The 110,913-nt window shown below is 70.7% G+C and carries 114 protein-coding genes (2 of these 114 only partly in view); 66 read left to right on the plus strand and 48 right to left on the minus strand.

The genetic code is table 11. The annotated features are described in order from the left end of the window. Positions 1-85: the 3' portion of a DUF3817 domain-containing protein gene (locus ACWEN0_RS27275; protein WP_451979274.1), read on the plus strand. Its footprint begins 281 nt before the window's first position; the window shows 85 of its 366 coding nt (coding positions 282-366); its start codon lies beyond the left edge, outside the window; it ends in the stop codon at positions 83-85. A gap of 45 nt (positions 86-130) precedes the next feature. On the opposite strand, the gene ACWEN0_RS27280 is transcribed toward ACWEN0_RS27275, so the two are convergent. Further along, positions 131-631 (minus strand): MarR family winged helix-turn-helix transcriptional regulator, encoded by a 501-nt coding sequence (locus ACWEN0_RS27280; protein ID WP_451979277.1) that lies wholly within the window; start codon positions 629-631, stop codon positions 131-133. A gap of 77 nt (positions 632-708) precedes the next feature. Between ACWEN0_RS27280 and ACWEN0_RS27285 the strand changes: the two genes are divergently transcribed. Continuing rightward, positions 709-1,011, plus strand: coding sequence for a thiamine-binding protein (locus ACWEN0_RS27285; protein WP_451979280.1), 303 nt, complete (start codon positions 709-711; stop codon positions 1,009-1,011). Between the two features lies 1 nt (position 1,012). Here the strand turns inward: ACWEN0_RS27285 and ACWEN0_RS27290 are convergent, their stop codons facing one another. Further along, positions 1,013-1,420, minus strand: coding sequence for a hypothetical protein (locus ACWEN0_RS27290; RefSeq protein WP_451979283.1), 408 nt, complete (start codon positions 1,418-1,420; stop codon positions 1,013-1,015). Positions 1,421-1,512: 92 nt separating this feature from the next. Between ACWEN0_RS27290 and ACWEN0_RS27295 the strand changes: the two genes are divergently transcribed. After that, positions 1,513-2,490, plus strand: a complete 978-nt coding sequence (locus tag ACWEN0_RS27295) for a tetratricopeptide repeat protein (protein ID WP_451979286.1) — start codon at positions 1,513-1,515, stop codon at positions 2,488-2,490. Positions 2,491-2,540: 50 nt separating this feature from the next. Here ACWEN0_RS27295 and ACWEN0_RS27300 read toward each other — a convergent pair whose 3' ends face one another. Continuing rightward, on the minus strand, positions 2,541-3,974 hold the full coding sequence (locus ACWEN0_RS27300; RefSeq protein WP_451979289.1) for a neutral zinc metallopeptidase: 1,434 nt from the start codon (positions 3,972-3,974) through the stop codon (positions 2,541-2,543). Between the two features lie 133 nt (positions 3,975-4,107). On the opposite strand from ACWEN0_RS27300, the gene glgP reads away from it, so the two are divergent. After that, the gene (gene glgP / locus ACWEN0_RS27305; protein ID WP_451979291.1) at positions 4,108-6,636 is read left to right on the plus strand and encodes an alpha-glucan family phosphorylase; all 2,529 of its coding nucleotides are present in this window, start codon (positions 4,108-4,110) and stop codon (positions 6,634-6,636) included. A 185-nt stretch (positions 6,637-6,821) separates the two neighbouring features. Beyond that, the gene (locus ACWEN0_RS27310; protein WP_451979294.1) at positions 6,822-7,808 is read left to right on the plus strand and encodes an LLM class F420-dependent oxidoreductase; all 987 of its coding nucleotides are present in this window, start codon (positions 6,822-6,824) and stop codon (positions 7,806-7,808) included. Here ACWEN0_RS27310 and ACWEN0_RS27315 read toward each other — a convergent pair. Beyond that, positions 7,805-8,200: a rhodanese-like domain-containing protein gene (locus ACWEN0_RS27315; RefSeq protein WP_451979297.1), complete on the minus strand. Its 396-nt coding sequence runs from the start codon at positions 8,198-8,200 to the stop codon at positions 7,805-7,807. The genes ACWEN0_RS27310 and ACWEN0_RS27315 overlap by 4 nt on opposite strands. After that, the gene (locus ACWEN0_RS27320; protein WP_451979300.1) at positions 8,197-8,742 is read right to left on the minus strand and encodes a cysteine dioxygenase; all 546 of its coding nucleotides are present in this window, start codon (positions 8,740-8,742) and stop codon (positions 8,197-8,199) included. Before ACWEN0_RS27320 ends, ACWEN0_RS27315 begins: the two co-directional genes overlap by 4 nt. 313 nt (positions 8,743-9,055) lie before the next feature. Between ACWEN0_RS27320 and ACWEN0_RS27325 the strand changes: the two genes are divergently transcribed. From ACWEN0_RS27325 to ACWEN0_RS27355, 7 genes are all read left to right on the plus strand, one after another. Next, entirely contained in the window at positions 9,056-9,877 is an 822-nt protein-coding gene (locus ACWEN0_RS27325) for an ABC transporter ATP-binding protein (RefSeq protein WP_451979303.1), read from the plus strand. A gap of 54 nt (positions 9,878-9,931) precedes the next feature. Continuing rightward, positions 9,932-10,711 (plus strand): enoyl-CoA hydratase/isomerase family protein, encoded by a 780-nt coding sequence (locus ACWEN0_RS27330; protein ID WP_451979306.1) that lies wholly within the window; start codon positions 9,932-9,934, stop codon positions 10,709-10,711. 4 nt (positions 10,712-10,715) lie between these two features. Continuing rightward, positions 10,716-11,681 carry a class I SAM-dependent methyltransferase gene (locus ACWEN0_RS27335; RefSeq protein WP_451979309.1) on the plus strand — a complete coding sequence of 322 codons (966 nt, stop codon included), beginning with the start codon at positions 10,716-10,718 and terminating at the stop codon, positions 11,679-11,681. Position 11,682: 1 nt separating this feature from the next. After that, positions 11,683-12,843, plus strand: a complete 1,161-nt coding sequence (locus ACWEN0_RS27340) for a THUMP-like domain-containing protein (RefSeq protein WP_451979312.1) — start codon at positions 11,683-11,685, stop codon at positions 12,841-12,843. Positions 12,844-12,925: 82 nt separating this feature from the next. Then, positions 12,926-13,690 carry an HAD family acid phosphatase gene (locus ACWEN0_RS27345; protein ID WP_451979315.1) on the plus strand — a complete coding sequence of 255 codons (765 nt, stop codon included), beginning with the start codon at positions 12,926-12,928 and terminating at the stop codon, positions 13,688-13,690. A 64-nt stretch (positions 13,691-13,754) separates the two neighbouring features. After that, positions 13,755-14,135 (plus strand): DUF427 domain-containing protein, encoded by a 381-nt coding sequence (locus ACWEN0_RS27350; RefSeq protein WP_451979318.1) that lies wholly within the window; start codon positions 13,755-13,757, stop codon positions 14,133-14,135. Positions 14,136-14,151: 16 nt separating this feature from the next. Beyond that, positions 14,152-14,982, plus strand: a complete 831-nt coding sequence (locus ACWEN0_RS27355) for a LysR family transcriptional regulator (RefSeq protein ID WP_451979821.1) — start codon at positions 14,152-14,154, stop codon at positions 14,980-14,982. Between the two features lies 1 nt (position 14,983). Here the strand turns inward: ACWEN0_RS27355 and ACWEN0_RS27360 are convergent, their stop codons facing one another. Beyond that, entirely contained in the window at positions 14,984-15,949 is a 966-nt protein-coding gene (locus tag ACWEN0_RS27360) for a chitinase (RefSeq protein WP_451979321.1), read from the minus strand. A 374-nt stretch (positions 15,950-16,323) separates the two neighbouring features. Between ACWEN0_RS27360 and ACWEN0_RS27365 the strand changes: the two genes are divergently transcribed. Together ACWEN0_RS27365 and ACWEN0_RS27370 are read left to right on the plus strand one after the other, a co-directional pair. Beyond that, a complete protein-coding gene (locus tag ACWEN0_RS27365; RefSeq protein WP_451979324.1) occupies positions 16,324-17,265 on the plus strand; it encodes an SDR family NAD(P)-dependent oxidoreductase in 942 nt (313 codons plus the stop codon). Positions 17,266-17,275: 10 nt separating this feature from the next. Continuing rightward, positions 17,276-17,806 carry a GNAT family N-acetyltransferase gene (locus tag ACWEN0_RS27370; protein WP_451979327.1) on the plus strand — a complete coding sequence of 177 codons (531 nt, stop codon included), beginning with the start codon at positions 17,276-17,278 and terminating at the stop codon, positions 17,804-17,806. Positions 17,807-17,880: 74 nt separating this feature from the next. On the opposite strand, the gene ACWEN0_RS27375 is transcribed toward ACWEN0_RS27370, so the two are convergent. From ACWEN0_RS27375 to ACWEN0_RS27385, 3 genes are read right to left on the minus strand one after another with little or no spacing between them, the layout of a single operon-like run. Continuing rightward, positions 17,881-19,305 (minus strand): FAD-dependent monooxygenase, encoded by a 1,425-nt coding sequence (locus ACWEN0_RS27375; protein ID WP_451979330.1) that lies wholly within the window; start codon positions 19,303-19,305, stop codon positions 17,881-17,883. An 11-nt stretch (positions 19,306-19,316) separates the two neighbouring features. Next, positions 19,317-19,889, minus strand: coding sequence for a PadR family transcriptional regulator (locus tag ACWEN0_RS27380; protein WP_451979333.1), 573 nt, complete (start codon positions 19,887-19,889; stop codon positions 19,317-19,319). Between the two features lie 41 nt (positions 19,890-19,930). Next, positions 19,931-20,359 (minus strand): MarR family winged helix-turn-helix transcriptional regulator, encoded by a 429-nt coding sequence (locus ACWEN0_RS27385; protein WP_451979335.1) that lies wholly within the window; start codon positions 20,357-20,359, stop codon positions 19,931-19,933. Positions 20,360-20,412: 53 nt separating this feature from the next. On the opposite strand from ACWEN0_RS27385, the gene ACWEN0_RS27390 reads away from it, so the two are divergent. Continuing rightward, on the plus strand, positions 20,413-20,739 hold the full coding sequence (locus ACWEN0_RS27390; protein WP_451979338.1) for an antibiotic biosynthesis monooxygenase family protein: 327 nt from the start codon (positions 20,413-20,415) through the stop codon (positions 20,737-20,739). Positions 20,740-20,741: 2 nt separating this feature from the next. Here the strand turns inward: ACWEN0_RS27390 and ACWEN0_RS27395 are convergent, their stop codons facing one another. From ACWEN0_RS27395 to ACWEN0_RS27415, 5 genes are all read right to left on the minus strand, one after another. Next, positions 20,742-21,542: a hypothetical protein gene (locus ACWEN0_RS27395; RefSeq protein WP_451979341.1), complete on the minus strand. Its 801-nt coding sequence runs from the start codon at positions 21,540-21,542 to the stop codon at positions 20,742-20,744. 59 nt (positions 21,543-21,601) lie between these two features. Next, complete coding sequence (locus ACWEN0_RS27400) at positions 21,602-22,372, minus strand: maleylpyruvate isomerase family mycothiol-dependent enzyme (RefSeq protein WP_451979344.1); 771 nt, start codon at positions 22,370-22,372, stop codon at positions 21,602-21,604. 36 nt (positions 22,373-22,408) lie between these two features. Beyond that, positions 22,409-23,638, minus strand: a complete 1,230-nt coding sequence (locus ACWEN0_RS27405; protein WP_451979346.1) for an RNA polymerase sigma factor — start codon at positions 23,636-23,638, stop codon at positions 22,409-22,411. Next, entirely contained in the window at positions 23,638-24,033 is a 396-nt protein-coding gene (locus ACWEN0_RS27410; protein WP_451979349.1) for a YciI family protein, read from the minus strand. The genes ACWEN0_RS27405 and ACWEN0_RS27410 overlap by 1 nt, the downstream gene beginning before the upstream one ends. A gap of 65 nt (positions 24,034-24,098) precedes the next feature. Then, the gene (locus ACWEN0_RS27415; protein WP_451979352.1) at positions 24,099-24,494 is read right to left on the minus strand and encodes an MmcQ/YjbR family DNA-binding protein; all 396 of its coding nucleotides are present in this window, start codon (positions 24,492-24,494) and stop codon (positions 24,099-24,101) included. Between the two features lie 23 nt (positions 24,495-24,517). Here ACWEN0_RS27415 and ACWEN0_RS27420 point away from each other — a divergent pair, with 23 nt between their 5' ends. Further along, complete coding sequence (locus ACWEN0_RS27420; protein WP_451979355.1) at positions 24,518-25,669, plus strand: MFS transporter; 1,152 nt, start codon at positions 24,518-24,520, stop codon at positions 25,667-25,669. Here the strand turns inward: ACWEN0_RS27420 and ACWEN0_RS27425 are convergent. After that, positions 25,659-26,291, minus strand: a complete 633-nt coding sequence (locus ACWEN0_RS27425) for a winged helix-turn-helix transcriptional regulator (RefSeq protein WP_451979358.1) — start codon at positions 26,289-26,291, stop codon at positions 25,659-25,661. The genes ACWEN0_RS27420 and ACWEN0_RS27425 overlap by 11 nt on opposite strands. A gap of 60 nt (positions 26,292-26,351) precedes the next feature. Between ACWEN0_RS27425 and ACWEN0_RS27430 the strand changes: the two genes are divergently transcribed. Beyond that, complete coding sequence (locus ACWEN0_RS27430) at positions 26,352-26,720, plus strand: VOC family protein (RefSeq protein ID WP_451979360.1); 369 nt, start codon at positions 26,352-26,354, stop codon at positions 26,718-26,720. A gap of 10 nt (positions 26,721-26,730) precedes the next feature. On the opposite strand, the gene ACWEN0_RS27435 is transcribed toward ACWEN0_RS27430, so the two are convergent. Then, on the minus strand, positions 26,731-27,132 hold the full coding sequence (locus ACWEN0_RS27435; RefSeq protein WP_451979363.1) for a winged helix-turn-helix transcriptional regulator: 402 nt from the start codon (positions 27,130-27,132) through the stop codon (positions 26,731-26,733). A 98-nt stretch (positions 27,133-27,230) separates the two neighbouring features. On the opposite strand from ACWEN0_RS27435, the gene ACWEN0_RS27440 reads away from it, so the two are divergent. Next, on the plus strand, positions 27,231-28,067 hold the full coding sequence (locus ACWEN0_RS27440; protein ID WP_451979366.1) for an alpha/beta fold hydrolase: 837 nt from the start codon (positions 27,231-27,233) through the stop codon (positions 28,065-28,067). Further along, entirely contained in the window at positions 28,064-28,885 is an 822-nt protein-coding gene (locus tag ACWEN0_RS27445) for an MBL fold metallo-hydrolase (RefSeq protein WP_451979369.1), read from the plus strand. The genes ACWEN0_RS27440 and ACWEN0_RS27445 overlap by 4 nt, the downstream gene beginning before the upstream one ends. Before the next feature lie 143 nt (positions 28,886-29,028). On the opposite strand, the gene ACWEN0_RS27450 is transcribed toward ACWEN0_RS27445, so the two are convergent. The 5 genes from ACWEN0_RS27450 to ACWEN0_RS27470 all read right to left on the minus strand — a co-directional run bounded on the left by ACWEN0_RS27450 (position 29,029) and on the right by ACWEN0_RS27470 (position 33,471). After that, positions 29,029-30,174, minus strand: coding sequence for an RNA polymerase sigma factor (locus ACWEN0_RS27450; protein ID WP_451979372.1), 1,146 nt, complete (start codon positions 30,172-30,174; stop codon positions 29,029-29,031). Positions 30,175-30,284: 110 nt separating this feature from the next. Then, a complete protein-coding gene (locus tag ACWEN0_RS27455) occupies positions 30,285-30,782 on the minus strand; it encodes a pyridoxamine 5'-phosphate oxidase family protein (RefSeq protein ID WP_451979375.1) in 498 nt (165 codons plus the stop codon). A gap of 86 nt (positions 30,783-30,868) precedes the next feature. Next, positions 30,869-31,276: a YciI family protein gene (locus tag ACWEN0_RS27460; protein WP_451979378.1), complete on the minus strand. Its 408-nt coding sequence runs from the start codon at positions 31,274-31,276 to the stop codon at positions 30,869-30,871. Positions 31,277-31,372: 96 nt separating this feature from the next. Further along, on the minus strand, positions 31,373-32,479 hold the full coding sequence (locus tag ACWEN0_RS27465) for a C40 family peptidase (protein ID WP_451979824.1): 1,107 nt from the start codon (positions 32,477-32,479) through the stop codon (positions 31,373-31,375). Positions 32,480-32,508: 29 nt separating this feature from the next. After that, the gene (locus ACWEN0_RS27470) at positions 32,509-33,471 is read right to left on the minus strand and encodes a nucleoside hydrolase (RefSeq protein ID WP_451979381.1); all 963 of its coding nucleotides are present in this window, start codon (positions 33,469-33,471) and stop codon (positions 32,509-32,511) included. 52 nt (positions 33,472-33,523) lie between these two features. On the opposite strand from ACWEN0_RS27470, the gene ACWEN0_RS27475 reads away from it, so the two are divergent. Further along, positions 33,524-34,276 (plus strand): acyltransferase, encoded by a 753-nt coding sequence (locus ACWEN0_RS27475; protein WP_360468506.1) that lies wholly within the window; start codon positions 33,524-33,526, stop codon positions 34,274-34,276. 4 nt (positions 34,277-34,280) lie between these two features. Here the strand turns inward: ACWEN0_RS27475 and ACWEN0_RS27480 are convergent, their stop codons facing one another. Continuing rightward, positions 34,281-35,603 carry an APC family permease gene (locus ACWEN0_RS27480; protein WP_451979384.1) on the minus strand — a complete coding sequence of 441 codons (1,323 nt, stop codon included), beginning with the start codon at positions 35,601-35,603 and terminating at the stop codon, positions 34,281-34,283. After that, positions 35,600-36,475: a carbon-nitrogen hydrolase family protein gene (locus ACWEN0_RS27485; protein WP_451979387.1), complete on the minus strand. Its 876-nt coding sequence runs from the start codon at positions 36,473-36,475 to the stop codon at positions 35,600-35,602. The genes ACWEN0_RS27480 and ACWEN0_RS27485 overlap by 4 nt, the downstream gene beginning before the upstream one ends. A 75-nt stretch (positions 36,476-36,550) precedes the next feature. Between ACWEN0_RS27485 and ACWEN0_RS27490 the strand changes: the two genes are divergently transcribed. After that, on the plus strand, positions 36,551-37,255 hold the full coding sequence (locus ACWEN0_RS27490; RefSeq protein WP_451979390.1) for a FadR/GntR family transcriptional regulator: 705 nt from the start codon (positions 36,551-36,553) through the stop codon (positions 37,253-37,255). 81 nt (positions 37,256-37,336) lie between these two features. Here the strand turns inward: ACWEN0_RS27490 and ACWEN0_RS27495 are convergent, their stop codons facing one another. Together ACWEN0_RS27495 and ilvA are read right to left on the minus strand one after the other, a co-directional pair. Further along, positions 37,337-37,900, minus strand: coding sequence for an NADAR family protein (locus tag ACWEN0_RS27495; RefSeq protein ID WP_451979393.1), 564 nt, complete (start codon positions 37,898-37,900; stop codon positions 37,337-37,339). 20 nt (positions 37,901-37,920) lie between these two features. Further along, on the minus strand, positions 37,921-39,177 hold the full coding sequence (gene ilvA / locus ACWEN0_RS27500; RefSeq protein ID WP_451979396.1) for a threonine ammonia-lyase IlvA: 1,257 nt from the start codon (positions 39,175-39,177) through the stop codon (positions 37,921-37,923). Between the two features lie 89 nt (positions 39,178-39,266). Between ilvA and ACWEN0_RS27505 the strand changes: the two genes are divergently transcribed. Further along, positions 39,267-39,758, plus strand: a complete 492-nt coding sequence (locus tag ACWEN0_RS27505) for a SigE family RNA polymerase sigma factor (RefSeq protein WP_451979399.1) — start codon at positions 39,267-39,269, stop codon at positions 39,756-39,758. Continuing rightward, on the plus strand, positions 39,755-40,741 hold the full coding sequence (locus ACWEN0_RS27510; RefSeq protein WP_451979402.1) for a hypothetical protein: 987 nt from the start codon (positions 39,755-39,757) through the stop codon (positions 40,739-40,741). The genes ACWEN0_RS27505 and ACWEN0_RS27510 overlap by 4 nt, the downstream gene beginning before the upstream one ends. Here ACWEN0_RS27510 and ACWEN0_RS27515 read toward each other — a convergent pair. Next, a complete protein-coding gene (locus tag ACWEN0_RS27515) occupies positions 40,731-42,155 on the minus strand; it encodes a short-chain fatty acyl-CoA regulator family protein (RefSeq protein WP_451979405.1) in 1,425 nt (474 codons plus the stop codon). The genes ACWEN0_RS27510 and ACWEN0_RS27515 overlap by 11 nt on opposite strands. A gap of 229 nt (positions 42,156-42,384) precedes the next feature. On the opposite strand from ACWEN0_RS27515, the gene aceA reads away from it, so the two are divergent. The 5 genes from aceA (at position 42,385) to ACWEN0_RS27540 (ending at position 47,699) form a co-directional block, all read left to right on the plus strand. Further along, positions 42,385-43,665: an isocitrate lyase gene (gene aceA / locus ACWEN0_RS27520; protein WP_451979408.1), complete on the plus strand. Its 1,281-nt coding sequence runs from the start codon at positions 42,385-42,387 to the stop codon at positions 43,663-43,665. A 96-nt stretch (positions 43,666-43,761) separates the two neighbouring features. Further along, positions 43,762-45,369 carry a malate synthase A gene (gene aceB, locus ACWEN0_RS27525; RefSeq protein ID WP_451979411.1) on the plus strand — a complete coding sequence of 536 codons (1,608 nt, stop codon included), beginning with the start codon at positions 43,762-43,764 and terminating at the stop codon, positions 45,367-45,369. A 167-nt stretch (positions 45,370-45,536) separates the two neighbouring features. Next, the gene (locus ACWEN0_RS27530) at positions 45,537-46,259 is read left to right on the plus strand and encodes a DUF899 family protein (protein WP_451979414.1); all 723 of its coding nucleotides are present in this window, start codon (positions 45,537-45,539) and stop codon (positions 46,257-46,259) included. A gap of 84 nt (positions 46,260-46,343) precedes the next feature. Further along, the gene (locus tag ACWEN0_RS27535; RefSeq protein WP_451979417.1) at positions 46,344-46,835 is read left to right on the plus strand and encodes a SigE family RNA polymerase sigma factor; all 492 of its coding nucleotides are present in this window, start codon (positions 46,344-46,346) and stop codon (positions 46,833-46,835) included. A 9-nt stretch (positions 46,836-46,844) separates the two neighbouring features. Continuing rightward, entirely contained in the window at positions 46,845-47,699 is an 855-nt protein-coding gene (locus tag ACWEN0_RS27540; protein ID WP_451979420.1) for a hypothetical protein, read from the plus strand. Here ACWEN0_RS27540 and ACWEN0_RS27545 read toward each other — a convergent pair. Beyond that, positions 47,690-48,223 (minus strand): TetR/AcrR family transcriptional regulator, encoded by a 534-nt coding sequence (locus tag ACWEN0_RS27545; protein WP_451979423.1) that lies wholly within the window; start codon positions 48,221-48,223, stop codon positions 47,690-47,692. The genes ACWEN0_RS27540 and ACWEN0_RS27545 overlap by 10 nt on opposite strands. 83 nt (positions 48,224-48,306) lie before the next feature. On the opposite strand from ACWEN0_RS27545, the gene ACWEN0_RS27550 reads away from it, so the two are divergent. The 4 genes from ACWEN0_RS27550 to ACWEN0_RS27565 all read left to right on the plus strand — a co-directional run bounded on the left by ACWEN0_RS27550 (position 48,307) and on the right by ACWEN0_RS27565 (position 49,512). Next, positions 48,307-48,765, plus strand: a complete 459-nt coding sequence (locus ACWEN0_RS27550) for a nuclear transport factor 2 family protein (protein ID WP_451979425.1) — start codon at positions 48,307-48,309, stop codon at positions 48,763-48,765. 53 nt (positions 48,766-48,818) lie between these two features. Beyond that, positions 48,819-49,100, plus strand: coding sequence for a hypothetical protein (locus ACWEN0_RS27555; RefSeq protein WP_451979428.1), 282 nt, complete (start codon positions 48,819-48,821; stop codon positions 49,098-49,100). Further along, complete coding sequence (locus ACWEN0_RS27560; protein ID WP_451979431.1) at positions 49,097-49,264, plus strand: hypothetical protein; 168 nt, start codon at positions 49,097-49,099, stop codon at positions 49,262-49,264. The genes ACWEN0_RS27555 and ACWEN0_RS27560 overlap by 4 nt, the downstream gene beginning before the upstream one ends. A 119-nt stretch (positions 49,265-49,383) precedes the next feature. After that, positions 49,384-49,512, plus strand: a complete 129-nt coding sequence (locus ACWEN0_RS27565; protein ID WP_451979434.1) for a hypothetical protein — start codon at positions 49,384-49,386, stop codon at positions 49,510-49,512. 42 nt (positions 49,513-49,554) lie between these two features. Here ACWEN0_RS27565 and ACWEN0_RS27570 read toward each other — a convergent pair whose 3' ends face one another. Then, a complete protein-coding gene (locus ACWEN0_RS27570) occupies positions 49,555-50,832 on the minus strand; it encodes a glycosyltransferase family 4 protein (RefSeq protein WP_451979436.1) in 1,278 nt (425 codons plus the stop codon). A gap of 124 nt (positions 50,833-50,956) precedes the next feature. On the opposite strand from ACWEN0_RS27570, the gene ACWEN0_RS27575 reads away from it, so the two are divergent. Continuing rightward, positions 50,957-52,720, plus strand: a complete 1,764-nt coding sequence (locus ACWEN0_RS27575) for a glycoside hydrolase family 2 protein (RefSeq protein ID WP_451979439.1) — start codon at positions 50,957-50,959, stop codon at positions 52,718-52,720. 63 nt (positions 52,721-52,783) lie between these two features. Here the strand turns inward: ACWEN0_RS27575 and ACWEN0_RS27580 are convergent, their stop codons facing one another. Beyond that, on the minus strand, positions 52,784-53,899 hold the full coding sequence (locus ACWEN0_RS27580) for an ROK family protein (RefSeq protein WP_451979442.1): 1,116 nt from the start codon (positions 53,897-53,899) through the stop codon (positions 52,784-52,786). Positions 53,900-53,987: 88 nt separating this feature from the next. Here ACWEN0_RS27580 and ACWEN0_RS27585 point away from each other — a divergent pair, with 88 nt between their 5' ends. Continuing rightward, entirely contained in the window at positions 53,988-55,217 is a 1,230-nt protein-coding gene (locus ACWEN0_RS27585; protein WP_451979445.1) for a YbiU family protein, read from the plus strand. Between the two features lie 48 nt (positions 55,218-55,265). Here ACWEN0_RS27585 and ACWEN0_RS27590 read toward each other — a convergent pair whose 3' ends face one another. From ACWEN0_RS27590 to ACWEN0_RS27605, 4 genes are all read right to left on the minus strand, one after another. After that, positions 55,266-55,472, minus strand: a complete 207-nt coding sequence (locus ACWEN0_RS27590) for a hypothetical protein (RefSeq protein WP_451979448.1) — start codon at positions 55,470-55,472, stop codon at positions 55,266-55,268. Between the two features lie 215 nt (positions 55,473-55,687). Beyond that, positions 55,688-56,176 carry a glutathione peroxidase gene (locus ACWEN0_RS27595; protein ID WP_451979451.1) on the minus strand — a complete coding sequence of 163 codons (489 nt, stop codon included), beginning with the start codon at positions 56,174-56,176 and terminating at the stop codon, positions 55,688-55,690. A gap of 9 nt (positions 56,177-56,185) precedes the next feature. Then, entirely contained in the window at positions 56,186-57,691 is a 1,506-nt protein-coding gene (locus ACWEN0_RS27600) for a 1,4-alpha-glucan branching protein domain-containing protein (RefSeq protein ID WP_451979454.1), read from the minus strand. Continuing rightward, positions 57,688-58,461, minus strand: coding sequence for a class I SAM-dependent methyltransferase (locus ACWEN0_RS27605; RefSeq protein ID WP_451979457.1), 774 nt, complete (start codon positions 58,459-58,461; stop codon positions 57,688-57,690). The genes ACWEN0_RS27600 and ACWEN0_RS27605 overlap by 4 nt, the downstream gene beginning before the upstream one ends. A 53-nt stretch (positions 58,462-58,514) precedes the next feature. On the opposite strand from ACWEN0_RS27605, the gene ACWEN0_RS27610 reads away from it, so the two are divergent. Beyond that, complete coding sequence (locus ACWEN0_RS27610; RefSeq protein WP_451979460.1) at positions 58,515-58,940, plus strand: hypothetical protein; 426 nt, start codon at positions 58,515-58,517, stop codon at positions 58,938-58,940. Here ACWEN0_RS27610 and ACWEN0_RS27615 read toward each other — a convergent pair. Further along, complete coding sequence (locus tag ACWEN0_RS27615) at positions 58,918-59,763, minus strand: DegV family protein (protein WP_451979463.1); 846 nt, start codon at positions 59,761-59,763, stop codon at positions 58,918-58,920. The genes ACWEN0_RS27610 and ACWEN0_RS27615 overlap by 23 nt on opposite strands. 244 nt (positions 59,764-60,007) lie before the next feature. Between ACWEN0_RS27615 and ACWEN0_RS27620 the strand changes: the two genes are divergently transcribed. From ACWEN0_RS27620 to ACWEN0_RS27635, 4 genes are all read left to right on the plus strand, one after another. Then, entirely contained in the window at positions 60,008-60,793 is a 786-nt protein-coding gene (locus tag ACWEN0_RS27620; RefSeq protein WP_451979466.1) for an electron transfer flavoprotein subunit beta/FixA family protein, read from the plus strand. A gap of 29 nt (positions 60,794-60,822) precedes the next feature. Continuing rightward, positions 60,823-61,782 (plus strand): electron transfer flavoprotein subunit alpha/FixB family protein, encoded by a 960-nt coding sequence (locus ACWEN0_RS27625; protein ID WP_451979469.1) that lies wholly within the window; start codon positions 60,823-60,825, stop codon positions 61,780-61,782. A 156-nt stretch (positions 61,783-61,938) separates the two neighbouring features. Beyond that, positions 61,939-62,721, plus strand: a complete 783-nt coding sequence (locus ACWEN0_RS27630) for a GNAT family N-acetyltransferase (RefSeq protein ID WP_451979472.1) — start codon at positions 61,939-61,941, stop codon at positions 62,719-62,721. Further along, entirely contained in the window at positions 62,718-63,608 is an 891-nt protein-coding gene (locus tag ACWEN0_RS27635) for a lysophospholipid acyltransferase family protein (RefSeq protein ID WP_451979475.1), read from the plus strand. The genes ACWEN0_RS27630 and ACWEN0_RS27635 overlap by 4 nt, the downstream gene beginning before the upstream one ends. A 107-nt stretch (positions 63,609-63,715) precedes the next feature. On the opposite strand, the gene ACWEN0_RS27640 is transcribed toward ACWEN0_RS27635, so the two are convergent. After that, entirely contained in the window at positions 63,716-64,618 is a 903-nt protein-coding gene (locus ACWEN0_RS27640; protein WP_451979478.1) for an NADP-dependent oxidoreductase, read from the minus strand. A 150-nt stretch (positions 64,619-64,768) separates the two neighbouring features. Between ACWEN0_RS27640 and ACWEN0_RS27645 the strand changes: the two genes are divergently transcribed. The 4 genes from ACWEN0_RS27645 (at position 64,769) to mnmA (ending at position 69,819) form a co-directional block, all read left to right on the plus strand. After that, entirely contained in the window at positions 64,769-66,052 is a 1,284-nt protein-coding gene (locus ACWEN0_RS27645) for a helix-turn-helix transcriptional regulator (protein ID WP_451979481.1), read from the plus strand. 45 nt (positions 66,053-66,097) lie between these two features. Then, the gene (locus ACWEN0_RS27650) at positions 66,098-67,462 is read left to right on the plus strand and encodes an MFS transporter (protein ID WP_451979484.1); all 1,365 of its coding nucleotides are present in this window, start codon (positions 66,098-66,100) and stop codon (positions 67,460-67,462) included. 64 nt (positions 67,463-67,526) lie between these two features. Further along, positions 67,527-68,723: a cysteine desulfurase family protein gene (locus tag ACWEN0_RS27655; protein WP_451979487.1), complete on the plus strand. Its 1,197-nt coding sequence runs from the start codon at positions 67,527-67,529 to the stop codon at positions 68,721-68,723. Between the two features lie 4 nt (positions 68,724-68,727). Next, the gene (gene mnmA / locus ACWEN0_RS27660) at positions 68,728-69,819 is read left to right on the plus strand and encodes a tRNA 2-thiouridine(34) synthase MnmA (protein ID WP_451979490.1); all 1,092 of its coding nucleotides are present in this window, start codon (positions 68,728-68,730) and stop codon (positions 69,817-69,819) included. Between the two features lie 28 nt (positions 69,820-69,847). Here the strand turns inward: mnmA and ACWEN0_RS27665 are convergent, their stop codons facing one another. The 5 genes from ACWEN0_RS27665 to ACWEN0_RS27685 form a co-directional block, all read right to left on the minus strand. After that, the gene (locus tag ACWEN0_RS27665; protein ID WP_451979493.1) at positions 69,848-71,095 is read right to left on the minus strand and encodes a DUF222 domain-containing protein; all 1,248 of its coding nucleotides are present in this window, start codon (positions 71,093-71,095) and stop codon (positions 69,848-69,850) included. A gap of 229 nt (positions 71,096-71,324) precedes the next feature. Continuing rightward, positions 71,325-71,777, minus strand: a complete 453-nt coding sequence (locus tag ACWEN0_RS27670; protein ID WP_451979495.1) for an N-acetyltransferase family protein — start codon at positions 71,775-71,777, stop codon at positions 71,325-71,327. 10 nt (positions 71,778-71,787) lie between these two features. Continuing rightward, entirely contained in the window at positions 71,788-72,189 is a 402-nt protein-coding gene (locus tag ACWEN0_RS27675) for a GNAT family N-acetyltransferase (protein ID WP_451979498.1), read from the minus strand. Positions 72,190-72,263: 74 nt separating this feature from the next. Then, positions 72,264-73,307, minus strand: coding sequence for an MBL fold metallo-hydrolase (locus ACWEN0_RS27680; RefSeq protein ID WP_451979501.1), 1,044 nt, complete (start codon positions 73,305-73,307; stop codon positions 72,264-72,266). A gap of 104 nt (positions 73,308-73,411) precedes the next feature. Then, the gene (locus ACWEN0_RS27685) at positions 73,412-74,236 is read right to left on the minus strand and encodes a phospholipid scramblase-related protein (protein ID WP_451979504.1); all 825 of its coding nucleotides are present in this window, start codon (positions 74,234-74,236) and stop codon (positions 73,412-73,414) included. A gap of 134 nt (positions 74,237-74,370) precedes the next feature. Here ACWEN0_RS27685 and ACWEN0_RS27690 point away from each other — a divergent pair, with 134 nt between their 5' ends. From ACWEN0_RS27690 to ACWEN0_RS27705, 4 genes are all read left to right on the plus strand, one after another. Beyond that, entirely contained in the window at positions 74,371-75,408 is a 1,038-nt protein-coding gene (locus tag ACWEN0_RS27690) for a methionine synthase (RefSeq protein ID WP_451979507.1), read from the plus strand. Between the two features lie 83 nt (positions 75,409-75,491). Next, positions 75,492-76,196, plus strand: a complete 705-nt coding sequence (locus ACWEN0_RS27695; protein WP_451979510.1) for a hypothetical protein — start codon at positions 75,492-75,494, stop codon at positions 76,194-76,196. A gap of 11 nt (positions 76,197-76,207) precedes the next feature. Continuing rightward, positions 76,208-78,388: an NAD-dependent DNA ligase LigA gene (ligA, locus tag ACWEN0_RS27700; RefSeq protein ID WP_451979513.1), complete on the plus strand. Its 2,181-nt coding sequence runs from the start codon at positions 76,208-76,210 to the stop codon at positions 78,386-78,388. Further along, entirely contained in the window at positions 78,381-78,875 is a 495-nt protein-coding gene (locus ACWEN0_RS27705; protein WP_451979516.1) for a GNAT family N-acetyltransferase, read from the plus strand. The genes ligA and ACWEN0_RS27705 overlap by 8 nt, the downstream gene beginning before the upstream one ends. 31 nt (positions 78,876-78,906) lie before the next feature. Here the strand turns inward: ACWEN0_RS27705 and ACWEN0_RS27710 are convergent, their stop codons facing one another. Continuing rightward, positions 78,907-79,560: an amino acid-binding protein gene (locus ACWEN0_RS27710; protein ID WP_451979519.1), complete on the minus strand. Its 654-nt coding sequence runs from the start codon at positions 79,558-79,560 to the stop codon at positions 78,907-78,909. A 236-nt stretch (positions 79,561-79,796) separates the two neighbouring features. On the opposite strand from ACWEN0_RS27710, the gene gatC reads away from it, so the two are divergent. From gatC to ACWEN0_RS27750, 8 genes are all read left to right on the plus strand, one after another. Continuing rightward, positions 79,797-80,096 carry an Asp-tRNA(Asn)/Glu-tRNA(Gln) amidotransferase subunit GatC gene (gene gatC / locus ACWEN0_RS27715; RefSeq protein ID WP_451979522.1) on the plus strand — a complete coding sequence of 100 codons (300 nt, stop codon included), beginning with the start codon at positions 79,797-79,799 and terminating at the stop codon, positions 80,094-80,096. Continuing rightward, a complete protein-coding gene (gene gatA / locus ACWEN0_RS27720) occupies positions 80,093-81,610 on the plus strand; it encodes an Asp-tRNA(Asn)/Glu-tRNA(Gln) amidotransferase subunit GatA (protein WP_451979525.1) in 1,518 nt (505 codons plus the stop codon). Before gatC ends, gatA begins: the two co-directional genes overlap by 4 nt. Then, positions 81,607-83,112, plus strand: a complete 1,506-nt coding sequence (gatB, locus tag ACWEN0_RS27725; RefSeq protein WP_451979528.1) for an Asp-tRNA(Asn)/Glu-tRNA(Gln) amidotransferase subunit GatB — start codon at positions 81,607-81,609, stop codon at positions 83,110-83,112. Before gatA ends, gatB begins: the two co-directional genes overlap by 4 nt. A gap of 2 nt (positions 83,113-83,114) precedes the next feature. After that, entirely contained in the window at positions 83,115-83,648 is a 534-nt protein-coding gene (locus ACWEN0_RS27730; protein WP_451979531.1) for a hypothetical protein, read from the plus strand. Positions 83,649-84,033: 385 nt separating this feature from the next. Further along, positions 84,034-85,119, plus strand: coding sequence for a Gfo/Idh/MocA family protein (locus ACWEN0_RS27735; protein WP_451979534.1), 1,086 nt, complete (start codon positions 84,034-84,036; stop codon positions 85,117-85,119). Next, on the plus strand, positions 85,116-86,036 hold the full coding sequence (locus ACWEN0_RS27740) for a DUF6807 domain-containing protein (protein ID WP_451979537.1): 921 nt from the start codon (positions 85,116-85,118) through the stop codon (positions 86,034-86,036). Before ACWEN0_RS27735 ends, ACWEN0_RS27740 begins: the two co-directional genes overlap by 4 nt. Next, positions 86,033-86,785, plus strand: coding sequence for a cupin (locus tag ACWEN0_RS27745; RefSeq protein WP_451979540.1), 753 nt, complete (start codon positions 86,033-86,035; stop codon positions 86,783-86,785). The genes ACWEN0_RS27740 and ACWEN0_RS27745 overlap by 4 nt, the downstream gene beginning before the upstream one ends. Continuing rightward, positions 86,782-87,924 (plus strand): Gfo/Idh/MocA family protein, encoded by a 1,143-nt coding sequence (locus ACWEN0_RS27750; protein ID WP_451979543.1) that lies wholly within the window; start codon positions 86,782-86,784, stop codon positions 87,922-87,924. The genes ACWEN0_RS27745 and ACWEN0_RS27750 overlap by 4 nt, the downstream gene beginning before the upstream one ends. A 21-nt stretch (positions 87,925-87,945) precedes the next feature. On the opposite strand, the gene ACWEN0_RS27755 is transcribed toward ACWEN0_RS27750, so the two are convergent. Next, complete coding sequence (locus ACWEN0_RS27755; RefSeq protein ID WP_451979546.1) at positions 87,946-89,151, minus strand: PQQ-dependent sugar dehydrogenase; 1,206 nt, start codon at positions 89,149-89,151, stop codon at positions 87,946-87,948. 65 nt (positions 89,152-89,216) lie between these two features. Here ACWEN0_RS27755 and ACWEN0_RS27760 point away from each other — a divergent pair, with 65 nt between their 5' ends. Both ACWEN0_RS27760 and ACWEN0_RS27765 read left to right on the plus strand, forming a co-directional pair. After that, positions 89,217-90,125 carry an NAD(P)-dependent oxidoreductase gene (locus ACWEN0_RS27760; protein ID WP_451979548.1) on the plus strand — a complete coding sequence of 303 codons (909 nt, stop codon included), beginning with the start codon at positions 89,217-89,219 and terminating at the stop codon, positions 90,123-90,125. A gap of 44 nt (positions 90,126-90,169) precedes the next feature. Then, positions 90,170-90,745 carry a DoxX family protein gene (locus ACWEN0_RS27765; RefSeq protein ID WP_451979551.1) on the plus strand — a complete coding sequence of 192 codons (576 nt, stop codon included), beginning with the start codon at positions 90,170-90,172 and terminating at the stop codon, positions 90,743-90,745. Positions 90,746-91,251: 506 nt separating this feature from the next. Here ACWEN0_RS27765 and ilvD read toward each other — a convergent pair. Together ilvD and ACWEN0_RS27775 are read right to left on the minus strand one after the other, a co-directional pair. Next, positions 91,252-93,096: a dihydroxy-acid dehydratase gene (gene ilvD, locus ACWEN0_RS27770; RefSeq protein ID WP_451979553.1), complete on the minus strand. Its 1,845-nt coding sequence runs from the start codon at positions 93,094-93,096 to the stop codon at positions 91,252-91,254. A 92-nt stretch (positions 93,097-93,188) separates the two neighbouring features. Next, positions 93,189-93,629, minus strand: coding sequence for a PH domain-containing protein (locus tag ACWEN0_RS27775; protein WP_451979556.1), 441 nt, complete (start codon positions 93,627-93,629; stop codon positions 93,189-93,191). A gap of 334 nt (positions 93,630-93,963) precedes the next feature. On the opposite strand from ACWEN0_RS27775, the gene ACWEN0_RS27780 reads away from it, so the two are divergent. From ACWEN0_RS27780 to ACWEN0_RS27795, 4 genes are all read left to right on the plus strand, one after another. After that, positions 93,964-95,856: an acetolactate synthase large subunit gene (locus ACWEN0_RS27780; protein WP_451979559.1), complete on the plus strand. Its 1,893-nt coding sequence runs from the start codon at positions 93,964-93,966 to the stop codon at positions 95,854-95,856. 1 nt (position 95,857) lies between these two features. Beyond that, a complete protein-coding gene (gene ilvN, locus ACWEN0_RS27785; RefSeq protein ID WP_003080760.1) occupies positions 95,858-96,364 on the plus strand; it encodes an acetolactate synthase small subunit in 507 nt (168 codons plus the stop codon). 39 nt (positions 96,365-96,403) lie between these two features. Further along, positions 96,404-97,417: a ketol-acid reductoisomerase gene (gene ilvC / locus ACWEN0_RS27790; RefSeq protein ID WP_191309919.1), complete on the plus strand. Its 1,014-nt coding sequence runs from the start codon at positions 96,404-96,406 to the stop codon at positions 97,415-97,417. Positions 97,418-97,487: 70 nt separating this feature from the next. Beyond that, complete coding sequence (locus ACWEN0_RS27795) at positions 97,488-97,742, plus strand: DUF397 domain-containing protein (RefSeq protein ID WP_451979562.1); 255 nt, start codon at positions 97,488-97,490, stop codon at positions 97,740-97,742. On the opposite strand, the gene ACWEN0_RS27800 is transcribed toward ACWEN0_RS27795, so the two are convergent. The 4 genes from ACWEN0_RS27800 to ACWEN0_RS27815 all read right to left on the minus strand — a co-directional run bounded on the left by ACWEN0_RS27800 (position 97,739) and on the right by ACWEN0_RS27815 (position 101,986). Further along, entirely contained in the window at positions 97,739-98,605 is an 867-nt protein-coding gene (locus ACWEN0_RS27800) for a nuclear transport factor 2 family protein (protein ID WP_451979565.1), read from the minus strand. The two genes, ACWEN0_RS27795 and ACWEN0_RS27800, sit on opposite strands and share 4 nt — an antisense overlap. Before the next feature lie 70 nt (positions 98,606-98,675). Continuing rightward, positions 98,676-99,998, minus strand: coding sequence for an ankyrin repeat domain-containing protein (locus ACWEN0_RS27805; RefSeq protein WP_451979567.1), 1,323 nt, complete (start codon positions 99,996-99,998; stop codon positions 98,676-98,678). Positions 99,999-100,259: 261 nt separating this feature from the next. Further along, positions 100,260-101,090, minus strand: a complete 831-nt coding sequence (locus ACWEN0_RS27810; protein ID WP_451979570.1) for a TIGR03620 family F420-dependent LLM class oxidoreductase — start codon at positions 101,088-101,090, stop codon at positions 100,260-100,262. Further along, positions 101,087-101,986 (minus strand): TIGR03620 family F420-dependent LLM class oxidoreductase, encoded by a 900-nt coding sequence (locus tag ACWEN0_RS27815; protein ID WP_451979573.1) that lies wholly within the window; start codon positions 101,984-101,986, stop codon positions 101,087-101,089. The genes ACWEN0_RS27810 and ACWEN0_RS27815 overlap by 4 nt, the downstream gene beginning before the upstream one ends. An 87-nt stretch (positions 101,987-102,073) precedes the next feature. Here ACWEN0_RS27815 and ACWEN0_RS27820 point away from each other — a divergent pair, with 87 nt between their 5' ends. From ACWEN0_RS27820 to cimA, 5 genes are all read left to right on the plus strand, one after another. Then, positions 102,074-102,637, plus strand: coding sequence for a TetR/AcrR family transcriptional regulator (locus ACWEN0_RS27820; RefSeq protein ID WP_451979576.1), 564 nt, complete (start codon positions 102,074-102,076; stop codon positions 102,635-102,637). Positions 102,638-102,762: 125 nt separating this feature from the next. Further along, entirely contained in the window at positions 102,763-104,358 is a 1,596-nt protein-coding gene (gene serA, locus ACWEN0_RS27825) for a phosphoglycerate dehydrogenase (protein WP_451979579.1), read from the plus strand. 232 nt (positions 104,359-104,590) lie between these two features. Further along, positions 104,591-107,953, plus strand: a complete 3,363-nt coding sequence (locus tag ACWEN0_RS27830) for a S8 family serine peptidase (protein ID WP_451979581.1) — start codon at positions 104,591-104,593, stop codon at positions 107,951-107,953. 228 nt (positions 107,954-108,181) lie between these two features. After that, positions 108,182-109,222: a 3-isopropylmalate dehydrogenase gene (locus ACWEN0_RS27835; protein ID WP_451979584.1), complete on the plus strand. Its 1,041-nt coding sequence runs from the start codon at positions 108,182-108,184 to the stop codon at positions 109,220-109,222. Between the two features lie 249 nt (positions 109,223-109,471). After that, positions 109,472-110,913, plus strand: the 5' portion of a protein-coding gene (gene cimA / locus ACWEN0_RS27840; protein ID WP_451979587.1) for a citramalate synthase. The gene runs 163 nt beyond the window's last position; 1,442 of the gene's 1,605 nt are visible here — the first part of the coding sequence; it begins with the start codon at positions 109,472-109,474; its stop codon lies off the right edge, out of view.

The raw sequence follows: 110,913 nt of genomic DNA on the forward strand, positions 1-110,913 counted from the left end.
GCGCAACGGCAAGCTCGACGGCCCGCAGCGGCTGTCCCACGGTGGTGTCGGCCTGTTCCAGGTCAAGGAGCCCGTCGCCGCCTGATCCCGGCATGTGAGAAAGGCCCGCACCTCGGTGCGGGCCTTTTTGCTATTCGGTGAAGTCCCCGGCCGCCCGGCGCACCTTCGTCAGCAGGTCGGTCAGCTGCTCGGTCTGCCGTTCGGTGAGCCCGGACAGCCCGAAGTCGATCTCCGTCACGGCGGCGGTGGCCGTTTCGCGGCGCTTGCGGCCCTCGTCGGTGATCTCGACGAGCGTCGTGCGGCGGTCGGTCGGGTGCGGGACGCGCTTGACGAGCCCGTCCTTCTCCAGCCGGTCGACTATGTTGGTGACACTGGTGGGGTGCAGCTGGAGCCGCTCGCCCATCACCCGCATCGGCAGGCTGGCGCTGCGGGCGAAGGTGAGCAGCACCAGTGCTTCGTACCGGGCGAAGGTCAGGCCGTGCGGCTTGAGCGCGCCGTCCACCGCGGACTGGATGATCTGCTGGACGCGCATCACGCCGGTGACCGCGGCCATGGTGCCGGAGGGCCCGATCCGGGCCTCCCAGAGCTGTGCCGCGCGGGCGATCGGGTCGAACGGCAGCGGACGGTTCATGACACGCGAAGTTACCAGCGGGTACCGGCGGGTGTCGCACGACCGGCGGAAAGAACACCGAAGAAGGGACTTCCGACATGATCGTCGCGTTCAGCGTGAGCCCGTCCGGCGGGGAACCCGACGGCGGGGTGAGCGAAGCCGTCGCGCGCGCCGTCAAGGTCGTCCGCGACTCCGGGCTGCCCAACTCGACCAACGCGATGTTCACGAACGTCGAAGGCGAGTGGGACGAAGTCATGGACGTCGTGAAGCGCGCGGTCGAGGCCGCGGGGGAGGGCGCGGCCCGGGTCGGGCTCGTGCTGAAAGCGGACATCCGGCCCGGCTTCGAAGGTCAGCTCGAGGCCAAGGTGGACCGCATCGAAGCCCACCTCCGCGAGTCCTGACTCAGGGCAGCGGCGGGGTGAAGGCGACCGTCCAGCGGCCGTCTTCGTTCGTCACGTTCAGCGCGTAGCCGAACGGCTTCCCGTCGCTCAGCGCGCCCGCGACCGTCGCGCGGGTCGGGGCGGCCGCGTCCGGGCCCAGCACCACGCGCACGTCGTGGACGCCGTGGTCGGCCAGCACCGCGACGTAGTCCTTCGCGAAGTCGTCGCCGCCGGAGCCGGGGTAGTCGAGCAGGGCGCCGAACGCGTCCGCGTCGTGTTCGGACAGCGCCGAAGCGAGCTGGTCGCGCAGCTCGCCGGGGGAGGCCGCGCCCGGGTCCCCCTGGTGCACGATGAGCAGTGTGACCGCCACGATCCAGGCGACGGCGGCCGTGATCGACAGCCCCACCTTCACGTCACGCCGGATGTGCACCCGGCCGAGCCTGCCCCAGCGGCGTCGTCCTGCCAAGCGGACCGGCCGGGGACCCGGTGAAAGTTCCCGGGTGCGCGTGCCAGGATGGAGTCGTGACACAACCACGCGGATCTGCAGCGAAGTCAGCGGCCCTCTCCGCCGCCCTGTCCGGCGCGGTCGACCTGTCCGCGCTCAAGGCCCGCGCCGAATCGGCGCAGAGGCAGCCGGCCCCGCCCGCCGGCCCGGCCGGTGGCGACGCCCCGCCGCCCGCCCCGGGCTCGTCCGAGGCCGTGATCGATGTCACCGAGGCCACCTTCCAGGCCGAGGTCGTGGAGCGGTCCCTGCGCCAGCTGGTGATCGTCGACCTGTGGGCCGAGTGGTGCGGCCCGTGCAAGCAGCTGTCCCCGGTGCTGGAGCGGATGGCCGCCGAGTCCGGTGGCGCGTGGGTCGTCGCGAAGGTCGACGTCGACGCCAACCCGCGGATCGCGCAGCTGTTCGGCGCGCAGTCCATCCCGACGATCGTCGCCATCGGCGGCGGCCAGCCGGTCGACGCCTTCTCCGGTGCGCTGCCCGAGCCCGAGATCCGCAAGTGGATCAACGCGCTGCTGGAGGCCCTGCGCGACAAGCTGCCCGCCATCCGCGAGGCGGAGGCGAACGGCGGCGGCCCCGTCGAGGAGCCGGAGGACCCGCGCTTCACGGAGGCGGAAGAAGCCTTCGAGCGGGGCGACTTCGCCGCAGCGCAGGCCGCGTACGAGCGCATCCTCGACGTCGAGCCGGCCAACGAGCTGGCGAAGAACGCCCTGGCCCAGGTCAAGTTCACCGCCCGCGCGGAGAGCGCGGACCCGGATGCCCGCGCCAAGGCCGACGCCGACCCGTCCGACCTGGCGGCCCAGCTCGACGCGGCCGACCTGGAGATCGCGGAGAACGACGTCGAGGCCGGGTTCAAGCGGCTGATCGACGCGGTCCGCCGGACCGCGGGCGACGACCGCAACAAGGCCCGCGAGCACCTCGTCGCGCTGTTCGACCTCTTCGACCCGGCCGACGAGCGCGTCATGAAGGCCCGCCGCGACCTGGCGTCCGCCCTGTTCTGAGCCCGCGAAAAAGGCCCCCACCGCGGTGGGGGCCTTTTTTCGTCAGCGGGTCAGCCGTACTGCTTCGAGCAGACCGACGAGCCCTCGAGGTACCCGCGCCGCAGCGACTCGACCCGGTCGAAACCGCTGTCCGGGCGCTTGCCGTTGACGTCCGCCGAGACCAGGCTCTCCGGCTGCAGCAGGTCCGCGATCGCCTCGTCGAGGTCGCCCGCCGACAGCCGCAGGTCGCCCGGGCGGTTCGTGAACGCCGCCCACGCCCCGACCAGGCAGGCCGTCCGCAGGCCCGCGTTCGCGTTGTCGATCGACGCGCCGACGCCCTTCTGGATGCCCAGCGCGTACCGCGAAGCGACCTCCGAGAAGGCCGCGAAGTCCCCCATGCCGCCCGGGTCCTCGCCCTTCATCTCGGCCTCGCGGTCGATCGGCTGGGCCAGCTGGGACAGCTTGGCCAGGTCGATGCTCACCGTGTTGTCGGCCGGGCAGTAGGACGCGGGGGAGGTCGTGGTGCAGCTGCCGCCGTCGTTGATCTCCGGGGCCGCGACGCCCGCGCCCTTGAACGCCTCGTCGAGGCTCTTCTTCAGCAGCGCGACGGCCTGGTCGTTGAACTTCGTGTCGCCCTTGCCGGTGTCGCCCTTGTCGAACGGGCGCTCGGTCAGCCGGGCCTTGACGTTCTCGGTGTTCATCGCCGCGCACTCCTTCGGGCCCTTCTCGAACCCGGCCTGGAACGCGAACGTGCGGTCGAACGCCGTGCCGTGCGCGCCGCGGTCGGCGGCGCTGGTGCCCGCCTGGTCGCGGATCAGGAACATCGACGCCATCACCTGGTTCAGGCCCTCGGACGTCGACACCTGGTAGTACTTGCTCTTGTTTTCGGCCACCCAGCGGAAGTAGCCGCCGGCGAAGCAGTCGGCCTGCTGCTCCTTCACGACGGTCGGGGTGCTCTTGGTGATGCCGGCCTTGTCGCCGAGCCGGTACTGGACGGCGTGGCCGAACTCGTGCGCGAGCACGACGACGACCGACATCGGCCCGAACCGCTTGCGCAGCATCGGCAGCAGCACACCGCGGTCCCACGCCACCGAGTCGTCGACCGGGCAGTAGAACGCGTTGACGAGCTTCTTGACGCTGCCGCAGCCGGTTTCCTCGGTGTCGGTGTTCGCGTCGTAGGACAGCAGCGACTTCACCGGCTCGAACTGCTGGCCGAAGTCCGACTTCAGCATCTCGCCCCAGTACGTCTGGACGTCGTCGATCGCGGCGGTGGCGAGCTTGTCGTCCTCGCCGCCGTCGGCGTTGCGGACGTCGAGGCTCGGTGTCGGCGCGTCCGGTTTGAGGCCGCTCTCGAAGTGCGTCACCGGCAGGCCCGCGACCGACCCGGCACCGTTGTCCGGCACGGGCCCGCTGCCGGAGCCGCCCTTGCTGTTGCAGCCGCTCACGGCCACCGCCGCAACGGCCAGCAGCGCGACCAGCGCGCGCCGTCCTCCCCCTGGGATCATCTGTTCCACTCGCTCTCGTGCCCACCCGGTACCCGACGGGCAGGACCCTACCCAGGGCATACGCGGAGCGTGCACGTTATCCCCGAACTACTCCTTGCGCACGGTCGCCCGCGGCCCGATATCGTCGTTGCCCATGCGTGCAGTCCGCCGGTTCACCGTCCGCGCCAGTCTCCCGGAATCGCTTTCGGGCCTGGGCGCGCTCGCCACCAACCTGCGCTGGACGTGGCACCCGCCGACGCGCGACCTCTTCGCGTCGATGGACGCCGAGCTGTTCAACGCCGTGCGTGACCCGCTGCGGATGCTCACCGCGCTGCCGCCGTCGCGGCTGGACGAGCTGGCCGTCGACGACGACTTCCTCGCCCGGGCCCGCGCCGCCGCCGCCGATCTGGAGAAGTACCTCTCCGAGCCGCGCTGGTACCAGCAGCGCGACGACGCGGAGCTGCCGCCGGCGGTCGCCTACTTCTCGATGGAGTTCGGCGTCACCGAGGCGCTGCCGAACTACTCCGGCGGGCTCGGCGTGCTCGCCGGCGACCACCTCAAGGCCGCGTCCGACCTGGGCGTGCCGATGGTCGGCGTCGGGCTGCTCTACCGCAACGGCTACTTCCGGCAGTCGCTTTCGCTCGACGGCTGGCAGGTCGAGCACTACCCGGTGATCGACCCGAACGCGTTCCCCCTCGAACTGCTGACCGCGGGCGGCCGCCCGGTGCTGATCGGCGTCGCGATGCCGGGCGGGCGCGAGCTGTGCGCGCAGATCTGGCAGGCCCGCGTCGGGCGCGTGCCGCTGCTGCTGCTCGACACCGACACCGAGGCCAACGACGACGACCTGCGCGGCGTCACCGACCGGCTCTACGGCGGCGACGCCGACCACCGGCTGCGGCAGGAGATCCTGGCCGGCATCGGCGGGTTCCGCGCCGTCCGGAAGTACTGCGAGCTGACCGGCCACCCGCAGCCGAAGGTGTTTCACACGAACGAGGGACATGCGGGGTTCCTCGGGCTGGAGCGGGCCCGCGAGATCGTCCAGGCCGACGGGCTCGCGTTCGACGAGGCCATGCCCGCGGTCCGCGCCGGGACGCTGTTCACCACGCACACCCCGGTCAGCGCGGGCATCGACCGGTTCCCCGTCGACCTGGTGCAGCGCTACTTCGCCGACGGCCGCCTGGTGCCCGACATCGACCCGCGCCGCGTGCTCGCGCTCGGCGCCGAGGACAACCCCGGCCTGTTCAACATGGCGCACATGGGCCTGCGGCTGGCGCAGCGCGCGAACGGCGTCTCGCAGCTGCACGGGCGCGTCACGCGCAAGATGTTCTCCCGGCTGTGGCCCGGGTTCGACCACGACGAGGTGCCGATCTCGTCGGTGACCAACGGCGTCCACGGCCCGACCTGGGTGGCGCGCGAGCTGAGCACGCTGCTCGGCCGCGAGTGGGGCCTCGACGTCGGCGAAGGGCCGCTGCGCGACGGCGTTTCCGACGCCCAGCTGTGGGGACTGCGGCGCGAGCTGCGCGAGAAGCTGGTCCACGAGGTGCGGCGCCGGGTGCGGGCGGCGTGGCTGCAGCGCGGCGCGTCCCCGCTGGAGCTGGGCTGGGTGGACTCCGTGTTCGACCCGGACGTGCTGACCGTCGGCTTCGCCCGCCGCGTCCCGACGTACAAGCGGCTGACGCTGATGCTGCGCGACCCCGAGCGGCTGCGCACGCTGCTGCTGCACGAAGACCGGCCGATCCAGGTGGTCGTCGCGGGCAAGTCGCACCCGGCCGACGAGAACGGCAAGCAGCTGATCCAGCAGATCGTCCGGTTCGTCGACGGCGCGGACGTGCGGCACCGGATCGTCTTCCTCCCGGACTACGACATGTCGATGGCGCGGTACCTCTACCGCGGCTGCGACGTCTGGCTGAACAACCCGGTGCGGCCGCTGGAGGCGTGCGGGACGTCGGGGATGAAGTCGGCGCTCAACGGCGGGCTCAACCTGTCCATCCGCGACGGCTGGTGGGACGAGTGCTACGACGGCAGCAACGGCTGGGCGATCCCGACCGCGGACGGCGTCACCGACCCGCTGCGCCGCGACGACCTCGAGGCCGCGGCGCTGTACGAGCTGCTCGGCCAGCAGATCGCGCCGCTGTTCTACGACCGCTCGGCCGACGGCGTCCCGACGGGCTGGCTGTCCATGGTGTGGCACACGCTGGAGACGCTCGGCCCGCGGGTCCAGGCGTCCCGGATGGTCCGCGAGTACGTCGACAACGGCTACCTCCCGGCCTCCCGCATGGTCGCGGCGGCGACGAACGACGGCTACCGGGGTGCCCTGTCCCTGGCGGACTACCGGACGAAGCTCGAGGTCTCCTGGCCGCGGCTGCGGATCTTCGACTCGGAGCTGCTGGTGGAGCAGACGGAGCCGCTGGTCGTCGGCGCGGAGGTGACGATCCGCGCCCGCATCGACCTGGCCGGCCTCGACCCGTCCGAAGTGGACATCCAGGCCGTGGTCGGCCGGGTCGGCGACGACGACGAGCTGCACGACGCGGTCACGGTCCCGATGACGGCCGACGGCATCGGAGCGTTCGCGGCCCGCCTCAAGCTCCCCCGCCCGGGAGCGATCGGGTACACGGTGCGCGTCCTGCCGCGGCACGGGTTGCTGGCCACGCCGGCGGAGCTGGCCCGCGTCGTCCTGGCCTGACCGCGCCGCTCACGCCCGCCCGCGTGATCGGGGCCTCGGCGAGGTCGGCGGCAGTACGCACCCGGCACCCGCGCGTGGTCGTGGCCGGGAGCCACTCGGCGACGCGCGTGGTCCGGGCCTGACCTGGAGTTACTTCAGGTGGAAATCACTGCGCGCCCGGCCGGTGGCGGCGTTAAGTTGGCGGCATGCGCTTCGGAATGTTCGTCCCGCAGGGCTGGCGGCTCGACCTCGCCGGCATCGACCCCGCGGACCACTGGAAGACCATGCTCGGCCTCGCGAAACACGCGGAGGCCGGGCCCTTCGAATCGATCTGGGTCTACGACCACTTCCACACCGTGCCCGTCCCGACCGAGGAGGCCACGCACGAGGCCTGGTCGCTGATCTCGGCGTTCGCCGCCGCGACGGAGACGGTGCGGCTCGGGCAGATGTGCACCTGCATGGGCTACCGCAACCCGGCCTACCTGGCCAAGGTCGCGGCGACCGCCGACACCATCGCCGGCGGCCGCGTCGAGATGGGCATCGGCGCGGGCTGGTACGAGCACGAGTGGCGGGCCTACGGCTACGGCTTCCCGAGCGCCGGGGAGCGCCTCGCCCAGCTCGACGAGGGCGTGCAGATCATGCGCGACCTCTGGACAACGGGGAAGTCCACTTTGGACGGTAAACAGTACCGGACCGACGGCGCGATCCTGAGCCCGAGGCCGCCGCAGGAAGGCGGCATCCCGCTGTGGATCGCCGGCGGCGGCGAGAAGAAGACGCTCAAGATCGCCGCGAAGTACGCGAAGTACACGAACTTCGCGGCCGACCCGGAGACGTTCACCCGCAAGTCGGAGATCCTCGCGCAGCACTGCAAGGACGTCGGCACCGACTTCGACGCCATCGTGCGCTCGGCCAACCACAACATCGTGCTGGGCGAGACCGAAAAGGACGTCCAGGACAAGCTGGCCTGGCTGCGGTCCCACCTCGGCAAGTACATCGAGGCCGACGCCGTCGAGCGCTGGGCGGGCAACTTCGAGAACAGCCCGACCACGGGCACGCCCGAGCAGGTCACCGAGAAGCTCGCCGCGATGGGCGAGCGGGGCATGTCGTACGCGATCTTCAACTTCCCGGAAGCCGCGTACGACCGGTCCGGTATCGACTTGTTCGCCGAGAAGGTCGCCCCGGCGCTCGCCTAAGGCACCGCGGGACTGCCGCCGGTCTCCACCGGGAGGCCGGCGGCGGCCCACGCGCGGAAGCCGCCTTCGAGGTCCGTCGCCTTGCGCAAGCCCAGTCGCTGCAGGTCGGCGGCCGCGAGGCTCGACGAGTACCCCTCGTTGCACAGCACGACCACCGTCGAGTCGGCCGTCACGCCGGGCAGCCGCCACTCGCTGTCCGGCGCCAGCCGCCACTCCAGGTGGATCCGCTCGACGACCACCGCGCCCGGGATCTCGCCCTCGGCCTGGCGGTTCGCCAGCGGCCGGATGTCGACGAGCAGCGCGCCCGCTTCCTGCAGCTGGAGAGCCCGCGCGGGACCGACGCGGTCCAGCCCGGACCGGGCGGCGGACAGGAAAGAATCGATGGCGCTCATCCGTGGACGATAGCGGGCAGCGGCGGGATCTCCGCCGGGACTTCGGCGAGCGTCGTGTACTCGCGCGTCGGCACCAGCGGCGGCGAGTACGCGTGGACGCTCGCGGCCGGCGCGTCGCCGATGCCGGTCACCTGGTGGGCGCGGCCGGCGCCGAAGCCGATGCCCTCGCCGGCGACGTGCGTGCGACGCCGGATCGGGCCCCCGGGGTAGCGGTACTCCTCGCCCAGCTCGCCCTGCAGCACGGTGAACGAGCCGGACGCGCCGCCGTGGTCGTGCGGCTTCGTGCGCTGGCCGGGCAGCCAGGACAGCAGCCACAGCTCGACGCCGTCGGTGAGGGCCAGCCGGGCCCACCACCGCCGGTCTTCGTCGAAGCGCAGGATGTTCTTGACGCTCGAGGTCAGTTCGGTGGTGACGGTGGCCGTCAGGTCGGCCAGCTCACGCGGCGTCCACAGCAGCCGCGAAGGGTGCAGCAGCTGGGGCAGCAGCGGGTCGGTCAGCTGCGGGTGGATTTCGACGGCGGGACGGGTCAGCGAAGTGGTCAACGCGGGTGCTCCTCGGACGCGAAAGGTGATCAGGACGCGAGGCAGCGCGGCACCGCAGGGGAAGATCAGCGAAGCCGCGCCCGCGTACACCCGGCCGAAGCGACGAGGAGCAGGTCGATCGCGCGACGGCGCCAGAACGAGCCCCGGGTGACCGGGGTGGCGTGCACGTCGGCTGACATGGTTCGGATACTGCCACAACGCAGTGGCGCCCGGCACTTCCGGCGTGCGCCGTTCCACGTCGTGGACGCGCTCCGACCAGCCGGTTCGCCGACTCACCCGGGCGGGTGCGCACGCGCGCGCGACGGCAGACAGAATGGGCCTCGTGAGCGAGCCGATCCAGCCCAGCGAACTTGACGACCTCGTGGTCCGGATGGCCGGCGTCGGCGTCCGACGGGGGACCAACGACCTCCTCGCCGGCCTCGACTGGAGCGTGGAGCTGGACGAGCGGTGGGTGGTGCTCGGGCCGAACGGCGCGGGCAAGACCACCCTGCTGCGGCTGGCCGCGGCCGAGCTGCACCCGACCACCGGCGAGGTCGACCTGCTCGGCGAGCGGATCGGCCGGGTCAACATCTTCGACCTGCGCCCGCGCATCGGCTTCACCTCGGCGGCCATCGCCCAGCGCGTCCCCGGTGACGAGCTGGTCAAGGACGTCGTGGTCAGCGCCGGCTACGCGGTGCTCGGCCGCTGGCGTGAGGAATACGACACCCTCGACACCGCCCGCGCGACCGAGCTGCTCGACGCGATGGGCATCGGCAACCTGGCCGAGCGCACCTTCGGGACCCTGTCCGAGGGCGAGCGCAAGCGGACGCTGATCGCGCGCTCGCTGATGACCGACCCGGAGATGCTGCTGCTCGACGAGCCGGCCGCGGGTCTCGACCTCGGTGGCCGCGAAGACCTCGTCGCGCGGCTCTCGGCGCTGGCCATGGACCCGGACGCCCCGGCGCTCGTGCTGGTCACCCACCACGTCGAGGAGATCCCGCCGGGCTTCACCCACGCGCTGCTCCTGCGCGACGGCCGCGCGGTCGTGTCCGGGCTGGTCGACGACGTCATCACCAGCGAAAACCTGTCGAAGACGTTCGACCAGGACCTCGTGCTCGAGCGTTCCGGCGATCGCTTCTTCGCCCGTCGCCGCTAGGGTGGCCTTACCGGCCGGTAGCCTGCTGGCACCTGTTCAACGAGGAGGAGTGACGTGGGAGAGTTCGTAACCCTCGAGGTCAAGGACGGGGTCGGCACGATCCGGCTCGACCGGCCGCCGGTCAACGCCCTGAACGCCCAGGTCACCGCCGAGCTGGCCGAGCTGGCGAAGGAAGCCACCGAGCGTGACGACGTCCGCGCGGTGATCCTCTACGGCGGCGAGAAGACCTTCGCGGGCGGCGCGGACATCAAGGAGATGGCCACCCGCACCTACCCGGAGATCGCCAAGTTCGGCGCGAACCTCACCGGCACCCTCGCGGCCATCGCGAACATCCCGAAGCCGGTCGTCGCGGCCGTCACCGGCTACGCCCTCGGCGGCGGCCTCGAGCTCGCGCTGACCGCGGACTGGCGCGTCGCCGGCGACAACGTCAAGGTCGGCCAGCCCGAGATCCAGCTCGGCGTCATCCCCGGCGCGGGCGGCACCCAGCGCCTGGCCCGGCTGATCGGCCCGAGCAAGACCAAGGACATCGTCTACACCGGACGGTTCGTCAAGGCCGAAGAGGCGCTGCAGTTGGGGATCGTCGACCAGGTCGTCGCCCCGGACGACGTCTACGCGGCCGCGCACAAGTGGGCGTCGCAGTTCGCGAACGGCCCGGCTGTCGCGCTTCGCGCGGCGAAGGCGGCCATCGACGGTGGCCTCGACGTGGACCTCCCCAACGCGCTCAAGCTCGAGTCGCACCTGTTCGCCGCCCTGTGGGCGACCGAAGACCAGAAGAACGGCATGAAGTCGTTCATCGAGAACGGGCCCGGCAAGGCCACCTTCGAAGGGAAGTAGTCCCTTGACCGACGTGAACGACCCGGCGCCCCACCCGCACGCCACCGCCGAAGAGGTCCAGGCGGCCTACGCCGACCCGAAGCTGGCGAACGTGCTGTACCACGACTGGGAAGCCGGCACCTACGACGAGAAGTGGTCGATCTCGTACGACGAGCGCTGCATCTCCTACGCCACCGACGTGTTCAACGCCGTCGCGGGCGAGGACGGCCAGCCGTACCCGACGGCGATGGAACTCGGCAGCGGCACCGGCTTCTTCCTGCTGAACCTCATGCAGGGCGGCGTCATCAAGAAGGGCTCGGTCACCGACCTCTCGCCCGGCATGGTGCAGGTCGCGCTGCGCAACGCCGAGAAGCTCGGCCTCGACGTCGACGGCCGGGTCGCCGACGCCGAGCGCATCCCATACGAGGACAACACGTTCGACCTGGTGGTCGGGCACGCGGTGCTGCACCACATCCCGGACGTCCAGGCGGCGTTCCGCGAGGTGCTGCGCGTGCTCAAGCCGGGCGGCCGGTTCGTCTTCGCTGGCGAGCCGACGAAGATCGGCGACTTCTACGCCCGCAAGCTCGGCCAGTTCACCTGGTTCCTGACGACCCGGGTGACGAAGCTGCCGGCGCTGCGCGGCTGGCGGCGCCCGCAGGAGGAGCTCGACGAGTCGTCGCGCGCCGCCGCGCTCGAGGCCGTCGTCGACATCCACACCTTCGACCCGTCGGAACTGGAGTCGTGGGCCCGCGGCGCGGGTGCGCAGGACGTCCGCGCGGTCACCGAGGAGTTCGCCGCGGCGCTCGCCGGCTGGCCGATCCGGACGTTCGAGGCCGCGGTGCCGCAGGAGAAGCTGACGGTGCGCTGGCGCCTGTTCGCCTACCACCTGTGGCTGCGGCTGTCCGCTGTGGACAAGAAGCTCCTCGCGAAGGTCCTGCCGCGCGAGCTGTTCTACAACGTGATGATCACCGGGACCAAGCGGCCGTCCTGAGTTGGGCTATTCGTTCAGCCTCGGCGACGTCGCCTACCTGCGTTCCGGCGCGGGACAGGCGGCGCTCGCCGAGGTTTCGCCGTTGCCGCTGACCGACCGCATCGCGTCCGTCGGCGCCGTCCGCCGCCTGGTCGGCGAGGAGCATGCGGCCGCGGTCCTGGAAACCGTGCTGCTGCGCCGGAAAGCCGTCGGCAAACTGTCCGCTTCGGACTGGTTGTTCACCTCGGACGCGCTTCAGCAGGCCAGCGCCGCACCCGTCGCCCGGCACCGGGCTTCGCGGCTGGCCGGTCTCGACGTCCACGACGTCACGTGTTCGGTGGGCGCCGATCTCGTCGAGATCGCCCGCGTGGCACGGCGTGCGCTCGGGTCCGATCTGGACCCGGTCCGGCTGGAAATGGCCCGGCACAACGGATCCGCCGCGGGTGTCGCGTTCGGACTCGCGCGAGCCGACGCGCTGCGCCCGGTGAGCCGCGACGGAGTCGTCGTCGCCGACCCGGCTCGGCGTGACTCCGCCGGGCGCCGGGCGTGGAAACCCGCCGACTTCGCGCCTCCTCTCGACGAACTGGTGGCGGCCTACCCGGGCCGTCCGCTGGCGATCAAGTGCGCGCCCGGCCTCGACTTCGCCCTCACGCCGTGGGTCGACGAGGTCGAGCTGGTGTCGCTCGACGGCCAGGTCCGGGAGTCCTGCCTCTGGCGCGGCCTCGGCACCGGCGTCACGCGCCGGGCGACCGTCCTGCGCTCCGACGGGACACAGTGGACGGTCACCGACACCGAACCGGACGACCTGCCCACGCGGGAGCCGGGGGAGTGGATCGTCGACCCCGACGGCGCCGTCGTCCGGGCCGGGCTGGTCCGCCACTACGCGGCCCGGCACGGCCTGTGGCAGCTGGACGAGCGCATCGCGTACCTGACCGGGGACACCCCGCCGCCGGGCGTGCGCGCGTTCCGCGTCCTCGAGCAGGGCCCGTACAGCGAGAAGGCGCTGAAGGCCGTCCTCAAGCGACACGACGTCGGCCGCTTGGAGATCCTGGTCCGCGGCCTCGACGTCGACCCGGACGCGCTGCGACGACGGCTGAAGCCGCGCGGCGAAGCGGAAGCATCCGTGGTCCTGACGCGGATCGGCCACGCGCCAGTGGCTTTTCTGTGCCGGGCCGAAAGGTGAACGGAAACTTTCGAGGGGTGGAACTCCAGGTGAACGTGACGTAGGTTCCCCGGGGTTGGCAAGTCTGCACTGGAGGGTCGCTGTGTCCGGAAAATGGTCAGGTCTCGTCAAGCTCGCCGCCGCCGCGGCCATCGGCGCCACCGTCGCTTCGGGAGCGACCGCGCTCGCGGGCTCGGACGACGCGACGGCCGCGCGCTCGAAGGAGCCGGCCAACATCGGCCAGGTCAAGAACGACGTCAAGGCCTACTACGGCGACTACCTCGACGCCGCGGGCAAGCACCACTACTCCGACACGAGCCGGTTCGCCAAGGACAGCGACCGCGTCGTCTCGGACGCGAAGCGCTTTCTGCAGCAGCAGCTGGGCCGCGTGAAGAACCCGGCGATGGTCCTCGACGTCGACGACACCTCCGAGATCACCTACGGCTGGGAGGCCGACAACGACTTCGGCTTCGACCCGGTCAAGCAGCAGCAGGCGATCGACAACGGCACCTTCACGGCCAACAAGCCGGTGCTGGAGCTGGCCAACTGGGCCGTCCAGCACGGCGTCAAGCTGTACTTCCTGACCGGCCGCAACGAGTTCCAGGGCCCGCAGTCGCTGAAGAACCTCGCCAACGAGGGCTACCCGGCTCCGGCGGGCGCGTTCTTCAAGCCGAAGACCACCGCGCCGGACTACCTGCCGTGCGGTCTGACCTGCAACACGGTCCAGTACAAGTCGGGCACGCGGGCGCACATCGAGGCGACCGGCGCGAAGATCGTGCTGAACGTCGGCGACCAGTTCAGCGACCTCGAAGGCGGCTACGCGCTGCGCCCGGTCAAGCTGCCGAACCCGATGTACTACTTGCCCTGAGCGCGGAATAACCGCCGGGCCCGGAGTGCTGCTCCTCTTAAGCGAACTTTCTCGAGGAGCTGACATGCCGGAGAAGAAGGTGCTGGTCCCGGGCCCGGACCACCCGATCACCGTCGAGCCGACCAAGGCGCGCGTGGTGGTCAAGGCGGGCGGGCGCGTCATCGCGGACAGCCGCAGCGCGTTCACGCTGCAGGAATCCACGTACCCGGCGGTCCAGTACATCCCGCTGGCGGACGTCGACGCGGGCGTGCTGGAGCGAACCGACCACGAGACGTACTGCCCGTACAAGGGCGAGGCGAGCTACTACTCGCTCAGCGCGGGCGAAGTGAAGGGCGAGAACGCGGTCTGGACGTACGAGAAGCCGTACGACGCGGTCGCGCCGATCAAGGACCACGTCGCGTTCTACCCGAACGTCGTGGACTCGATCGAGCTGGTCGAGGACTGACCTGGACCTCGACCTCCTGAGGACGTTCCTGGCCGTCTACCGGGCAGGATCGCTGACCGGTGCGGCACCGTCGCTGGGCTTGTCCCAGCCGACGGTGACCGCCCAGGTCAGGGCACTCGAAGACCAGCTCGGGCGGCAGCTGTTCGTGCGCCGGGCCCGCGGCGTCACCCCGACCCCGGTGGCGGACGAGCTGGCCGGCCGCATCGCGCCGCACGTCGACGCGCTTTCGGACGTCGTCCTGGGCCCGGCCGATCCGTTCGCGGCACCGGTGCACCTGGCCGGCCCGGCCGAGCTGACGACGGCCCGGGTCCTGCCCGCGTTGACCGGCCTGGTCGCGGCGGGCTTGCACTTGAGGGTGACGTTCGGCCTGGCCGACGACCTGCTGGCGGGCCTGGCGCAGCGCCGCTTCGACCTGGTGGTGTCGACGATCCGCCCCCGCGGCCGCGGCCTGACGGCGACCCCGCTGACGGACGAGGAGTTCGTCCTGGTCGGCCGCCGCGATTTCGACGGCGACCCGCGGACGGCGCCCCTGGTCGCGTACGCGGAGGACCTGCCGATCATCCGCCGCTACTGGCGATCGGTGCTGGGCGTGCGACCGCCGTCCGGTCCCGCGGTGGTGATCCCGGACCTGCGCGGTGTCCTGGCGGCCGTGCTCGCCGGGTTCGGCGTGAGCGTGCTCCCGCGGTACCTGTGCGCCGCCGAACTGGCGTCGGGGAAGCTGCGGGCCCTGCTCGACCCGGAGGAACCGCCGATCAACACGCTCTTCGTGGTCACGCGGGCCGAGCCGTGCCGGGCGGGGCCCGCGGCGGTGCGGGACGCACTGCTCGCGGACGCCGCCCGGTGGTGACTCAGCCCGTGTAGCCCGCGAAGATCTTCGCGAACTCGTACGGCGACTGCGGCACGTTGGTGCACTTGTAGAGCGCGCCGGTGCACGCGTTGGCGTCGCGGCCCTGCTCCCAGAACGACAGCATGCCCAGGTGGACCGTCTTGGCGAACGCCACCAGCGCCCTCGCGTCCTTCTGGTAGAAGATCTCATTTTGCGAATCGTTGACCCCGATCATCGGGGTGACGCCGACCTTCTTCCACGCCGCCGCGTCGCTGAGCCCGTACAGCGACTTCAGCTGCGCCTGCGTGGCCTTGGCCGCGGAAATCGCTTTCGCGCCCTGGTCGCCCGCGCCCTGGTAGTAGTCCATCGCCATGATGTTGACCAGGTCGAGGTTCACCCCGGCGTTCTTCGCGGCCTTGACGACGTTGAGCCCGTCGGCGGTCAGGCCGTCCGGCAGCACCGGCAGGGTCAGCGAGATCTTGAGGCCGGGGTTGTTGGTCTGGAGCGTCTTCAGCGCTTGAGAGCGGCGGGCGATCGACGTCGGATCCGCGACGGCCGCGCCTTCGATGTCGAAGTCGGCGTACTTCAGGCCGTAGGCCTTGACGACGGCGTCGTACTCGGCCGCGACCTGCGCGGACGTGCTGCACGCCTGGGCCAGTTCGATGCCCGACGCGCCACCGAAGGAGATCTTGACGTCGCCGCCGGCGTTGCGGATCTTGGTGATCTCGTCCTTCTGCCAGGCGGTCCTCGGGTCGTAGGCGCCGAACCAGCTGGCCTTGCAGCCGTAGGAGTTGACGAAGGCGAGCGTGAAGCCCTTCACGCCACTGGCGGCGGACATCGCCGACAGGCTGGGCGTCGGCCACGCCCCCATGTCGACGTAGGGCCCGACGGGAATCGGCGACCCGGCCGCGGCTCCGGCCGGAGCGGCGAAGCCGGTGCTGACGAGCGCCAAACCGGCCAGTCCGGCCAGCAGGGAACGAAGACGCATGGGAAACCTCCACGACAAGACGCGCGCGGCGGGGAATTCCGGTCATGATTGGTATAGACCATTAATGTGGTCCGGACCATAGGCCGATCGGGGTACCCCGGTCAGCGGGAACCCGGGGCTCTCGTTCGGCGGTCCCACTCGGGGCCATGCTTCCGCCACCCGGCCTTCGCCTTTCGCGCCGCCGGAAGGCCATTGGCGGCCGTCCACCGCGGCCAGGGCCGAGTGCCCGTCATCGGCGGCCACCTGCCTCGACGGCAACCCCGCCCCGCCGACAGCTCGCCCCCGGCCCAACTTCCGCCCCTCGCCGCAAGGCCGCACCAACGCCAGTCGGTTTGACGGATGGCCGCACCGCCCACCCCGGCCACGCTGGGGACATGAGCGAGAACAGCGAAGAACCCCGCCGCTACAGCCGCCGCCGGCTCCTGGCCACCGGCGGGATCGCCGCGGGGGTGGGTGCGGTCGCCGGGGTCGCCGGCGGGGTCGCGTTCGTGCAGGGCGGGGCGAAGACGCCGCAGATCGGGCCGTCGGCCGCGCGGCGGTTCGACGGCAAGGTCGTGCTGGTCACCGGCGCGACGTCGGGCATCGGCCGCGCCGCCGCGGTCCGTTTCGCGGCCGAAGGCGGGAAGGTCGGGTTCTGCGGGCGCCGCGAGAACCTCGGCGCCGAGGTCGAACGGCAGATCCGCGACGCGGGCGGCGAAGCGGCGTACGTGCGCGCTGATGTTCGGTCCGAGGACGACGTGAAGCGATTTGTCGACACCGTCGCGGACAGGTACGGCGGGCTGCACGTCTGCTTCAACAACGCGGGCATCACCATCCAGAAGCCGGTGCACGAGTACACGGCGGCCGAGTGGGACGACGTCGTCGGGACCAACCTGCGCGGGAACTTCCTGGCGCTGAAGTACGAGGTCCCGCACCTGCTGGCGGCGGGCGGCGGGACGGTCGTGGTCACGGCGTCGTCCAACGCCCTGGCCACCGACGCCGGGCGCGGCGCCTACACGGCGTCGAAGCGCGGCCTGGTCGGCCTGGTCCAGACCGCGGCGCTCGACTACGCCGAACAGGGCATCCGCGTCAACGCGCTGGTCCCCGGCACGACGAACACCGAGCTGGTGCGCCGGGCGGGCGGCGCGATGGGCCTGCCGGACGCGGTGTGGGACGCGATGGCGGCGAACTGGGCGAAGACGAACGTGCCCGGGCTGAAGCGGATGGCCACCCCGGACGAGATCGCGGTCTTCGCACTGGCCCTCGCGTCGGGCGATTTCCCCTACATGACCGGCGCTCAGCTGGTGATCGATGGCGGAAAGACCGCGCACGCCTAAACTGTGGCCGGTGATCACCACGGAACGGCTCACGCTGCACGCGTGGTCCGAAGAGTTCTTCGACGGCTTGTTCGCCCTGGCCCAGCTGCCGGAGACGGTCCGCTACGTCGGCACCGGCGAGCCGTGGTCCCGCGAGTACACGCTGGCCAAGCACCGCGCGACGCTCGACCACTGGGCGTCCCACGGCTTCGGCTGGTTCGCGGTCTCCGCGGCGCCGGGGTCGTTCGACGGCGTGGTGTCGCTGGTCCGCCGCAGTGCGACGGAGTCCGGGCTGGGCCGGCCGGCGGTGGAGATGGGCTGGTGGATCGCCCTCTCGGGCTGGGGCCGCGGCTACGCGACCGAGGCGACGACGGCGGTGCGCGACCACGTCTTCGACTCCGGCTTCGCCGAGCGGCTGCTGGCCGTGTACGAGCCGGCGAACAAGGCCTCCGCGCGGGTGGTGGCGAAGCTGGGATTCGCCCCGCACAGCCAGTTCACGCTGGACGGGCGGGTCGAGCAGCGGGCGGTGCTGGACCGTCCGGTCGCGTCCCGGTCATCGTGATCTCGAATCCCAGCCGAAACCGTCCCGGCATGCGCGGCTCCCGAGCCTTCCTGGATACGCCCGTGGTGCCCGGATCAGGCCGGCGTCGGCACCGGGACGTCGCCGATCCAGCGGTGCACCGCTTCCGCGAGCCCGTCCGCGCCGGCGCCGGGCGTGCCGACCCAGGCCACGTGCCCGTCCGGGCGCAGCAACACCGCCTCGATGTCCGAAGTGGACGGTGACTCGGCCGCCACCACGTCGAGACCCGGCCACGTGCCGAAAGACCCGGTGAGATCCAGCAACACCGGATGACCCCGATGCAGCAACGCGGCCAGGTGCGTCTCGCGGCCGTCGACGAGCAGCGGAACGTCTGGCGCGAGACGGCCCAGCCACGGGTGCTCGCCCGAGTCGTAGCTCGCGTCCAGCCCGGTGATGATCTCCGCCAGCGCGCGGTTCCCGGCCGGGTGCGCGGCGACCCGGCGCATCAAGTCGGCCCACGGCTCCGAAGCGCATTCCTCCAGCGCCACCTGGGCCCGGGTGTTCGCGAGGATCCGGGCCCCCGCCGCGTGCCGCTCGGCGTGGTAGGTGTCCAGCAGGCCCTCCGGCGCCGTCCCGTGGACCGTCGCCGCGAGCTTCCAGCCGAGGTTGAACGCGTCGTCGAGCGCGACGTTGACGCCGATCGCCCCGGCCGGCGGGTGGATGTGCGCCGCGTCGCCCGCCAGCAGCACCCGGCCTTCGCGGTAGCGCGAGGCCAAGCGCGCCGCGTCGCCGAAGCGCGTGAGCCAGCGGGGTTCCCGCAGCTCGACGTGCCGGCCCAGCACGGCGTCGACCTGCGCCTGGAGCCGCTCGAGCGTGACCGGCTCGTACTTGTCGGCTGGAGAGTCGTCCTCCCGGACGATGATCCGGACGTACCCGGGCCGCGGGATCACGAACACCGTCCGGCCGTCCGGCCCGGCCGAAACCCCGTGCGGCAGCTCGCATTCGACGTCGCCGAGCAGCGCGAACCACCGCGCGTCGACGCCCGGGAAGCCGATCCCGGCCTGCTTCCGGACGGTGCTGCGCCCGCCGTCGCAGCCCACGAGGTAGCGCGCCCGGAGTGTCCGGCCATTGTGGACGGTGACGGTCACGCCGTCCGCGTCCTGGGCGAACGACCGCAGTTCGTGGCCGCGCAGGATTTCGACGCCGAGGTCGAGCGCCCGCGCCTCCAGCACCTCTTCGACCCGGGTTTGCGGGATGCCCAGCGAGAACGGGTGGTCGGTCGCCGCGTCCGCGAGCAGCAGCGGCCCCGGCAGGCCGGTGACCGGCGCGTGCGGCACCCGGTGGCCTTCGGCGACCAGGCCCTCGGCCAGCCCGCGGCGCGCCAGCAGGTCCAGCGAGCGCGAGTTCAGGTTGAACCCGCGGCAGAACGGCGGACGCTCGGGGTGGCGTTCGACGATCGTGGTGCGAACGCCGGCCAGCGCGAGCTCGGCGGCGAGCAGGAGGCCGGCCGGGCCGGCGCCGGCGACGAGGACATCGGACACGGTTCTTCCCCTCAGAAGTGGTCGGGCCAGGGCAGGGAGCCGGAGCGGATTTCAGCGGCGGTGGCGCGGGCCCACTCGAGCTCCGCCTGCCACGCGTGCCGGACGAACTCGACCTCGATCATGAACAGCCGCGGCGCGCCCTTGCCGACGGTCTCCTCGAGCGCGGTGTTCGCGCCGTCGATGCGGTCGGCGAGGTGGCGCGCGCGTTCCTCCAGCGCGTCGGCGGCGCGTTCGGGGCCGAGCGCGCCCAGGTAGCTCACCGCGGCGACGAACTTCGGGTACTCCGCGACCGGCTCGCGGAGCAGCTCGTCGAGCCAGGCGATGAACTCCTGACGTCCGAGCTCGGTGTGCGCGTAGACGGTCCGCTCCGGCCGGTTGCCCTCCCGGAGCGTTTCGACGGGCTCGATCCAGCGGTGCTTCGCCAGCGACTCCACGGTGTCGTAGAGCGAGCCCGGGTTGATCTTGAAGCTGCTGTCCTTGTAGCGCTCGCGCAGCGTGGACGCCATTTCGTACGGGTGCATCGGGCGTTCCAGCAGCAGGCCCAGCAGGGCCAGCGCGAGGGTGTTGCGGATCTTGCGAGGCAATAGTCGCTCCCTATTAGTCGGAACCGACTATACGGCCTTCGTCAAGCGAGGTTCTCGATGCAGGCGTGCAGGAGGTCGGCGAGGAAACGTCGTTGATCGGCCGACAGGTGACCGAGCATCTCCTGCTCCACCGCCGTCACCACGTCCTCGGCGGCGCGCAGCTTCGCGTGGCCTGGCGCGGTCAACGTCACCGGTCGCGCCCTGCCGGTGCTCGCCTGCTCGGCGACGGCGACCAGGCCGGCCGACCGCAACCCGCCCAGGACGTCCCGCAGTGACTGCCGGGTGACGAACGTGATCCGCGCGAGGTCGCTCGACGACGCGCCGGGGTGGTCGTCGAGTGCACGCAGCACGGCGTACTGCGACATCGACAGCTCCAGGGGGCGCAGGCGATCCGTGCACGCCTGGTGCAGCGCCTGCTGGGCCCGTTTCAGCAGGTAGCCGGGCCGATTGCCGGTGGGGGCTTGACTCATGACAGGAACCTTACACATACTGAGCATGTAAGGAACCTGACATAGGAGGAATCATGGCGACCACGACGATCGACGCCGACGCGAAGCTGACGACCCTGATCAACGTCTTCACCGTCGACCCCGCGCGGCAGCGCGAACTGGTCGACGTCCTGGCCGCGGCGACCGAGGAGGTCATGCGGCACCAGCCGGGCTTCGTCGCGGCGAACATCCACGCCGGCGTCGAGGGCACGCGCGTCGTCAACTACGCGCAGTGGGAGAGCGAGGAGGCGATGCGCGCGATGCTCGGGAACCCGACGTGCCAGGAGCACATGGCGGCCGCCCGCGACCTGGCGACGGCCGAGCCGCACCTGTACACCGTCGAGTCGGTGCACCACATCTGAGATCAGCGCACGTCGAGCGCGGTCACCGCGGAGACGTACCGGCCGCCCTTGACGTCGCCCAGCGGGACGAGCCGTGGCAGGTCCAGCGCCACGCCGTCCTCCACGGTGGACAGCAGGAGCGGACGCCCGCCGGTGCGTTCCTCGGCGAGCGTGACGGCGGCGCCGTAGCCGTCCGAGCCGACCGCGACCACGGCCGTGTCCGCCCGGGCGACCACGCCGGCGATCCGCAGCACCAGTGCCAGCGACGGCCCGGTCTCGGTGCGGGTCTGCTGGCCGGTGCCCGAGCCGAACGACGCGGTCACCGTGTGGGAGGGCAGGTGCGCGAGCAGTGCCGGCGGCAGCGTGACGGTCCGGTGCGCGGTCGTGATCCGCACCGCGCGCTCGGCGGCCGTCGCGGCCGAGACGGCGACGCGCACCTCCCGGACGTCGCGGACGCTGCGGCTGCGGTCCCGGTCGCCGGGCACGACGAGGTCGATGCCGTGGCGGGCGGTCAGCACGGCGGGGTGGTCGCCGAACGACGAATCCAGTTCACCGAGCGCGAAGGTGACCGCCCGGTGCGCCGCCCCGGTCACGGTCAACGTCACGCGCAGGGCGGTGTTCTTCCCGGGCGGCAGCACCGGCGCCGCGGCGGCGACGAGCGTGGTCAGGTCCACGCCCTCGCCCAGCGCCCGCAGCTGCGAAGCGGTGTACGACGCCGGGGTGGCAACGGCGCCGTCGATGGTCACGGTCCGAGCCGACGCGTCCGCCGGGGCGGCGGTGGCCGCCACCAGCGCGGCGGACAGGGCGAGTACGCGGAGCAGCATCCGGCCTCCTTGGGTCCGCATGTGCGGATCAGACGCCGAAGTCTAGCCGTAAGAGCGGGTCAGAACCGTGTGTTCTCTCGCCAATGCCGGAACAGGCCGGCGTTGCCGGAAATCGACAACCGAGGGTCGTCGACGGCGATCCGGCCGGTCAGCGCGAGGAGGAGGTCGGCGGCACGGCCGTCGACGACGACATCGGCGCCGGCGCGCTCGTCCCTCACTTCGACATGCGACGGCGTCCGCCGGGCCAGCCACCCGCGCGCCAGGTCGGTCGCCCGGAACGACAACGTCTCGCCGTCGCCTCGCAGCGACGTCCGGTCAAGCGCCGGGTGCTCGATTCGCGAAAAAACGGCCACGAGGTCGAGGCCCTCGGAGATCCCGTCGGCGGCCAGGTCGGCGTCGACGTCGTACGACGCGCCGGTGGCGAAGGCGGCGTCCGCGCGGTGGACGACGGTTTCGTGCACCAGCCGCCGCGTCCAGAACCCGGCGCGGTGGTCGGGTGTCCAGGTCGACGTCGGCGTCTCCGGGCCGACTTCGGCCACCGCCGCGACGAGCCGCTCCGCGCCGTCGACGAGCCAGCCGCCGAGAGCCGTGAAGGCGGGCGGGTCGTCGACGGTGACCGCGTCGAACGGCACGTACCCGGCCGGCCGGCTCGCGATGATCACGGCGGACTTGTGGTAGGCCAGCCCGACGTGGCAGGCCAGATCGCGCAGCGTCCACTCGGGACACGTCGGGACGCGCACGTCAGGCGCGGCGCCCGCGATCGCCGCGCCGAAGAGCTCCGCCTCGGTCACGAGGGCCTCGGCCAGCCGGTCGTGGCTCAACGACTTCACCTCGCCACGGTAGACCGGATCGCGACGACCGGGCGGTCATGATCGGCTGCCCCGAAGGTCACCTCCGAGGACCTCCCGCAGCCGCGCGGCCCGGGTCAGGAGGTAGCGCTGTTCCGGCGTGTTCGTGGTCCGCGCGGCGGCCGCGTCGTAGTGGCGGACGGCCGCGACGACGTCCCCGGCCAGCTCCAGCAGATGCGCGCGGACGGCGTCAAGCCGGTGCCCGGCCAGCTCGAGGGGCGCCAGCAGGGCGAGCCCGGCGGCGGGCCCGTGCACCATCGCCGTCGCGATCGCGCGGTTGAGCGTCACGACCGGGTTGTCCGAAAGCCGCTCGAGCAGCCGGTAGGTCCGCAGGATCCGGTCCCAGTCGGTGTCTTCGACGCGTGGCGCGACATCGTGCGCGGCGGCGATCGCCGCCTGCAGCCGGTACTCGCCCGCGTCGCCGAGGGCGAGCGCCTCGGTCACCAGCGCGACACCCTCCCGGATCTGCGCGCGGTCCCACTTCGTCCGGTCCTGCTCTGCCAGCGGCACCAGCTCGCCCGACGGCCCGGTGCGCGCCGGGCGCCGCGCGTCGGTGAGCAGCATCAGGGCCAGCAGCCCGGTGACCTCGCCGTCGGCCGGCAGCATCCCGTGCAGCAGCCGGGCCAGCCGGATCGCCTCGCCGGACAGCTCGGTGCGGTGCAGCCGGCGACCCGCGCTGCTCGTGTAGCCCTCGTTGAACACCAGGTAGAGCACGTGCAGCACCGACCGCAGCCGCGCTTCGCGCTCGTCGTCGGCGGGCAGCCGGAACGGCACGTCCGACGCCTTGATCCGCGCCTTCGCGCGGCTGATCCGCTGGGCCATGGTCGCTTCCGGGACCAGGAACGCCCCGGCGATCTCGGCCGTGGTCAGGCCGCCGACCGCGCGCAGCGTCAGCGCGATCGCCGACGCCGGGGTCAGCGCCGGGTGGCAGCAGAGGAACAGCAGCACGAGGGTGTCGTCACGATCCGGGACATCCGCCGGCGGGGGTTCGAGCGCCGCCGCGTCTTCCCGGCGACGCCGCGCCTGGTCACTGCGTCGCTGGTCGGTCAGCCGGTTGACGGCGGCCTGCAGCAACCACCCGCGCGGGTTGTCCGGCAACCCGTCGGACGGCCAATGCCGAGCGGCCCCGAGCAGCGCCTCCTGCACGGCGTCCTCCGCGGCGTCGAAGTCGCGGAAGCGCCGCGCGACGACGCCGAGGACCTGCGGCGCGAGCGTGCGCAGCAGGTCCTCGACGGGTTCGCCGGGCATCAGGCGGGCGCGCTCATCACCTGGCGCACCTCGATCGGCTGCTGGATGGGCACCCCGCCCGGCCCGGGCGCGGCCGACGCCTGCGCCGCGATCTCCAGCGCGCGCTCCTCACCGTCGACGTCGACGACCCAGTAGCCGGCCAGCAGCTCCTTGCCCTCCGGGTATGGCCCATCGGTGACCACGGGGCTGGTCCGGCCGTCGGACACCACCGTCTTCGCCAGGTCGGGCCCGGCCAGACCCTGCGCGTCGACGAGCTCGCCCTTGTCACGCAGCTCGGCGTCGAGCGCCCGCTGGAAGTCGATGTGCGCCCGGATGTCCTCCGGCGGCCATTCGTTCATCGGGAGGTCGCACGCGGTGCCCCCGCTGTAGCTCATCAGCAGCATGTACTTCGCCATGGTCGGCTCCTTCCCGCGCCCCGGCGGCGCGTTCACGGGTGAGGACGGAGACCCGCCCGCGTTCTCTACATCCGTTGCCGGTTTTCGAGCCACGTTTTCGCCAGCCGCTTCGGCGCCCGGCACAACCAGGCTTCGACCAGCACTTCTTCGAGCGTCCCGCCGTCGATCCGGTCGAGCTCGACGAGGATCGCGGGGAAGCCGCGGAAGTGCGGCGTCGTGAAGAAGACGGCCGGGTCGTCGGCGACCAGCGCGTCCTTGACACCGACATCGGGAACGTACGCGCAGAGCACCGGCCCGGCCGGCGCCCGCGCGCCGAGCGCTTCCCGGTCGCCTTTGCGCAGCGGGCGTTCCCAGGCGAAGCCCTTCTTGCCGACCTGCCAGGCCAGGTACCCGCGCGAGCTGTCCTCGCTCACCTCGGGCAGGCCGCGCGCGATCCGGCCGACGTCGTCCCAGCTGGCCACGGCGATCAGGATAATCGCGAACTGTGACTGGGGAACTGAAACGCGCGCGCCTGGGGGTATCCGTCGTCTTCGCCGTGTGCGGCGCGGCATTCGCGACCTGGCTGGCCCGCGTGCCGGCGGTGCAGGACCAACTGGGGCTGACCACGGGCGAGCTGGCGACCGGGCTCTTCGGGCTCGCGGCCGGGTCGGTGGTGGCGCTGCTGGGCGCGGGAGCGCTGCTCACCCGGATCGGCAGCCGGGCGGCGGTCGTGCTCGGCGCGGTCGTGCTGTGCGGCGGCCTGCCGCTGGTCGCGTTCGCCTGGTCCGCGCCGGTCTTCGTGGCCGCACTCGTGGTGCTCGGAGTGGGCAACAGCCTCCTCGACGTCGCGATGAACGCGCACGCGGCCCGCGTCGAGGAGGGCTACGGACGCCCGATCTTCGCCGGCTTCCACGCGTTCTGGAACATCGGCGGCCTCGCCGGCTCCGGCGTCGACGCGCTGATGGAGGCCCTGCACATCCCGGTGTCGGTGCACTTCCCGGTCGCGGGCGCGGTGCTGCTCGCGTTCGCGCTCTGGGGCCGGGCGCTCTTCTTGTCGGGAGCCGACCGCGGCCAGGACGAGACGGCGTTCGCGTGGCCGAGCCGCGCGCTGGTGCCGCTGGGCGTGATCGCGTTCTGCGGGTTCGTCGCCGAGGGCGCGGTCAACAGCTGGAGCGCGGTGTACCTCGCCGACGTCACCGGCGCGACGACCGCACTCGCCTCGCTGGGTTACTTCGCGTTCTCGGGGACGATGATCGCGGTCCGCCTGGTCGCCGACCGCATCGTCGCGCGCACCGGCGCGGTCCGGTTCGTCCGCGTGGCGACCACGGTCGCCGTGCTGGGCTTCGCCGTGGTCCTTTTCGCGCCATGGCCGGTGGCGGGCATCGCCGGGTTCGCGGTGGTCGGGCTCGGCGTGGCCGGGATCGTGCCGATCGCGTGGAGCGTGGCGAGCCGGAAGCAGGCGGACGCGCCGGGCAAGGCGGTCGCGGCCGTCGCGGCGTGCGGCTACCTGGGCTTCCTGGTGGAGCCGGTCCTGGTCGGCGCACTGGCCACGCGGATCGGCCTGCACTGGGCACTGTCGTCGGCGGTCGTGGTGACGTTCGGGATCCTGTTCCTCGCGCCGTCGCTGCGGGTGCGGGAGCCATCGCTCACGCGCTGACCCGCTCCCGAAGCAGCCGCCGGACGGCCGCCAGGTCGCCCTCGACGGTCATCAGTTCGGCGCCGATCGCGACATCGAGGTCCGACGGCGTTTCGAGCAGCGCGTTCAACGTCGGCGGGTCGGTCCGGACGGTGGCATCCGGCGCGGCGGGCGCACCCGGCTCGACGGTCAGCCGGCCCGGCTCGGTGCGGACGGTCCACACGCGGCTGTCCAGTTCGAGCCGGTAGCACGCGGTGCCGCGCGGCCGGGCCGAGCCGCGCAGGAAGAGCAACATCGACGTCGTGCCGAGCGTCGCGTCCCGGGGGAGTGGCACGCGGGCGCCCCACGCGCCGAGCGCGAGCACGACCGGCTCCAGCTCACGGCCCCACTCGGTCAGCTCGTAGACCGTCGACCCCGCCGGCGGCGGCAGCTTCCGGCGGGCCACGACGCCGTGGCCCTCGAGCTCGCGTAGTCGATCGGTGACCAAATTCGTGCTGGCGCCCGGCAGCGCGCGCCGGACGTCGGAAAACCGCTGCGGCCCGAACAGCAGCTCGCGCACCACGAGCAGCGCCCAGCGCTCCCCGACGACGTCCAGCGCCCGGGCGGTGGCGCAGGCGTCCCCATAGCTCCGGCTCGTCGGCATGGAGCAACTTTACAACTCAGCAGTTGTTTTTAACAACCAGTGCGGCGTACGGTGGCCGCCATGGGCAATCCGGTCGTGCACTTCGAAATCATCGGCACCGGCCCGGCGCGGCTGCGCGAGTACTACGGCGAGCTGTTCGGCTGGGAATACGACACGTCGGGGCCGGTCTCGGACCAGGTCTCGGAAGCGGGCAACTACGGCTTCGTCGAATCGGAGACCATCCCGGGCGGCGTCGGCGGCGGCGCGAAGTACGAGAGCCGGACACTGTTCTACGTGGGCGTCCCGGACGTCGCGGCGGCGCTGGCGGAGGCGGAACGCCTCGGCGGCACTCGCCGGATGGGCCCGTCCCGCGCGCCCGGACGGGACTTGGTGGTCGCCCACTTCACCGACCCGGAGGGCAACCTGATCGGCCTCGCCGGGCCCGCCTGAGTCCGTCCGTTCAGGGCACCTGACCTGCCTCGGTCGTGAGGGATGGTCGATCTTCGGCAATGGCCCGGTCGATGGCCGCCATGTTCTCCTCGGCCCAGTTCCGCAGCGCCGCCAGCGGAACTTCCAGCGACAGACCGAGGTCGGTGAGCCGGTAGTGCACCTTCGGCGGCACCGTCGGCTCGACGCGGCGCGCGACCAGGCCGTCGCGGGTCAGCGAGCGCAGTGTCACCGACAGCATCTTCTGCGAGACGCCCGGCATCCGCCGTTGCAGCTCGGCGAACCGCACCTCCCGCGGGTCGGCCTCGGCCAGCACCTTGACCACCATCGACGTCCACTTCGTGCCGATCCGGTCGAGCAGCCGGCGCGTCGGGCACGCCGGGTCGAAGAGGTCGCCGCGCGGGGAGGGGGTCACCTGGGGCTCACCACCTGTCGGGAAAGTGCCGTCTTGGCCACGGCCTGGGAGTTACTTACGGTTTTCTGGTAACCAATGGTAACCACCCAGGGAGAGACATGCTGCGGGTGAACGGCATCGAAGTCGGCGTCACGGTCACCGGGGAGGGGCCCGCGGTCCTGTTGCTGCACGGCTTCCCCCACACCCGCCGGCTTTGGGACGAGGTCGTCCCGCACCTGGCCGCCCACCACCGGGTCATCGCGCCGGACCTGCGCGGGCTCGGCTCGACGTCGCGGCCGGCCGACGGCTACGACGCGGGCACGCTCGCCGCCGACGCCGAGGCACTCCTCGACGCGCTGGGCGAACCGATGGCGGCCGTGGTCGGTATCGACGCGGGCGCGCCGCCCGCGTTCCTGCTGGCCATGCGACGTCCCGAGCGGGTCCGGCGGCTCGTCGTCATGGAGTTGCTGCTGGGCCGCCTCCCGGGCGCCGAAGGCTTCGGCCCGCCGTGGTGGTTCGGCTTCCACGCCGTCCCGGACCTCGCCGAAACCGTTCTGGTCGGCCACGAAGACGTCTACATCGACTGGTTCCTCGACGCCGGCACGCGGGGCCGCGGGGTGCCGCGCGAGATCCGCGACCACTTCGTCGCCGCGTACACCGGACGCGACGCCCTGCGCGCCGCGTTCGCCTACTACCGCGCCATGCCCGACAGTGCCCGCCAGATCGAAGACGCCGTCGCGACCGTCCGCCTCGAGGTCCCCACGATGGCGATCGGCGCCCACCCGGTGGGCGACACCTTGGCCCGCCAGCTGCGGCCCTTCGCCGACGACCTCGTGGCCCACGTCGTCGACGACTGCGGCCACATCATCCCGCTCGACCGGCCGGACGTGCTGGTGGCGCTGCTGCAGCCGTTCCTTGACCTCGACCGTGCTGGAGCTTCGAAACTGGCGCCATGACGATCTGGATCTGTGGCACCTGCGGGGTCGAGCACCCCGACACCGACCGGCCCCCGGCCGGCGTCTGTGTCATCTGCGCGGACGAACGCCAGTGGGTGCCCGCCTCGGGCCAGGTGTGGACGACGCTGGAGAAGTTGTCGGCCGACGCCCACGAAGTGGTGCACGAGGAGTTGGAGCCGGGCCTGCACCGGTTCCACCGGGAACCCTCGTTCGGCATCGGCCAGCGGACGCACCTGGTCCTGACGTCCGCGGGCAACCTGCTGTGGGACCCGCCGAACCACCTGGACGCAAAGCTGGCATCCCGGATCGACGAACTCGGCGGCGCGGCGGTGATCGTGGCGAGCCACCCGCACATGTACGGCTCGCAGGTCAGCTGGAGCCACCGGCTCGGCCGCGTCCCGGTGCTGGTCCACACGGCCGACCGCCGGTGGGTACGCCGCGAGGACCCGGTGATCCGCGAGTGGATGGGCACCGAGGAGGTCCTGCCCGGGGTGACGCTCGTCGAGGCGGGTGGCCACTTCCCCGGCGCGGCGGTGGCCCACATCGCGAACGACACCGGCGGCGTCCTGCTGGTGGGGGACACGCTGGTGCCGGTGGCCGCGACCGGCTGGGTGACGTTCATGCGCAGCTACCCCAACCAGATCCCGCTGTCGCCGGCCCTCGTGCAGCGCATCGTGGACCGCCTCGAGCCGTACGAGTTCGACCGCCTCTACGGCCTGCTGGGCGGCAAGGTGATCGGTGACGCCAAGGGCGCGGTCCGCCGCTCGGCGGAGCGCTACATCGCCTGGGCCAGCGGGGCGAACGACCACCTCGGCTGACGCTCCCGGACCGCGGGCTGGTCGATCAAGCGGCGTTCGTGCAGTTAGGCGCTGGGTCGGGACGGTTGGCCGCAGCGAGACCACGGACCGATGGCAGCCGTCAGTGAATCCGGTGCGCGCTGAGCCGGGACGGTTGGCCGCCGTCAGCCATTCCGCTGCGCGTTGAGCCGTGCTGCCTGCCGGGTCAGGTGGTCGCGCTCGGCGACATTGGCCGCCTTCCCCGCCGCCTCCGCGTACAAGCGGGCCGCCGTCGCCAGGTCGCCGTCGCGCTCGTGCAAATACGCCGCCGCCGCGGTGTGCCGGGGCAGCGTGTCGTCCAGTTCCGCGAGGGCGGCAAGCCCAGCACGTGGGCCGTCGGCCTCGCCGAGCGCCACCGCACGGTTGAGCCGGACGACGGGGCTGTCGGTCAGCCTCGCCAGCTCGTCGTACCACTCGACGATCTGCACCCAGTCGGTCTCCCCGGCGGTCGGCGCGTCGGCGTGCAGGGCCGCGATGGCGGCCTGGGCCTGGAACTCGCCCAGCCGGTCGCGAGCCAACGCCGCCTGCAGGATCTCGACGCCCTCGGCGATCGCCGCGGTGTCCCACCGGCTCCGGTCCTGCTCGGCGAGCGGCACCAGACTCCCGTCGGGCGCGGTCCGGCTCGCCTGCCGGGCGTGGTGCAGCAGCATCAGGGCGAGCAGGCCCGCGACCTCGGGGTGGTCGATCGCCGCCGAAAGCTGCCGGGTGAGGCGGATGGCCTCGGCGGAGAGGTCGAGGTCGCCGGAGTAGCCCTCGTTGAAGACCAGGTACAGCACGCGCAGCACGGTGGCGACGTCGCCGGGCTGGTCGAAGCGCACCTGCGCGACGGTGCGCTTGGCCCGGCTGATGCGCTGGCCCATGGTCGTTTCGGGGACCAGGTAGGCCTGCGCGATCTGCCGCGTGGTCAGCCCGCCGACGGCGCGCAGGGTGAGCGCGACCGCCGACGACGGGGAAAGCGACGGGTGCGCGCACAGGAAGTAGAGCTGCAGCGTGTCGTCCACTGTGGACGCGGGCCCGGGCGCCGGCTCGACGTCGACGAGGTCCTCACGCCGTCGCCGGGCGCCCTCGGAGCGCGTCACGTCGAGGAACTTGCGCCAGGCGACCGTGACCAGCCAGCCCTTCGGGTCACGCGGCGGGTCAGCCGGCCAGACGCGCAGCGCCTCGACGAGCGCGTCCTGCACGGCGTCCTCGGCCGACGCGAAGTCGGCCCCGCGCCGGACGAGGATCCCGAGGACGTCCGGCGTGAGACTCCGCAGCAGCGTCTCGTCCACGCCTCACCCGACCGTTTCGGCGAGCTCGACGACGAGCGGACGCAGCCGCTCGAGGCAGCCGTGGCCGTCGTCCGCCAGGCCGAGCAGTGCACCCATCGTGTGTCCCCTTCTCAAGCGTGCTGACGCTCTTCGCGGCGCTGCATCAGCTCCTCGACCGCGGTGGGCAGGGTCGTCTCGAAGTCGATCAGCTTGGCCCAGGTCGGGGTGACCACGATCCGGACCATGCCGTCGTAGAGCGACCGCACGCCGGCCTCCCACTCCACCCGCTGCTGGGGCGTCATCTCGTAGGTGCCGTTGAACTGCAGGTACTCGTCCGGGATGCCGTCGACGACGTCCAGTTCGGCCCGCCCGCGGAGGAGCAGGATCTTCGGCGGGTGGACCTCGGTGTCGATCGTCAGGGCGACCGCGGGGTTGCGGCGCAGCGCAGGCAGCTTGGCCGCGTTCTTGGCGGTGCACATGACGATCTGCGTGCCGTTCCAGGTGAACCCGATCGGGATCGAGCGGGGTGTGCCGTCGAGCGCGGTGTAGGCCAGCCGGGTCAGGTCCCGGGCCAGCAGTTCCCGGCTGTACGGGCGGTTCAGGATCTCGTCGAGCGTGCGCTGTTCCATGGTGGTCTCCTCGTCGGATCGGCGGTGCTTCGAGCCGGGGACGAAGCCAGGAGCGCCTTCTCGACACGGCCGGAACATGACCTGGGTCACTCGGTGATCGTGGGCGCCGAGCCGAAGAACGGCCGCAGTTCGAGCCACTCGTGGATCGGCTTCCCGCCCGCGCCGGGAGCAGCCGAAAGCTCCGCGGCCAGCTCCAGGGCCCGCTCGTAGCTGTCGACATCGATCACCGTCCAGCCGGCGATGAGGTCCTTGGTCTCGGCGAACGGGCCGTCGGTGACCGGCGGGCGTCCCTCGCCGTCGAAACGCACGAACGTCCCGCCGGGGGCGAGCGCCTGGTGCTCGACGAACTCGCCGGTCTCCTCCAGCCGCTTCCCGAAGTCCTCCATGTACTTGACGTGCGCGGAGATCTCCTCGGGCGTCCACTCGCTCATGGGCGTGTCGTTCACCGAAGCCGGCGCGCCGCGGTAGTGCTTCAGCAGCAGGTACTTGGCCATCGTTGCTCTCCTCGGTACGGCTGCGGCCCATCCTGGCCGCGTTCGTGCCGGGGACGCAGCCGATCACGCGTTCTCGACATCGCCGGCCGGGAAATTTCAGGCGGTCGGACGACCCGCGCCCGCGTAGTCGTCGCCGTCCTTGCGGTACGAGTGGACCTGGACCGCCTGGCCGGTCTGCGGTGCGTCGATCATCTGCTGGTTGCCGATGTAGAGCCCGACGTGGTGGATCTTCGTCGCGGGCTCGCCGTAGAAGATGAGGTCGCCGAGCTGGGGATCAGTCACGTGTTGCACGCTGCGGAACTGTGTGTCGGCGGTGCGCATCAGCTTGATCCCGGCGCTCGCGTACGCCGCGGTCGTCAGGCCGGAGCAGTCGAAGCCCGGGTCGTTGCCGCCGGTGCCGTTGCCGCCCCAGATGTAGGGCAGTCCGATCTTGTCGATGGCGAAGTCGACCGCGCTCAGCACCGCCGGGTTCGGCGCCGCCGTGCCCTGGCCGACCGTGCCGTAGACGTTCACCGTGGCCAGCGTCCGGTGCAGGAACAGCGGCGCCGGCTGCAGCTTCGCGACCGCGTCCCACCACGGCTGGCCCTGTGACAGATCGGTGCCGCCGTCGCACAGCGCGCGACCCGTGGTCAGTGCGGCGTCGTCGATGTTCTGGATATCGGGCTTCCCAGCACCCGACGCGCTCGCCTGGTACTTCGCCCAGATCGCCGGGGCCAGCTGCATCGGCCCGGCGGCGTTGGCCGTCGAGACGACCTTGTCGTAGAAGTCGCGCACCTCGATCGTGCCCAGCGGCTTGTCCAGGACGCCCGTGGTGCCGAACTGCCCGCCCCGCGCGCGCCCGTGGTCCGTGGTCACTTTTCCGACTGCGGCCAGCGTCACCCACGACAGGTGGCAGCCCGGGAGGTCCTTGCTCAGCTTCGTCGTCGCCTTCGCGTAGCCGACCATCGCGCGCAGCGGGACGTCGAGCCACTGGCTGGTCTTGGACGCCCAGGCGTCGAATTCGCTCGCCGCCGGCACCTTCGGCGGCGTCGAGGTCTGCGGGGTCGTCCTCGGTGGCGTGGACGTCGCCTGGGTGACCGTCGCGGCGGCGTTCGTCGTCTCTTCGTGCTTGGGCGCGAGCTGGACGCCGACCACGAGCGCGGCGGCGACCACGACCACCGCGGCCACCACGACGGTGGTTCTCCGGCGACGCGGTTCGGGCATCTCCTCCGGCGTGACGTCGGGCTCTTCGCTCACCGCGCGGCTCCGGTCAGGCGGTCGAGGACGAAGCCGCGCAGGCCGTCGAGGTCGGTGTCCATGGCGACCTCGATCGGGCGGCCGGGCGAGAACTGCGGATCGTCTTCGCCCAGTCGTCGCCGGTCGACCAGCGTCTGCCCGCGCGCCGGGCCGAGCCCGCAGTCGACGTCGACGCGGTAGGTCTCGGTGTGCAGGATCCCCGGCGAGATCGCCTCCGCGACCGCGACCGCGTCGTGCATGACCATCCGGTCCTCGCCGAACACGCGCGTGTAGTGCTGCCGGTAGGTGGAGGTGAGACCTTCGAGGGTCGAGCCGATCGGCCCCGACGCGGCGAGCTTCGCCAGCCAGTCGGCGTCGACGGCGCAGCGGTGCGTGAGATCGAGGGGCACCAGCACGACCGGGACGTCCTCCTCGACCAGCACGCGGCGCGCCGCCTCGGGGTCGCTCCAGATGTTGAACTCGGCGGCGGTGGTGCTGTTGCCGAACGTCACGCCGCCGCCCATGATCACCAGCCGCGCGATCTTCTCCGCCGCGCCCGGGTGTGCCGCCAGCAGCGCGGCGATGTTGGTCAGCGGCCCGATCGGCGCGATGGTCACCGGATCATCCGACGATTCGAGAAGGTCCAGCATCAGGCGGACGGCGTCGCGTTCGTCCTGGGGCCGGCTCGCCTCGGGCAGGGTGTAAGAGTGGCCCGACAGGCCGTCGCCGCCGTGGACCTCCTTCGCGTCACGCGGCTTCGAGTAGACGAGCGGGCGGCTCGCGCCGGCCGCGACGGGCACGTCGGTGCGACCGAAGAGCTCCAGCAGCCGACGCGCGTTGGAGGTGGTCCGGTCGAGGGGGACGTTGCCGAACACCGCCGTGACGCCGAGCAGGTCGACGTCCGGGGACAGCGCCGCCAGCGCGATCGCCAGCGCGTCGTCGACGCCCGGGTCGGTGTCGATGATCAGCTTCGTGCCCATCCAGCTCCCCTTGCCTGTGAACCCGTCCCGCACACAGGTTACGGTCACGGGCATGACGTCGATGTGGGGTGCGCCCGCGCTGTCGCGGGTGCGGGCCTGGCGCCGCGCCCGGCGCGACCCGCGGCAGGCGAAGTTCCTGACCGCCGACTCGCTGCGCTGGGTGCTGCGCAACCGCGCGTACACGCCCTGGTACCTGGTCCGGTACTACCGGCTGCTCAAGTTCCGGCTCGCCAACCCGCACATCATCCTGCGCGGGATGCTCTTCCTCGGCAAGGACGTCGAGATCCACTGCCGCCCCGGCTACGGACGGCTGGAGATCGGCCGCTGGGTCCACATCGGCGACGGCAACGCGATCCGCTGCCACGAGGGTTCGCTGCGGATCGGCGACAAGTCCGTTTTCGGCCGCCAGAACGTGATCAACTGCTACCTCGACATCGAGCTCGGCGCGGCCACGCTGGTCGCCGACTGGGTGTACATCTGTGACTTCGACCACGTCATCGCGGACATCCATGTCCCGATCAAGGACCAGGGGATCGTGAAGTCCCCGGTCCGCATCGGGCCGGACACCTGGCTGGGCACGAAGGTCAGCGTCCTGAAGGGCACGCGCATCGGCCGCGGCTCGGTGCTGGGCGCGCACGCGGTCGTCCGTGGTGACATCCCGGACTACTCGATCGCGGTCGGCGCGCCGGCCCGCGTGGTGCGTAACCGCGAAGAGGACTACGCGGCTGACGCGGCGCGTCGCGAGGCCGTCGCCGACATGGCGCGGAAGGCGAACAAGGCGCTGCAGAAGACCCTCGAGCAGTAGCCGCCTACTCCTCGAAGGTCATCTCCGGCGGCGGCCGCCGGAAGCCGCGGGTGATCGCCGCCAGGACGACGATGCCGATCGCCAGCCAGACCAGGCCGAAGATCAGCGCGATGCCGTCGAGGTTGACCAGTAGCCAAACATCGACCACGGCACCGATCACCGGGAAGACCACCCAGGTCAGGACGCGTTTCCCGGTCCGGTCGCGCAGCCACGTCGCGAGCACGCTGACGTTGACGAACGTGAACGCGGTGAAGGCGCCGAAGTTGATGAACGACGTCGACGTGCTGACGTCCAGGCTCAGCGCGACCAGCCCGACGAGCCCGGTCAGGACGATGCCGAACACCGGCGTCGCGAACCGCGGCTGCAGTTTGCCGAAAATCCGCGGCAGCACCCCGTCGCGACCCATCGCGAACATCAGCCGCGACGCGCTCGCCTGCGCGGCGATCCCGGACGCGAACTGCGCGACGACCAAACCGGCGAGGAAGAACGACGCGAAGAGGTTGCCGCCGATCGTCGTCGCGATTTCGAACGCGGCGGACGACTCGTCGGTGAACGCGCTTCCCGGGTGGGCGAGCTGGGTGAAGTAGGCGAGCACGATGAAGATGCCGCCGCCGATCAGCGCGGTCAGCAGGATGGCGCGCGGGATCGTCTTGCGCGGCTCGGTCGTCTCCTCGGTCAACGTCGTCACGGCGTCGAAGCCGAGGAAGGAGTACGTCGCGAGCGCGGCGCCGCCGGAGATCGTGCCCAGCGTGCTGCCGGTGTGGAAGAACGGTTGCGTGCTCGCCAGCGAGCCGCCGACGTGCAGCACTTGCTTGATCGACAACACGACGAAGAAGCCGATCACGAGCAGCTGGAACGCCATGAGCACGAAGTTGGCCTTCTCGGCGATCTTGATGCCGAGCACGTTGAGGATCGTCGTCAACGCGATGAAAGTGATCAACCAGAGCCAATTGGGCACGGCCGGGAATTCGGCCGAGAGATAGGCGCCGCCGATCAGCCAGATCACCATCGGCAGGAAGAAGTAGTCGAGCAGCACCGCCCACCCGACGAGGAAGCCGGCGCGCGCGTCGACCGCTTTCCGGACATAGGTGTAGGCGGAGCCGGCGACGGGGTGGGTGGCGGCCATCTTCCCGTAGCTCGCCGCCGTGAACAGCATGGCGACCAGAGCGAGCAGGTACGCCGACGGCACGGTGCCCTTGGTCGTGGTCGCGACGATGCCGAAAGTGCCGAGCACGATCAGCGGGGCCATGTAGGCGAGCCCGAACAGGACGACGCCGGGCAGCCCGAGCCGGCGCTGCAGAGCGGGGGCTGCGGCCGTGGTGGTCATCGGTCGTCTCCTTCTCGTGGCCGCCAGCGGTCCGGCTCGATCCGGCCCTGGTAGAGCGGCAGGTCCAGGGGCGCGTCATCGGGGGTGAACTGCGCCCACATGCGGTTGGTGCCCGCGGTGCCGTCGCGCCGAACGCGCGCCACCTGGTCGAGGTCGATCGTCCGGCTGAGGACACCCTGGTCGTTTCCCGGCAACGCGCCGAGGACGTCGCCTTCGGGCCCGACGAGCAGGCTGTCACCCATGCCGAGCGGCCCGGCCGTGTTCACGCTGGCGACGAAGACCTGGTTGACGATGGCGTTCGCCCGGGCGAGGACGAGCTCCTGGGCACGGTCGGGGGTCGTGGTCTGCACGGGGTTGAGCACGAGCTCGGCGCCCATCCAGGCGAGGTGCCGGGTCACCTCGGGGAACCAGGCGTCGTAGCAGATGGAGAACCCGACGCGGCCGGCGTCGGCCAGGTCGGCGACGACGAACCGGTCACCGGGGTCGTACGGCTCGTGCGGTCGCCACGGGAAGACCTTGCGGTACCAGCCGGCCAGCTCGCCTCGCGGCGAAAAGACCAGGGCGGTGTTGAACAGCTCGCCGTGGTCGCCTTCTTCGCAAACGGTGCCCGGCGCGAGCCAGATGCCCAGGTCGCCGGCCAGCTCGCCGAGTTCCTTGGTTCGTTTTCCGGCCAACGGCTGAGCGGCGGCCTGGAGCTGCTCGGTGCGTTCGTCGCCTTCGCCGTCGACGCCGCAGAGATGCAGCTCCGGAAAGGCGGCCAGGCGCGTGTCCGGAAATCGGCGAAGGACGTCCTCGACCTCGCCGGCGAACCCGCCGTCCCCGACGGGCCGGGGCGGCGCTTGCACCAGGGCGATCGGCAGAGGGCGCGGCATGGACGAAAAATAGTCCATCTTGAACACTTAAACAAGAGTGCTCAAGATGAGCAATTTGTGCGGTACGGTCGGTTCATGGCGACGGCAGACCTGAGCGCCCCGGCCCTGACCGGCATCCGCCGGCTGTCCGCGCTGGACACCGTCCGCGCCCGGATCGCGCTCGCGGTGGAGCTGGGACTGTTGAAGCCGGGGGAGCGCCTGCCGTCGAATGCCGAGATCGGGCGAGCGCTGGGCGTCGCGGAGATCACCGTCCGCCGGGCTCTGGAGTCCCTGGCCGAGGACGGCCTGATCGAACGTCGCCGCGGCCGGGGCGGCGGCACGCTCGTGACCGAAAACCCGCCGGCCGAGCGAGTCCGCGAGGTCGGCGCCTACCGCGAGTCGGCGGACGAGGTCCACGAGCTGATCGACCACCGCCTGGTGCTGGAGGCGGGCTTGGTCCAATTCGTGGCGAAACGCGACCCGGACCTCGCGCGCCTGCGGACGTTGGTCGCCCGGATGGACACGGCGACGGGCTGGGCGGAGTTCCACGAGCTCGACGCGGAGTTCCACCGGACGGTCGCGGCTCCCGGGCCGGCCGCGGCGGTCGGCCAGTACGAGGTGGTGCTGGCCGACCTGTACCGGTTCTACCTGCCGTACCCGATGGCCAAGCTGCGCGAGTCGAACCGCGACCACGCCCGCCTGGTGAAGGCCCTGGCCGCGGGCGACCCCGACGCGGCGGCGCGGGTGACGAGGAAGCACGTGCGCGGCCTCCACCAGACGATGTTCGTCGGCCTCGCCTGACCGCGCCGTAGTCGGAACCCGACCACGAGCTCGGTTCGCCCAGCTCAGGCAGCTGCCGGAGACAAGACCCGGCGCCGTGACTCAGGCGCGCAGCTGGTCCCGGACCTCCATCAGCGCGAAGCCGAGCAGGTTCAGGCCCCGCCAGTAGTCCGGCTTGGTCGCGTTCTTCTCCTCGCGGGCGAGGCCGGTGCCCCAAACGAGGTCCTTCTTCGACGCCTCGACGAGCACCGCCTCGCCGGTGCCGAGCAGGAACCGGCGCAGGTCGCGGTGTTGCCGGAACTTCGCCAGGTTGCCGTCGACGACGATGTCGAACCGGTGACGCTCCCAGATTGCGGCGTCGAACCCGGCGACCTCGCGGCCGAGCACCTTCGCCGTCTTCGGGTCGGGCGTCTCCCGGATCAGCGCGGCCTTTTCGTGGTCACCGAACAGCGAAGCCTTGCCGGCCATCATGTAGTGCTCGGCGGTCGGGTAGACGACGCCCTCGGCTTCGAACGGGTCGAGCCACCACTGGCTCAGGCAGCTCGCGGTCACCCGCCCGGACTTCGTCGGCGTGTGCCCGTAGAACAGCAGGTATTCGGGTTCCGCACCCTCGTGGACCTTTTCGCGCAACGCCTCGACACTGCGGATTCCGTCGACCTTCACCATCCGCCTAGTGGACCACGCCCTCAGAGCAGGAAGTGGAACAGGGGGCTGCCCGGCTCGATCCGTTCGACCTGCAGCGGGCTGGCCTCCATCCGGGCCAGCAGCCCGGGAAGGTCGGATGATCGGGCGATCTCGACACCGACCATCGCCGGGCCCGTCTCGCGGTTGTTGCGCTTGACGTACTCGAAGCGCGTGATGTCGTCTTCGGGCCCGAGCACCTGCTCGACGAACAGGCGCAGTGCGCCCGGTTCCTGCGGGAACCCGACGAGGAAGTAGTGCTTCAGCCCTTCGTGCATCAGCGAACGTTCGAGGATCTCGCTGTAGCGGCTGACGTCGTTGTTGCCGCCGGAGACCAGGCACACGACCGTCTGCCCCGGCTCGACCTGGACGACGGTGCCGAGCGCCGCCGCGGCCAGCGCGCCCGCAGGCTCGGCGATGATGCCGTCGGACTGGTACATCGCCAGCATCTCGGTGCACACCGCGCCCTCGGCGACCGCCGTCAGCTCGGCGCCGCTCTCACGGACCAGCGGGTAGGTGACGCCACCGGCCTCGCGGACCGCGGCGCCGTCGACGAACGAGTCGAGCTCGGGCAGCCGGACCGGGTGCCCGGCCGAGAGCGCCGCCGCCATGCACGCGGCGCCCGCGGGTTCGACGCCGACGACACGCACCTCCGGGTGCCGCTCGCGCAGCCAGCTGCCGACGCCGGCGAGCAGCCCGCCGCCGCCGACGGGCACGACCACGACGTCGGGCACGAAGCCGAGTTGCTCGATCACTTCGAGCGCGACCGTCCCCTGACCGGCGACAGTCCGGACGTCGTCGAAGGCCGGGACGAGCGTCGCGCCCGTTCGCTGAGCGTCTTCGTTGGCCGCGGCGAAGGCGTCTTCGTACGTTTCGCCGACAACGATGACTTCGATGTGCGCGCCGCCGAGCGTGGCGATGCGCTCGCGTTTCTGCCGCGGCGTGGTCCCCGGGACGTACACGCGGCCGTTCGCGCCGAGCCGCCGGCACGCGTACGCGACGCCCTGGGCGTGGTTGCCCGCGCTGGCGCATACGACGCCGCGAGCGCGTACGTCTTCTTCGAGCTGGACGATGAAGTTGTAGGCGCCGCGGATCTTGTACGACCGGACGGTCTGCAGATCCTCGCGCTTCACCCAGACTTGCGCGTCCACCCGGGACGACAGCCGCGCGCTCGGCTCCAGCGGCGTGCGGGTCACCACCCCGGCCAGCCGCTCGGCGGCCTTTTCGATGGTCGCCGCGGTCACCGTGTCGATGTCGTGCACCCCGGTGAATCTACGACTCGCGCGTCCCGGGCAACCGTCCGGGCCTCCGGGCGCATCAAAGGGGTGACGAACAGGACAAGGGGGCGCCGGTGAACGACTTCACCGAGTACGTGACCGCACGGTCGGATTGGCTGCGCAAGGTCGCGTACCTGCTCTGCGGCGACTGGCACCGGGCCGACGACCTGGTCCAGTCGGCGATCACCCGGCTCTACGCGAACTGGTCGCGGGCCGCCCGGGCGGACAACGTCGATGGCTACGTGCGGCGCACACTGGTCAACACGTTCTTGGCCGAACAGCGGACGTCGTGGTGGAAGCGGGTGGACCTGCGCGGCGCCGACCACGACCCGCCACCCGCGCACGGCCCGGACCTCGACAGCGCGCTCGACCTGCGGGCGGCGCTGAACCGGCTGCCGGCCCGGCAGCGAGCGACCGTCGTCCTCCGCTACTTCTGCGACATGCCGGTCGCCGAAACCGCCCAGGCCCTCGGGTGCTCCGAGGGCACCGTCAAGAGTCAGACCGCGAAGGCCGTCGACGCCCTGCGCGAGCTGCTGCGCGAGCCGATCACGGAGGGACGAGCATGACCGACACCGAGCTGGCCACGAGGCTGAAGGAACTGGCCGAATCGCCCGCGCCGCCGCACCGGATCGACGTCGACCGCGCGCGCCGGGTCGGCGGACGCCGTCGTCGCATTCGGACCACGACCCTGGTCGTGGGCTGTGCCGCGGTCGTGGCGGCCGGGGGCGTGACGGCCGTGTCGGTGTTCCGGCACGACCCAGCGCCCGTACCCGCGCCGGTGGCCGTCGCGCCCGGTCCCGTGGCGCCGACGTCGTCGCCAACCGACAACCCGCTGGTGGCGAAGGCGAGTTTCGGCTGGCTGCCGGAGGAGATCAAGGGTGTCGAGTACGCCGCCGGCGGACACGGCGACACCGTCCTGGCCATCGGCCGCGGCGACCTGTCCCCGATGATCTGGCTCTCGGTCGACGACCGCGAACCGGCCACGCCACGCGACCTGAGCGGTACGCCGAAGCAGGTCCCGCAGACGGTCGGCGGCCGCGACGGTCACTGGATCACGGCCGACGAGAACGACCCCCTCAACCACGGCGACAGCTACCTGCGCTGGCCGACCCCGGACGGTCGCTGGGCCCAGCTGCACACCTATTACCTCGCCCGGCCCGACCTGCGGCAGGCGCTGGTCCGGGTGGCGAGCGAGGTGACGTTCGGCCCGCGGGCGGTGCCCCTGCCACTGCGCATCACGAGCCTTCCGCCGTCGTTCCACCTGGCCGACGCCTACACGTCGCGGCGGCCGGACCAGGACGGCGTCCCCTGGCGGCTGGTGCTGCAGTACTCGGCGAACGGCGCCCTGGTGACGATCAACGTCGCGCCACCGGGCGGGCGCACGGACGGCCTCGGCGAGCCGCAGTGCGTGACGAAGAACGGGCTGCGCGCCTGCGTCGGGATCGACCACCCGCAGGCCGCGGGCATCACCGCGCAGGAGCTGCTGAACCGGATCACGCTGCTCGGCCCGGACGAGGCGAAATGGACCACCCACGTGATCAGCCCTTAGGCACCGCCGGGTAGGGCACGAAGGTGCTGGTGTTCTCGTCGACGGTCAGCTGCTTGCCGATCGTCGGGAACGCGCGCTGCGAACAGGCCGGGCGTTCGCAGACTTTGCAGCCCATGCCGATGGGTGTCGCCGCGGCCGGCTCGTCCAGGTCAAGACCTGTGGAGTAGACGAGCCGGCCCGCGTGGCGCAGTTCGCAGCCCAGGCCCACGGTGAACGTCTTGCCGGGGCTGCCGTAGCCGCCGATGTTGCGCGACACGGTGCGCGCGATCCAGAAGTAGCTCTTGCCGTCGGGCAGGGTCGCGATCTGGGTGAGGATCTTCCCCGGCTGGGTGAACGCCTCGTAGATGTTCCACAACGGACACGCGCCGCCGACACGGGAGAAGTGGAAGCCCGCCGCGGACTGCCGCTTCGACATGTTCCCGGCCCGGTCGACCCGCACGAACGAGAACGGCACGCCCCGCTGCTTCGGACGCTGCAAAGTGGACAGCCGGTGGCACACGGTCTCGAAGCCGACGCCGTAGTGGTCGCACAGCCGCTCGATGTCGTAGCGGAAGCCCTCGGCCGCGGCCAGGAACGGTCCATAGGGGAGGATCAGCGCCCCCGCGAAGTAGTTCGCCAGGCCGACGCGCGCCAGTGACCGCGCCGCGGGCCCGGAGAACGCCCACGAGTCGGCCAGCTCGGTGATCAGGTCGTCGTACTCGAGCAGCGCGATCTGCGAAGCCATGCGAAACGCCTGCTGCCCGACGCGCAGGCTCGGCGCCAGCCGCAGGACCCGCGTCACCGGCTCGTAGCGGTGCTGCTGACCTGCGGATTCGTCGATGCCCTCGCTGGTGACCTCGACGCCGTAGCGCTGCCAAAGCCGTTCCTTGAGCGCGCCGAGGACCTGGCCGCGCTGCAGGGGGATGTCGTTGGCCATCTTCTCGGCGCGTTCGTCCAGTTCGGCGACATAGTTCTCGCGCTCGTAGAAGAAGTCGCGGACCTCCTCGTGCGGCAGCGGTGCGGCGGCGCTCCCGTGCAGGCCCAGGCCGTTTTCCGTGGTCAAAGCCGCGGTGCTTTCGACGGCGTTGCGGTAGCTGCGGTGCAGCTTGACCAGGGCCTGCGCGATGGCCGGCAGGTTCGTGGCCAGGTCGTTGAGCTCGCTGGTCGTGACGTCGACGCCGAGGACCTCGTCGAGCAGGGCTTCCTTGACGTCGGCGACCAGCCGGGACGTGTCGTTGTTGGCGAAGAACTCGGTGTCCACGCCGAACGCCTGCGTGATCCGCAGCAGCACCGGGACCGTCAGCGGGCGCGAATTGTGCTCGATCTGGTTGAGGTAGCTGGGTGAGATCTCCAGCACACGAGCGAGGTCGGCCTGGCTCATCGCCCGGCTTTCGCGCAGATGGCGCAACCGCGCTCCGGCGAAAGTCTTCTCCATTCTTGCCTGCCTCTCCGGAAGGTTTCCGGTCCTGAACGGTTACGTGAACGGTCAAGAACGCGGATTTTCGCCCGGTTGCGAACCGGGCGATTCGCAACCTTTGCAAAGAGGCTACGGACCCTTCGCACAAATTGGCAACTTGGACGACTGGACCAGATTTTCGCTGGCATGTCAGGGTCGAACCCAGGCAAGGCGAGCAATCGCAAACTTCGCAACACCGGGAGAACCGATGACGGAACAGGCCAAGCAGGCGGCCGCGGAGCTGGCCGCGCAGTGGGCGAACGACCCCCGCTGGGCGGGCGTGCAGCGCTCCTACTCGGCTGAGGACGTCGTCAAGCTGCGCGGCAGCGTCGTCGAGGAGCACACCCTGGCCCGCCGAGGCGCGGAGAAGCTGTGGGACCTCCTGCACACCGAGGACTACGTGCACGCGCTGGGCGCCCTCACCGGCAACCAGGCCGTCCAGCAGGTCCGCGCGGGCCTGCAGGCGATCTACCTGTCCGGCTGGCAGGTCGCGGCCGACGCCAACCTGTCCGGCCAGACCTACCCGGACCAGAGCCTCTACCCGGCCAACTCGGTCCCGGCCGTCGTCCGCCGCATCAACAACGCGCTGGGCCGCGCCGACCAGATCAACTGGGCCGAGGGCAACACCGACATCGACTGGTACGCCCCGATCGTCGCCGACGCCGAGGCCGGCTTCGGTGGCCCGCTCAACGCGTTCGAGCTGATGAAGGGCATGATCGCGGCCGGCGCCGCGGGCGTGCACTGGGAAGACCAGCTCGCGTCCGAGAAGAAGTGCGGCCACCTCGGCGGCAAGGTCCTCATCCCGACCAAGCAGCACGAGCGCACGCTGAACGCCGCCCGCCTCGCCGCGGACGTCGCGGGTGTGCCGTCGCTGATCGTCGCCCGCACCGACGCGCAGGCCGCGACCCTGCTGACCAGCGACGTCGACGAGCGTGACCAGCAGTTCCTCACCGGCGGCCGCACCGCCGAGGGCTTCTACGAGGTCCGCAACGGCATCGAGCCCTGCATCGAGCGTGGCCTGGCCTACGCCCAGTACGCCGACCTGCTGTGGATGGAGACCTCCGAGCCGGACCTCGAGGTGGCGCGCAAGTACGCCGAGGCGATCAAGGCGAAGTTCCCGGACCAGATGCTGGCCTACAACTGCTCGCCGTCGTTCAACTGGAAGAAGCACCTGGACGACGCGACGATCGCGAAGTTCCAGCGCGAGCTCGGCCACATGGGCTACAAGTTCCAGTTCATCACGCTGGCCGGCTTCCACGCGCTGAACTACTCGATGTTCGACCTGGCGCACGGCTACGCCCGCGAGGGCATGACCGCCTACGTCGACCTGCAGGAGCGCGAGTTCGCTTCGGAGAGCCGCGGCTACACCGCGACCAAGCACCAGCGCGAGGTCGGCACCGGCTACTTCGACCAGATCGCGACGGCGCTGAACCCGGAGAGCTCCACCACGGCGCTCAAGGGCTCCACCGAAGAAGCCCAGTTCCACTGATCCCGGCCGCGGCCTGACGACGTCGCCCCCCTCGGCGTCGTCAGGCCGCGTCCCTCCCTTTCTTTCCTTCCCTGCACAAGCTCGCGGAGGCACCCCATGGTTGATCGGCTGAACTACCGCATCGAGGTCACCGGCGAGGTCGACGGCCGGTTCGCGGAGATCCTCACCCCGGCGGCGCTCGACTTCCTGGCCAAGCTGGACAACACGTTCGCCGGTCGCCGCCGCGAGCTGCTCGACGCCCGCCGCACGCGGCGCGAAGAACTGCAGTCCGGGGAGAAGCCGCTCGGCTTCCTGCCCGAGACGCGCCGGGTGCGCGATGACCAGTCGTGGCAGGTCGCCCCGACGGCGCCGGGCCTGGAGGACCGCCGCGTCGAGATCACCGGCCCGACCGACCGCAAGATGACGGTCAACGCGCTGAACTCCGGCGCGAAGGTCTGGCTGGCGGACTTCGAAGACGCGACGTCGCCGACGTGGCACAACGTCATCGACGGCCAGATCAACCTCTACGACGCGATCCGCCGCAACATCGACTTCACCACCGAGGCCGGCAAGCGCTACACGATCGGCGACGATCCCGCCACGATCGTCGCGCGTCCCCGCGGCTGGCACCTGGTCGAGAAGCACATCCGCATCGACGGCCGCCCGGTGTCGGCGAGCCTGGTCGACTTCGGCCTGTTCTTCTTCCACAACGCGCGCCAGCTGCTGGCCCGCGGCGTCGGCCCGTACTTCTACCTGCCGAAGCTCGAGAACCACCTCGAGGCGCGGCTCTGGAACGACGTCTTCCTGCTGGCGCAGCGCGAACTCGGCATCCCGCGTGGCACGATCCGCGCCACGGTGCTGATCGAGACGATCACCGCCGCGTTCGAGATGGACGAAATCCTCTACGAGCTGCGCGAGCACGCCGCGGGTCTCAACGCCGGCCGCTGGGACTACATCTTCAGCCTCATCAAGAACTTCGCCGCGCACGGCGCCGACTTCGTGCTGCCGGACCGCGCGCAGGTCACGATGACCGTGCCGTTCATGCGGGCCTACACCGAGCTGCTGGTGCGCACCTGCCACAAGCGCGGCGCGCACGCCATTGGCGGCATGGCCGCGTTCATCCCGAGCAAGGACCCGTCGGTCAACGAGATCGCCGCCGAGAAGGTCCGCGCCGACAAGGAACGCGAGGCCGGCGACGGTTTCGACGGCTCGTGGGTCGCGCACCCGGGCCTGGTCCCGATCTGCCGCGAGGTGTTCGACAACGTGCTCGGCGGCTGGCCCAACCAGCTCGGCAAGCTGCGCGAGGACGTCCACGTCACCGCCGAGGACCTGCTCGACGTGGCCAGCGCCGGCGGCGAGGTCACCGAAGCGGGCGTGCGCGCCAACATCAACGTCGCGCTGCGCTACGTCGACGCGTGGCTGCGCGGCACCGGCGCGGCGGCGATCCACAACCTGATGGAGGACGCGGCGACCGCGGAGATCGCGCGGTGCCAGGTCTGGCAGTGGATCCGCAACGGCACGAAGCTCGAGGACGGCACGGCGCTGACCCGCGAGCTGGCGGTCGAGTACCTGGACGACGAGCTGGCGTCGGTCCGCGCGGAACTCGGCGAAGGCAACCGCCTGGATGACGCGTACGCGATCTTCACCGAGACCGCGCTGGGCGAGAAGCTGCCGAGCTTCCTCACCACGGGTGCCTACGCGCGGTACCTCACGGACGCCCGGTAGCAGGGCTGCGTTCGATGCGCTCTCAGCGGTAACGAGCGCTTCGAGCCCCGGCCGCCCCTACCTGACGAGGGGCGGCCGGATCCACACCCAGGGATGGTGTGGTCCGAAATCGGCCTGACGACGGTGGCTCCCCGTCGTCGGGCCGATTTCGGCGTACTTTCCTTCGCATGAGCCTGAGCTTCCCGGGTGAGACGCCCGAATATCGCGCCGCGCGGGACCGCTTGCTGGATCGGGAAACCGCCTTGCGTCACGAGATGGAGGCGGTCGCCGAGCAGCGCCTGGCCCTCCCGCCCGGCGGCCTGGTGCCCGAGGACTACGTCTTCCAGGGTGCCAGGGGAGACGTCCGATTGTCGGACCTTTTCTCTCCGGGCAACGACTCGCTGATCGTCTACCACTTCATGTTCCCGCGGGACCCCGACGACGACCGTCCCGGCCCGACGTCGGGCGACAGTGCGAAGCTGCCCCTCGACGCGGGCCCGTGCCCGTCGTGCACGGCGTTGCTCGACCAGCTGGAAGGCGCCGCGGAGCACGTCGCGCAGCACGCGGACTTCGCCGTCGTCGCCCGGGCGCCCATCGAGCACCTGACGACGTTCGCCGCCGAACGCGGCTGGCGCCGGCTGCGGCTGTTCTCCTGCGCGGGCACGACGTTCAGCCGCGACTACCACGCCGAGACCCCCGACGGCAGCCCACGGCCGATGGTCAACGTCTTCCACCGCGGCGACGACGGCATCCGGCACCTCTGGGGCTCGGAGCTGCTCTACGCGGCCGCCGAGCCCGACCAGGACCCGCGTCACCTCGGCACGCTCGAACCGGTGTGGAACCTGTTCGACCTCACCCCGGCAGGCCGCGGCGTCGACTGGGACGAACAGCTCGACTACCGCTGTCACTGACCCTCGCCCGGATTTCACCCGCCGGGCAACCCCGGCGCCCGCCGACCCCGTTGGACACGGTGTGGGGGCGACGAGGAGGAACACGTGAAGCGGCCGGAAGAGGCGGGGTTCCGCGACTACGTCACGGCGAGGATGGACGTCCTGCGCCGGACGGCCTACCTGCTGTGCCGGGACTGGCACCTCGCCGACGACCTGGTGTCGATCACCATCGGCAAGCTGTACCGGCACTGGCCGCGGGCCCGGCGGATGACGCACGTAGACGCCTACGTGCGCCGGATCCTGGTGCGGACGTGGCTCGACGAGAAGGCCCGGGCCTGGCGGCGGGAGGAACCGGCGGAGACGGTGCCGGAGCCGGTCGCGCTGCCCGGCGACGACGTCGTCGAACGGCTCGGGCTGCTCGAACTGCTCGAGGCGCTGCCGCCGCGACGCCGGGCCGCGGTGGTGCTGCGCTACTACTGCGACCTTTCGGTCGAGGAGACCGCCGAGATCCTCGAGTGTTCGCCGGGAACCGTGAAGAGCCAGACCGCGCGCGGGCTCGACTCGCTGCGCGCGCTCGTCGCCGCGAGCAGGAACTGAAGGAGGGCCATGAGCAAGGACCAGTTCGACGCGGCGATCGGTGCCGTGCCGCCGTCCACTGTGGACGTCGACGCGGTGCTGGACCGCGAACGCCGCCGCGCGCGGGTGCGGAGGGTGGCGATCCCGTGGACGGCCGCGGGCGTGAGCGTGGCGGCGGTGGCCGTCGTCGCGACAGTCGTGTTCGCGCCCGGCGAACCCGGGGGAGCGGCGGTGATGCCCGGGAGCTCGCCGTCCGCGTCGCCCGACCCGTGCGCCCACGATCCCTTCCCGCCGCAGACCGGCGCGCCGATCCCGGAGACCGCCGACGTCGCGGCGAACCGGCTCAGCGGGATCCTCACCGCCGCCGTCGAGCAGCGGGTCGCGGCCGGGACGAAGCTTCAGCCGCACGCCGGGGGCGAGTACCCGAAGGGCAAGCAGCACGGGCCGCTGACCTTCTACCACGTGTTTTCCGGACGGGTGCCGTACGAAGGCTCGTGCAGCGGCGGCGAGGACTACTTCAAGGCCGCGGCGACGACGGCCGGCGAGGCGGGCAAGGGCAACGTCTGGGCGATCGTCACCCGGCTCGGCGGCAACGCCACGCCCGCCACGGACTGCATCATCCCGGACGGTGCGGGGGGCAGCTGTGACCGGACGGTCGGGCCGCACGACGAAAAGATCGTCGCGCTGACGTTCAGCGTGCCCGGGCAAGCGACGGTCAACCAGGTGAACGTCACCAAACCCGACGGCACGGGCGTCATCCTCGAGGCGGAGAACATCGCCAGCAGCGCGAAGCTGAAGCGGCCGCCGGACATGCCGTCGCCGCCCCTGAGCCTCGCCCAGTTGAAGGCAATCGCGCTGGACCCGGGGCTGACGCTTTACCCCTGAGCGGCCAAAAGGATCTTCGCGGCTTCGCGGGCCGTGCTCGCCTCACCCGGGTCACCGGTGATCGCGGCGAGCACGGTCGCGCCCTCGACCAGGGAAAACAGCTGGTCAGCGAGGGTTTGATCGGAAACGAGACCACGGAGATAAGCCCGGACCTGGTCCTTGTGCTCGCGGATCGCCCCCGCGACGCCCGGCGCCGGTTCGCCGAACTCGCCGAACGAGTTGATGAACGCGCAGCCGCGGAAGCCCGGCTCGGAGAACCAGTCCCGCAGCCAGTCGAACACGGCGAGCGGGTCGTCGCCGCGGGCGTGGACGAATTCGCGCAACGACCGCCGCCAACGCTCGTCACGGCGCCGGAGGTAGGCCTCGACCAGGTCGTTCTTCGCCGGGAACGTCTGGTAGAGCCGCTTGAGCGAGACGCCCGAGCGCGTGCGGACGGCGTCCATCCCGACCGCCTGGACGCCGTGGGCGTAGAAGAGCTCCTCGGCGGCTTCCAGGAGCCGGTCGGTCGCCTCCGTGGGCGTCATGTCACCTGCCTCTGGTGCGGAGAATGAACGTTCTCTAGGCTACCGGAGAACGTGCGTTCTCCATTCGACCGAGGAGAGATCCCATGACCCCACGTCCGCCCTTTCCGCCGTTCGACGAGGACACCGCCCGCCAGAAGGTCCAGGCCGCCGAGGACGCGTGGAACACTCGTGACCCGGAGCGAGTCTCGCTGGCGTACACGGAGGATTCGGTGTGGCGCAATCGCGACCAGCACGTCGTCGGGCGCGCCGAAATCGTCAGGTTCCTGACAGCGAAGTGGGAGCGCGAGCTGGACTACGCCCTGCGCAAGGAGCTGTGGGGCTTCCGCGGCAACCGCATCGGCGTCCGGTTCCAGTACGAGTCCCGCACCGCCGGCGGCCAGTGGTTCCGCAGCTACGGCAACGAGCTGTGGGAGTTCAGCGACGAAGGCCTGATGCGGCGGCGGGAGGCCAGCATCAACGACGTCCCGATCGCGGAGGCGGATCGCCGGATCTTCGGCCCTCGCCCGGAGTCCGAACACGGCGTTCTGCTGCCGGTCTTCTGAGTCCGCCCGCAGCGGAACCTCCTGCGGCTGTTGCCACGTGCATGGTCGACGCCATGACAACACCGGCGTTCGGCGGCGAAGTGAGCGAGCTCCGCAGCGGCTACTCACCCGAGGTGGCGGACGCGCTGGCGACGACGTTCGCATTGACGCGCGACGATGTCGTCCTCGACTCGGCTACGGCACCGGCCAGCTCACCCGGGGTCCTGGCCCCCCGGGTGGGCGCGGTGCTGGGCATGGACCCGGTACCGGCGATGCTCGACCAGGCTGCGCGGACGCCCTCACAGCAGCGGGTTACGCGGTCGATTCCCAGGTCGTCGCGTATGACGACCGGTTGAGCGTCGAGGAGATCGTCGGTGGCGTGTTTTCGGCAATGCGCCCGGCCAAGCTGCCGCCGCCCGAGGAGCGCCCGGCGTTCACCGAGCGCGCCCGGGAGGCGTTGTCGTCGTACGGACCACTGCGGGAGCAGGTCCGCGTCCGCCTCCTGACCAGCGTCCGGTGACTGGTCACGGAAGGCGAATGGGTACCGGCCCGTAGTGTTCCGCTTATTGTTTGCCCGGGGAGCGGCGCGGATGCTCGCTGCGAGGCGCGTCCGTGCGCCGATCTTCCCGAGGAGCCCCCATGAGCAGCAGGTTGAGAGCTGTCGTCGCCACCGTGTTCGTCGTGTTGTCGTTTTCGTTCGGCGCCGTCGTGACCACGGCCGCACCCACCGCGGCCCACCCGGACTGCGTCCGGCCCTGCCACTTCTGAGCGGGCCGCTACCTACAGTTCCGGAACGCTGTCGCCCACGGTTTACAGGTCTGGAACCCCGGCCGCGACCGGCTCGAAGGCGTTGCCGGTGGCGATCTTCGGCCGCGGCAGCTCGACCGGCTCGCCTGGCCTGGCCCGCTTGTAGACGGCGGCGGTCGCCTCGGCGATCCGGCCCCAGTCGAAGTCCGCGGCCAGCCGGGACTGCGCCGCCTTCGCGCGCTTCGCCGCGGCACCCGCGTCGCTGAGCACCGCTGTCACCGAGTTGGCCAGTTCCGCGACATCGCCGGGGCTGAACGCCAGCCCGGTCTCGCCGTGCACCACGACCTCGCCCAGCCCACCAGCCGTCGACGCCACCAGCGGCGCCTTCGCGGCCGCGGCCTCCAGGGCGACGATCCCGAACGGCTCGTACCGGCTGGGCAGCACGACGGCATCGGCCGCGGCCAGTGCCGCGCGCAGGTCGCGGTCGGACAGGTGCCCGACGAAGTCGACCGCGCGCCGCACCCGCAGCTTCCGCGACTGTTCGACCAGCTCGTCGAAGTGTCGTCCTTTTCCGGCAACGACCACCCGCGTGCCGGGATGGCGGCGCCGGATCCGGGGGAGCGCGGCCAGGAGGTCCTGCACGCCCTTCTCCCACTCGAGCCGTCCGAAATAGAGCAACAGCGGCGCCCCGGCCGGGCTGTAGATCTCGCGCGCGCGGGCGATCTCCTTCGCCGGTACCTGCCAGCCTCGTTCCTCGATGCCGTTGTGGATCACCGTGACGTCGTCGGCCTCGACTTCGAAGAGGTGCGCGACCTCGCGGCGCATGGCCTGCGAGCAGGTGATCAGGGCGTCGGCCCGGTTGGCCAGCCACCACTCGACCGAGTGAACCTGCTGGTTCAGCGGGTGCGACAGCCAGCCGGAATGCCGCCCGGCTTCGGTCGCGTGGATCGTGCCGACCAGCGGCACCCGCGCGGCCTCGGCGATCGCGATGGCCGGATGCGCGACCAGCCAGTCGTGCGCGTGCACGACGTCGGGCTGCCAGCCGCGCAGGAGGTCATTGGCGGCGCGGACCATGGCGTGCCCCATGGCCAGCGTCCAGGCGACGAGGTCGCGCTCGAACGTGACGTGCATCGGGTCCTCGGCGACCCGGATGATCCGCACGCCCTCGACGACGCGGTCGGTGCGCGGGTGCGTCCCGGCGTCGGTGCCGGCGGCGTGCCGGCACAGCACGACGACTTCGTGACCCTGCCGGGCCAGGTGGGTGGCGAGCGCGTGCACGTGCCGGGCCAGGCCACCGATGGCCACTGGCGGGTACTCCCAGGACAGCATCAGCACACGCATGCGCAGAGGTTACTCGCGAGTCGGAAGGCTCCGGCGGCGCCCGGCTAGCCGACCGGCTAGATGCGCCGGGCGTTGTGACTCGAATCACTGGCGAGCCCGTCGATCTCTGCCACCATCGGCGGGGATGACTGCACCGGAGGACACCGGCTGGCGCCGGCTCGACCCGCCCCTGCCGACCCCGTGGACCGGCGAGGCCGGCCCCGACAACGCGCTGCCCGAGTACCCGCGGCCGCAGCTGACGCGGCCGCGCTGGCTGAACCTCAACGGCGTCTGGGAGTACGCGGGCTGGCCGTCGTCGCCGGACGAACCACGGCCGTCCGGCTATGCCGAGCGGATCCTGGTCCCGTTCCCGCCGGAGTCGGCGTTGTCGGGAATCGGACGACGCGACGAAGTCCTCTGGTACCGGCGCCTGGTCGAGATCCCCGCCGACTGGCAAGGCTCACGAGTCCTGCTGCACTTCGGCGCGGTCGACCAGACGGCGAAGGTGTGGGTCAACAACCAGCTGGTCGCGACGCACGAAGGCGGCTACACGGCGTTCAGCGCGGACATCACCGACGTCCTGCGCTCGTCGGGACCACAGGAGCTGACCGTCCGCGCCGAGGACCGCACCGACATCGAGACCTTCCCGATCGGCAAGCAGCGCAACGCGCCCGGCGGGATCTGCTACACGGCGTCGTCCGGAATCTGGCAAACGGTGTGGCTCGAGCCGGTGCCCGAGGCGCACGTCGAACGCTTGGACCTGACCCCGGACCTCAGCGGCGTGACGGTGTTCCCCCAGGTCACCGGCGGTTCCGAAGTCGTGGTCATCATTTCGACCACGGACGGCGAAGTCGCGCGTAGCTCGGGTGAAGCCGGGACGGCGGTACGCGTGGACGTTCCCGAACCACGCCTCTGGACCCCCGACGACCCGCACCTCTATTCAGTGCGCGTCCAGCTCCTCGACCGATACGGCGTGGTTTCGGACGACGTCGGCAGCTACGCCGGACTCCGGACCATCGGCCTGCTTCCGGACGCCGAGGGCCGCCCGCGGATCGCGCTCAACGGCCGGATCACCTTCCTGCACGGCCCGCTCGACCAGGGCTACTGGCCGGACGGCATTTCGACGGCCCCCACCGACGACGCGCTGCGGTTCGACCTCGAAAAGACGAAGGAACTCGGCTTCAACTTCGTCCGCAAGCACGTCAAGGTCGAGCCGGCGCGTTGGTACTTCTGGGCCGACACGCTGGGCCTGGTCGTCTGGCAGGACATGCCATCGCAGACGTTCTCGTTCGACGGCCCGCCCGGGATCGCGCCCGACCCGGTCCCGCGAGCGCAGGAGCGGTTCGAGGCGGAATTGATCAAAATGATCACACAGCTTCGGGCCGTCCCGTCGATCGTCGGCTGGGTGCCGTTCAACGAGGGCTGGGGCGAGTTCGACACGGCCCGTGTCGCGGAACTGGTCAAGAAGCTCGACCCGACCCGGCTGGTGATCGCGAACAGCGGCGTCAACTGCTGCTTTTCCCGCCCGGACTCCGGTGCGGGCGACGTCTACGACGACCACACGTACGTCGGCCCGGGCACCCCGACGGTCGCGGACGCCCGCGCGATCGTCGACGGTGAGTACGGCGGCCTCGGTCTGGTGCTGGACGGCCACTGCTGGCCCGGCCCGCCGAACGCGTATGAGATGACGCCGACACGCGAGCGGCTCACCGAGCGCTACGCGGAGGTGAGCGCCGATTTGGAGCGAGTGGTGCTGGAGCGCGGTCTGTCCGGTGCCGTGTACACCCAGACGACCGATGTCGAAAACGAGGTCAACGGCCTGCTGACCTACGACCGCCAGGTCGTCAAAGTGGACCCGGCGGTGGTCGCGAAGTGCGCACAAGCGGTGATCGACCTGGGCTCGGTTTGAGAGCTGTCGTCGTCGATTCTCGGCTCTAGCGCCTCGGCAGGTCGTGCGGCGGAAACGGCGTGGTCAGCTTTCGCCGACAGCCCTGACCAGGCTGTCCCGTCCGTGGTCGAGCGCCGACAACAGCGCCCCGCGGAGCGCCGCCGAGTCGGTCACCGCCCCGGGCTCGATCCGGACTGGTCCCGGCGCAGCCGCGTGGACCGTTCGCCGGATTTCGGCGACGAGCCCGGGACGGTTCCCCGCCGGCCCGCCCAGCAGCACCAGATCGGGATCGACGATGGTGCAGATCGCGGCCACGGCCCGTCCGAGCGTCGCGCCGAGGAGCCGTAGTCGTTCGGCGGCCACGGCATCGCCGTCCGCTTGGTCGAGCGTGGTCAAAATCGCGCCGACGTCCAGTGAAGGCGCGTCCGACCTGCCGAAACCTTGGTCGGCGAGCGCTGAAGCGAGCGTCGAACCTGAGCTGTCCAGGTAGCCGATCTCGCCCGCCAGCCCGTGCGCGCCCCGGACGAGCTGGTCGCCGACGTAGAGGCTGACTCCGAGCCCGGCGCCGATGTAGACGTAGGCGAAACTCTTCGCCTCCCGCGCCGCGCCCTCCCGTCGCTCGGCCAAAGCGGAGAAGTTGACGTCGTTGTCGAGGAGGACGTCCCGTCCGATCTCGTCGGCCCGGAGACTCCCTTCGGGAAACGGCGACCCCGGCAGCGCGACGACCTCGTGCGTGACCGGGTCGACCGGGTTGGCCACCGAGATAGCGGTCGCCCGAACCGGCCCGGACCCGGCATCGCGCGCCGCGGCGACGGCTTCCCGCACCGCGGCGGTGACCGGTCGGTCGTCCGGTGGGCGGCGATCGGTGGCCATGACCGTTCCGATCAGGTCGGTCGTCACCGTCCGGATGCCTTCTTGGTTCACCTCCGCGGCGACGACCCGGCCGGCGTCGGCGGCCAGCTCGTAGAACGTGGCGATCCGGCCGCGGCGGCCGGTCTGGTCGGTGCCCGTGGCGCGCAACGCGCCCGCGTTCTCCAGCCGGCGGACGGACTCGGAGATGGTCGGCTTCGAGATCCCGGTGGTCGCGGCGAGCTCGGCGCGCGTGGTCCGCCCGTGGACGAAGACCTGGTCGAGCACCGCGCGGTCGGTCATCGCCCGCAGCATCGCCAGGCGCGGAAGCGGCCGGTCGGGGTCGGTCATCGCACCTCTTGTCGCGGGATCGGTCACGGGTTACCGTAGCCGGGACATTCTAGTAAGGAGTCCTAACCAAAAGATCGCGAGGACATCGATGACGACCACGGAACTGCCCGCGAACATGTCCGAAGCCATCTCGCGGACCAAGCAGGAACTGCGCGCCCGGATCGGAGACGTCGCCGGCGTGTTCGCCGAAGTCCGCGATCGGATACGACGGGAGGTCGACGCCGTCGCCGCCGACCAGGACGCCTATCCCGTCGTCCGTTATCGCGACATCGCCGACGGGGCCGTTTCGCAGCGGACGCTCGACGCCATCCGGCGCCGCGGCTGCGCCGTCGTCAAAGGCACCTTCGCGCGCGAAACGGCCGAAGCCTGGGACGCCGAACTCGCCGCGTACCTCGCCGACAACGACTTCGCCGGGACCTACCAGGGCCCGGCCGACGACGTCTTCGCCGGCCTCGCTTCGAGCCAGCCGCAGATCTACCCGGTCTACTGGTCGAAGCCGCAGATCCAGGCCCGCCAGCACGAGCACATGGTCACCGTCCGGCGATTCCTCAACTCCTTCTGGCGGCACGAGTCCGAAGGCCGCGTCTGGTTCGACCCCGATCGCGACACGGCCTACCCGGACCGCATCCGCCGCCGCGCGCCGGGTTCGGCGTCGCTGGGCCTGTCCGCCCACACTGACTCCGGTTCGGTCGAACGCTGGCTGCTGCCCGCGTACCAGCGGGTCTTCCGCCACGTCTTCGACGGCAACTGGCGGGCCTACGACCCGTGGGACGGCGCCTATCGCACCGAAGTCGACGAATATCCGTCGACGGTGATGTGCTCGGCGTTCCGCACCTTCCAGGGGTGGACGGCGTTGTCGGAAATGCGCCAGGGCGACGGTGTGCTGCACGTGGTCCCGATCCCGTCGGCGATCGTCTACGTGCTCCTTCGCGCACTGCAGGACAACATCCCCGAAGACGACCTCTGTGGCGCGATCAACGGCCAGGCCCTGCCGGTGAGCGACAAGTACCACGCCGACCTGCTGCCCGCGCAGACCTCGATCCCGGACGTCGAGCCGGGCGACACGGTCTGGTGGCACGGCGATGTCATCCACTCGGTCGCCGACGGCACCAATCCGGCCCGCTGGGGAAACGTCATGTACATCCCGGCGAGCCCGCATTGCGCGAAGAACGCGGCCTACGCCGAGAAATGCGGCCGCGCGTTTCTCGCGGGTGCAAGCCCGGGCGATTTCGCGCCCGAAGACTACGAAGTGAACTGGGCCGGCCGCGCCACGATCGACGACCTCACCGCGGTCGGCCGCGAGCAGCTCGGCTTGTGAACGGTGCCGCGCCGGGGCGGTTGCACGCCGCCCCGGCGTGTCCGGAAGCTAGAGCCAGAGTCCGAGGTGCAGGCCCAGCAGGTGGATGTGCCCGTGGTGATGGTGGTCGCCCACGCACAGGATGCAGTGGCGGGCCTGGCCGGCGGCGTCGGACGACGGCGCGGCCGACGCGGTGCCCACCGCGGGACCGGCCAGCAGCAGCCCGAGCGCCACGGGGAACGCGGCCAGCGCGGCCCGGCGTCTGGAGGTAGTCATCCCATGATCCCTTCTCCGCAGTTCGGCGCCGGATTGGCGTCGTGAAAAGTATTCGGTGCGGTGAACGGAAAACGGCAGGGTGATCACCCGGGATTCGATCTACCGGCTCATGGGAATCATTTTCGATTCGGTTTCCGTGATACCCGGATGGTCGCAGGAGTCCGTCGATCCGGTGAACTCCTGGGGAGGCGGGGGACAGCCGTCCCCCACCTTCGTCACGCCGGGAGCGCCGCCTCGATGGCCTTGACGACCTTCTCGTCCTCGGGCTCGGTGCGCGGCCGGAACCGGGCCAGGATCTCGCCGTCGGCGCCGACGAGGAACTTCTCGAAGTTCCACTGGACGTCGCCGGACTCGCCGTCGGCGTCGGCCGTCTTGGTCAGCTCGGCGTACAACGGGTGCCGATCCTCGCCGTTGACGTCGATCTTCTCGAACAGCGGGAACGTGACGCCGTAGGTCGTCGAGCAGAACGTCTGGATCTCCTCCGCGCTGCCCGGCTCCTGGCCGGCGAACTGGTTGCACGGAAAACCGACGACGGAGAAGCCTTGGCCGCCGAAGCGTTCCTGCAGCCGCTCGAGGCCGGAGTACTGCGGGGTCAGGCCGCACTTCGACGCGACGTTGACCACGAGCAGCACCTTGCCGGCGAGCGAGCCGAGCGAGCTGTCCTGCCCGTCGAGGGTCTTGACCGGAATTTCGTGGATCCCCATGAGTTCCTCTCAGTCGTGCTTCAGTGCCCGGGCGTCGAGGTGCCCGAACGGTCCGTCGTCGGCGCGGTAAGCGGCCGCGAGCTCCTCGGCTCGCGCCCGGTCGCCGCGCCGCAGCAACCCGGCCAAGGCGTCGAAGCGCTCGGTGTGCACCGCCGCGCGACGACGCGCGTAGTCCGCGGCGGAGTCCTTGGTGACCATGAACGCCCAGTCGCTCTGCAGCGCCAGCATCGCCTCGGCCACGGCCTGGTCGGCGACCGTGTCGCGGGCCGTGGTCGGCAAACCGGCCACGAGCGAGAGCAACCGTTCCTGCAGGGCCGCGTTGGCGTCGACCATGTCCTTGACCTGCTCGCCGTCCCAGACGCGCCAGTCCTTGCCCGACCCCCACGACGACGCGGGCAGGTCGATCGGCTCGCCGACGAGCCCGGCGTCGAGGGCGCCCTTGAGCGTGGTGACCCGGACGCCGGCTTCGGGCAGTGCGCGCAGCACGCCCTCCAGCCAGGCCGGTCCTTCGTGCCACCAGTGGCCGAACAGCTCCGTGTCGTACGCGGCGACAACGAGCGCCTCACGCCCGTGTTGCGCCTTTAGTGAACGCAGCCGCGTCACGACGGTGTCGACGAAATCCTTGACGTGCAGCCCCAGCACGTCCGCGGCCAGTGACGGGTCGTACGGCGCCTTGTCCGGCGGCTCGACCGTCTTGCCGGTGACGCGGGACGCCTTGAGCCCGACCTCGTGCGCCCAGGTGTGGAAGTCGCGGTAGGCGGCGTGACCTGGGTATCCGGCCTTCGGCGACCACACGCGGTAGGTGACTTCGAGGTCTCGTCCGAAAGCGACCACGTCGCTGTCGCCGATCGGCCGCGCCGCCCACGTCCGGCCGCGCAACGACGGCCCGTCGACCATGAACCGCCGGACGCCGGCGGCCTCGTAGTCCTTTTCCATACCAGGCGCGTAGCCGCACTCCGGCGCCCAAATCCCCTCGGGGCGCGATCCGACCCGCAGCGCCGTGTCGGCGAGGCCGGCGTTCAGCGCGAATTCGCGCACCCGCGGGTCCAGGAGCGGCTGGAAGGGGTGGGCCAGCGGGCCGCCGAGCAGTTCGATCGTCGAACTGTCGACCAGCGACCGCAGGATGGGGGAGAAGCCGTGCCGCCAGCGGGTGCCGAGCTCCTCGGCCGCACGGACGGCGGTCCGGTGCTCGGCCGCCGCGAGTTCGCGAAGGAGCGGATCATCCGACCAAAGTGTCGACGCGTGCTGGGCGCGCAGCTGCCAGTGGCCGAGCCAGTCGTGGAACGCGCGGATGCTGTACGGGTCGTCGAGCTGCGCGGCGAGCACCGGTGTGACGCCCAGCGTCAGGACGTCCTGACGGCCTTCGGCGGCGAACCGCTCCAGCAGGTCGACCATCGGCAGGTAGGAATGCGCCCACGCCTGGTAGAGCCATTCCTCGCCGACCGGCCAGCTCCCGTGGTGCGGCAGCCACGGCAGGTGGCTGTGCAGGACCAGGCAAAAAGTGCCTTCGCTCATCGGCGCACCGCCACGGCGACCAGGTCGAGGCTGGCGTCGAGGTCGTCGCCGTGGATGGCGAAACCCGTCGCCTCGATCGCGGCGACGTCGGCGAGCAGCGCCTCGGGCCAGACGGCCTGGCCGGGCAGTTCGCCCATGACCACGTCGAGCTGGGCGTCGATGATCGAGCCGCCGTACCGCTCGTCCAGCGCGCGCACGGCCTCGCCGTGGTGCAGGCCGTGCAGCGTCTCGATGACGAATCCGGCGTCGGTGAGCAGTCCGGCCAGCTCGGCCGGCGCCAGCTCGCGGGTGTGGAACGGGTTGAGCGGCGTGTCGCTGTCCGGGGTGAAGGTCAGCCGGTTCGGCGTCGTGACCAGCAGGCGTCCGCCCGGCTTCAGCACCCGCCGGCACTCGGAGAGGAACCCGGATTGGTCCCACAGATGCTCGATGACCTGGAAGTTGGCCACGACGTCGACCACGCCGTCGCGCACCGGCAGGTGCACCAGGTTCGCCCGTGCGACGGCGACCTCGGGGTAGCGGCGGGCGACGTGCTCAGTGGTCGGGACGTCGTAGTCCAGCGCGAGCACCCGGCGGGCCTTCGTCGCGAGCAGGCTCGCGCCGTAGCCCTCGCCGCAGCCGGCCTCGAGCACCGACGCGTCCGCGCAATAGGGCAGCAGAGCGAGGTACGCGGCCTCGTGGCGGCGGAACCAGTAATTCTCCTCGGCGATGCCGGGGACGGTCCGCTCGCCGGTCAGGTGCAGCGCCTCCGCGCGGGTGGCTGGGGTGGTCACCTGCGCGACCCTAGCGGGTGTCACGTCCGGCCCGGCCGTCTCGTTCCGTGGTCATGCAACGGACAATCACCCGCGTACTGCTCATCGTCTTCGGCCTCGTCGAGGTTCCGATCGGCCTGTGGCCATTGATCACGCCAACCGGCTTCTACCAGGACTTTCCCGGCGTCCGCACGGGCTGGGTCTCGATGGACGGCGCCTTCAACGAGCACCTCCTGCGCGACTTCGGCGGCCTCAACCTGGGGCTCGCGGCGACGCTGATCGGCGCCGCAGTGATCGGTACCACAGCCGCTGCCCGGCTGGCTTCGGTCGCGGCGCTGCTCTACGGCGTTCCGCACTTCGTCTACCACGTCGGGCACGTCAGGCACTTCGAACTGATCGACCAGGTGCTGATCATCGGGCTGACGGGGCTCACCGTGCTGGTGCCGCTCGTGCTCCTGGCCGTTCCGGGACGCCGGGTCAGTACACCGGCGACACCGTGATGCCGAGCGCGCCGGGGCCGAGGTGCGCGCCGATGACCGTGCTCGCCTCGACGACCATGCTCTCGGCCATCGCCGGCACCCGGCGTTCGATCTGTCGGCCGATTTCGAGCTCGTGGTCGCTGGCGCCGAACCGGGTCACGGCGATGTCGGCGCGGAAGCCGCCGGACTTCTTCACCGCGAGGTCGACCATCTTGGCCAGCGCCCGCCGCGTGCCGGGGACGCGGGCGAGCGGCGCGACCTCGCCGTCCTTGACCGTGAGCAGCGGTTTGATCGAGAACGCGCTGCCGAGCATCGCCTGCGCGGCGCCGATCCGCCCGCCGCGGCGGAGGTACTCCAGGGTGTCGACGTAGATGAACTCGGTGCTCGTGAAGCACCGGCGTTCGGCGGCTTCGATGACGCGGCCGGCGTCCGCGCCGGCGGCGGCCGCCCGGGCCGCGGAGATCGCGGCGAAGCCGAGGCTCATGCCGGTGGTGCGGCTGTCGAGGATGTGCACCGGGATGCGGACCTGCTGGGCGGCCTCCCGGGCCGCGCGGACGGTGTCGGACATGCGGCCGGAGATGTGGACGCTGACGATGGCGGTCGCGCCCGAGGCGGCCGCTTCCTGGTACGTCCAGAAGAACGCCCCCGGATCCGGGGGCGAGGTGGTGAGGATTTCCCCGGCTCTCAGTGCGTCGATGACCTTCTCGCGGTCGAAGCGGTTTTCGTCGTCGAACTGACCACCCATGTTCAGCTGGATCTGGACGACGCCGATGGCCCAGCGGGAGGCGACGATGTCGGGCAAGCAGGAGCTCGAGTCGGTGATGACGGCGATGCGCGCGGGCATGGTGCGGGAGGTTAACTCCTCACGACCTACTGGGAGTAGGCCGCGGTTGGTCCGATCGGACGAACGGCGGTTCGGGCGGGGTAACCGGTCGACTACCGGGACGATGGTCCCATTAGATTGCGCATCCAGGTGAATGGCGTCACCTCGGCGGGTCCTGCGCGCCGATTGGCCCTAATCTACCGGCCAGTAGAGCACTGTCCCGTGGTCGACCGCGGGCCACGAACCGGGAGGTCGAAGCAGACCCATGACCAACATCGTCGTCCTGGTCAAGCAGGTACCGGACACCTACTCGGAGCGGAAGCTCAACGGGTCCGACCACACCCTTGACCGCGAATCCGCCGACGCCGTGCTCGATGAGATCAACGAGAAGGCCGTCGAAGAGGCGCTGAAGATCAAGGAAGCCGGCGAGGGCGAGGTCACCGTGATCTCGGTGGGCCCGGACCGCGCGACCGACGCCATCCGCAAGGCGCTGTCCATGGGCGCCGACAAGGCCATCCACGTCTCCGACGAGGCGCTGCACGGCTCCGACGCGATCGCCACCGCCAAGGTGCTCGCCGCCGCGATCCAGAAGGTCGAAGGCTTCGATCTGGTCATCGCCGGCAACGAGTCGTCCGACGGCCGCGGCGGCGCCGTCCCGGCGATCCTCGCCGAGCTGCTGGGCCTGCCGCAGGTCACCTACGTGCGCGAGCTGAGCGTCGACGGGTCGACCATCAAGGCCACCCGCGAGACCGAAGACGGCCTCACCCACCTCGAGGCGAACCTGCCCGCCGTGGTCAGCGTCGGCGAGAAGATCAACGAGCCGCGCTACCCGTCGTTCAAGGGCATCATGGCCGCGAAGAAGAAGCCGGTCGAGACCTTCACCATCGCCGACCTGGGCGTCGACGCGGGCGAGGTCGGCCTCGGCAACGCGTGGTCCACCGTGACCGAGTCCTCGCCGAAGCCGCCGCGCACCGCCGGCGAGAAGGTCGAGGACGAGGGTGACGGCGGCACCAAGGTCGCCGAGTACCTGGTCGGCCAGAAGCTCATCTGACAACGGCTCTTCGAGGAGGAACAAGAACCATGGCTGAAGTACTCGTCCTCGTCGACCACGTCGACGGTGAGGTCAAGAAGGTCACGCTCGAGCTGCTGACCGCGGCCCGCGCGCTCGGTGAGCCGTCGGCAGTCGTCGTCGGCCCGACCGGCACCGCCGCCAAGGCGAAGCAGGCGCTGGCTTCGCACGGCGCCGCCAAGGTCTATGTCGCGGAAGGCGACGACGCCGCGAACTACCTGGTCACGCCCAAGGTGGACGTGCTCGCCGCGCTCGCGCAGCAGGCGTCCCCGGCCGCGGTGCTCGTCACGGCCAGCGGTGAGGGCAAGGAGGTCGCGGCCCGCCTGGCCGTGCGCCTGGGCTCCGGCCTGATCTACGACGCCGTGGGCGTCAACGGCGACGGCGTCATCGACCAGTCCATCTTCGGTGGCGCGTTCTCGGTGAAGTCGAAGTCGGCGAAGGGCGCGCCGGTCGTCTCCATCCGTCCGGGTGCGGTCGAGGCCGAGCCCGCCGAGGGTGCGGCGGCCGAGGAGACCGTCGAGCTCCCCGCCACCGACGCGGCGAAGTCGACCAAGATCACGGGCGTCGAGCCGGTGACCGGCGGTGACCGTCCGGAGCTGACGGAGGCCTCGATCGTGGTCTCCGGTGGCCGCGGTGTCGGTTCGGCGGAGAAGTTCGACGTCGTCGAGAAGCTGGCCGACTCGCTCGGCGCGGCTGTCGGCGCGTCGCGTGCCGCGGTCGACTCCGGCTACTACCCGGCGCAGTTCCAGGTGGGCCAGACCGGCAAGACCGTGTCGCCGCAGCTGTACATCGCCCTCGGCATCTCCGGCGCGATCCAGCACCGCGCCGGCATGCAGACGTCGAAGACGATCATCGCCGTCAACAAGGACCCGGAGGCGCCGATCTTCGAGATCGCCGACTACGGCATCGTCGGCGACCTGTTCAACGTCGCGCCGCAGCTGACCGAAGCGGTCGACAAGCGCAAGGGCTGATCGTTGCTCCGAAGGGCCTTCCGGGTGCGCCCGGAAGGCCCTTCGCGCGTCTTCGTGACCTGAGAGAAGCCTGAGAACCCGCAATTAACGGAACGTGCACTAATCGGTCATCGGTTGGCACTCTTCGCGGTTTCCTCGCGCAGGTACACCTTGACCATGACGACGTCACAGCTCCTCGTCAGCACTGATCAGGCGGGTGTCGATCTCCCCGCGGACGCTCCCCGGTACTCCCTCCTCGTCGCCCACGCGAACGACGAAGTGGTCGCCGCGCAGAAACTGCGGCACCGGGTTTTCGCCGAGGAAATGGGCGCGCGGCTGCACTCGCCGACGCCCGGGCTCGACGTCGACGAGTTCGACGAGTTCTGCGACCACCTCGTGGTCCGCGACGACAACACGGGCGAGATCGTCGGCTGCTACCGGATGCTGCCGCCCGAGCGCGCCACGCAGGCCGGAAAGCTCTACGCCGACAGCGAGTTCGACCTGAGCGCGCTCGACGCTCTGCGTCCGCACCTGGTCGAGACCGGCCGGTCGTGCGTGCACCCGGACCACCGCAGCGGCGCCGTCGTGAGCCTGGTCTGGGCCGGGATCGCCCGCTACATGCTCCTTTCGGGCCACCGCTACCTCGCCGGCTGTGCGTCGGTCCCGCTTGTCGACGGCGGGTCGTTCGCCGCCGGCGTCTGGGATGTCCTGCGCACGAAGCACTACGCGCCCGAAGCCGCGCGTGTCTCGCCGCTGATCCCGTGGGACGCCTCGGAGATCGAACGGCCGGCGCGGGCGACGCTGCCGCCGCTGATCAAAGGCTACGTCCGGCTCGGCGCCAAGGCCTACGGCCCACCCGCCCTCGACGCCGACTTCGGCGTCGCGGATTTCTTCGTCGTGCTGGACCTGCACAACGTCGACGAGCGGTACCTGAAGTTCTTCCTCGGAGTCCAGGTATGAGCCACGCGTGGATGCCGAAATCGCCCTGCGGCGACGGCTGTCTCACCGACGGCGACCCGGTCGTCGGCTTCCCGCGGCGCGTGCTGCGCTTCACCGCGGCGATCGCGGTCGTCGTCGCGGCGCTGCTCTCCGCGCCGCTGTTGCTGGTGTCGTGGGGCCGTGAGCGCCGGGTCCGGCTGATCTTCCGCGGCGTGCTGCGGGCGTTCGGCGTCCGGCTCGACATCCGGGGCGGCGACGACTTCCTGACCGCGCCCGCCGGCCGTGGCGCGCTGGTGGTCAACAACCACATCTCGTGGCTGGACATCGTGGCGATCAACGCGCTGCGACCGATGCGCGCGCTGGCCAAGACGGAGATCGCGGGCTGGCCGGTGCTGGGCGGCCTGGTCCGCCGTGGCGGCAGTATCTTCCTGGACCGCGAGCGGCTGACGACGCTGCCGGCCACGATGGCTTCGCTGGCCGACGCGCTGCGGACGGGGTCACTGGTGAGCGTGACCCCGGAAGGGACGACCTGGTGCGGCCTGGCGTCCGGCCGGTTCACGACGGCGACGTTCCAGGCGGCCATCGACGGCGGCGTCCCGGTCCGCCCGATCGCCCTGCGGTACCGCCTGGCGGACGGCCGCGAGACGAGCCGCCCGGCGTTCATCGGCCCGGAGTCGCTGATCGCGTCCCTGCGCCGGGTCGCGGCCCTGCGCGGGCTGGTGCTCGAGATCCACATCTGCCCGGAGATCGCGCCGGGCCGTGCGGAGAATCGCCGCGAGCTCGCCGCACTGGCCGAGGCATCGGTGCATTCGGCGTTGGGCACAGTGAAGATCCCGGGTCAGCAGCGCCGTCGCGCCGCGCGTCCGCAGCCGGCGCCGGCCCCACTGGCTTCGCCTCCCGCGAAGTGATCCGGGCCCTGTCGCCGCGATCCGGCGACAGGCCCGGGTTGGCAGGCGTTTCGTTCTTGTCGCGAACGGGCCCGTCACCGCGATCCGGTGACGGGCCTGTTCGCCGTTCAGCTGACGGCGAGGGTGAGCTTCCCGCCGGGGTGCCCGTTCTCGCTCTCGATCTGCGCGGCGGCCGCGTCGGCGAGCGGGTAGCTCTTGCCCTGCGCGATGCCGACCCCGCGGTCGGTCACCCAGCCGGCGATCGTCGTCAGGACCTCACGCGACTGTTCGCCGCCGCTGGAGAACGGGATGTCCAGCTCGAAGGCCGCGGCGTCGGCGATGGTGACGATCCGGTCCTTCGTGCCGCGCAGCTCGACCGACCCCGGCAGTATGCCGTGTCCGGCTGCGTCGAAAACGGCGTCGACCTGCCCGGACGCGGCCTCGCGGACTCGCTCGAGCCAGCCGTCGCCGTAGAGGACCGGCACGACACCCAGCGATTTCAGGTCGTCGAGGTTCCGGCTGCCGGCGGTGCCGATGACGGTCGCGCCCTGGGCCACGGCCACCTGCGCGGCGAACCGGCCGACGGTGCCGCTGGCGCCGTTGATCAGCAGCGTGTCGCCTTCGCGGACCTTCAGCAGCCCGAGAACGCGAAGCGCCGTTTCGCCGGCGACGGGCAACGCCGCCGCGTCCGCCCACGAGATGCTCGCGGGCTTCGGCGCGAGCGCCTTCGCCAGCGCGAACTCGGCATAGGCGCCCGTCTCGGACCAGCCGAACACCTCGTCCCCGACGGCGAACTCGGCGCCCTCGCCGACCGCGTCGACGACACCGGCGACCTCCAAGCCGGGGATGTGCGGGAAGGGGACCTGGAAGTTCTGCTGCATGTAGCCGTTGCGGATCTTCCAGTCGATCGGGTTGATCCCGGCGGCGCGGACGGCCAGCCGTACTTGCCCGGGGCCGGGTTCCGGCACGGGAACCTCGGTCGGCTGCAGGACGTCCGGCCCGCCGTAAGCGGAGAAGGTGATCGCTCGCATGGTGGTCTCTGCGCTCCTCGAGTCTGTGACTTCGAATGTCCTCCCCAACGAGTCAACCCGCGCTGTATTCCCGCCGAACCACTCGGACGAGCAGTGTTCACTAGCCGGACGAGCAGGCCACCGGAACGCGAGCGTGCCTACCTTGGACCCATGGACGCTTCCTGGTCGGATCCGCGGCACGTGCTGGACGTCGTCGAGCGGCTGCTGTCCGCGCCGCGGCCACACCTGCTCCTCCGGTTCTCGGCCGAGCTGCGGAAGCTGATTCCGCACCACGCCGTCGCCATGCAGACGGGGGACTGTCCCCGCAGCCCGCTCAAGGTCGTCGGTGACCAGGCAATCGCCCAAGCCGTGACGAGCGCCGAGCTGCAACGGCTGGTCGATCGCGCGAAGCCGGGCAAGCCGGTCGTGCTCGACGGCGTCCTGGGCGGCGTCGAGCGTCGTCTGGTTCTTTTTTCGTCGATTCCGGCGGTCGGCAAGGGTGCGGTGCTCGTCGTGGTGCCGGAGGAGGGGGAGCTGCCGATCGCCGAACTGGGGCTCGCCGCCCAGCTGTGGCACGTCCTGAGCACGGACGCCGGCCAGCGCGCGGCCGATCCGGGCCCGGACGTCCTGGCCGGCAACCTCGCGGCCGCCACGGCGCGGGCCCAGGCGATCACGGACCTCGGCCAGACCCACGCGGCGACCCTGACCACGCTTCTGGCGGTCCTCCGCTCCGGACGCCTCTCCGACGACGTCGCCCGCCGCACCGCGGTCGACCTCGCCGCCGACGCGCTGCTCGAACTCAAGGGCGTCGTCGACCGCGACCAGGCCCTGTCCGAAGAGCGGGCGGGCGCGGCCTTCGCGGCGCTGAGGACCCAGCTCGCCGACCTGGTCCGTCACACGGAGGTCGACGTCGACCTCGTCGACCCGGTCGGCGACGCGTCACTTCCGCAGGACATCGCCCACACGGCGCGGACGCTGACCCGGGGCCTGGTGCTCGCCGCCTTGGACCGTCCGGCGACCACGCGTCTGCGGGCGTCGTGGCGGCTGGACGGCTCGGTGCTGCGCATCACGGTCCGCGACGACAGCCCCGAAGTCGCCGACGCGATCCCGGCCAGGGGCTTGTCCGAGCGGCTCACCACGCTCGGTGGTCACTGGGAGGTCGACGCGGTGCCCGGCTGGGGCACGACGGTCGCCGCCGTGCTCCCGCTCGGCATCGCCGAACCGCCTGAGCTGCGTCCCCTCGACCGGCTCAACTCGCGCGAGGTCGAGGTCCTGACCGGGATCTCGCAAGGCCTGCGCAACCGGCAGATCGCCGAGCAGCTGCAGCTCAGCGAGCACACGGTGAAGTTCCACGTCCGCAACCTTCTCGACAAACTGGGAGTGAGCTCCCGCGGTGAGGCCGCCGCTCTGGCGCGCGACATTCGCCTCGAGCCGATGGCGCGTCGCTCGGCCTGAAAATGGCTTGACCTCGAGCGGGCTGGAGATTGCACGCTGCTGATCATGGCCTCGACGCTCGATTCCGCACCCCGCCGCCGCGTGCTCTGGACGGCGGAACACCGCCTGACCACGATTGCTCTGCTGCTCGTGGTCACGTTGGTCGCGTTCGAGAACATGGGCGTCGCGACGGCGATGCCGACCCTGGTCGCCGACCTTCACGGCTTGTCGCTGTACTCGTGGCCGTTCACGATCTTCCTGATCTCGAGCGTGGTCGCGACGGTGCTGTCCGGCCGGCTCGGCGACCGCCGTGGCCCCGCGCCGGCGCTGCTCGCAGGTCCGGTGCTGTTCGCGGCGGGCCTGGTCGTTGCGGGGACGGCGAGCGGGATGCCGACGTTCCTCCTCGGCCGCGCGCTGCAGGGCTTCGGCTCCGGGCTGCTCCTGGTCTCGGTGTCGCTCCTGATCGCGTTGACGTTCACCGACCAGGAGCGCCCGGTGATCTACGCGGCGAACGCCGCTGCCTGGGTGCTGCCGGCGGTGATCGGCCCGTCGGTGGCCGGACTGGTGACAGTCAGCGTCGGCTGGCGCTGGGTCTTCCTCGGCCTGGTCCCGCTGGTGGTCGTCGGGGTGGCGATGCTCGTGGTGGTCGTGCGGCACCTCCCTGCTCACACGCCCTCGGCAGACGGCCGCCGCGCGGGTGTGGTCCAGGCGGTCATCGCGGCTCTCGGCGTCGCTGCCCTGACGTGGGCGGCCCAGCATCAATCACTTCTGGCGCTCGCCTACGGCACCGCCGGGCTGCTGGCCCTGGGCTACGCGCTCCGGACGCTCCTGCCGACCGGAACTCTCTCCTCGCGTCCCGGCCTGCCGACGGTCGTCGCTTCCCGCGCCCTGATCGCGGGCGCCTATGCCGGGATGGAGGCATACCTGCCCCTGACGATGAGCGCGGTCCACGGCTACAGCCCCGCGCTCGCCGGCCTGCCCCTGACCATCACGGCGCTGGGCTGGTCCGCGGCCTCAGCAGCGCAAGGCCGGTTCCTCAACTGGTCGCGGGAGGCATCGCTGCGCACGGGGTTCTGGCTGGTCGCGGCCGGACTCGTCTGCTTCGGCCTGGTGTCCCAGCCCTGGTTCCCTGCCTGGCCGGCGTTCGTGGCCTGCGCGGTCGGCGGCGCGGGCATGGGGATCGCGATGCCCGCGATCTCCGTCCTGCTGCTCCGCTATTCACCCGAAGGCGAGCGAGGCTTCAACACGTCGGCGATGCAGCTGGCCGATTGGGTGGGCTCCGCGCTGCTCATCGGCCTGGGTGGCGTCTTGCTCGGCGTGGTCGGCTCGGTTCTGCACCCGTCGCCGGCGATGGCCCTGCTCACCGTGGCCTTGGTGACGCTGGCGCTGCTGGGCGTCCAGTTGACCGGACGTTGGCCGTCGAAGGTGTGACAGCCCACTCCGAGGGCCAGGGTGGGCTTCGTCACGCGATGGAGCGGACTACCCTGAAGGGGCGATGACCTATCTCGACCACGCGGCGACCACTCCGATGTTGCCCGAAGCCGTAGCGGCGATGACCGAGGCGCTGTCCAACGTGGGCAACGCCTCAGCGCTGCATTCTTCGGGCCGCCGCGCTCGGCGGATGGTCGAGGAAGCCCGCGAGACCATCGCCGACGCCCTGGGTGCCCGTCCGTCCGAGGTGATCTTCACCGGCGGCGGCACGGAGAGCGACAACCTGGCGATCAAGGGCATCTATTGGGCCCGCCACGACGAGCAGGAGCAGCGCACCCGCATCCTGTGTGGCGCGGCAGAGCACCACGCGGTGCTCGACACCGTCGAATGGCTCGAATCCCACTGCGGCGCCGAAGTCACGCTGCTGGATGTCGACAGTGAGGGCCGCGTCTCGCCTGAGGTCCTCCGCAACGCCATCGCTGCGGATCCTGAGTCCGTCGCACTGGTGACCGTGATGTGGGCCAACAACGAGGTCGGCACGATCAACCCGATCGCCGAGCTGGCCGCGGTCTGCGCGGAGTTCGACATCCCGCTTCACACTGACGCGGTCCAGGCCGTCGGCGCCGTCCCCGTTGACTTCGCAGCCAGCGGCGCCGCCGCGCTCACCCTCACAGGGCACAAGCTGGGTGGTCCGTTCGGTGTCGGAGCTCTCCTGCTCGGCCGCGACGTGACTTGTGTGCCTTTGCTGCATGGCGGGGGACAGGAACGCAGCGTCCGGTCCGGCACGCTCGACGTCCCGGCGATCGTCAGTTTCGCCGCGGCCGTTCGAACCAGCGTCGGCTCCCGAGCCGAATACGCGAAGCGTGTCGAGGAGCTCCGCGATGGCCTCATCGAGGTCATCCAGCGCGAAGTACCCGACGCCGTGCTCAACGGCGGAAACGGCGAACGGCTGCCGAGCCACGCCCACTTCACCTTCCCGGGTTGTGCCGGCGACAGCCTGCTGATGCTGCTCGACGCCAAGGGCATCGAATGCTCGACGGGGTCCGCGTGCACGGCGGGCGTCGCCCAGCCGAGTCACGTGCTGCTCGCCATGGGCGCCGACCCTGCGGCGGCCCGGGGCTCGCTCCGTTTCTCCCTCGGCCACACAACCACCGCCGCAGACATCGAGGCAGTGGCCGCCGAAATCGGCGGAGTCGTTACGCGCGCCCGACAGGCCGGTCTAGCCGGAATGCGCAAGCAGACCCAGAAGCAAGAGGTGTAAGGCAATGCGGGTTTTGGCCGCGATGAGCGGAGGAGTGGATTCGGCCGTCGCTGCGGGGCGTGCAGTCGACGCCGGGCACGACGTCGTCGGAGTGCACCTGGCTCTGTCAGCCAAACCGGGCACCCTGCGGACCGGCTCCCGCGGCTGCTGCACGATCGAAGACTCCCACGACGCCCGGCGGGCCGCCGACATCCTCGGGATCCCGTTCTACATCTGGGATTTCGCTGAGCGGTTCACCGAAGAGGTCGTGGAGACTTTCGTCGGCGAATACGCCGCCGGCCGCACGCCGAATCCGTGCGTCACCTGCAACGAGAAGATCAAGTTCGAGGCGCTCCTCGAGAAGGCGATGGCGCTCGGCTTCGACGCTGTCGCGACAGGCCACTACGCACGTCTCTCCGTGGTCGACGGCGTGCCCGAGCTGCGGCGCAGCGCGGACAGCGGCAAGGACCAGTCCTACGTGCTTGCCTCCCTGACCGCGGAGCAGCTCAGCCACGCCATGTTCCCTCTGGGCGGTTCGTGGAAGACCGACGTGCGCGCCGAGGCCGAGCGGCGGGGTCTGTCCGTCGCCAACAAGCCTGACAGCCACGACATCTGCTTCATCCCGGACGGTGACACCAAGAAGTTCTTGGAAAACCGGCTCGGACAGCGGCCCGGCGAGCTCGTGGACGCCGAAACCGGCGCGGTGCTCGGCCGGCACACCGGGGTCCACGGATTTACCGTCGGCCAGCGTAAGGGACTGGGGATCGACGCTCCGGCGCCTGATGGCCGCCCTCGATACGTCCTGTCGCTCGAGCCCGTGTCCGGTTCCGTCAAGGTCGGTTCCGCAGCCGGGCTCGGGGTCCAGGTGATCGAGGCCGATCGCGCGATCTGGCCCAGCGGTCGGGCGTTGACCGGGCTGACTGAATGCGTCGTCCAGGTCAGGGCCCACGGGGGCATCGTCGAGGCAGTGGCCGACGTCGCTTCCGACGCTATGACGGTGCAGCTGCGTGAACCGCTGCGCGGAGTGGCTCCGGGCCAGGTCGTCGTGCTCTACCGGCCGGACGACGAGGGCGGGGACATCGTCCTGGGCAGCGCGAAGATCTCGGGCACGCGCTGAGCGTGGAGCAATCCCGTGCGTCGCGCGTTCAGCTCGCCAGCCGGTCGGAATGTATCGACGGTGGCGTGGACGAGTGCATGAGGCCGGCGGGTGTAGAGACGTTCAGAGTGCCGTCAGGTGCGACGTCGTAATCCCAGTTGGGCTGGTTCTTCAGCCTGCGGTGGCGCGCGCAATACGTCACCGGCCGGCTCGAGGGCTCGTTGGCCTCGCCCCGCGCCGGGGTCGCGTCGACCGCGCAATTCTGCGCAGGACGGGTGCATCCAGGCTGTCGGCACTCGCGATCTCTGACCCGGATGAACTCGTCGTGCGCCGGGTCCAGCGGGTACCGCGTCGGCGACAGCTCGGTCACCTCGCCGGTGCGGGGGTCGGTGAGCACTCGCCGAAGCGTCGCGTCGGATCCACCGATGATGCGGCGGGCCACTGACGCCGCCACAGGGCCTCGGCCCGCCAAGACGGCCGGGAGGTCGTTCATGCCGGTGTACGTGCCCAGGTCGACGTGCAGGAACACCTCGGCACGCTCGTTCGGGCCGCCGGTACCGCTGAGCAACAGGTCCATCGCCACGTCCGCTCTGAGCTGATCCAGCGTCCGGGACTCGTCCGGGGTCTTCAGCGCGCGAGCAGCCTGATCGATCCGTGCGTAGGCCGCGCTGGCCTTCTCGGTGGGTGCGTTGTTGACCGACAGGCTCGTCACGCCAGTGTCTTGGTGGTGCAAAGCCAGCCGTCTCTCGACAAAGCTGCGTTCGGTGCGTTGTGCGGCGCCTTCGGGATCCACTTTCGCCGCCGCATAGGCCGCCGCCCGGCGAACCTGGGTCGCGTTCCGGTCAGGAACCCGGTCCTCGAGCGTCGCATCGACGACACGTGCGTGGTCTTTCGACAGCCATGAGGTGGCGTCGGTGACCTTCATGGCGCGATAGAGGTCGAGCCTGCCGTCGTCCATGAGGTTGAGCATGCGAGGAAGCCGGGCGATCAGCGCGTTCGCCGCCGAAACCATTGTGGCGGCACGGTGTTCTGTTATGGACAGGGCCAACGCCACTTCGGAAGCCGCGCTGGGCGCCCGTCTCCGGCGCACGCTCAGATTCGCGATCGCCCGTAGCTGCAGCGCTTGCAGCTTGGAAATCTCGGCGTCGGTGACGCGGATGAGGTCGACGACCTGCTCATCCTTCATATGCTGCAACGTATCCGGCTCGGAGCGGAGCGCTCTGAGGGCAGCGGGGAGCTTGTCGTCGGCGTTGCCGGCTTGCTGGGCAAGGTTGCGCAGCGGTTGTGTAGATGACATGAACCCGACCGTACGGGTCTCCGCAAGAAATGTCACCGAGGTTCGCGGGAATGGGTGGCGAAAGGGAGCGAACGGCCCTTTCGCGCCCTTCGCGACTTGACTAACTCGAATTGATTGGGAATGGTTCGCGTGCGCGACCGTGTGGGGCCGCCGATCCGGAGGAGGTGTGGTTGAGCCAGTGTCCAATGTGGATAGTTTGCTGTCGGCGAACGCTGGCGGCCGTCGGCACTCAGAGCTTGAGCTTGAACCCCGTGTGGCTCGGGACGAAGCCGAGGCGCTCGTAGAACCGGTGTGCTCCGGTCCTGGACACGTCCGAGGTGAGCTGGACCAATGCGCATCCGCGTCGCCGGGACTCGTCGATCGCCCAGCGCATGAGGTCGGCGCCCAGCCCGGAACCCCGGTGGTCGGCGTGGATCCGGACGGCTTCGATCTGGCCGCGGAGCGCGCCGCGCCGGGCGAGGCCGGGGATGATCGTCAGCTGCAACGTCCCGACCGGCTTGTCGTCGGAAGCCGCGACGATCAGAAGCTGGTGCGGATCCGCTTCGATTTCCGCGAAAGCCTGCAGGTAGGGCTCGAGGTCTTCCGGGTCGTCCCGGGTCGCGCCGAGCTGGTCGTCCGCCAGCATGCGCACAATCGCCTCGACGTCGTCGCGGCGTGCCTTGCGGATGGTGTAGTCGGTCACGGCGTGAGTATCACAGGGTGCGGCTGAAACCTTGGTAGCTGTGCTCGAACCCGAAACGCGCGTAGAAGTCTCGCAGGTCGGCGCGCGCGAGGCCGGAATCGAGGTGGAGCCGGGTGCATCCGCGTCGCCGGGCTTCGTCGATGCCCCAGGTCAGGAGCGCGCTGGTCACACCACGACGGGCGGCGCGGATGCCTTCGAGCAGGCCACGAGTCGCTCCGTCCCACGCGAGTCCCCGCAACACCGTGAGTTGCGCGGTGCCGGCGACGCCGTTGTCGTCTTCGGCGACGACCAGCGTGACGTGCGGGGTGGCCATGAGCTCCCGGAGTGCGGCTGCCAGCGGCTCGCCCGGTGCGCCGAACAGGCGCACGAGCGCCTCGATGTCCGTCGCCCTGGCACGTCTGATGACATCCATTTCACCCAGTATGCAGGAAGCCGTTCGGGTGACGTATCTGCTACGACGTGGCTACCCGCGGTGTGCGACGCCGGTCAGGAAGTCGCGTAGTGCCGAACGCCTTCGACGGTCTGGGCCGTCAATTTGCCCTGGGAGACCAACAGGTCGAGGTGGGCGGCCGTCTCGAGGACCGCGAGCATCTGGTTGAACGCGTCCATTTCGGACAGTTTGCGGTTGCGGCGGGTCCAGCCGATCCGGTGTGCGGCTTCGGACGCCGTGGTCGCGCCGGCGACGATCTGCGAGCCGATCGTCTCGAGACGCTGCCGGTGGTGTTCCAGCAGCTCGTCGATGCGCGTGTGCACACTTTGCGACACGGGACCGTGTGCGGGAAGCATGCGGCGGTCCGGCATCGCGCGCACCAGGCGCAGGGAGCCGAGGAAGTCGTTGAGCGGCAGTTCCGCCGGCACCGGCTGGAAGCCGATCGAGGGGGTGATGTGCGGGAGCACGTGGTCGCCGGAGAACAGGAGATCGGCGGTGTCGTCGACGAAGACGACATGGCCCGAGGTGTGTCCTGGAGTGGCGACGACGTCGAACTCCCGTCCAGGGAGGATCGGGCGCCGCCCCGGGGTCAGCCACTCGTCGGGCGCTTCCCAGAGATCGGCTTCGGTGTGGCGCCGGTTCGCTCCGAACTCGCGGGCCAGCGCTTCGACGACGTCGCCGGCGCCGGCCCGGAACAGCAGATCGACCTGGGCTTCCATCGGCAGCCGGTCCGGGTTGCCGGAAACCTTGAGCGACGGCTCTTCGTCCTGGCCCAGGGCGATCTTCGAGCCGAATTCGCGGCGGAGGACGACAGCCTGCGAATAGTGGTCGCGGTGCACGTGGGTCACCAGGAACTCGCTGACGTCGGCCAGTTCCGCGCCGATCCCGCCGAGCGCGTTCGCGAGTTGCTCCCGGGCCACGGTCAACGCCCAGCCCGAATCCACCAGGACGAGCTTCTCGCCGTCGGTGACCGCGTAGACGTTGACCGCGCGGAGACCGTCATTGGGCAGCGGCAACGGGATCCGGTAGACGCCGGCGGAGACCTCGTAGATTCCGGGCTCGGTCCAGTTCCTGTCGCTGCTTTCCGGCAACGGTTCCACGGTGACCTCCGTCCCGGCGAGACTCCGTCGTCCCGGCCTTTCTTCACCCTGAGCCGTGCCGGGCCCGCTGTCCACCTGGAGGGGCTGAGACGCCGGTCACTCGCTCAGTTGGTGTCCTGCTTCAGGGCGGTGTCGATCGTGAGGGCGGCGGCGACCACCATGCTGGCAAGGGGATCCGGCAGCGGGTGGGGGATCTCGACGACGTAGTTGTCGGCGGTGGTGAAGGCGGCCTTGATGAACCCGCCCCACGTCTTGGTCACCCGCGCGACCTCGTTCTCGGCGTGGTCCCGGATCGAGAAGTTCCAGGCGCGCCAGTTCTCGGCGAAGATCCCGCCGACCGTGCGACCGTCGACCACGAAGCCGAAGCGGATCTTCCCGAAGACGTTCTCCTGAACGATCTCGCCGATCGGCGTCTCGTCGGCCCGCGTGACGAGGAAGCGCGACTTGAAGACCTTGGCGGGCCGGGTCACCTTGAGCACGGTGCTGTGGTTGGCGTCGCGGACCTCGAACTTGTGGGTCAGGAACTGGTCGTAGTTGGTCAGCAGCCGGATCGCCTTCTTCAGCGTGCTCTGGCCGACCTCGACGACGCCGCCGATGCGGTTGCCGTGCTGGTCGAAGACGCCGAACTCGTTGGCCATCTCGATCAGCTTGGCGCGTTGGTTGACCACCAGGACCGGCTCGGTGAAGAGAGTCCCGCCGCCGGTGCGCCCGGTGCCCCGGCCGCGCGTCGCGCGGTTGACCTGGTTCTGGATCCGCGACGGGTCGTGGGCCCGCTCGATGTCCAGCTCGATCGGCTCGGAGTCGCTCGCGGGCGAGGCCTGGTGGGCCGGTCGGGTGTTGGCTGTCCACGCCTGGCCGTCCCACCAGCGGTGCAGACGGGGGTCCCGCGCGTCGGGATACCAGCCCGGTTGCGGTGGCGAACTCGTCATGGCGGGTGAGCCTATCCGCGCGGACCCCTGAGCGGTGCCGGTAAAGGCAAATGCGGCGAATGTCTGCATCCGGGCGGGCCGCTGCGGCAGCCCGGTCGGCGCCGTCGGCGGGTGGTCGACCAGAATCGGGGGTCGTGAGTGAGCGAGTTTGGCCCAGTGGCGCCGCGACGGCGATCGGTTCGATGCCGGGCACGGACCCCGCGGAAGCGGCGGCGATCGTGTTCGGCGAGCTGCCGGACTTCCCGCACCTGCCCGAGCTGCCGGCTCGCGGCGTCGGCGCGGACATGCTCGGCCGCACGGCCGCGCTGCTGGTGGACCTGGCCGTCGAGGTCGTACCGAGCGGCTATCGCGTGACTGGGCGGCCGGGGCACGAGCACCGCCGGGCCGTCGACCTGCTTCGCTGGGATCTCGACGCCGTGCAGGAGGCGCGCGAGAAGGCCGGAGCCACGCCGCCGGTCTTCAAGATCCAGCTGGCCGGCCCGTGGACACTGGGTGCCGGGATCGAGCTGCCCCGAGGACATCGGGTACTCACCGACCACGGCGCCCTGCGGGACTTCACGTCGTCTCTGCTGGACGGTCTCGCCGGACACGTCGCCGAGGTTCAGGCCAGGACCGGCGCGCCCGTGGTCGTCCAGTTCGACGAGCCGTCGTTGCCCGCGGTGCTCGCGGGCGGCCTGTCGACGCCCTCCGGCTACGGGAACGTCGCGGCGGTGCCGGAACCCGAGGCCCGTGACCTGCTTTCGACGATGATCGACGGGACGAAGGGGATCACCGGACAGCCGGTGATCGTGCACTGCTGCGCCGCGAAACCGCCGCTCGGCCTGCTGCGCGAAGCCGGCGCGGACGCCGTTGCCTTCGACCTCGCCGCGCTCGACGGCGCCTCCGCCGAGTTCCTCGACGAGATCGGCGAAGTCTGGGACGGCGGAGCGACACTTTTCCTCGGCGCGGTCCCGTCGACGGCGCCCGCGTCCCGCCTGGCCCTGAAGGACGTCGGCGAGCCCGCGTTCCGGCTGGCCGATAGGCTCGGCTTCAACCGCAGTGTCCTCGCCGAGCGGGCGGTGCCGACCCCTGCCTGTGGCCTCGCCGGCGCCACGTCGGAATGGATGCGGCGTGCCTTGTCCCTGACGCGCGACCTCGGCAAAGCTTTCGTGGAGCCTCCCGAAGGCTGGTGACGGAATCCGGCAACTCGCCGACGTCCACCCGGCTCGGTAAGTAGCGTGTCGGGTAGCCGACCAAACGAGGACCACCCGTAACCATGCGCCTGTTCCGTCGCAAGACCGCCGCCGCCGACCCGCCCGACCCGCGCACCGCGTGGCCCGAGCAGCACGTGCCGGCAGACCCTGCAGCCGCCGCCGAGGCGTTCTGGCTCGGCTGGTACGACCTGCTCCCGATGGTCAGCGCGGCGCTCGGCGAAGGCGAGCCGCACCGGGTCGAGCACGAGCTCTGCCAGCTGGTCGAGGCGTTGCACCCGCGGCTGCACTTCTCGCTCGAACGTGGTCGTCAGGCGATCTACGCCCTGGTCGTGACGGGTCAGGAGGATCCGGAAGTCCGCCCGTTCACCGACGCGTGGCGGGCCGCCGCGCCGCCGGACGACGCGATCTGGGAGTACCACGACTCCGTGCCACCGGTGCCCGACCCGACCGAGGTGACCGTGAACCTCGGCGAGCAGCGGATCGCGCTGGCCGACGTCCGGGTCGTCGCGCAGGTCGACGAGGACGAGCGCGTGGTCGACGTCGCCGTCTTCCACCCCGGTTTCGGCGACCTCGACGAAGCCGCCCGGCAGGCCATGACCTTCCTGCCCCTCGACGCGACATTGGGTGAACGGCTCGCCGCCGAACGGTTACGGCGCGTAGAGACCGCGGAGGCCGAGCCGACCGGGGCGATCACCCTTCTGGAGTTCCGTGAACTGGTCCGCGAGCTGGGCCGCGGACCCGACGAAAATGTCGGTGCCGCCGACTAGGGTTACCACCCGTGAGCAGCACCGAACTTCCCCAGGACCAAGTTGCGGCGGTCGACGCCCCGGTGGCCGCGGAGGACGTCGCCGACGTCCCGGCCGACGTGCGCGAGCGCCACAGTGCCCTCGCCGAGGAAGTGCGCGATCACCAGTACCGCTATTACGTCCTGGACTCGCCGATCGTCTCCGACGGGCAGTTCGACGAGCTGCTGGGCGAATTGCAGCGGATCGAGGACGAGCACCCCGCCCTGGTCACGCCCGAGTCGCCGACCCAGCGGGTCGGTGGCACGTTCTCGACCGACTTCACCCCGTACGACCACCTCGAGCGCATGCTCAGCCTGGACAACGTGTTCGACCAGGACGAGTTCCTGGCGTGGCTGGAGCGCGTCGAGAAGGAGGTCGGGCGCACCGAATTCCTCGCCGAGCTGAAGATCGACGGCCTGGCGATCAACCTCCTGTACGAAAACGGCCACCTGACCCGGGGGCTCACCCGGGGCGACGGCCGCACCGGTGACGACGTCACGCTCAACGTCCGCACGCTCGACCAGGTGCCGCAGACGCTGACCGGCACCGACCAGTTCCCGGTACCCGCCCTGGTCGAGGTCCGTGGCGAGGTCTACTTCCGCGTCGAGGACTTCCTCGAGTTGAACGCGAAGATGGTTGAAGCCGGCAAACCGCCGTACGCGAATCCGCGCAACACGGCGGCCGGCTCGCTGCGGCAGAAGGACCCCAGGATCACCCGTGAGCGGCGGCTGCGACTGATCTGCCACGGGCTCGGCAAGCGCGAGGGCTTCGAGCCGCAGCGTCAGTCGGAGGCGTACGACGCGCTGGCCGCGTGGGGCCTGCCGGTCTCTCCGTACAGCAAGGTGCTGACGACGGCGGACGAGCTCACCGAGCACATCGCCTACTGGGGCGAGCACCGGCACGACGCCGAGCACGAGATCGACGGCGTCGTGATCAAGGTCGACCAGGTCGCGCTGCAGCGCCGGCTAGGCACGACGTCACGCGCGCCGCGGTGGGCGATCGCGTACAAGTACCCGCCGGAAGAGGCGATCACCACACTGCTGGACATCCAGGTCGGCGTCGGGCGGACCGGCCGGGTCACGCCGTTCGCGGTCACCGAGCCGGTCACGGTCGCGGGGTCGACCGTCGCGCGCGCCACCCTCCACAACCAGGAGGAGGTCAAGCGCAAGGGCGTGCTCATCGGCGACCGGATCGTCATCCGGAAGGCCGGAGACGTCATCCCCGAGGTCCTCGGGCCGGTCGTCGACGCGCGCACCGGCGACGAACGCGAGTTCGTCATGCCCACCCATTGCCCGGAATGCGGCACGGAGCTCGCCTACCAGAAGGAAGGCGACAAGGACATCCGCTGCCCGAACACGCGGTTCTGCCCCGCGCAGCTGCGGGAGCGGCTCTTCCACCTCGCCGGGCGCGGCGCCTTCGACATCGAGGTCCTCGGCTACGAGGCCGCGGTCGCGTTGCTGGACGCGCGGGTGGTCGCCGACGAGGGCGACGTTTTCGACCTGAACGAGGACAGCCTCGCCGAGGTGGAGCTCTTCCGGACCAAGGCCGGAGAGTTGTCGGCGAACGCGCGAAAGCTGCTCGCCAACCTCGACGTCGCCAAGGACCGGCCGTTGTGGAAGGTGCTGGTCGCGCTGTCGATCCGGCACGTGGGGCCGACCGCGGCACAGGCGCTGGCGCGCGAGTTCGGCTCGATCGAGCGCATCGAGCAGGCGAGCGAGGAGGAGCTGGCGGACGTCGACGGCGTCGGCCCGACCATCGCGCACGCGACGCAGGAGTGGTTCGAGGTCGGCTGGCACCGGGAGATCGTCGAAAAGTGGCGACGCGCCGGCGTGCGGATGGAGGAGGAGCGCGACGAGTCGATCCCGCGCAACCTCGAAGGCTTGTCGATCGTCGTGACAGGCTCGCTCGACGGCTTCTCCCGCGACGAGGCCAAGGAGGTCATCATGGCCCGCGGCGGCAAGGCCGCCGGGTCGGTCTCGAAGAAGACCGCGTTCGTCGTCGTCGGCGACTCGCCTGGTTCGAAATACGACAAGGCGGTTCAGCTGAAGGTGCCGGTGCTCGACGAAGCCGGCTTCCGCGTCCTGCTGGAGCGGGGCCCTGAGGCGGCGCGGGAGGTGGCGCTGCCGGCCGGCGACGAGACCGCCGAAGACGAGACTGGGGGAACGGATGGGTGACGTCGAGATCCGGCCGCCGCGGCCCGAGGAGTACGCCGCTGCGGGCGAAGTCACGGTGCAGGCCTACGAGGTCGATGGTCATTTGGCCGGCGACGTCGGGTACGACGCGGAACTGCGGGACATCGCGCGGCGCGTCGAGCTGGCCGAGGTCCTGGTCGCTGTCGACGGCTCCGGCGACGTGGTCGGCACGGTGACCGTCGTGCTGCCTGGTTCGGCTTATGCCGAGATCTCACGTCCGGGCGAGCTGGAGTTCCGGATGCTCGCTGTCGCGCCGTCGGCGCGTGGCCAGGGGATCGGTGAGGCGTTGACCAAGGCCGTCCTCGATCGCGCGCGGGCGCTGGGCGTTCGCCGGGTCGTGCTGAGCAGTCTCGCCGAGATGCGCAGCGCGCACCGGCTCTACGAGCGCCTCGGGTTCGCGCGGCTGGCCGAGCGGGACTGGCGACCGTTTCCGCACATCAGCTTGATCGCCTACCAAATAGACGTCTGACCTGCGCGTTGTCGAACTTCGGCGACGCGCGTCAGCCGTCGAGGACGACGGCGACGATGCCGGCGAGGTGGGCGAGTCGCGCGACTTCGGCGGCGCGGAAGGCCGGCCCGCCTGGGCGGGCGACCAGCAGCGCCTTGCCCGGCTTGCCGAGCGGCGTCGCCGCCAGTTCGGTGCCGAGCTCTTGCCACGTCTCCGGGATCCAGGCTTCCTCGCCGTCGAGCACTGTCGCGCGCTCGAGCGGCAGCCACGGCAGGTCGGTGATCGCGGTCTCCGGCGCGGCGCTCGACGACGCCAGCCGGATGGCGCCGGTTTCGGCGTGTTCGACGACCATCGCCCAGCCGGCGCGCACGATACGGGGCACGCCCTCGGCCAGGATGTCTAGCCCGGACTTCGGCTGCGCGGCGATCTCTTCGACGAGTTCGAGCTCGCGGTGGGTGTCCAGGACGCCCGCGTAGGGACGGACTGCGTCCACTTCGACGCCTTCGACGCTTTCCGCGGCCGTGATGAGCGCGTCGGGCAGACGGCCCGACGGGAGCTCGACCACGAGGTCGTCCACCGCGACCCCGGTGCCGCGCTCGACGACGTCCACGCTGAGGATGTCGGCGCCTACCGTGCCGAGCGCCGTGGCGACCGCGCCGAGGGTCCCCGGGCTGTCCGGAAGGAGGACCCGGATCAGGAACGACACCACGCGCCCCTCTCGCCTCTGGCGTCCCAGCCTTGCCGTGGGACGCTTGATGCCGGTCGCCGATTGTGACAGACCCACCCGGTGTGCGGGACCCGCTGTCCGCCGGGCGGGACGCGAGCGTCGCCGGACGGCACCCGGCCTGCGCCGGGCGTAACCCAGTCGAGTCGTCCGGCGTCGTCACCATAGACTTGCAGCTTCCGAGACAACCCGCACAGCACAACCCGGGAGTCACCCGCGTGCCCAACATTTCCCGAGACGAGGTCGCGCACCTCGCGAAGCTGGCCAGGCTGGCCGTGACCGACGACGAGCTCGACGTCTTCGCCGGCCAGCTCGACCAGATCCTGGACTCGGTGGCCAAGGTGAGCGAGGTCGCCGCCGACGACGTGCCGCCGACGTCGCACGCCGTGCCGCTGACGAACGTTTTCCGACAGGACGTCGTCCGCCCCGGGCTCACGCAGCAGCAGGCGCTGGCCGGGGCGCCGGCCGCCGAAGAGGGCCGCTTCCGGGTGCCGCGGATTCTGGGGGAAGAGCAGTGACCGAGCTCATCAAGCTGACCGCCGCGGACCTGGCGGAGAAGATCCACTCGCGCGAGGTGTCCGCGGTCGAGGTCACGCGGGCCCACCTGGACCGGATCGCCGAGGTCGACGACCACGTCCACGCGTTCCTGCACGTCGACACCGAAGGCGCGCTGGCCGCTGCCAAGGCCGTCGACGAGGGCATCGCGGGGGGCAACGAGCCGGCGTCGCCGCTGGCCGGCGTGCCGCTCGCGCTCAAGGACGTCCTCACCACCGAGGGCATCCCGACGACGTGTGGTTCGAAAACGCTCGAAGGCTGGATCCCGCCGTACGACGCGACCGTGACGCGCAAGCTGCGCGAAGCCGGCGTCGTCATTCTCGGCAAGACCAACATGGACGAGTTCGCCATGGGGTCGTCGACCGAGAACTCGGCGTACGGCCCGACGCACAACCCGTGGGACCACGCCCGCATCCCGGGCGGGTCGGGCGGTGGCTCGTCCGCGTCGATCGCGGCCTTCGAAGCCGCCATCGCCATCGGGACCGACACCGGTGGGTCGATCCGGCAGCCCGGGTCCGTCACCGGCACCGTCGGCGTCAAGCCGACCTACGGTGGCGTGTCGCGGTACGGCCTTGTCGCGTTTTCGTCTTCGCTCGACCAGGCGGGGCCCTGCGCGCGGACGGTGCTCGACGCTGCCCTGCTGCACGAAGTCATCGCCGGGCACGACCCGATGGACTCGACCTCCATCGACGCGCCGGTGCCGCCGGTGGTCGCCGCGGCCCGGCAGGGCATGACCGGTGACCTCAAGGGCGTCAAGGTCGGCGTCGTGAAGGAGTTCGGTGGCGAGGGCTACCAGCCGGGCGTGGAGCGGTCGTTCCAAGCCGCGGTCGAGCAGCTGCGTGCGCTCGGGGCCGAGGTCGTCGAGGTCTCTTGTCCGCATTTCGTCTACGCGCTGCCCGCTTACTACCTGATCGCGCCAAGTGAGGCCTCGTCGAACCTCGCCCGGTTCGACGCCATGCGCTACGGCCTGCGCGTCGCCGACGACGGCACGCACAGCGCCGAAGAGGTCATGTCGCTCACCCGCGAGAAGGGCTTCGGCGCCGAGGTCAAGCGGCGGATCATGCTCGGCACCTACGCGTTGTCGTCCGGCTACTACGACGCCTACTACGGCTCTGCGCAGAAGGTGCGCACGCTGATCACGCGTGACTTCGCGGCCGCCTTCGAAAAGGTCGATGTCCTCGTTTCGCCCACGACGCCGACCACGGCGTTCAAGATCGGCGAGCGCGTCGACGACCCGATGGCGATGTACCTCGCCGACCTGTGCACGATCCCGTCGAACCTCGCCGGCAACGCCGCGATGAGCGTGCCGAGCGGGCTGTCCGACGAGGACGGCCTGCCGGTCGGCCTGCAGATCATGGCCCCGGCGCTCGCCGACGACCGGCTCTACCGGGTCGGCGCCGCCTACGAGGCCGCGCGCGACGCCGCCGCCGGCGGGGCGCTCATCCACAAGGTCCCGGAGCTGGGAGGAACGAAGTGACTGCCGTGGCCGAGTTGATGGACTACGCCGACGTCATCGAGCGGTTCGACCCGGTGCTCGGGCTCGAGGTGCACGTCGAGCTGAACACGAACACGAAGATGTTCTGCGGCTGCGCCAACGAGTTCGGCGGCGAGCCGAACACGAAGGTCTGCCCGACCTGCCTCGGCCTGCCGGGCGCGCTGCCGGTCGTCAACGGCAAGGCCGTCGAGGGTGCGATCCGGATCGGTCTCGCGCTGAACTGCGAGATCGCCGAGTGGTGCCGGTTCGCCCGGAAGAACTACTTCTACCCGGACATGCCGAAGAACTTCCAGACGTCGCAGTACGACGAGCCGATCGCCTTCAACGGCTACCTCGACGTCACGCTCGACGACGGCGAGGTCGTGCGCGTGGAGATCGAGCGCGCGCACATGGAAGAGGACACCGGCAAGTCGCTGCACGTCGGTGGCGCCACCGGCCGGATCCACGGTGCCGAGCACTCGCTGCTCGACTACAACCGGGCGGGCGTGCCGCTGATCGAGATCGTCACCAAGCCGATCGAGGGCACCGGCGAGCGGGCTCCCGAGGTTGCGCGGGCGTACGTGACGGCCTTGCGTGACCTGCTTCGCGCGCTCGACGTCTCCGACGTCCGCATGGACCAGGGCTCGCTGCGGTGCGACGCGAACGTTTCGCTGATGGCGAAGGACGCGACCGAGTTCGGCACGCGTACCGAGACGAAGAACGTCAACTCGCTGCGCAGCGTCGAGCGCGCCGTTCGCTACGAGATGACGCGGCAGGCGGCGATCCTCGCCGAGGGCGGTTCGATCAAGCAGGAGACGCGGCACTTCCAGGAGGCCGACGGCACGACCTCGTCGGGCCGGACGAAGGAGACCGCTGAGGACTACCGGTACTTCCCGGAGCCCGACCTGGTCCCGATCGCGCCGGCGCGCGAGTGGGTCGAGGAGCTGCGCGGCACGCTGCCGGAGATGCCGTCCGAGCGGCGGAAGCGGATCCAGCAGGAGTGGTCGCTTTCCGACGAAGCCCTGCGTGACCTGCTGAACGTCGGTGCCGTCGACCTCGTCGCGGCCACGGTCGAAGCCGGCGCGTCGCCGGACGAGGCGCGCGGCTGGTGGGTCAACACGCTGGCTCAGGAGGCGAACGCGCGCGAGGTCGAGCTGGCGGACCTGGCGATCACGCCGAAGCAGGTGGCCGAGGTCATCGGGCTGGTGTCGTCCGGTGAGCTGACGAACAAGCTCGCCAAGGAGGTCGTCCAGGGCGTGCTCGCCGGCGAGGGCGAGCCGCGTGATGTCGTCGAGAAGCGGGGGCTGAAGGTCGTCTCGGACGACTCGGCGTTGTTGTCGGCGATCGACGACGCCCTCGCGGCGCAGCCGGACGTCGCGGACAAGATCCGCGGCGGCAAGGTCGCCGCGGCCGGTGCGATCGTCGGCGCGGTCATGAAGGCGACCAAGGGGCAGGCCGACGCCAAGCGCGTGCGCGAGCTCATCATCGAGCGCGTCGGTTCCTGACGTTGTCGTCGTTTTCCGTCAAGAGCGTCACCTGGCGCGAGTGGCTCGGCCTGGCGGCCGGGCTGCTCGCGCTGGGCTCGACGTTCCTGCCGTGGATCACGCTGATCGCCAACAAGCCGGACATCGAAGTCATTCTCACGACGTTGCCGCACAGCGACGTCGTCCGGGACGCGTGGCATTCGGGCTTCTTCGCGTGGTGCCCGCCGCTGCCGTTGCTGCTGGCCGGTCTGGCCGTGGTCGCCTTCGGGCGAATCCGGAAGGTGCGGGTCGGCGGCCTGCCGCACTTGTGGCTGGTGGTCGCCGCGGCGGCGCTGCTGCTGATGGTGCTCGGCTGGTTCACGCTGGACTGGGAGTTCGACGCCGACCAGCGCGGCATCTTCGACGCCGCCGGGATCGCCATCGAGCCGGGCTTCGGCCGGCTCCTCGGACTGTTCGCCGCGGTCGTTTCGGGTGTGGTCGCCTTTCTGGACGTGCGGGCGGCGCGGGCTGAGAGCCGGCAGCCGCGGAAGCGCGAGCCTCGCAGCAAGAGCCGCTGACCCGTCTGGGCGCTGGAAGCCCTTTCTGCTGAGAACGAACGGATCGCTGGGCGGCCGTCGGTGACCGTCGGTGGTTGAGTCGTCCGTTCCGGTTGAGGCCCGCGGTGACATCGTTGACATCGCGTCTCGCCGTTGCGTGAGAAAGCGCTTTCTGAGACGGTCGAAGTCGGGCGGTGAGAGGTACAGCCGCCCAGGAACTTCGAGTGGGCACTGCGGAGTCGCCGGCCGAATGGCGCGTGGGCCGGGTCGGCGGGGGCTCGGGGAGACGAACGCGCCGCGTGGACGTGTGGCGAAAGAGGCCGTCCTGAGAGGACTTGTCGCCGAGGTGGCGCGGCAAGGCCGGGTGTCTGCGCGCGGAAGGTGTTGCCGAGGAGGGAGGTCCGGGGTGGCTCAGGGAAAGCGCTTGCGGGTTGCCGTCGTCGGGGCGGGGGCGATCGCGGACAGCCATCGCGAGGCTTATGAGGCCCACCGCGATGATGTCGACCTGGTGGGCGTCGCGGATGTCGATGAGGGGCGGGCCGTTGCGTTGTGCGCGGCGACCGACCATGCCAAGCCGTATCAGGACCTCGGTACGTTGCTTGCCGAGCAGGAACCCGACCTCGTTTCGATCTGCACGCCGCCAGGGTTGCATGTCGAGCAGACCAAGGAGGCCCTGGAAAGCGGTGCCTGGGTCTGGTGTGAGAAGCCGCCTTGTCGTTCGCTTGCCGAGTACGACGAGATGACGTCCGTCGAACGGGACGGCGGTCCCTACGCCTCCTTCGTGTACCAGCAGCGGTCCGGGTCGTCTGCGGAACGCTTTCGGCAGCTGCTCACCCAAGGTGCGCTGGGGCGTCTGCTTGTCGCGCATTGTCAGACCACCTGGTATCGCGACGCCGGCTACTACGCGGTCCCGTGGCGGGGGCGGTGGGAGACCGAAGGGGGCGGGCCCGCGATGGGGCACGGCATCCACCAGATGGACCTGCTGCTCCACCTGCTCGCCGGCGACGCGAACGCCGCCGGCGAGTGGGCCGAAGTCCAGGCGATGACCGCGCGGCTCGTGCACGACGTCGAGACCGAGGACGTCTCCACAGCGCTCGTCCGGTTCGAGTCGGGGGCGCTGGCGACCGTCGTCAACAGTGTCCTCTCGCCGGACGAAGTCAGCCGGATCCGGATCGACTGCGAGCTCGCCACCGTGGAGCTCACGCACCTCTACGGGTACGTTGCCGAAAACTGGCGATACACCCATCTGACCAGGGCAAAGAGTGAACCGCGGGAGGACGTCGGCAGCTCGCACGCCGCCGCGTTGAAACCTGTTTTGGACGCTTTTCAAGCCAAACGACGGCCGCCCTGCAGCGGGGCTGACGGGCGGCGGGTGCTCGAGTTCGTCGCCTCGCTGTACAAGGCCGCCTTCACCGGGCAGAGCGTGCGGCGCGGGGAGATCGGTCCCGGCGACCCCTTCTACCGCGCGATGTCGGGAGGCGAGGCGCGATGAGCGAGGCCATCACCGTCACCCACCGGCACGGCGACCGCGTGATCGTCGAAGCCGCCGGGGTTCAGCTGATGTCCTATGTGTACAAGCCCGACCCCGTCGCCTACGAGTCCCGCAAGCCCTACACCCACCCGCTGCGCACCCTTCGCGGGCGGCGCGTCAGTGGATACCGGCCCGCCGACCACCGGTGGCACAAGGGCCTGCAGATGACGTCCAGCCACCTGTCCGGCCAGAACTTCTGGGGCGGCCACACCTACGTCCCCGGTGACTGGTACCAGGACCTGCCCGATCGCATCGGCTCGATGCGGCACGACGGGTTCGCCGGCTTCACCGTCGACGGCGACCGGCTGACCTTCACCGAACGGCTCACCTGGGTCGCCAACCGCGGCGACGAGTGGGCGCGTGAGCGGCGGGACATCGTCGTCCACTCCGTCGAGCCCGACGAGGGTGCCTGGGCCATCGACTGGGGCATCGAGCTGACCAACGTCCGCGACGTCCCGCTCGTGTTCGGCAGCCCGACCACCGCCGGCCGCGAGCAGGCCGGGTACACCGGCCTGCACTGGCGAGGCCCGCGCGACTTCAGCGGCGGGCGCGTCCTCGGGCCCGGTGACCTCGGCGGCGACGCCATGATGGGCGCGCAGGCGCCGTGGCTGGCGTTCGTCGGCGAGCACGACGACGTCGACGCGCACTCGACGCTCGTCTTCGCCCATTCGCCGGAAAACGACGACGCGATCCACGAGTCGCACTGGTTCGTCCGCTCCAAGGACACGCCCATGGTCGCCTTCTCGTGGGCGTTCTTCGAAGAGTTCGCCCTGCCGCCGGGGGAGACCTTCACCTACCGCTACCGGGTCGTGGTCGCCGACGGAGCATGGGACCGCGATCAGGTGACCCGCTACCTCGACAGGCACGGATGGTCATGAACGAATTCCCGCTACCGGGTGGCGTCGGCGTTTCGCACCTGCGTGCCTACGACTGGGAGGCCGAGGACGGCGTCTGCGGCGGCAGCCCGCACCTGCACCTCGCCTGCACCGAGGCCTACATCGTCACCGGCGGCCATGGCGCCGTCCAGACGCTGAGCGTCGGCGGCTACGCGGAGACGCCGCTCGAAGCCGGCGTGATCGCGTGGTTCGCGCCGGGGACCGTCCACCGGATGGTGCAGGGCGACGGCCTGCGCGTCACCGTCCTCATGCAGAACAGTGGCCTGCCCGAGGCGGGCGACGCCGTGTTCACTTTTCCGCCCGATGTACTTGCCGACCCGGCCGCATATGCCGAGGCCGCCGCGTTGCCGAATAATGACGATGCGGCGAAAAGGCGTCGTGATCTGGCCATTCGCGGATACGTGCCGCTCCGGGAGGCGCTGCGGGACGGCGACGCCGAACCGTTGCGCGCGTTCCACCGGGCGGCCGTCGCGCTCGTGTCGCCGAAAATCGGAGACTGGGTGCCGCGCTGGGAGGCCGGAGCGCTCAAGGCCGCCGAGCTGACCGGCGCGCACCTCAAGGCCCTCGCCGACGGCGACGGGAGCCACCTCGACCGGTCGGGTGTCCGGGTCGCGACGCCGTCGAACCCGGACGGCTACGGCATGTGCGGGCGCCGCGCGGAATACGACATCCCGGGTGTCACCTCGCCGTCCGGCGGGGACGCCCTCGACCAGGAAGGCCGCCAGCGATGAACCAGACGAGCATCGGCGTGCTGCTCAACGGCGTCACCGGCCGGATGGGCTACCGGCAGCACTTGATGCGGTCGGTGCTGGCCATCCGCGAACAAGGCGGTGTCGAACTTTCCGACGGCTCCCGCGTGCAGCTCGAACCGGTCCTCGCCGGGCGCAACGCGGCGAAGCTGAAGGACCTGGCCGATCGGCACGGCTTGACCGCGTGGACGACGGACGTCGAATCCGCGCTGGGTGATGTCCAGATCTACTTCGACGCCCAGCTGACGTCGGCGCGCGAGCCGTCGGTGCGGGCCGCGATCGCCGCGGGCAAGCACGTCTACGCCGAGAAGCCGCTGGCCGAGTCGCTGCCGTCGGCGCTGGAACTGGCCGGTCTCGCGCGGGACGCCGGGATCTGCCACGGCGTCGTGCACGACAAGCTGTTCCTCCCGGGCCTGCGCAAACTGCAGCGGCTCGTCAAAGGTGGGTTCTTCGGACGAATCCTGTCGGTGCGTGGCGAGTTCGGCTACTGGGTCTTCGAGGGCGACTGGCAGGAGGCGCAGCGGCCGAGCTGGAACTACCGCGCCGAAGACGGCGGCGGGATCGTGCTCGACATGTTCTGCCACTGGAACTACGTCCTGGAGAACCTCTTCGGCCGCGTATCGGCCGTGACCGCGAAAGCGACCACGCACATCCCGCGCCGGTGGGACGAGCAGGGCGAGCCGTACGCGGCGACGGCCGACGATGCCGCGTACGGCATTTTCGAGCTCGAATCGGGAGCTATCGCGCAGATCAACTCGTCGTGGTCCACGCGGGTGTTCCGCGACGAGCTGGTCGAGTTCCAGGTCGACGGCACCGAGGGCAGCGCCGTAGCCGGATTGCGACGATGCCGCGTCCAGCACCGGTCCGCGACGCCCAAGCCGGTCTGGAACCCCGACCTCCCGGCCACCGAGCCGTTCCGGGACCAGTGGCAGGAGGTGCCGGACAACACCGAGTTCGACAACGGCTTCAAGGCCCAGTGGGAGGAGTTCGTCCGGGACGTCGTCGCCGGGCGGCCGCACCGGTACGACTTCTTCTCGGCCGCGCGCGGGTTGCAGCTCGCCGAAGCCGGGCTGGCGTCATCGGCCGAGGGACGGCGGGTGGAGCTGAAGCCGCTGACTTAGCCGCCGGCGTGGCTGCCCGGATCAGTCCTTGCCGTTGCCGCCGCCGGAGGTCGCCGGTGTGATCAGGACCACGCGGTCGTCGCTCGAGACCGGCTTGCCGCCGTCCTTGTTGACCGTGCCGGCCACCGCCATCTGCGGGTTGATCATGCTCATCCCGGCGAGCCGCCCGAACGTCTCCGGTGGCTTGCCGGTCTTGCCGTCCAGGCTGACGGTCGGCTTGCCGCTGACCGCGCCTTCGGCCGTCACCGGCAGGTTCTGCAGGTTCCCGGCCAGGGACATGCCGACCGAGACCGAGCCGTTCGCGTCGACGAAGTCCGCGCAGCCCGCGACGCCCGGCTTGTCCTGCCACGTCCACGCCGGCGTCGTGAGCGGCTGGCCGGCCTGTACGCGGTAGATGGCGTCCTTGTCGGCGAGCCGGTCGGTGACCCAGACGCGGCCGCCGTCGGCGGAGGCGCACAGCCCGCCCGGGGCGTGCAGTCCGGCCGCGACCGCCAGGGACCCCTTCGGGTTACCCGACGCGGCCTTGCCGGACGTGTCGATCCGCAGCACCTTCCCGGCGAGGGAGCTGGGGTCGGCGGCGGCGTTCGGGTTGCCCGCGTCGCCGGTCGCGACGAGCAGCGCGCCGCGGTTGTCCGTGCTGATCGTGCCGCGGTTGCCGGTCACGCCCTTGGGGATGCCGGTGAGCACCGGCTTCGCCGCCTGGCCCTTCGCGAACCGCACGACGCGGTTGTCCGTCGCCGTGGTCACATAAGCGAACACGAGCTGGTCCTCGACGTACGACGGCGAGAGCGCGAGGCCGGTCAGGCCGCCGTCACCGTCCGCTTGGACGTCGAGCTTCGCGAAGTCCGTGGCGTCCTTGCCCGCCGTCGCGAGCAGCACGCGGCCGCTCTTGCGCTCGCCGGCCAGCGCGCTCGGCGTGGAGCCGTCGCCGGGCAGGCCGGCGACCGCGGCGACGGTGTCCAGGCAGGTCGCGATCACCGACTGGTTGAAGTCCTTGCAGCCCTGGGGCGGTGGCACCGGCGTGGCCTGGCCGGGCCGCACCTGCTTGCCGTCGCCGCCGGAGTCCGAGCCGGGGCCCTGGACCTCGGGCGGCGACTCGGGGCTGGGGACGGGCGCGGGGCTGAACGTCTGGCCCGCCGCGGTGTCGTCGAACCGCGCGCACCCGGCGGGCAGCAGGACGCCGCAGGCCAAGATCGCCAGCAGGGCCGAGCGGTACCGGGTTCGCATGATTCCCCAGCCTAGGGCCAGGTGCGTGAACCATGGGTGAGTACTCCTGGATTACGTTGGGGATCATGACGCTGACCGTGCTGGTGCCCGACGACGAGGGCATGTCCGTGCTCGCCGAGGTCCCGCGGGTCCTGCCCGTGCGCTTCCAGTGGGGCGAGGCCGTGCCGCCGGAGGCCGGGAAGGCCGAGGTGCTCATCCCCGGCAAGCACCCGCCGGGCGAGGAGCTGTGGCGCACGCTCCCGAACCTGAAGCTGATCCAGCTGCTGGCCGCGGGCGCCGAGGACTGGATCGGCAAGGTGCCCGACGGCGTGCTGCTCTCCACCTGCCGGGGCGCGCACGGCGGGAGCACCGCCGAATGGGTCGTCGCCGCGCTGCTGTCGATGTACCGGAAGCTGGACGTCTTCGCCGAGGCGCAGCGCGAGCAGCGGTGGGACCGGCAATCGGCCGACACGCTGCAGGGCAAGCGCGTGCTGATCGTCGGCGCCGGTGACCTGGGGCGGCACCTGCGGCGGCGGCTCGAGCCGTTCGACGCGCGGTGCACGATGGTCGGGATGACGGCGCGGGAGGGCGTGCACGGCGTGCGCGAGCTGCCCTCGCTGCTCGGCCTCCACGACGTCGTCGTGCTGATGGTGCCGCTGACCTCGCGCACCCGCGGGATGGTCGACGCGGAGTTCCTCGCCGAGATGCGCGACGGCGCGGTGCTGGTCAACGTGGCCCGCGGCGCCGTCGTGGACACCGCAGCCTTGGTCGCCGAATTGACCACGGGCCGGTTGCGCGCCGCGCTCGACGTCACCGATCCCGAGCCGCCGCCGCCCGGGCACCCGCTGTGGACGGCGCCGGGCCTGCTGCTGACCCCGCACGTCGGCGGGGCGGTGCGCGGGGTGCGGGCCCGGTCGTACGCCGTCGCGGCGGCCGAAATCGCGCGGTACGCCGGGGGCGAGCTGCCGGACAACCTCGTGCACGGCGAGTACTAGCGCGGCGGCTCGCCACGCCGGGGTGGATCCCCTACCCTTCGCGCGTGAGCAGTGGAGACGATTACTCGCAGCAGCCCACCAGCCTCCTGTCGGGCGTCGAGGACGACGGTGCCGATGACACCCCACGCCAGGGCGGGCTGGGCCTCGGCCTGCTGATCCTGCGACTGGCGCTCGGCGTGACCATGGGCGCGCACGGCCTGCAGCACCTGTTCGGCCTGTTCGGCGGGCCCGGCATCGGCGGGTTCGCGCGGATGCTGGAGACGTTCGGCTACCACAAGCAGACGACGCTGCTGTCGTGGATCACGGGCATCGTCGAGGTCGGTGGCGGCGCCCTGGTGATCGTCGGGCTCTTCACGCCGCTGGCCGCGGCGGGCCTGCTCGGCATCGCCGCGAACGTCGTCTACGCCAAGTTCCACGGCGGGTTCTTCGAGCAGCAGGGACAGGGGTTCGAGTTCGAGCTGCTGCTCGGGGCGACGGCGCTCAGCCTGATCTTCACCGGGTCCGGGCCGATTTCGCTGGAGCGGAACACGCCGTGGCGGAAACGGCCGTTGCCGCTGGGGCTGGTTTCGCTGCTGCTGGCTGCTGCGGCTGCCGTGGTGGTCATTGTCTTGACGCGGTAGCGCGGACCGAGGGCGACCTTGGGTGGCTGTGGACAACCCGGGGTTGCGAGGTCGGGCTGTGGGCAACTCCGGTGCGCGGGCGCGGAATCGTCGGTGCTTGCCGGTAGCGTTGAAACCGGGGGTCCCCCTCACGGGCGGGGCTCCGGAATGGCGGAAGGCCGCCCGGGACGGGGATGGCCATTGCGGTTGAGGGGGAGTCCCAGGAGCGGAGGCTTTCACGGGGCGGAATGCCAAAAGGTCGCGCCAGGAGCGGGTCTTTGCGGCTGAGGCGGAAAGTCGCTCTGAGAGCGGGCCTTCGCGGCTGAAGTGGAATGGCGAGACGCCGCCGTGGGGAGTGGGATGACTGCGGCGGCTCAGGCGGGATGCCGAAAGGCCACACCAGTAGCGGGCCTTCGCGGCTGAAACGGAATGGCGGAAGGTCGCCCTGGGGGCGGGACGGCCTACGCGGGGCGGAATGCCGAAAGGCCGCCCCGAGAACGGGACGGCCTTCGCGGCTGATGCGCTACCTACTTGTTCACGTCGCGGACCGCGCCCGTGTCGGCGGACGTGGCCATGCGGGCGTACGCACGCAGGGCCGCCGTGATCGGGCGCTGGCGGTCCTTCGGCTGCCACGGGCGCTCCGATGCCTCCATCTTGGCGCGGCGCTCGGCCAGGATCTCCGCGTCCACCAGCAGCTCGAGGCGGCGCTCGTGGACGTCCAGCAGGATGCGGTCGCCGTTCTCCACCAGGGCGATCAAGCCGCCTGCCGCCGCTTCCGGGGAGATGTGGCCCACCGAGATGCCCGATGAGCCGCCCGAGAAGCGGCCGTCCGTGATCAGGGCGCACTTCTTGCCCAGGCCCGAGCCCTTCAGGAATGCCGTCGGGTGCAGCATCTCCTGCATGCCCGGGCCGCCCGCCGGGCCTTCGTAGCGGATCACCAGGACTTCGCCCGGCTGGATCTCCTTCTTGAGGATCGCCGACACTGCTTCCTCCTGGCTCTCCAGCACCCGCGCCGGGCCTTCGAAGTGCCAGAGGTCCTCGTCGATGCCCGCTGCCTTGATCACCGCGCCGTTTTCGGCGAGGTTGCCGCGGAGGATCGCCAGGCCGCCGTCCTTCGTGTACGCGTGCTCGACGTCGCGGATGCAACCACCGGAAGCGTCAGTGTCGAGCGAAGACCAGCGGTTCGACGTCGAGAACGCTTCCGTCGTGCGGACGCCGCCCGGGGCTGCGTGGAACAGTTCGAGAGCGGTCTCGGACGGCGAGGCGGCGCGGATGTCCCAGGTGCCGAGCCACGACTCGATGTCGGGCGAGTGGACCGAACGGACGTCCGTGTTCAGCAGGCCGCCGCGGTACAGCTCGCCCAGGATCGCCGGGATTCCGCCCGCGCGGTGGACGTCCTCCATGTGGTAGTCGGAGTTCGGCGCCACCTTCGACAGGCAGGGCACGCGGCGGCCGATCGCGTCGATGTCGGCGATCGTGAAGTCGACCTCGCCCTCCTGGGCGGCGGCGAGGATGTGCAGCACCGTGTTCGTGGAGCCGCCCATCGCCATGTCGAGGGCCATCGCGTTCTCGAACGCCGCCTTCGACGCGATCGAGCGCGGCAGGACCGAGTCGTCGTCGTTTTCGTACCACCGGCGGCACAGCTCGACGACCGTGCGGCCGGCCTCCTCGAACAGCGCGCGGCGCGCGGCGTGCGTCGCCAGCGTGGAGCCGTTGCCGGGAAGCGACAACCCGAGGGCCTCGGTGAGGCAGTTCATGGAGTTCGCGGTGAACATGCCGGAGCACGACCCGCACGTCGGGCACGCCGAGCGCTCGACGACGGCCAGGCCGTCCTCGTCGACCTCGGGGCTCGCCGACGCCGCGATCGCGGTGATGAGGTCGGTCGGGGCCTGCGCGACGCCGCCGACGACGACCGCCTTGCCGGCCTCCATCGGGCCGCCCGAGACGAACACCACCGGGATGTTCAGCCGCATCGCGGCGTTGAGCATGCCCGGGGTGATCTTGTCGCAGTTGGAGATGCACACCAGCGCGTCGGCCTGGTGCGCGTTGACCATGTACTCCACCGAGTCGGCGATGATCTCGCGCGAAGGCAGCGAGTAGAGCATGCCGGAGTGACCCATCGCGATGCCGTCGTCGACGGCGATCGTGTGGAACTCGCGCGCGACGCCGCCCGCTTCCTTCACCGCGCCGGCGACGATCTCGCCGAGGTCCTTGAGGTGCACGTGGCCGGGCACGAACTGGGTGTAGGAGTTGGCGATCGCCACGATCGGCTTGCCGAAGTCGCTGTCGGTCATGCCGGTGGCGCGCCAGAGCGAGCGGGCGCCCGCGGCGTTGCGGCCGTGGGTGGTGGTCCGGGAACGGAGAGGCGGCACGGCGAACTCCCAGGTCGGATGGTGGGCCAGGCGGAGGTCCGGGACACTCCGGCGAAACTGGTCCTACCAATTTAGCCTGTCGGGAGACCGGGCTATTCGGCGGGCTTCTCCGCCGGCTTGATGTCCTCGGCGTCCAGCAGTCCGCTCGGATCCGCCACCAGACCTTCGCTGACCAGCGACAGCACGGGCAGGTGCCGCGTCCGGACGGTCGGCAGCGGCACCTTCGTGTCGTCCTTCAGCACCGCCTGGACGCGCGCCTTCTTCGTGATCGCGAGGCCCTTCAGCGCCGTCCACGGGACGTCGCGGTGACCGAACATCGTGCGCGTCGCCAGGCCTTCGCGCGTCGCGACCGTGCGCGTCCGGATCACGAACACCGCGAGCGCGATCGGGAAGATGTAGAGCCACTGCAGGTACGGGATGTCCCCGAGCGCGACCGGCGTCACGCAGATCGTCAGGAGCGCGATCGCCATGAAGGACGTACGGGGGATGCGGAAGACGGCCTTACGGCCTTCGTCCTGGTCTTTTTCGGCCACGCGGAAATGGTGCACCGCGGCGCGGACCGGCCCGAACCCGGGTCGCGCGGGTGTGACCCCCGTCCACGATGCGGACACGTCATCCCGCAGAGTTGACACTCGAGAGGCCTTCGGACTAGCGTCAGCGTCGTGACACCGCTGACCGGCCTCGTACTTCCCAAGCGCGTCGACGCTTAGGGAAGTCTTTCCGCTGCGTCGACGCGCGACCCTCGTGCGACCTTACGGTCGGCGAGGGTTTTTTGTTGCCCTAGGGAAGAGATTCCCCGCCCCACCGCACCGATAGAGCTCAAAAAAGACCCGAACGAGTGACACCGAGACCCACGAGGCAGAACCGATGACCAGTGCCACGTCGCGCAGCGACGCGAAACCCGGGCCGACGCCCGGAACGCCCGGAGCACGTCCGAAGCCGGCGCCACCGGCGGGAACCCCGGTGCGCGTCACCGGCGCGCAGTCCCTCGTGCGCTCGCTCGAGGCGGTCGGCGCCGAGGTGGTCTTCGGCATTCCGGGCGGCACGATCCTGCCCGCCTACGACCCGCTGCTGGACTCGACGAAGGTCCGCCACATCCTGGTCCGCCACGAGCAGGGCGCGGGCCACGCGGCCACCGGCTACGCGCAGGCCACCGGCAAGGTCGGCGTCTGCATGGCGACGTCGGGCCCGGGCGCGACCAACCTGGTCACCCCGCTGGCCGACGCGAACATGGACTCCGTCCCGGTCGTCGCGATCACCGGGCAGCAGTCCCGGTCCCTGATCGGCACGGACGCCTTCCAGGAAGCCGACATCTGCGGCATCACCATGCCGATCACCAAGCACAACTTCCTCGTCACGGACCCCGCGGAGATCCCGCGGACCATCGCCGAGGCGTTCCACCTGGCGTCCACGGGCCGGCCCGGCCCGGTGCTGGTGGACATCCCGAAGGACGTGCTGCAGGAGATGACCTCGTTCTCCTGGCCGACCGAGCTGCGCCTTCCGGGCTACCGCCCGACGTTGCGCCCGCACGGCAAGCAGGTCCGCGAAGCCGCGAAGCTGATCGCGAAGTCGCGTCGCCCGGTGCTGTACGTCGGTGGCGGCGTGATCAAGGCCGAGGCGCACGAGCAGCTGAAGCAGCTGGCCGAGCTGACGAACATCCCCGTCGTCACCACGCTGATGGCGCGCGGTGCGTTCCCCGACTCGCACCCGCAGCACCTCGGCATGCCGGGCATGCACGGCTCGGTCGCCGCCGTCGCCGCGATGCAGCGTGCCGACCTGCTGATCGCGCTCGGCGCCCGGTTCGACGACCGGGTCACCGGCCAGCTGTCGTCGTTCGCGCCGGACGCCGCGATCGTGCACGCCGACATCGACCCGGCCGAGATCTCCAAGAACCGCAAGGCCGACGTGCCGATCGTGGGCGACTGCAAGGAGATCATCGGCGAGCTGATCGCCGCGGTCACCACGGAGTTCGAGCACGGCGGCCGGCCGGACCTCGCCGACTGGTGGACCCAGGCCGACGACTGGCGCAAGACCTACCCGGCCGGTTACGAGTGGCCCGACGACGGTTCGCTGTCGCCGCAGTACGTCATCGAGCGGATCGGCGAGCTCGTCGGGCCGGACGCGGTGTACGCCGCCGGTGTCGGCCAGCACCAGATGTGGGCCGCGCAGTTCGTCAAGTACGAGAACCCGCGCACCTGGATCAACTCCGGCGGCCTCGGCACCATGGGCTTCGCCGTTCCCGCCGCGATGGGCGCGCAGTTCGGCGTCCCGGACACCCCGGTGTGGGCGATCGACGGCGACGGCTGCTTCCAGATGACCAACCAGGAGCTCGCCACCTGCGCGATCGAGGGCGCGCCGATCAAGGTCGCCGTCATCAACAACGGCAACCTGGGCATGGTCCGCCAGTGGCAGAACCTCTTCTACTCGGAGCGGTACTCCAACACCGACCTCGGCACGCACAAGCACCGCATCCCGGACTTCGTGCTGCTGGCCGAGGCGCTGGGCTGCGCGGGCCTGCGGTGCGAGACGAAGGAAGACGTCGACGCCACCATCCGCCGCGCGATGGAGATCAACGACCGCCCCGTCGTGATCGACTTCGTCGTGGGGAAGGATGCCCAGGTGTGGCCGATGGTCGCCGCGGGCACCGGCAACGACGAGATCATGGCGGTCCGGGGCATCCGGCCGCTGTTCGACGACGACGAGGTTTCGGTCGAGACGACCGAGGCCGCCGCCGAAGCCGCCGGGGAAGGTGAGCGCTGAGATGAGCGTCCACACGCTGAGTGTGCTGGTCGAGAACAAGCCGGGTGTGCTCGCACGCGTCTCGGGCCTGTTCTCCCGCCGCGGGTTCAACATCGAGTCCCTCGCCGTCGGGCCCACGGAAAACCCCGAGGTGTCCCGCATGACGATCGTGGTCGCTGTCGAAGAGCTACCGCTCGAGCAGGTGACCAAACAGCTCAACAAGCTGGTCAACGTGATCAAGATCGTCGAGCTGGAGCAGTCGACCGCCGTGCAGCGCGAACTGCTGCTCGTGAAGGTCCGCGCCGACAACACCGTGCGCAGCCAGGTCCTCGAAACCGTCCAGCTCTTCCGTGCGAAGGTGGTGGACGTGTCCCCGGAGGCGCTCACCGTCGAGGCGACCGGGACGTCGGACAAGATCGGTGCCCTGCTGCGGATGCTGGAGCCCTATGGCATCCGCGAGCTGGTCCAGTCCGGCATGGTCGCGGTCGGGCGTGGCGCCCGTTCCATCACTGCCACCTCACCGCGTTAACGAAGTCTTTGTAAGTCAGGAAAGGAAGCAGTAACCCCCATGGCAGTGGAAATCTTCTACGACGACGACGCCGACCTCTCGATCATCCAGGGGCGCAAGGTCGCCGTGATCGGCTACGGCAGCCAGGGCCACGCCCACTCGCTGAGCCTGCGCGACTCCGGCGTCGACGTCCGCATCGGCCTGCCCGAGGGGTCCAAGTCGCGGGCGAAGGCCGAGGAGCAGGGCCTGCGCGTGCTCACCCCGGCCGAGGCGTCGGCCGAAGCCGACCTGATCATGATCCTGGCGCCGGACACGAAGCAGCGCTTCATCTACGAGCAGGACATCGCCCCCAACCTCAAGGACGGCGACGCGCTCTTCTTCGGGCACGGTTTCAACATCCGCTACGACCTGATCAAGCCGCCGGCGAACGTCGACGTCGCGATGGTCGCCCCGAAGGGCCCGGGCCACCTGGTCCGCCGCCAGTTCGTCGACGGCAAGGGCGTCCCGGCGCTCATCGCCGTGGAGCAGGACGCCTCCGGCAACGCCCAGGCGCTCGCCCTCTCCTACGCGGCCGCCATCGGCGGTGCCCGTGCCGGTGTCATCAAGACGACGTTCACCGAGGAGACCGAGACCGACCTCTTCGGCGAGCAGGCCGTGCTCTGCGGTGGCGCGTCCGCGCTGGTGCAGACCGGCTTCGAGGTGCTCACCGAGGCCGGCTACGCCCCGGAGATCGCCTACTTCGAGGTGCTGCACGAGCTGAAGCTGATCGTCGACCTCATGTACGAGGGCGGCATCGCGCGCCAGCGCTACTCGATCTCCGACACCGCCGAGTACGGCGACCTGACCCGCGGCCCGCGCGTCATCTCGCCGGCGGTCAAGGAAGAGATGAAGAAGATCCTCGGTGAGATCCAGGACGGCACGTTCGCGCGTGAGTGGGTCGCCGAGGACGAGGCCGGCCGGCCGAACTTCACCAAGCTCGAGGAGCAGGGCAACCAGCACCCGATCGAGGCGACCGGCAAGAAGCTGCGCGACCTGATGTCGTGGGTGGACCGGCCGATCACCGAGACCGCCTGATTTTCCGTTCGGGAAGGGGACGCCCGCATGCCGGGCGTCCCCTTCCGCGTCTTCTCGTTACGCTGGCCGCATGACCGATGACAAGGCGCACATCCGGCACCACCTCGACCTTTCCGGGGCCGAGTGGATCCGGGGTGAGCCCGCGGGCGAGCACCTCGACGAGGTCGTCGAATACGCGTTCGTGCCGCACACCGACGGCGTCACCTACACCGCATTGCGGAGGTCGCCGGACGCCGACGGGGTGGTTCTCGTCTTCACCCCGTCGGAATGGGACGCGTTCCTGAAAGGCGTCCGCGACGGCGAATTCGACCTGCCCGACGCCTAAGCGAGCCGTGCGGCCAGCTCCGGGATCCCGCCCAGCTCGCCGGCGACGGCGAGGTGGTCGCCGTAGTCGCGGGATTCGACGACCAGGCCGTCGCGGATCCGCATCGCGAAGATGTTGGCGATGCGCACCGGCTTGCCGCCGTATTCGCCCTGGTAGGCGAACTCACCGATCAGCACCTCCGGATCGAGGCCCTGGTAGGTGACCAGGTCCGTCACCGAGAAGCCGGGGTTGAGCGCCTTGCCCGCGGCGAAGTGCTCGCGCAGTTCGTCGCGCGTGCGGACCACGCCCGAACCCGGCAGGAACGGGTGCGTCACGTGGGTTTCCTCGGCGTACAGCTCCGGCAGCTCGTCCCAGCGCCCGCCCGCGACGCCGTGCACGAGCCGTTCGAACACCGTGCCCGCGCTTTCCGGCGTGACCGGGGACAGCTCGCGCGGCGGCGCCCCCTCGTAGGCCTTCACGAGCTGGTCGACGCCGTCGCGGATGACGGCCAGGCGCAGGTAGTCGTGGTAGTCGCGGGAATGGACGATCAGGCCGTCGCGCACGCGCAGGACCTGGATGTTGTTCGTCGGGATCGTCCGGCCGGTCTCGACGGACTCGGCGTCGTAGGCGTATTCGGCGACGATCACCTCGGGATCCGTCGTCTCGTGGACGACGACGTTCTTGCGCTTGAGCCGGTACGCGCCGGCCAGGGCGCCGGTGAAGCGTTCGTGGACGGCTTCGCGGCCCTCGATGCGCGTCGGCCGCGGCACGGCCTGAGGGTGTTCGACGACGGTGTCTTCGGCATAGAGCGCGGAAAGGTCGCCGAACCGTCCTTCGCTGATGCCGTCGGACAGGGCGGCGAAGACGTCGCGGGGTGCGGGCATGGGTCCTCCCAGTGGGCAAAGCGGAGTCTGTAGTCCGCCTCTGAAGATACGGACTACAGACTCCGGTTGTCTACAGGGATCGCAGGAGGTCCCGGGCGGCCGGCTGCTCGCAGACGTCGGCCCACCTCTCCGGGGTGCTGTCGAAGAGGCCGTCCCGGGCTTCGAGGTCGGCGCCGCCCTCGACGAGGAGCCGGATCGCGTCGAGGCGCCCGGACTGGGCGGCCAGGTGCAGGGCCGTCACGTGCTCGCCGTGCCCCGGGCCGCCGAACGTGCCTCGCCGGTTCACGTCGGCGCCGAGGTCCAGCAGGGTCCGGATCGCGGCGAGCCTGCCGGTCGCCGCCGCCCAGGTGAGGCCGGTGCCGCGGTAGACGTCCGCGTCGAGGTCGGCGCCGTGCTCGGCCAGCGTGCGCAGGGCGTCGGTGCGGTCGTTGCGGGCCGCCCACGCGACGGCTTCGTCGCGGACCTCCGCCGGGTCGTCCGTCGGCTGCCACTTCGGGAATCCGCTGTGCGGGCGGTAGAAGCCGCGGTGGGCACCGGCGGCGGGACGGCCCAGGACCTCGTCGAGGAGGCCGGCGTGGCCGAGCCCGGCCGCGACGCGCAGGTTGCCGGGCGCCAAGCTGCGGGCGGCCAGCTTCTCCGCGGCCCGGCGGTGGCCCCAGAACAGCGCGACGACGAGGGGAGTACCCCCGTCTCCGCGCGCGGAGACCTCGACCGGTGCGCCCGCCTCGAGCAGGACGTCGACGAGTCGCGCCCGGTTGCTGTAGGTGGCCTGGTGCAACGGCGTCCAGCCGTGGACGTTGCCGCGAGCCGGGTCGGCGCCGTGGGCCAGCGGCACCCGGCTGAGCCGCTCGGCGCCGGTCGCGCCGGCCATGCCGAGCAGGTCGTTGCCGTTGGTGCCGCGGGCGGTGACCAGGCCGGGGAACTCCTCGAGGAGCCGTTCGAGCTGCTCGGCGTCCCGGGCCTCGACGGCGCGGTACGCCCGGGCGAACGGCTCGCCACTGTCCACAAGGGACTCGACGTGGTCGCGGAGTGCGCGCCAGGAAACGAAACCGTGTTCCCGGGCGACGACCACGAGGGCGCCGTCCTTGGTGAGCGGCTGACCCCAGCGCTCGAACGGTTCTTTCGCGCCGGGGGTGTCGTCCTCCGCGGACGCGAGCAGGCCGAGCGCGCGTTCGGCGTAGTACTCGACGTCCTGGTGGTAGGGGTGCTGCAGGGCATCGCCGTGCTCGGTGACGCGCCGGACGTACGCCTGCAGCTTCGGCCAGCTCGGGAAGCCGTGGTCGCGCGCGATGCGGAACTGCGCTTCGGTGAGTTTGACGCCTTCGGCGCGTGCGAGGTCCTTCGCGCGTTTGCGCAGCTGGTCCAGGCTGGGCTTGGCGGGCAACGTGCCCATGGTGCCTCCTTCCCTCGTCGCCCGTGGTCCGCCGGCACCGGGCAGGAAAGAAGGTGCGGAGCTGGTGGTGCGGTGCTGCAGGGGTGGGCTCGGCCCTTTCCGCGGACGGGACGCGGCCCTCACCGCGCCCCGCCACCCTACTCCGCCGTGATCGAAGGGGCATCACGCGTGATTGGGGAGGCATTACGCGTGATTGGAGGGGCATCACGCGTGATTGGAGGGGCGACACGGTGATGCCCCTTCCATCACGCGTGATGCCTTTCAGGACACGCGTGATGCCCCTCGGGTCAGGTCGGCCAGGCGGCGGTAGGAGTCTTTGGTGCGGGTCAGGACTTGGACGCAGACGTGGTCGGCGCCCGCGTCGAGGTGGGCTTGGATCCGGTCTGACACGGCTTGTTCGCCGCTTGCGACGATCGCGTCGACCAGGCGGCTGCTGCCGCCGTCGGCCAGATCCGATTCCGTGAAGCCGAGGCGGCGCAGGTTTTCGCGGTGGTGGCGTGCGAGCCGGACGTAGCTCGCGACGTGCTCGCGGGCCACCTCCGGGGCCGGGTCGAGGAGTACCGCCTGCTCGACCGCCAGGTACTTGCCCGGGCCGAGTCGTTCGCGTGCCATCGCCGTGTGCTCCGGCGGGACGAAGTACGGGTGGGCGCCGTCCGCGCGTTCGGCCGCCAGGTCCAGCAGTTTCGGGCCCAGTGCGGCGAGCACGCGACGCGGGCGCGGATCAGGTTGGGGGAGTCCGGGCAGCTCGGCCGCGTCCATCCCGTCCAGGTACTCGCGCAACGCCGTCAGCGGCCGCGCGCCCGGCCGGTGCCCGCCCAGCCCGGCGACGAACCGGCCCGGGTGGGCCTCGCCCAGCGCGCGGATCGCGCCTTCCGCCGCGAGCGGGGACCGCTGGTCGAACCGCGCGACGCCGGTCGCGACCGTCAGCTTCGACGTCGCCGCGAGGAGCAACGCCGCCTGCGTGAACGCCTCGCGCCCGGCGTACTCGCCGAACCACAACGCGGCGAAGCCCAGCTCCTCGATCTCCGCCGCGGTTTCCCGGACTTCGCCGATCGGAGCGCCGTCGAAGAACTGCCAGATCCCGACGCTCATCGGAGCACCGCCGGGGCCAGCTCGGCCAGCACGTCCACAGTGGACTCGAACGTGGCCGCGGACGGCGTCAGCAGGACGTGGTCCGCGCCCGCGTCGAGCACTTCGTCCAGGCGTTTCGCGATGGTCGTGGCGTCGCCCCACAGGACGAGGTCGTCGACGAACCGGTCGCTCGGCCCGGCGATGTCGGTTTCGGTGTAGCCCAGGCGTTTCCAGCCCGCGAGGTAGACGGTGACGGAGTACTCGCGCGACTGGGCCACGCGCCGCCGGACGCTCTCTCGCGCGTCCTCGCGGGTGCCGAGCAGGACCGTCTGCTGGGGGATCAGGAGCTTGTCCAGCCCGAGGATCTCGCGGGCGTATGGCGTGTGCGAGACCGGCTGGGCGAACGGGTGCGCACCGTCGGCGTGGTCGCGCGAAAGCTCGAGCATCCGCGGCCCGACGGCGGCCAGCACGCGTGGAAACGCCACCGGAGAAGGCGTTTCGGCCGCGGCCGCGTCCATTTCGGACAGATAGGCGCGCATCCGGTCGAGCGGCCGGTACTCCTCGCCGAGCTGCGCGGCCTGGAACGCGTGCCCGACGCCGATGCCGAGCACGAACCGGCCCGGATGTGCCTGGGCGAGTGTCGCCCCGCCCTTGTGCGCGGTCGTTCCGCGCCGCAGCCAGGTGTTCGCGATGCCGGTGCCGAGCACGACGTCCGGCACCGACGCGAGCAGGTCGCCGAAGTGGGCGAACACCTCGCGGGTGCCGGGGCCTTCGCCGCTCCAGACCGAGCGGTAGCCGGCTTCGGCGAGCCGCCGGGTGGCCGCGCGCTCGACGTCCGGCGGGGGTTGCAGGGGTGCGCTCGGCAGCCAGGCGCCGATCGCGCCGAGCCGGGCACGGGTGTTTTCGACCAGGGTCATCCTCGTTCCCTCCAGTAATCTGAGGCTGCCTCCGGTTAATATACGGAGGTAGCCTCCGATTGGCTACCCGGTAGGGTCGGAAAGGCGATGACCGAAGTCAAGCCGATGCGCGCGGACGCCCGCCGCAACTACGAGCGCCTCCTCGAAGAGGCGCAGCGCGCCTTCGCCGAGCACGGCGTCGAGGCGTCGTTGGAGGACATCGCGCGCCGCGCCGGCGTCGGCATCGGCACGCTCTACCGCCACTTCCCGACCCGCGAGGCGCTGCTCGAGGCGTTGCTTCGCGCCCGCTTCGACGGTCAGGCCGAGCGCGCGCGGGAGCTGCTGACGCACCCCGAGCCGCTCGACGCGCTGCAGGCCTGGCTGACCGGGCTCGGCGACGCGACCGGCACCTTTCGCGGCCTCGTGGAGCTGACCGCCGACGCGCTGAGCGACGAATCGTCCCGTTTGTACGCGTCGTGCCACGCAATGCGCGAGGCTGGTTCCCATCTAGTGGAACGTGCGAAAAAAGAAGGCGCACTACGCAAGGACATCACCACGCACGAGCTCCTTCTGTTGCTGCACGCGGCATCCTGGGCGGGCGGTCACCTGCCCGGCCCGGGGGGCATGCAGCGCCTGCTGGCTCTTGTTTTCGAGGGATTACGGGCGAGTTAACACCGTGGGAAGCCAGGGGGCGGCCCAGCGGGTTAAACTCCGGCTCGACCGGGGCACAACGACGTGCAGAGACCGTTTGTCGACACAGAGCGTCCTGGAAATGACCAGATAGTGGGAGCCGCATCGTGAGCAAGCCCAACAAGCCCGTCGTCCTCATCGCGGAGAAGCTCGCCCCCTCCGTGCTGAGTGTGTTCGGTGACGAGGTGGAGGTCCGGAACGTCGACGGGACGGACCGCTCCGCGCTGCTCGAGGCGGTGAAGAGCGCCGACGCGCTCCTGGTCCGCTCCGCCACCCAGGTCGACGCCGAGGTCCTCGGCGCCACCACGCAGCTCAAGGTCGTCGCCCGCGCGGGCGTCGGCCTGGACAACGTCGAGGTGCCCGCCGCCACCGAGCGCGGTGTCCTCGTCGTGAACGCGCCGACGTCGAACATCGTCTCCGCCGCCGAGCACGCCGTCGCGCTGCTGCTGTCGGTCGCGCGCCGGGTCCCGGCGGCCGACCAGAGCCTCCGCGGCGGCGAGTGGAAGCGCAGCTCGTTCTCCGGCGTCGAACTGCAGGGCAAGACCATCGGCGTGGTCGGCCTCGGCAAGATCGGCCAGCTGTTCAGCAAGCGGCTCGCCGCGTTCGACACCGAGATCATCGCCTACGACCCGTACGTCTCGGCCGCGCGCGCCGCGCAGCTCGGCATCGAGCTCGTCACCCTCGACGAGCTCCTCGCGCGTGCCGACGCCATCTCGATCCACCTGCCGAAGACGCCGGAGACCAAGGGCCTCATCGACGCCGAGGCGCTGAAGAAGACCAAGCCGGGCGTCATCATCGTCAACGCCGCGCGCGGCGGGCTGATCGTCGAGCAGGACCTGGCGGACGCGCTGCGCTCGGGGCACGTCGGCGGCGCCGGCATCGACGTCTTCGCCAGCGAGCCGACCACGTCCAGCCCGCTGTTCGAGCTGGAGAACGTCGTCGTGACGCCGCACCTGGGCGCGTCGACGGCCGAGGCGCAGGACCGCGCGGGCACCGACGTCGCGAAGTCGGTGCTGCTGGCGCTGCGCGGCGACTTCGTGCCGGACGCGGTCAACGTGTCCGGCGGCGGCGTCGGCGAGCACGTCCGCCCGTACCTGTCGCTGACCCAGAAGCTCGGCACGCTGCTCACCGCGCTGAACCCGAAGGCGCCGACCTCGGTGACCGTGCAGGTCAAGGGCGAGATCTCCAGCGAGGACACCGGCGTGCTGCAGCTCGCCGCGCTGCGCGGGGTGTTCACCGGCGTGGTCGAGGACCAGGTCACGTTCGTCAACGCGCCGCAGCTGGCGGAGAAGCTGGGCGTCCAGGTCGAGCTCGAGACCGAGCCGGAGAGCCCGAAGTTCCGCAGCCTGGTCACCGTGCGCGCGGTGCACGCCGACGGCCAGGTGCTCACGGTGTCCGGTTCGGTCACCGGCAAGGACGAGGTCGAGAAGCTGGTCGAGGTCAACGGCCGCGGCTTCGACCTGCGTGCCGAGGGCACGGTCCTACTGGTCGAGTACGGCGACCGCCCGGGCGTGATGGGCCGGGTCGGCACGCTGCTCGGCGAAGCCGGCATCAACATCGAGGCCGCGCAGATCAGCCAGACGACCGACGGCTCCGACGCCGTGATGCTGCTGCGCGTCGACCGCCACATCGACGCGCACCTGCTGGAGCCGATCGGCGCTTCGGTCGGCGCGCACACGATCCGCGCGGTCGACTTCAACTGACGTAACGCATTCCGAAGGCCCCCTGTCACCCGGCAGGGGGCCTTCGTGCGCAATCACATTCACGTAACGGAGTCCTTTGCCTACGTAAGTAGGTGATTTGGGGCATTAAGTTCTCCCCGCGAGGTTGAACCACGCGCCGTCGAGGGCACGGCGCGGTCGCCGTGCTTCACCGTCGGGGGTATCAGGAGCGGCCGGCAGGTTCGGGTCCAGACCTCGAGTAAGGGGCCGACTCATGAGCAGATCCCGCTTACCCGCGCGCGCCACGACGGCGTTCTTCGCCGTGGTGCTGGCGGCCGCGCTCGGGGCGCCGGTCGCGAGCGCGGCAGACGCTCCGCTCGCCGACGGGATCGCGCCGGCGAAGATCGACGACGCGAAGCTGCAGGGCAAGCTCTCGCCGCGGCTGGGCGCCGCGCAGGGCCGCGTCACCGCGTTTGTCGAGCTGGCCAAGAAGCCCGCCGTCGACGCGTTCACCTCGGCGCAGCCGCAGGGCAAGGAAGCCGCCAAGCGCGCCGCCAAGGCCGCCAAGGACGACACCGCCGCCGCGGTGAACTCCGTCCTCGGCCAGCTGCGGTCGGCCGACGCGAAGCCGCAGGTCGTCACCCAGACCGCCAACGCCGTTCCCGGCGTGGTCGTCACGGCCGACGCCGCGAAGCTGCGTGACGTCGCGAAGCGCGCGGACGTCGTTTCGATCCGGACGGTCGTGCCGAAGACGCGCACGAACGCCAGCGCCGAGCAGCTGACCAACACGCTCGCCGCGTGGCAGCAGACCGGCAAGTTCGGCGACGGCGTCCGCATCGGCGTGATCGACGACGGCATCGACTACACCCACGCCGACTTCGGCGGCCCCGGCACGCCGGCCGCCTACAAGAGCGTCGACTCTACCAAGCCGACCCCGCTCTTCCCGAGCGCCAAGGTCGTCGGCGGCACCGACCTCGTCGGCGACGACTACGACGCCGCGACCCCCGCCAAGGCCACCCCGAAGCCCGACCCGAACCCGCTCGCCTGCGGTGAGCACGGCACGCACGTCGCCGGCACCATCGGCGGCTTCGGCGTCACCGCCGACGGCAAGACCTTCAAGGGCGACTACAAGAAGCTGGACGGCAAGAAGGTCGACGCGATGCAGATCGGCCCGGGCACGGCGCCGAAGTCGCTCCTCTACGCCATCAAGGTGTTCGGCTGCACCGGTTCGACGAACGTCACCTCGCAGGCCCTGGACTGGGCGCTCGACCCGGACGGCGACGGCGACTTCACCGACCACCTCGACATCGTCAACCTGTCCCTGGGCTCCGACTTCGGCGCACCGGACGACCCGGACTCGCTGTTCGTGCGCAAGCTCGCCGCGAACAACGTGCTCCCGGTGATCTCCGCGGGCAACGGCGGCGACATCAACGACATCGCCGGCTCGCCGGGCAACACCCCGGAAGCGCTCACCGTCGCCAGCACGCGCGACGCGGGCGTCCTGCGCGACGCCGCCGAGGCCAAGGCGCCCGCGACCACCGCGGGTCAGAAGACCGGGCAGTACAGCCAGAACTACGCCGGCTACGACACCCTCGACCTGACGGCTCCGGTCGTCGCGTTGTCCGCCGCGAACAACGCGGGCTGCGCGCCGTACTCCGCCGAGGACAAGGCGAAGGCCGCCGGCAAGTTCGTCTGGCTGGAGTGGGACGACAACGACTCGACCCGCGCCTGCGGTTCGGCGGCCCGGGCGAACAACGCCCAGGCAGCCGGGGCGAAGGGCGCGCTCCTGTCGTCCACTTTGGAGCACTTCAGCGCGGGCATCGCGGGCAACGCGGCGGTCCCGATGTTCCAGTTCACCGGCTCGGCGACCAAGACGCTGCGCGCGGCGCTGACCGCGGGCACGCTGCAGATCCGGCTCTACGGCACCGGGCGCGCCTCGGTCCAGACCTACGACAAGACCATCGTGGACACCCCGAGCTCGTTCACCTCGCGCGGCACCCGCGGCCCGGCCGTCAAGCCGGACCTCGCCGCCCCCGGTGACACGATCACCTCGGCGTTCCGCGGCAGCGGCAACGGCCGGACCGTGCTGAGCGGCACGTCGATGGCCGCCCCGCACACCACGGGCATCACCGCGCTGGTCCGCCAGTCCCACCCGGACTGGTCGGTCGAGGAGGTCAAGGCCTCGGTCATCGACACCGCCGGCCACGACGTCTCCGACGGCGCCGGCCACACCTACGCGCCGCAGCGCGTCGGCAGCGGCCGGATCGACGCCAAGGCGGCACTGGACAACCAGGTCCTCGCCTACGTCCAGGACGACCCGGGCGCGGTGAGCGTCAGCTTCGGCACGGTCGAGGCCCCCGGGCCGGTGACGTTGTCGAAGACGATCAAGCTGGTCAACAAGGGTGTCACGCCCGCCGAGTACTCGGTGGCCTACCAGGCGGTCAACGCGCTGCCGGGGGTCGAGTACACAGTGGACAAGCAGACGGTGAAGCTGACCCCGCGTGGCACCGCCAAGGTCAAGGTGACGTTGAAGATCACCGATCCGAAGGCGCTGCGCAAGGTCATGGACCCGACCATGCAGGCCACCCAGGCCGGGCTGGCGCGGCAGTTCGTCGCCGACGCTTCGGGCCGCGTCGCCTTCACGCCCACCAGCGGGGCCAAGGTGCCGCTGCGGGTTTCGGTCTACGCGGCACCCAAGCCGGCTTCGACGATTTCGACGCCGCCCTCGGTGAAGTTCGCGCCGGACGCGACGCAGGCCGTGCTGAACCTGAGCGGCAAGGGCGTCGACCAGGGCACCGGCGCGCAGCGCTACCGCTCGCTGATCAGCGTGCTCGAGCTGCAGGCGGAGTCCCCGCAGCTGCCCGAGTGCGACGCGGACGTGGTCACCGACTGCACGGTGAACAAGACCGCGAAGGGCGGCGACCTCCGCTACATCGGCGCGGCCTCCACCGCGCCGCTGGCGAAGGCGCAGGGTGAGCCGGAGAACGCGCTCCTCGCGTTCGGCGTGTCCACCTGGGGCGACTGGGCGAACATCGGCAGCAACACCTCGCCGTTCGTCGACATCGACACCACCGGGGACGGGACACCGGACTTCGAGACCTACGTGACCAAGGCGACCTCCACGGACGTGCTGCTGGCCGTCACGGTCGCGCTGAAGACCGGGTTCCCGACCGTGGACGTCCAGGCGGTCAACGGCCAGCTCGGCGACGTCGACACCAACGTGTTCGACACCAACGTGATCACGTTGCCGGTCTCCCTGGCCGCGCTGGGCATCGACGCGAACGCCGAGTCCCACCGCATCTCCTACACGGTCGGGGTGAGCGGTTTCTACGTCGCGCCGGGCACGACGAACGGGCTGATCGACTACGTCGGCACGCCGCTTTCGTTCGACGCGCTCGCGCCGGGCTATTCGGTGCAGGGCGGCGGCGACGCCGCGCTGGGCTACGTCGCGAAGCCGGGCACGGCGCTGGTCGTCACCCGGAACGCGGCCTCGGCCGCGGCCGACAAGGCCCTCGGGCTGCTCGCCATCGAGCACCACAACGCCGCGGGCAACCGGGCCAACGTGGTCAAGGTGGACGCCGCCCAGGGTGCGCGTCCGGGCAACGACCGTCAGCCGATCGGGGCGGGCGGCCGGTAGCCCCGGTCAAGATCGATCGGTGCAGGCACAGGGGCGTTCCCGGTGGGTTTCCGCCGGGGACGCCCCGCCGCAATTCCCCCGATCGGGTGTCTCACCCTGCGGGAGGATGCGGCATAAGGGTGGTGCGGCTACGGCCGTTTGTCTACGGCCGGTAACCTTCCGGCTGCTGGCGTTTTGTTGCGATGGACCATCGGTGCGGCCGGTGGTCCGGTCGACGGAGGTGTGTGGATGCGGCTCGCGGTGATCCCAGGAGACGGGATCGGGCCCGAGGTGGTCTCCGAGGCGCTGAAGGTGCTCGGCGAGGTAGTACCGACGGCGGAGATCACGAACTACGACCTCGGCGCCGCGCGGTGGCACGCGACCGGTGAGCTGCTCCCGGAGTCGGTGCTCGGCGAACTCCGCCAGCACGACGCGATCCTGCTGGGCGCGGTCGGCGACCCGACGGTGCCGAGCGGCATCCTCGAGCGCGGTCTCCTGCTGCGGCTGCGGTTCGAAATGGACCACCACGTCAACCTGCGCCCGGCGCGGCTGTACCCGGGTGTCCGTGGCCCGCTGGCCGACGCCGGCGACGTCGACATGGTCGTCGTGCGCGAAGGGACCGAAGGGCCGTACGCGGGCACTGGCGGCCTGCTGCGCAAGGACACCGAGCACGAGATCGCGACGGAGGTCAGCGTCAACACGGCGTTCGGCATCCGCCGCGTGGTCGCGGACGCGTTCAACCGCGCCGAGGCCCGCCCGCGCAAGCACCTGACGCTGGTGCACAAGACCAACGTGCTCGAGTACGCGGGTTCGCTGTGGTCGCGGATCGTCGAAGAGGTCTCGCTGGAGCACCCGGAGGTGACGGTCGCCTACTCCCACGTGGACGCGGCGACGATCCACCTCGTGACGGACCCGTCCCGGTTCGACGTGATCGTCACGGACAACCTGTTCGGCGACATCATCACGGACCTGGCGGCGGCCGTGACCGGCGGCATCGGCCTGGCGGCCAGCGGCAACCTGGACATCACGCGCCGGAACCCGAGCATGTTCGAGCCGGTCCACGGCTCGGCGCCGGACATCGCCGGGCAGGGACTGGCGGACCCGACGGCCGCGGTGCTGTCGGTTTCGCTCCTGCTGGACCACCTGGGTCAGAAAGAGGCCGCGCGGCGGATCGAGGCGTCGGTCGCGTTCGACCTGGCCACCCGGGACCAGGCTTCGCCGGGGGCCACGCAGGCCATCGGCGACCGGCTCGCGGCGTTGGTTTCCTCCAACGTGAAGCAGGCCGGCTGACCGTTCCCCGGAAGAGCCCCGCACAGTGGTGCGGGGCTTTTTCGTGCCCGGCGGTGTTCCCGGATGGTGGGAGCTTGACCCAGCTTGTGGACTTCGCCGCGAACCCTGTGGCATGATGCGACCGTGACCAGCTTCGCGATCATTATCGTCGAGCGCGCCGGACGCTAGCTCCACAAGAGCCCCCGGCGCGCAACCTCTCGCACCCATGCGGGAGGTTTTTTTGTTGCCCCGAAACGCTAGGAGAAGACCGTGACCCGCCAGGAGCCCGCCGATACCCCCCTCGGCGATGCCTTCCACCTCTACGACACGACGCTTCGCGACGGCGCGCAGCGCGAGGGCATCTCCTACTCCGCCCAGGACAAGCTGGCGGTCGCGCGGCTGCTGGACGAGCTGGGCGTCGGGTTCATCGAGGGCGGCTGGCCCGGGGCGCTCCCCAAGGACACGGAGTTCTTCGCCCGTGCGGCGAAGGGCGAACTCAAGCTGAAGCACGCCGCGCTGGTCGCGTTCGGGGCGACGCGCAAGGCCGGCACCACCGCCGACGCCGATCCGCAGGTCCGGGCCCTCCTCGACAGTGAAGCTCCGGTCATCACGCTCGTCGCGAAGTCCGATCTGCGCCACATCGAACGCGCCCTCCGCGTCGACGTCGACGAAGCCTGCGCGATGGTCAAGGACACCGTCGAATTCCTCGTCAAGGAAGGGCGCCGCGTCTTCCTCGACGCCGAGCACTTCTTCGACGGCTACGCCTTCTCGCCCGAGACCTCCCTCAAGGTCCTCGACGCCGCCGCCCACGCGGGCGCCGACGTCCTCGTGCTCTGCGACACCAACGGCGGCCAGCTGCCGCTCGGGCTCGCCGAAACCGTCAGGACCATCAGGGAAAAGACCGGGTTCCGGCTCGGCATCCATTGCCAGGACGACACTTCCTGCGCCGTGGCGAACTCGATCGCCGCGGTGCAGGCCGGCGCGACGCACGTCCAGTGCACCGCCAACGGTTACGGGGAGCGGGCCGGCAACGCCGACCTGTTCGCCGTGACAGGGAACCTCGTGACCAAGCTCGGCATGGACGTCCTCCCGACCGGAGGAGCGGCCGAGCTGACCCGGGTCTCCCATGCCCTTGCCGAAATCGCGAACATCGCCCCCTACACCCACCAGGCTTACGTAGGGGCGTCGGCTTTCGCCCACAAGGCGGGACTGCACGCGAGCGCGATCAAGGTGGATCCGTTGCTGTACAACCACATCGATCCGTCTTCCGTCGGCAACGACATGCGGGTGCTGGTCACCGAGATGGCCGGCAGGGCCAGCCTCGAGCTCAAGGGACGTGAGCTCGGGGTCGACCTTGCCGGCCGGCCCGAAGCGCTGACGAGCGCCATCACGAAGGTCAAGCGCCTCGAGGCCGAAGGCTGGTCCTTCGAAGCCGCCGACGCGTCTTTGGAACTCCTGCTGCGCCAGGAGGCCGACGAACCGGCCGAGGCACCGTTCGAGCTGGAGTCCTACCGCGTGGTCCTCGACCACCGCCCGGACGCCGAAGTCATGGCCGAGGCGACGGTCAAGGTGCACGTCGGCGGCCAGCGCGTCATCGCCACCGCCGAGGGCATCGGCCCGGTCCACGCCCTCGACGCCGCGCTGCGGAAGGCGCTCTCCCCACATCTGTCCTGGTTGGACAGTGTGGAGCTCGCCGACTACAAGGTCCGCAT

The sequence above is a fragment of the Amycolatopsis sp. NPDC004378 genome, from assembly GCF_053602455.1.

Coding starts and splice junctions, on each gene's coding strand:
- ACWEN0_RS27280 (WP_451979277.1), bottom strand. CDS start 631: ATGAACCGTCCGCTGCCGTTCGACCCGATCGCCCGCGCGGCACAGCTC.
- ACWEN0_RS27285 (WP_451979280.1), top strand. CDS start 709: ATGATCGTCGCGTTCAGCGTGAGCCCGTCCGGCGGGGAACCCGACGGC.
- ACWEN0_RS27300 (WP_451979289.1), bottom strand. CDS start 3,974: ATGATCCCAGGGGGAGGACGGCGCGCGCTGGTCGCGCTGCTGGCCGTT.
- glgP (WP_451979291.1), top strand. CDS start 4,108: ATGCGTGCAGTCCGCCGGTTCACCGTCCGCGCCAGTCTCCCGGAATCG.
- ACWEN0_RS27310 (WP_451979294.1), top strand. CDS start 6,822: ATGCGCTTCGGAATGTTCGTCCCGCAGGGCTGGCGGCTCGACCTCGCC.
- ACWEN0_RS27315 (WP_451979297.1), bottom strand. CDS start 8,200: ATGAGCGCCATCGATTCTTTCCTGTCCGCCGCCCGGTCCGGGCTGGAC.
- ACWEN0_RS27325 (WP_451979303.1), top strand. CDS start 9,056: ATGGGCCTCGTGAGCGAGCCGATCCAGCCCAGCGAACTTGACGACCTC.
- ACWEN0_RS27350 (WP_451979318.1), top strand. CDS start 13,755: ATGCCGGAGAAGAAGGTGCTGGTCCCGGGCCCGGACCACCCGATCACC.
- ACWEN0_RS27360 (WP_451979321.1), bottom strand. CDS start 15,949: ATGCGTCTTCGTTCCCTGCTGGCCGGACTGGCCGGTTTGGCGCTCGTC.
- ACWEN0_RS27365 (WP_451979324.1), top strand. CDS start 16,324: ATGAGCGAGAACAGCGAAGAACCCCGCCGCTACAGCCGCCGCCGGCTC.
- ACWEN0_RS27385 (WP_451979335.1), bottom strand. CDS start 20,359: ATGAGTCAAGCCCCCACCGGCAATCGGCCCGGCTACCTGCTGAAACGG.
- ACWEN0_RS27390 (WP_451979338.1), top strand. CDS start 20,413: ATGGCGACCACGACGATCGACGCCGACGCGAAGCTGACGACCCTGATC.
- ACWEN0_RS27395 (WP_451979341.1), bottom strand. CDS start 21,542: ATGCTGCTCCGCGTACTCGCCCTGTCCGCCGCGCTGGTGGCGGCCACC.
- ACWEN0_RS27405 (WP_451979346.1), bottom strand. CDS start 23,638: ATGCCCGGCGAACCCGTCGAGGACCTGCTGCGCACGCTCGCGCCGCAG.
- ACWEN0_RS27410 (WP_451979349.1), bottom strand. CDS start 24,033: ATGGCGAAGTACATGCTGCTGATGAGCTACAGCGGGGGCACCGCGTGC.
- ACWEN0_RS27425 (WP_451979358.1), bottom strand. CDS start 26,291: ATGCCGACGAGCCGGAGCTATGGGGACGCCTGCGCCACCGCCCGGGCG.
- ACWEN0_RS27430 (WP_451979360.1), top strand. CDS start 26,352: ATGGGCAATCCGGTCGTGCACTTCGAAATCATCGGCACCGGCCCGGCG.
- ACWEN0_RS27440 (WP_451979366.1), top strand. CDS start 27,231: ATGCTGCGGGTGAACGGCATCGAAGTCGGCGTCACGGTCACCGGGGAG.
- ACWEN0_RS27445 (WP_451979369.1), top strand. CDS start 28,064: ATGACGATCTGGATCTGTGGCACCTGCGGGGTCGAGCACCCCGACACC.
- ACWEN0_RS27455 (WP_451979375.1), bottom strand. CDS start 30,782: ATGGAACAGCGCACGCTCGACGAGATCCTGAACCGCCCGTACAGCCGG.
- ACWEN0_RS27460 (WP_451979378.1), bottom strand. CDS start 31,276: ATGGCCAAGTACCTGCTGCTGAAGCACTACCGCGGCGCGCCGGCTTCG.
- ACWEN0_RS27465 (WP_451979824.1), bottom strand. CDS start 32,479: ATGCCCGAACCGCGTCGCCGGAGAACCACCGTCGTGGTGGCCGCGGTG.
- ACWEN0_RS27470 (WP_451979381.1), bottom strand. CDS start 33,471: ATGGGCACGAAGCTGATCATCGACACCGACCCGGGCGTCGACGACGCG.
- ACWEN0_RS27475 (WP_360468506.1), top strand. CDS start 33,524: ATGACGTCGATGTGGGGTGCGCCCGCGCTGTCGCGGGTGCGGGCCTGG.
- ACWEN0_RS27480 (WP_451979384.1), bottom strand. CDS start 35,603: ATGACCACCACGGCCGCAGCCCCCGCTCTGCAGCGCCGGCTCGGGCTG.
- ACWEN0_RS27485 (WP_451979387.1), bottom strand. CDS start 36,475: ATGCCGCGCCCTCTGCCGATCGCCCTGGTGCAAGCGCCGCCCCGGCCC.
- ACWEN0_RS27490 (WP_451979390.1), top strand. CDS start 36,551: ATGGCGACGGCAGACCTGAGCGCCCCGGCCCTGACCGGCATCCGCCGG.
- ACWEN0_RS27495 (WP_451979393.1), bottom strand. CDS start 37,900: ATGGTGAAGGTCGACGGAATCCGCAGTGTCGAGGCGTTGCGCGAAAAG.
- ACWEN0_RS27510 (WP_451979402.1), top strand. CDS start 39,755: ATGACCGACACCGAGCTGGCCACGAGGCTGAAGGAACTGGCCGAATCG.
- ACWEN0_RS27515 (WP_451979405.1), bottom strand. CDS start 42,155: ATGGAGAAGACTTTCGCCGGAGCGCGGTTGCGCCATCTGCGCGAAAGC.
- aceA (WP_451979408.1), top strand. CDS start 42,385: ATGACGGAACAGGCCAAGCAGGCGGCCGCGGAGCTGGCCGCGCAGTGG.
- aceB (WP_451979411.1), top strand. CDS start 43,762: ATGGTTGATCGGCTGAACTACCGCATCGAGGTCACCGGCGAGGTCGAC.
- ACWEN0_RS27530 (WP_451979414.1), top strand. CDS start 45,537: ATGAGCCTGAGCTTCCCGGGTGAGACGCCCGAATATCGCGCCGCGCGG.
- ACWEN0_RS27540 (WP_451979420.1), top strand. CDS start 46,845: ATGAGCAAGGACCAGTTCGACGCGGCGATCGGTGCCGTGCCGCCGTCC.
- ACWEN0_RS27545 (WP_451979423.1), bottom strand. CDS start 48,223: ATGACGCCCACGGAGGCGACCGACCGGCTCCTGGAAGCCGCCGAGGAG.
- ACWEN0_RS27550 (WP_451979425.1), top strand. CDS start 48,307: ATGACCCCACGTCCGCCCTTTCCGCCGTTCGACGAGGACACCGCCCGC.
- ACWEN0_RS27555 (WP_451979428.1), top strand. CDS start 48,819: ATGACAACACCGGCGTTCGGCGGCGAAGTGAGCGAGCTCCGCAGCGGC.
- ACWEN0_RS27565 (WP_451979434.1), top strand. CDS start 49,384: ATGAGCAGCAGGTTGAGAGCTGTCGTCGCCACCGTGTTCGTCGTGTTG.
- ACWEN0_RS27570 (WP_451979436.1), bottom strand. CDS start 50,832: ATGCGTGTGCTGATGCTGTCCTGGGAGTACCCGCCAGTGGCCATCGGT.
- ACWEN0_RS27575 (WP_451979439.1), top strand. CDS start 50,957: ATGACTGCACCGGAGGACACCGGCTGGCGCCGGCTCGACCCGCCCCTG.
- ACWEN0_RS27580 (WP_451979442.1), bottom strand. CDS start 53,899: ATGACCGACCCCGACCGGCCGCTTCCGCGCCTGGCGATGCTGCGGGCG.
- ACWEN0_RS27585 (WP_451979445.1), top strand. CDS start 53,988: ATGACGACCACGGAACTGCCCGCGAACATGTCCGAAGCCATCTCGCGG.
- ACWEN0_RS27590 (WP_451979448.1), bottom strand. CDS start 55,472: ATGACTACCTCCAGACGCCGGGCCGCGCTGGCCGCGTTCCCCGTGGCG.
- ACWEN0_RS27595 (WP_451979451.1), bottom strand. CDS start 56,176: ATGGGGATCCACGAAATTCCGGTCAAGACCCTCGACGGGCAGGACAGC.
- ACWEN0_RS27600 (WP_451979454.1), bottom strand. CDS start 57,691: ATGAGCGAAGGCACTTTTTGCCTGGTCCTGCACAGCCACCTGCCGTGG.
- ACWEN0_RS27610 (WP_451979460.1), top strand. CDS start 58,515: ATGCAACGGACAATCACCCGCGTACTGCTCATCGTCTTCGGCCTCGTC.
- ACWEN0_RS27615 (WP_451979463.1), bottom strand. CDS start 59,763: ATGCCCGCGCGCATCGCCGTCATCACCGACTCGAGCTCCTGCTTGCCC.
- ACWEN0_RS27620 (WP_451979466.1), top strand. CDS start 60,008: ATGACCAACATCGTCGTCCTGGTCAAGCAGGTACCGGACACCTACTCG.
- ACWEN0_RS27625 (WP_451979469.1), top strand. CDS start 60,823: ATGGCTGAAGTACTCGTCCTCGTCGACCACGTCGACGGTGAGGTCAAG.
- ACWEN0_RS27630 (WP_451979472.1), top strand. CDS start 61,939: ATGACGACGTCACAGCTCCTCGTCAGCACTGATCAGGCGGGTGTCGAT.
- ACWEN0_RS27635 (WP_451979475.1), top strand. CDS start 62,718: ATGAGCCACGCGTGGATGCCGAAATCGCCCTGCGGCGACGGCTGTCTC.
- ACWEN0_RS27640 (WP_451979478.1), bottom strand. CDS start 64,618: ATGCGAGCGATCACCTTCTCCGCTTACGGCGGGCCGGACGTCCTGCAG.
- ACWEN0_RS27645 (WP_451979481.1), top strand. CDS start 64,769: ATGGACGCTTCCTGGTCGGATCCGCGGCACGTGCTGGACGTCGTCGAG.
- ACWEN0_RS27650 (WP_451979484.1), top strand. CDS start 66,098: ATGGCCTCGACGCTCGATTCCGCACCCCGCCGCCGCGTGCTCTGGACG.
- ACWEN0_RS27655 (WP_451979487.1), top strand. CDS start 67,527: ATGACCTATCTCGACCACGCGGCGACCACTCCGATGTTGCCCGAAGCC.
- mnmA (WP_451979490.1), top strand. CDS start 68,728: ATGCGGGTTTTGGCCGCGATGAGCGGAGGAGTGGATTCGGCCGTCGCT.
- ACWEN0_RS27665 (WP_451979493.1), bottom strand. CDS start 71,095: ATGTCATCTACACAACCGCTGCGCAACCTTGCCCAGCAAGCCGGCAAC.
- ACWEN0_RS27675 (WP_451979498.1), bottom strand. CDS start 72,189: ATGGATGTCATCAGACGTGCCAGGGCGACGGACATCGAGGCGCTCGTG.
- ACWEN0_RS27685 (WP_451979504.1), bottom strand. CDS start 74,236: ATGACGAGTTCGCCACCGCAACCGGGCTGGTATCCCGACGCGCGGGAC.
- ACWEN0_RS27695 (WP_451979510.1), top strand. CDS start 75,492: ATGCGCCTGTTCCGTCGCAAGACCGCCGCCGCCGACCCGCCCGACCCG.
- ACWEN0_RS27705 (WP_451979516.1), top strand. CDS start 78,381: ATGGGTGACGTCGAGATCCGGCCGCCGCGGCCCGAGGAGTACGCCGCT.
- ACWEN0_RS27740 (WP_451979537.1), top strand. CDS start 85,116: ATGAGCGAGGCCATCACCGTCACCCACCGGCACGGCGACCGCGTGATC.
- ACWEN0_RS27745 (WP_451979540.1), top strand. CDS start 86,033: ATGAACGAATTCCCGCTACCGGGTGGCGTCGGCGTTTCGCACCTGCGT.
- ACWEN0_RS27750 (WP_451979543.1), top strand. CDS start 86,782: ATGAACCAGACGAGCATCGGCGTGCTGCTCAACGGCGTCACCGGCCGG.
- ACWEN0_RS27755 (WP_451979546.1), bottom strand. CDS start 89,151: ATGCGAACCCGGTACCGCTCGGCCCTGCTGGCGATCTTGGCCTGCGGC.
- ACWEN0_RS27760 (WP_451979548.1), top strand. CDS start 89,217: ATGACGCTGACCGTGCTGGTGCCCGACGACGAGGGCATGTCCGTGCTC.
- ACWEN0_RS27780 (WP_451979559.1), top strand. CDS start 93,964: ATGACCAGTGCCACGTCGCGCAGCGACGCGAAACCCGGGCCGACGCCC.
- ilvN (WP_003080760.1), top strand. CDS start 95,858: ATGAGCGTCCACACGCTGAGTGTGCTGGTCGAGAACAAGCCGGGTGTG.
- ilvC (WP_191309919.1), top strand. CDS start 96,404: ATGGCAGTGGAAATCTTCTACGACGACGACGCCGACCTCTCGATCATC.
- ACWEN0_RS27795 (WP_451979562.1), top strand. CDS start 97,488: ATGACCGATGACAAGGCGCACATCCGGCACCACCTCGACCTTTCCGGG.
- ACWEN0_RS27800 (WP_451979565.1), bottom strand. CDS start 98,605: ATGCCCGCACCCCGCGACGTCTTCGCCGCCCTGTCCGACGGCATCAGC.
- ACWEN0_RS27805 (WP_451979567.1), bottom strand. CDS start 99,998: ATGGGCACGTTGCCCGCCAAGCCCAGCCTGGACCAGCTGCGCAAACGC.
- ACWEN0_RS27810 (WP_451979570.1), bottom strand. CDS start 101,090: ATGAGCGTCGGGATCTGGCAGTTCTTCGACGGCGCTCCGATCGGCGAA.
- ACWEN0_RS27815 (WP_451979573.1), bottom strand. CDS start 101,986: ATGACCCTGGTCGAAAACACCCGTGCCCGGCTCGGCGCGATCGGCGCC.
- ACWEN0_RS27820 (WP_451979576.1), top strand. CDS start 102,074: ATGACCGAAGTCAAGCCGATGCGCGCGGACGCCCGCCGCAACTACGAG.
- ACWEN0_RS27830 (WP_451979581.1), top strand. CDS start 104,591: ATGAGCAGATCCCGCTTACCCGCGCGCGCCACGACGGCGTTCTTCGCC.
- ACWEN0_RS27835 (WP_451979584.1), top strand. CDS start 108,182: ATGCGGCTCGCGGTGATCCCAGGAGACGGGATCGGGCCCGAGGTGGTC.